118 protein-coding genes, 5 tRNA genes and 2 riboswitches (2 of these 125 only partly in view) are annotated in these 114608 nt (G+C 50.7%); of the genes, 32 read left to right on the plus strand and 91 right to left on the minus strand.

All coding sequences use genetic code 11. The features are described 5' to 3' along the window. The 11 genes from NNL21_RS08495 to NNL21_RS08545 form a co-directional block, all read right to left on the minus strand. Positions 1-92, minus strand: the 5' end (the start) of a protein-coding gene (locus NNL21_RS08495) for a carbohydrate ABC transporter permease (RefSeq protein WP_256555124.1). The gene continues 328 nt to the left of window position 1, outside the view; only the first 92 of its 420 coding nucleotides appear in the window; the start codon lies at positions 90-92; its stop codon lies off the left edge, out of view. Positions 93-133: 41 nt separating this feature from the next. Next, positions 134-637 (minus strand): ABC transporter permease family protein, encoded by a 504-nt coding sequence (locus NNL21_RS08500; RefSeq protein ID WP_256555125.1) that lies wholly within the window; start codon positions 635-637, stop codon positions 134-136. Continuing rightward, entirely contained in the window at positions 634-3660 is a 3027-nt protein-coding gene (locus NNL21_RS08505) for an extracellular solute-binding protein (RefSeq protein WP_204817616.1), read from the minus strand. Before NNL21_RS08505 ends, NNL21_RS08500 begins: the two co-directional genes overlap by 4 nt. Further along, on the minus strand, positions 3645-4793 hold the full coding sequence (locus tag NNL21_RS08510; protein WP_204817615.1) for an ABC transporter ATP-binding protein: 1149 nt from the start codon (positions 4791-4793) through the stop codon (positions 3645-3647). Before NNL21_RS08510 ends, NNL21_RS08505 begins: the two co-directional genes overlap by 16 nt. 169 nt (positions 4794-4962) lie before the next feature. Further along, positions 4963-5883: an AraC family transcriptional regulator gene (locus tag NNL21_RS08515; protein WP_204817614.1), complete on the minus strand. Its 921-nt coding sequence runs from the start codon at positions 5881-5883 to the stop codon at positions 4963-4965. Between the two features lie 325 nt (positions 5884-6208). After that, a complete protein-coding gene (locus NNL21_RS08520) occupies positions 6209-9088 on the minus strand; it encodes a discoidin domain-containing protein (protein ID WP_204817613.1) in 2880 nt (959 codons plus the stop codon). 107 nt (positions 9089-9195) lie between these two features. Further along, positions 9196-10263, minus strand: coding sequence for a Gfo/Idh/MocA family protein (locus NNL21_RS08525; protein ID WP_204817612.1), 1068 nt, complete (start codon positions 10261-10263; stop codon positions 9196-9198). A 45-nt stretch (positions 10264-10308) separates the two neighbouring features. Further along, on the minus strand, positions 10309-11172 hold the full coding sequence (locus tag NNL21_RS08530; RefSeq protein WP_204817611.1) for a sugar phosphate isomerase/epimerase family protein: 864 nt from the start codon (positions 11170-11172) through the stop codon (positions 10309-10311). Between the two features lie 218 nt (positions 11173-11390). Beyond that, positions 11391-12743 carry an ABC transporter substrate-binding protein gene (locus NNL21_RS08535; protein WP_204817610.1) on the minus strand — a complete coding sequence of 451 codons (1353 nt, stop codon included), beginning with the start codon at positions 12741-12743 and terminating at the stop codon, positions 11391-11393. Between the two features lie 4 nt (positions 12744-12747). Beyond that, positions 12748-14304: a response regulator gene (locus NNL21_RS08540; protein WP_204817609.1), complete on the minus strand. Its 1557-nt coding sequence runs from the start codon at positions 14302-14304 to the stop codon at positions 12748-12750. An 8-nt stretch (positions 14305-14312) separates the two neighbouring features. Continuing rightward, positions 14313-15671, minus strand: a complete 1359-nt coding sequence (locus NNL21_RS08545; protein ID WP_204817608.1) for a sensor histidine kinase — start codon at positions 15669-15671, stop codon at positions 14313-14315. 693 nt (positions 15672-16364) lie between these two features. On the opposite strand from NNL21_RS08545, the gene NNL21_RS08550 reads away from it, so the two are divergent. Then, a complete protein-coding gene (locus tag NNL21_RS08550) occupies positions 16365-16733 on the plus strand; it encodes a DNA primase (protein WP_204817606.1) in 369 nt (122 codons plus the stop codon). Here NNL21_RS08550 and NNL21_RS08555 read toward each other — a convergent pair. From NNL21_RS08555 to cyoE, 3 genes are all read right to left on the minus strand, one after another. Continuing rightward, positions 16730-17656 (minus strand): AEC family transporter, encoded by a 927-nt coding sequence (locus NNL21_RS08555; protein ID WP_204817604.1) that lies wholly within the window; start codon positions 17654-17656, stop codon positions 16730-16732. The genes NNL21_RS08550 and NNL21_RS08555 overlap by 4 nt on opposite strands. Before the next feature lie 21 nt (positions 17657-17677). Next, positions 17678-18304: an SCO family protein gene (locus NNL21_RS08560; RefSeq protein ID WP_204817602.1), complete on the minus strand. Its 627-nt coding sequence runs from the start codon at positions 18302-18304 to the stop codon at positions 17678-17680. Positions 18305-18365: 61 nt separating this feature from the next. Further along, positions 18366-19229 (minus strand): heme o synthase, encoded by an 864-nt coding sequence (cyoE, locus tag NNL21_RS08565; protein WP_204817600.1) that lies wholly within the window; start codon positions 19227-19229, stop codon positions 18366-18368. A 264-nt stretch (positions 19230-19493) separates the two neighbouring features. On the opposite strand from cyoE, the gene NNL21_RS08570 reads away from it, so the two are divergent. Then, positions 19494-19916 (plus strand): cell wall hydrolase, encoded by a 423-nt coding sequence (locus NNL21_RS08570; RefSeq protein ID WP_204817598.1) that lies wholly within the window; start codon positions 19494-19496, stop codon positions 19914-19916. A gap of 67 nt (positions 19917-19983) precedes the next feature. Then, positions 19984-20628, plus strand: coding sequence for a spore coat protein GerQ (gerQ, locus tag NNL21_RS08575; RefSeq protein WP_204817595.1), 645 nt, complete (start codon positions 19984-19986; stop codon positions 20626-20628). Here the strand turns inward: gerQ and NNL21_RS08580 are convergent. Continuing rightward, entirely contained in the window at positions 20585-20902 is a 318-nt protein-coding gene (locus NNL21_RS08580; RefSeq protein WP_204817594.1) for a hypothetical protein, read from the minus strand. The two genes, gerQ and NNL21_RS08580, sit on opposite strands and share 44 nt — an antisense overlap. Positions 20903-20995: 93 nt before the next feature. Here NNL21_RS08580 and NNL21_RS08585 point away from each other — a divergent pair, with 93 nt between their 5' ends. After that, positions 20996-21982 (plus strand): metal-dependent hydrolase, encoded by a 987-nt coding sequence (locus NNL21_RS08585; protein ID WP_204817593.1) that lies wholly within the window; start codon positions 20996-20998, stop codon positions 21980-21982. 124 nt (positions 21983-22106) lie between these two features. Here NNL21_RS08585 and NNL21_RS08590 read toward each other — a convergent pair whose 3' ends face one another. Next, positions 22107-22334 (minus strand): alpha/beta-type small acid-soluble spore protein, encoded by a 228-nt coding sequence (locus NNL21_RS08590; protein WP_204817592.1) that lies wholly within the window; start codon positions 22332-22334, stop codon positions 22107-22109. Positions 22335-22472: 138 nt separating this feature from the next. Here NNL21_RS08590 and NNL21_RS08595 point away from each other — a divergent pair, with 138 nt between their 5' ends. Next, a complete protein-coding gene (locus NNL21_RS08595) occupies positions 22473-22649 on the plus strand; it encodes a hypothetical protein (protein WP_204817591.1) in 177 nt (58 codons plus the stop codon). Between the two features lie 40 nt (positions 22650-22689). Here NNL21_RS08595 and trpS read toward each other — a convergent pair whose 3' ends face one another. Together trpS and NNL21_RS08605 are read right to left on the minus strand one after the other, a co-directional pair. Continuing rightward, positions 22690-23676: a tryptophan--tRNA ligase gene (gene trpS / locus NNL21_RS08600; RefSeq protein WP_204817590.1), complete on the minus strand. Its 987-nt coding sequence runs from the start codon at positions 23674-23676 to the stop codon at positions 22690-22692. Between the two features lie 312 nt (positions 23677-23988). Beyond that, complete coding sequence (locus NNL21_RS08605) at positions 23989-24138, minus strand: hypothetical protein (RefSeq protein ID WP_204817589.1); 150 nt, start codon at positions 24136-24138, stop codon at positions 23989-23991. A gap of 283 nt (positions 24139-24421) precedes the next feature. Between NNL21_RS08605 and NNL21_RS08610 the strand changes: the two genes are divergently transcribed. The 3 genes from NNL21_RS08610 to NNL21_RS08620 all read left to right on the plus strand — a co-directional run bounded on the left by NNL21_RS08610 (position 24422) and on the right by NNL21_RS08620 (position 26722). Further along, positions 24422-25468 carry a permease gene (locus NNL21_RS08610; protein WP_256555126.1) on the plus strand — a complete coding sequence of 349 codons (1047 nt, stop codon included), beginning with the start codon at positions 24422-24424 and terminating at the stop codon, positions 25466-25468. A gap of 38 nt (positions 25469-25506) precedes the next feature. Further along, positions 25507-26391, plus strand: a complete 885-nt coding sequence (locus NNL21_RS08615) for a TIGR03943 family putative permease subunit (RefSeq protein ID WP_256555127.1) — start codon at positions 25507-25509, stop codon at positions 26389-26391. Between the two features lie 103 nt (positions 26392-26494). Next, positions 26495-26722: an alpha/beta-type small acid-soluble spore protein gene (locus tag NNL21_RS08620; RefSeq protein WP_204817588.1), complete on the plus strand. Its 228-nt coding sequence runs from the start codon at positions 26495-26497 to the stop codon at positions 26720-26722. Between the two features lie 122 nt (positions 26723-26844). Here NNL21_RS08620 and NNL21_RS08625 read toward each other — a convergent pair whose 3' ends face one another. Then, positions 26845-27261: an O-methyltransferase gene (locus NNL21_RS08625; RefSeq protein ID WP_204817587.1), complete on the minus strand. Its 417-nt coding sequence runs from the start codon at positions 27259-27261 to the stop codon at positions 26845-26847. Between the two features lie 266 nt (positions 27262-27527). On the opposite strand from NNL21_RS08625, the gene NNL21_RS08630 reads away from it, so the two are divergent. From NNL21_RS08630 to NNL21_RS08640, 3 genes are all read left to right on the plus strand, one after another. Then, positions 27528-28787 (plus strand): methyl-accepting chemotaxis protein, encoded by a 1260-nt coding sequence (locus tag NNL21_RS08630; RefSeq protein ID WP_204817585.1) that lies wholly within the window; start codon positions 27528-27530, stop codon positions 28785-28787. A gap of 222 nt (positions 28788-29009) precedes the next feature. Continuing rightward, positions 29010-30053, plus strand: coding sequence for a zinc-binding alcohol dehydrogenase family protein (locus NNL21_RS08635; RefSeq protein ID WP_204817583.1), 1044 nt, complete (start codon positions 29010-29012; stop codon positions 30051-30053). Next, entirely contained in the window at positions 30050-31048 is a 999-nt protein-coding gene (locus tag NNL21_RS08640) for an NADPH:quinone oxidoreductase family protein (RefSeq protein WP_204817581.1), read from the plus strand. Before NNL21_RS08635 ends, NNL21_RS08640 begins: the two co-directional genes overlap by 4 nt. Positions 31049-31125: 77 nt before the next feature. Here the strand turns inward: NNL21_RS08640 and NNL21_RS08645 are convergent, their stop codons facing one another. Both NNL21_RS08645 and NNL21_RS08650 read right to left on the minus strand, forming a co-directional pair. Continuing rightward, on the minus strand, positions 31126-31788 hold the full coding sequence (locus NNL21_RS08645; protein ID WP_204817949.1) for an SGNH/GDSL hydrolase family protein: 663 nt from the start codon (positions 31786-31788) through the stop codon (positions 31126-31128). 28 nt (positions 31789-31816) lie between these two features. Next, a complete protein-coding gene (locus NNL21_RS08650) occupies positions 31817-32779 on the minus strand; it encodes an alpha/beta fold hydrolase (RefSeq protein WP_204817580.1) in 963 nt (320 codons plus the stop codon). A 183-nt stretch (positions 32780-32962) separates the two neighbouring features. Between NNL21_RS08650 and NNL21_RS08655 the strand changes: the two genes are divergently transcribed. Next, positions 32963-33862 carry a polysaccharide deacetylase family protein gene (locus NNL21_RS08655; RefSeq protein ID WP_204817578.1) on the plus strand — a complete coding sequence of 300 codons (900 nt, stop codon included), beginning with the start codon at positions 32963-32965 and terminating at the stop codon, positions 33860-33862. A gap of 110 nt (positions 33863-33972) precedes the next feature. On the opposite strand, the gene NNL21_RS08660 is transcribed toward NNL21_RS08655, so the two are convergent. Beyond that, on the minus strand, positions 33973-34641 hold the full coding sequence (locus tag NNL21_RS08660) for a 3D domain-containing protein (protein WP_204817577.1): 669 nt from the start codon (positions 34639-34641) through the stop codon (positions 33973-33975). Between the two features lie 84 nt (positions 34642-34725). After that, positions 34726-34927: riboswitch (cyclic di-AMP (ydaO/yuaA leader) on the minus strand. A 162-nt stretch (positions 34928-35089) separates the two neighbouring features. Here NNL21_RS08660 and NNL21_RS08665 point away from each other — a divergent pair. Next, the gene (locus NNL21_RS08665) at positions 35090-36133 is read left to right on the plus strand and encodes a mannose-1-phosphate guanylyltransferase (protein WP_204817576.1); all 1044 of its coding nucleotides are present in this window, start codon (positions 35090-35092) and stop codon (positions 36131-36133) included. 249 nt (positions 36134-36382) lie between these two features. Here NNL21_RS08665 and NNL21_RS08670 read toward each other — a convergent pair whose 3' ends face one another. Next, positions 36383-37012, minus strand: a complete 630-nt coding sequence (locus tag NNL21_RS08670) for a TetR/AcrR family transcriptional regulator (RefSeq protein ID WP_204817575.1) — start codon at positions 37010-37012, stop codon at positions 36383-36385. Positions 37013-37191: 179 nt separating this feature from the next. Between NNL21_RS08670 and NNL21_RS08675 the strand changes: the two genes are divergently transcribed. Both NNL21_RS08675 and NNL21_RS08680 read left to right on the plus strand, forming a co-directional pair. Next, a complete protein-coding gene (locus tag NNL21_RS08675) occupies positions 37192-38112 on the plus strand; it encodes a hypothetical protein (protein WP_204817574.1) in 921 nt (306 codons plus the stop codon). Next, positions 38109-38645, plus strand: a complete 537-nt coding sequence (locus NNL21_RS08680; RefSeq protein ID WP_204817573.1) for a hypothetical protein — start codon at positions 38109-38111, stop codon at positions 38643-38645. Before NNL21_RS08675 ends, NNL21_RS08680 begins: the two co-directional genes overlap by 4 nt. Positions 38646-38738: 93 nt before the next feature. Here NNL21_RS08680 and NNL21_RS08685 read toward each other — a convergent pair whose 3' ends face one another. The 6 genes from NNL21_RS08685 to NNL21_RS08710 form a co-directional block, all read right to left on the minus strand. Next, positions 38739-39572: a CAP domain-containing protein gene (locus tag NNL21_RS08685; RefSeq protein ID WP_204817572.1), complete on the minus strand. Its 834-nt coding sequence runs from the start codon at positions 39570-39572 to the stop codon at positions 38739-38741. A gap of 243 nt (positions 39573-39815) precedes the next feature. Beyond that, complete coding sequence (locus NNL21_RS08690) at positions 39816-40931, minus strand: PD40 domain-containing protein (RefSeq protein ID WP_204817571.1); 1116 nt, start codon at positions 40929-40931, stop codon at positions 39816-39818. Between the two features lie 73 nt (positions 40932-41004). Then, positions 41005-42444, minus strand: coding sequence for a sensor histidine kinase (locus NNL21_RS08695; protein WP_256555128.1), 1440 nt, complete (start codon positions 42442-42444; stop codon positions 41005-41007). Continuing rightward, positions 42441-43130 (minus strand): response regulator transcription factor, encoded by a 690-nt coding sequence (locus tag NNL21_RS08700; protein WP_204817570.1) that lies wholly within the window; start codon positions 43128-43130, stop codon positions 42441-42443. The genes NNL21_RS08695 and NNL21_RS08700 overlap by 4 nt, the downstream gene beginning before the upstream one ends. A 224-nt stretch (positions 43131-43354) precedes the next feature. Beyond that, positions 43355-44518 (minus strand): HNH endonuclease, encoded by a 1164-nt coding sequence (locus NNL21_RS08705; protein ID WP_204817568.1) that lies wholly within the window; start codon positions 44516-44518, stop codon positions 43355-43357. 77 nt (positions 44519-44595) lie between these two features. Continuing rightward, complete coding sequence (locus tag NNL21_RS08710) at positions 44596-45462, minus strand: AraC family transcriptional regulator (protein WP_204817566.1); 867 nt, start codon at positions 45460-45462, stop codon at positions 44596-44598. 314 nt (positions 45463-45776) lie between these two features. On the opposite strand from NNL21_RS08710, the gene NNL21_RS08715 reads away from it, so the two are divergent. Next, positions 45777-46439 (plus strand): CAP domain-containing protein, encoded by a 663-nt coding sequence (locus tag NNL21_RS08715; RefSeq protein ID WP_256555129.1) that lies wholly within the window; start codon positions 45777-45779, stop codon positions 46437-46439. Positions 46440-46548: 109 nt separating this feature from the next. On the opposite strand, the gene NNL21_RS08720 is transcribed toward NNL21_RS08715, so the two are convergent. Then, on the minus strand, positions 46549-47082 hold the full coding sequence (locus NNL21_RS08720) for a type 1 glutamine amidotransferase domain-containing protein (RefSeq protein ID WP_204817565.1): 534 nt from the start codon (positions 47080-47082) through the stop codon (positions 46549-46551). A gap of 302 nt (positions 47083-47384) precedes the next feature. On the opposite strand from NNL21_RS08720, the gene NNL21_RS08725 reads away from it, so the two are divergent. Together NNL21_RS08725 and NNL21_RS08730 are read left to right on the plus strand one after the other, a co-directional pair. After that, on the plus strand, positions 47385-47810 hold the full coding sequence (locus NNL21_RS08725) for a hypothetical protein (RefSeq protein ID WP_256555130.1): 426 nt from the start codon (positions 47385-47387) through the stop codon (positions 47808-47810). Further along, the gene (locus NNL21_RS08730) at positions 47807-48886 is read left to right on the plus strand and encodes a phosphodiester glycosidase family protein (protein ID WP_204817563.1); all 1080 of its coding nucleotides are present in this window, start codon (positions 47807-47809) and stop codon (positions 48884-48886) included. Before NNL21_RS08725 ends, NNL21_RS08730 begins: the two co-directional genes overlap by 4 nt. A 66-nt stretch (positions 48887-48952) precedes the next feature. Here NNL21_RS08730 and NNL21_RS08735 read toward each other — a convergent pair whose 3' ends face one another. The 19 genes from NNL21_RS08735 to NNL21_RS08825 form a co-directional block, all read right to left on the minus strand. Continuing rightward, positions 48953-49687 carry an MBL fold metallo-hydrolase gene (locus NNL21_RS08735; RefSeq protein ID WP_204817561.1) on the minus strand — a complete coding sequence of 245 codons (735 nt, stop codon included), beginning with the start codon at positions 49685-49687 and terminating at the stop codon, positions 48953-48955. 6 nt (positions 49688-49693) lie between these two features. Next, on the minus strand, positions 49694-50182 hold the full coding sequence (gene coaD / locus NNL21_RS08740) for a pantetheine-phosphate adenylyltransferase (RefSeq protein ID WP_204817559.1): 489 nt from the start codon (positions 50180-50182) through the stop codon (positions 49694-49696). A 131-nt stretch (positions 50183-50313) separates the two neighbouring features. Next, on the minus strand, positions 50314-51537 hold the full coding sequence (locus tag NNL21_RS08745) for a CynX/NimT family MFS transporter (RefSeq protein ID WP_204817557.1): 1224 nt from the start codon (positions 51535-51537) through the stop codon (positions 50314-50316). Next, positions 51534-52238 (minus strand): FadR/GntR family transcriptional regulator, encoded by a 705-nt coding sequence (locus NNL21_RS08750; protein WP_204817554.1) that lies wholly within the window; start codon positions 52236-52238, stop codon positions 51534-51536. The genes NNL21_RS08745 and NNL21_RS08750 overlap by 4 nt, the downstream gene beginning before the upstream one ends. Before the next feature lie 231 nt (positions 52239-52469). Next, the gene (locus tag NNL21_RS08755) at positions 52470-54086 is read right to left on the minus strand and encodes a helix-turn-helix domain-containing protein (RefSeq protein WP_256555131.1); all 1617 of its coding nucleotides are present in this window, start codon (positions 54084-54086) and stop codon (positions 52470-52472) included. Positions 54087-54215: 129 nt separating this feature from the next. Further along, complete coding sequence (locus tag NNL21_RS08760; RefSeq protein ID WP_204817553.1) at positions 54216-55247, minus strand: ABC transporter substrate-binding protein; 1032 nt, start codon at positions 55245-55247, stop codon at positions 54216-54218. A 326-nt stretch (positions 55248-55573) separates the two neighbouring features. Beyond that, positions 55574-56401 carry a carbohydrate ABC transporter permease gene (locus tag NNL21_RS08765; protein ID WP_204817552.1) on the minus strand — a complete coding sequence of 276 codons (828 nt, stop codon included), beginning with the start codon at positions 56399-56401 and terminating at the stop codon, positions 55574-55576. 15 nt (positions 56402-56416) lie between these two features. Continuing rightward, on the minus strand, positions 56417-57331 hold the full coding sequence (locus NNL21_RS08770) for a carbohydrate ABC transporter permease (protein WP_204817551.1): 915 nt from the start codon (positions 57329-57331) through the stop codon (positions 56417-56419). Positions 57332-57385: 54 nt separating this feature from the next. Further along, entirely contained in the window at positions 57386-58678 is a 1293-nt protein-coding gene (locus NNL21_RS08775; RefSeq protein WP_204817550.1) for an ABC transporter substrate-binding protein, read from the minus strand. 440 nt (positions 58679-59118) lie between these two features. Beyond that, a complete protein-coding gene (locus NNL21_RS08780; protein ID WP_204817549.1) occupies positions 59119-59979 on the minus strand; it encodes a metallophosphoesterase family protein in 861 nt (286 codons plus the stop codon). 187 nt (positions 59980-60166) lie between these two features. Next, the gene (locus NNL21_RS08785) at positions 60167-60454 is read right to left on the minus strand and encodes a hypothetical protein (RefSeq protein ID WP_204817944.1); all 288 of its coding nucleotides are present in this window, start codon (positions 60452-60454) and stop codon (positions 60167-60169) included. Positions 60455-60585: 131 nt separating this feature from the next. Next, positions 60586-61344, minus strand: a complete 759-nt coding sequence (locus tag NNL21_RS08790) for a YqeB family protein (protein WP_256555132.1) — start codon at positions 61342-61344, stop codon at positions 60586-60588. Between the two features lie 6 nt (positions 61345-61350). Further along, complete coding sequence (locus NNL21_RS08795) at positions 61351-61965, minus strand: TetR/AcrR family transcriptional regulator (RefSeq protein ID WP_309145316.1); 615 nt, start codon at positions 61963-61965, stop codon at positions 61351-61353. A 191-nt stretch (positions 61966-62156) separates the two neighbouring features. Next, positions 62157-62242 (minus strand) — tRNA-Leu (locus NNL21_RS08800). Between the two features lie 36 nt (positions 62243-62278). Next, positions 62279-62354 (minus strand) — tRNA-Lys (locus NNL21_RS08805). 6 nt (positions 62355-62360) lie between these two features. Further along, positions 62361-62435, minus strand: a tRNA-Glu gene (locus NNL21_RS08810). A gap of 184 nt (positions 62436-62619) precedes the next feature. Beyond that, positions 62620-62710, minus strand: a tRNA-Ser gene (locus tag NNL21_RS08815). A gap of 5 nt (positions 62711-62715) precedes the next feature. Further along, positions 62716-62791: transfer RNA gene (locus NNL21_RS08820), tRNA-Asn, on the minus strand. 27 nt (positions 62792-62818) lie between these two features. Further along, positions 62819-63298, minus strand: coding sequence for a SprT family protein (locus tag NNL21_RS08825; RefSeq protein ID WP_204817548.1), 480 nt, complete (start codon positions 63296-63298; stop codon positions 62819-62821). 137 nt (positions 63299-63435) lie between these two features. Here NNL21_RS08825 and NNL21_RS08830 point away from each other — a divergent pair, with 137 nt between their 5' ends. Then, a complete protein-coding gene (locus NNL21_RS08830) occupies positions 63436-63789 on the plus strand; it encodes a hydrolase/acyltransferase (RefSeq protein WP_204817547.1) in 354 nt (117 codons plus the stop codon). A gap of 115 nt (positions 63790-63904) precedes the next feature. Further along, positions 63905-64039: a cortex morphogenetic protein CmpA gene (cmpA, locus tag NNL21_RS08835; RefSeq protein WP_204817941.1), complete on the plus strand. Its 135-nt coding sequence runs from the start codon at positions 63905-63907 to the stop codon at positions 64037-64039. A 155-nt stretch (positions 64040-64194) separates the two neighbouring features. Here cmpA and NNL21_RS08840 read toward each other — a convergent pair whose 3' ends face one another. The 4 genes from NNL21_RS08840 to uptA form a co-directional block, all read right to left on the minus strand. Next, positions 64195-66450, minus strand: a complete 2256-nt coding sequence (locus tag NNL21_RS08840; RefSeq protein WP_204817940.1) for a Tex family protein — start codon at positions 66448-66450, stop codon at positions 64195-64197. A 69-nt stretch (positions 66451-66519) separates the two neighbouring features. After that, the gene (locus tag NNL21_RS08845; RefSeq protein WP_204817546.1) at positions 66520-67149 is read right to left on the minus strand and encodes an MBL fold metallo-hydrolase; all 630 of its coding nucleotides are present in this window, start codon (positions 67147-67149) and stop codon (positions 66520-66522) included. Between the two features lie 4 nt (positions 67150-67153). After that, positions 67154-67720 carry a thioredoxin family protein gene (locus tag NNL21_RS08850; RefSeq protein WP_204817544.1) on the minus strand — a complete coding sequence of 189 codons (567 nt, stop codon included), beginning with the start codon at positions 67718-67720 and terminating at the stop codon, positions 67154-67156. 228 nt (positions 67721-67948) lie between these two features. Next, on the minus strand, positions 67949-68557 hold the full coding sequence (gene uptA / locus NNL21_RS08855; RefSeq protein ID WP_204817542.1) for an undecaprenyl phosphate transporter UptA: 609 nt from the start codon (positions 68555-68557) through the stop codon (positions 67949-67951). 212 nt (positions 68558-68769) lie between these two features. On the opposite strand from uptA, the gene NNL21_RS08860 reads away from it, so the two are divergent. Then, positions 68770-69216: a cupredoxin domain-containing protein gene (locus tag NNL21_RS08860; protein WP_204817540.1), complete on the plus strand. Its 447-nt coding sequence runs from the start codon at positions 68770-68772 to the stop codon at positions 69214-69216. Positions 69217-69318: 102 nt separating this feature from the next. After that, on the plus strand, positions 69319-69633 hold the full coding sequence (locus tag NNL21_RS08865) for a dehydrogenase (protein WP_204817538.1): 315 nt from the start codon (positions 69319-69321) through the stop codon (positions 69631-69633). 137 nt (positions 69634-69770) lie between these two features. On the opposite strand, the gene NNL21_RS08870 is transcribed toward NNL21_RS08865, so the two are convergent. Then, the gene (locus NNL21_RS08870; protein ID WP_204817536.1) at positions 69771-70127 is read right to left on the minus strand and encodes a hypothetical protein; all 357 of its coding nucleotides are present in this window, start codon (positions 70125-70127) and stop codon (positions 69771-69773) included. Between the two features lie 86 nt (positions 70128-70213). After that, entirely contained in the window at positions 70214-72388 is a 2175-nt protein-coding gene (locus NNL21_RS08875; protein ID WP_204817534.1) for an O-antigen ligase family protein, read from the minus strand. 320 nt (positions 72389-72708) lie between these two features. Between NNL21_RS08875 and NNL21_RS08880 the strand changes: the two genes are divergently transcribed. Further along, positions 72709-73434: an ABC transporter ATP-binding protein gene (locus tag NNL21_RS08880; protein ID WP_204817532.1), complete on the plus strand. Its 726-nt coding sequence runs from the start codon at positions 72709-72711 to the stop codon at positions 73432-73434. Further along, a complete protein-coding gene (locus tag NNL21_RS08885; protein WP_204817531.1) occupies positions 73431-74675 on the plus strand; it encodes an ABC transporter permease in 1245 nt (414 codons plus the stop codon). The genes NNL21_RS08880 and NNL21_RS08885 overlap by 4 nt, the downstream gene beginning before the upstream one ends. A gap of 121 nt (positions 74676-74796) precedes the next feature. Here NNL21_RS08885 and NNL21_RS08890 read toward each other — a convergent pair whose 3' ends face one another. From NNL21_RS08890 to yyaC, 7 genes are all read right to left on the minus strand, one after another. Next, a complete protein-coding gene (locus NNL21_RS08890; protein WP_204817529.1) occupies positions 74797-75501 on the minus strand; it encodes a PilZ domain-containing protein in 705 nt (234 codons plus the stop codon). A gap of 159 nt (positions 75502-75660) precedes the next feature. Further along, positions 75661-75752, minus strand: a riboswitch (cyclic di-GMP riboswitch). A gap of 46 nt (positions 75753-75798) precedes the next feature. After that, positions 75799-76881: an HD-GYP domain-containing protein gene (locus tag NNL21_RS08895; protein ID WP_204817527.1), complete on the minus strand. Its 1083-nt coding sequence runs from the start codon at positions 76879-76881 to the stop codon at positions 75799-75801. A gap of 89 nt (positions 76882-76970) precedes the next feature. After that, a complete protein-coding gene (locus tag NNL21_RS08900; protein WP_204817939.1) occupies positions 76971-78623 on the minus strand; it encodes a histidine kinase N-terminal 7TM domain-containing diguanylate cyclase in 1653 nt (550 codons plus the stop codon). Between the two features lie 147 nt (positions 78624-78770). After that, complete coding sequence (locus NNL21_RS08905) at positions 78771-79943, minus strand: class I SAM-dependent methyltransferase (protein WP_204817525.1); 1173 nt, start codon at positions 79941-79943, stop codon at positions 78771-78773. A 26-nt stretch (positions 79944-79969) separates the two neighbouring features. Next, positions 79970-80611 carry a DUF6483 family protein gene (locus tag NNL21_RS08910; RefSeq protein WP_204817523.1) on the minus strand — a complete coding sequence of 214 codons (642 nt, stop codon included), beginning with the start codon at positions 80609-80611 and terminating at the stop codon, positions 79970-79972. 34 nt (positions 80612-80645) lie between these two features. Continuing rightward, a complete protein-coding gene (locus tag NNL21_RS08915) occupies positions 80646-81488 on the minus strand; it encodes an alpha/beta fold hydrolase (RefSeq protein ID WP_204817521.1) in 843 nt (280 codons plus the stop codon). Between the two features lie 42 nt (positions 81489-81530). After that, positions 81531-82154 (minus strand): spore protease YyaC, encoded by a 624-nt coding sequence (gene yyaC / locus NNL21_RS08920; protein ID WP_204817518.1) that lies wholly within the window; start codon positions 82152-82154, stop codon positions 81531-81533. Between the two features lie 150 nt (positions 82155-82304). Here yyaC and NNL21_RS08925 point away from each other — a divergent pair, with 150 nt between their 5' ends. Further along, positions 82305-82535: a DUF1128 domain-containing protein gene (locus tag NNL21_RS08925; RefSeq protein WP_204817516.1), complete on the plus strand. Its 231-nt coding sequence runs from the start codon at positions 82305-82307 to the stop codon at positions 82533-82535. 183 nt (positions 82536-82718) lie between these two features. On the opposite strand, the gene NNL21_RS08930 is transcribed toward NNL21_RS08925, so the two are convergent. From NNL21_RS08930 to NNL21_RS08945, 4 genes are all read right to left on the minus strand, one after another. Next, a complete protein-coding gene (locus NNL21_RS08930) occupies positions 82719-83186 on the minus strand; it encodes a hypothetical protein (RefSeq protein WP_204817515.1) in 468 nt (155 codons plus the stop codon). 244 nt (positions 83187-83430) lie between these two features. Then, entirely contained in the window at positions 83431-85029 is a 1599-nt protein-coding gene (locus tag NNL21_RS08935; protein WP_204817513.1) for a UDP-glucose--hexose-1-phosphate uridylyltransferase, read from the minus strand. 21 nt (positions 85030-85050) lie between these two features. After that, the gene (gene galE, locus NNL21_RS08940; RefSeq protein ID WP_204817511.1) at positions 85051-86040 is read right to left on the minus strand and encodes a UDP-glucose 4-epimerase GalE; all 990 of its coding nucleotides are present in this window, start codon (positions 86038-86040) and stop codon (positions 85051-85053) included. A 108-nt stretch (positions 86041-86148) separates the two neighbouring features. Further along, positions 86149-87321: a galactokinase gene (locus NNL21_RS08945; protein WP_204817509.1), complete on the minus strand. Its 1173-nt coding sequence runs from the start codon at positions 87319-87321 to the stop codon at positions 86149-86151. Between the two features lie 190 nt (positions 87322-87511). Here NNL21_RS08945 and NNL21_RS08950 point away from each other — a divergent pair, with 190 nt between their 5' ends. Beyond that, the gene (locus NNL21_RS08950; protein ID WP_204817507.1) at positions 87512-88363 is read left to right on the plus strand and encodes an AraC family transcriptional regulator; all 852 of its coding nucleotides are present in this window, start codon (positions 87512-87514) and stop codon (positions 88361-88363) included. Between the two features lie 18 nt (positions 88364-88381). Here the strand turns inward: NNL21_RS08950 and NNL21_RS08955 are convergent, their stop codons facing one another. From NNL21_RS08955 to NNL21_RS08965, 3 genes are all read right to left on the minus strand, one after another. Beyond that, the gene (locus tag NNL21_RS08955; protein ID WP_204817505.1) at positions 88382-89467 is read right to left on the minus strand and encodes an AI-2E family transporter; all 1086 of its coding nucleotides are present in this window, start codon (positions 89465-89467) and stop codon (positions 88382-88384) included. Positions 89468-89576: 109 nt separating this feature from the next. Next, positions 89577-89984, minus strand: coding sequence for a YflT domain-containing protein (locus tag NNL21_RS08960; RefSeq protein WP_204817503.1), 408 nt, complete (start codon positions 89982-89984; stop codon positions 89577-89579). A gap of 41 nt (positions 89985-90025) precedes the next feature. Beyond that, positions 90026-90187, minus strand: a complete 162-nt coding sequence (locus NNL21_RS08965) for a DUF1328 domain-containing protein (RefSeq protein ID WP_204817501.1) — start codon at positions 90185-90187, stop codon at positions 90026-90028. A gap of 107 nt (positions 90188-90294) precedes the next feature. Here NNL21_RS08965 and NNL21_RS08970 point away from each other — a divergent pair, with 107 nt between their 5' ends. From NNL21_RS08970 to NNL21_RS08985, 4 genes are all read left to right on the plus strand, one after another. After that, a complete protein-coding gene (locus NNL21_RS08970) occupies positions 90295-90498 on the plus strand; it encodes a hypothetical protein (RefSeq protein ID WP_204817499.1) in 204 nt (67 codons plus the stop codon). Between the two features lie 93 nt (positions 90499-90591). After that, positions 90592-91008, plus strand: coding sequence for a YtxH domain-containing protein (locus tag NNL21_RS08975; RefSeq protein WP_204817497.1), 417 nt, complete (start codon positions 90592-90594; stop codon positions 91006-91008). Then, a complete protein-coding gene (locus NNL21_RS08980) occupies positions 90956-91186 on the plus strand; it encodes a hypothetical protein (RefSeq protein WP_204817495.1) in 231 nt (76 codons plus the stop codon). Before NNL21_RS08975 ends, NNL21_RS08980 begins: the two co-directional genes overlap by 53 nt. Positions 91187-91289: 103 nt before the next feature. Beyond that, complete coding sequence (locus tag NNL21_RS08985) at positions 91290-92519, plus strand: NAD(P)/FAD-dependent oxidoreductase (protein WP_204817492.1); 1230 nt, start codon at positions 91290-91292, stop codon at positions 92517-92519. Positions 92520-92964: 445 nt separating this feature from the next. Here NNL21_RS08985 and cls read toward each other — a convergent pair whose 3' ends face one another. Beyond that, positions 92965-94392: a cardiolipin synthase gene (gene cls, locus NNL21_RS08990; RefSeq protein WP_204817490.1), complete on the minus strand. Its 1428-nt coding sequence runs from the start codon at positions 94390-94392 to the stop codon at positions 92965-92967. A gap of 275 nt (positions 94393-94667) precedes the next feature. On the opposite strand from cls, the gene NNL21_RS08995 reads away from it, so the two are divergent. Next, on the plus strand, positions 94668-95147 hold the full coding sequence (locus NNL21_RS08995; RefSeq protein WP_204817489.1) for a bactofilin family protein: 480 nt from the start codon (positions 94668-94670) through the stop codon (positions 95145-95147). Positions 95148-95158: 11 nt separating this feature from the next. On the opposite strand, the gene NNL21_RS09000 is transcribed toward NNL21_RS08995, so the two are convergent. From NNL21_RS09000 to NNL21_RS09090, 19 genes are all read right to left on the minus strand, one after another. Next, positions 95159-95569 carry a VanZ family protein gene (locus NNL21_RS09000; protein ID WP_204817487.1) on the minus strand — a complete coding sequence of 137 codons (411 nt, stop codon included), beginning with the start codon at positions 95567-95569 and terminating at the stop codon, positions 95159-95161. Positions 95570-95668: 99 nt separating this feature from the next. Next, complete coding sequence (locus NNL21_RS09005; protein WP_204817485.1) at positions 95669-96469, minus strand: ABC transporter permease; 801 nt, start codon at positions 96467-96469, stop codon at positions 95669-95671. Beyond that, positions 96462-97394 (minus strand): ABC transporter ATP-binding protein, encoded by a 933-nt coding sequence (locus NNL21_RS09010; RefSeq protein ID WP_204817483.1) that lies wholly within the window; start codon positions 97392-97394, stop codon positions 96462-96464. Before NNL21_RS09010 ends, NNL21_RS09005 begins: the two co-directional genes overlap by 8 nt. Positions 97395-97569: 175 nt before the next feature. Next, positions 97570-97869, minus strand: a complete 300-nt coding sequence (locus NNL21_RS09015) for a hypothetical protein (protein ID WP_204817481.1) — start codon at positions 97867-97869, stop codon at positions 97570-97572. A gap of 366 nt (positions 97870-98235) precedes the next feature. Then, entirely contained in the window at positions 98236-98691 is a 456-nt protein-coding gene (locus NNL21_RS09020; protein ID WP_204817479.1) for a PilZ domain-containing protein, read from the minus strand. Between the two features lie 164 nt (positions 98692-98855). After that, complete coding sequence (locus NNL21_RS09025) at positions 98856-99368, minus strand: hypothetical protein (RefSeq protein WP_204817477.1); 513 nt, start codon at positions 99366-99368, stop codon at positions 98856-98858. 53 nt (positions 99369-99421) lie between these two features. Continuing rightward, positions 99422-100384 (minus strand): LCP family glycopolymer transferase, encoded by a 963-nt coding sequence (locus NNL21_RS09030; RefSeq protein ID WP_204817475.1) that lies wholly within the window; start codon positions 100382-100384, stop codon positions 99422-99424. A gap of 158 nt (positions 100385-100542) precedes the next feature. Beyond that, positions 100543-101394 carry a dTDP-4-dehydrorhamnose reductase gene (rfbD, locus tag NNL21_RS09035; RefSeq protein ID WP_309145317.1) on the minus strand — a complete coding sequence of 284 codons (852 nt, stop codon included), beginning with the start codon at positions 101392-101394 and terminating at the stop codon, positions 100543-100545. Positions 101395-101409: 15 nt separating this feature from the next. Then, on the minus strand, positions 101410-101955 hold the full coding sequence (gene rfbC / locus NNL21_RS09040; RefSeq protein WP_204817473.1) for a dTDP-4-dehydrorhamnose 3,5-epimerase: 546 nt from the start codon (positions 101953-101955) through the stop codon (positions 101410-101412). A 306-nt stretch (positions 101956-102261) separates the two neighbouring features. Then, positions 102262-102399: a paeninodin family lasso peptide gene (locus tag NNL21_RS09045; protein ID WP_204817471.1), complete on the minus strand. Its 138-nt coding sequence runs from the start codon at positions 102397-102399 to the stop codon at positions 102262-102264. A gap of 34 nt (positions 102400-102433) precedes the next feature. After that, positions 102434-104377, minus strand: a complete 1944-nt coding sequence (locus tag NNL21_RS09050; protein ID WP_204817469.1) for an asparagine synthase-related protein — start codon at positions 104375-104377, stop codon at positions 102434-102436. Between the two features lie 152 nt (positions 104378-104529). Next, the gene (locus NNL21_RS09055; protein WP_204817467.1) at positions 104530-106332 is read right to left on the minus strand and encodes an ABC transporter ATP-binding protein; all 1803 of its coding nucleotides are present in this window, start codon (positions 106330-106332) and stop codon (positions 104530-104532) included. A 292-nt stretch (positions 106333-106624) separates the two neighbouring features. Further along, positions 106625-107074 (minus strand): lasso peptide biosynthesis B2 protein, encoded by a 450-nt coding sequence (locus NNL21_RS09060; protein WP_204817465.1) that lies wholly within the window; start codon positions 107072-107074, stop codon positions 106625-106627. 34 nt (positions 107075-107108) lie between these two features. Beyond that, positions 107109-108056, minus strand: a complete 948-nt coding sequence (locus NNL21_RS09065) for a phosphoenolpyruvate carboxykinase (ATP) (RefSeq protein ID WP_204817463.1) — start codon at positions 108054-108056, stop codon at positions 107109-107111. Positions 108057-108059: 3 nt separating this feature from the next. Continuing rightward, positions 108060-109292 (minus strand): sulfotransferase family protein, encoded by a 1233-nt coding sequence (locus NNL21_RS09070; protein ID WP_204817461.1) that lies wholly within the window; start codon positions 109290-109292, stop codon positions 108060-108062. 93 nt (positions 109293-109385) lie between these two features. Further along, positions 109386-109928, minus strand: a complete 543-nt coding sequence (locus tag NNL21_RS09075) for a VanZ family protein (RefSeq protein ID WP_204817460.1) — start codon at positions 109926-109928, stop codon at positions 109386-109388. Between the two features lie 161 nt (positions 109929-110089). After that, entirely contained in the window at positions 110090-110806 is a 717-nt protein-coding gene (locus NNL21_RS09080) for an SDR family oxidoreductase (protein WP_204817459.1), read from the minus strand. 77 nt (positions 110807-110883) lie between these two features. After that, positions 110884-111912: a zinc-dependent alcohol dehydrogenase gene (locus tag NNL21_RS09085; RefSeq protein WP_204817458.1), complete on the minus strand. Its 1029-nt coding sequence runs from the start codon at positions 111910-111912 to the stop codon at positions 110884-110886. Between the two features lie 28 nt (positions 111913-111940). Then, entirely contained in the window at positions 111941-112648 is a 708-nt protein-coding gene (locus NNL21_RS09090; RefSeq protein ID WP_204817457.1) for an RraA family protein, read from the minus strand. 110 nt (positions 112649-112758) lie between these two features. Here NNL21_RS09090 and NNL21_RS09095 point away from each other — a divergent pair, with 110 nt between their 5' ends. Next, a complete protein-coding gene (locus NNL21_RS09095) occupies positions 112759-113598 on the plus strand; it encodes a helix-turn-helix transcriptional regulator (protein ID WP_204817456.1) in 840 nt (279 codons plus the stop codon). On the opposite strand, the gene NNL21_RS09100 is transcribed toward NNL21_RS09095, so the two are convergent. Both NNL21_RS09100 and NNL21_RS09105 read right to left on the minus strand, forming a co-directional pair. Next, on the minus strand, positions 113588-114496 hold the full coding sequence (locus tag NNL21_RS09100; RefSeq protein WP_204817455.1) for a hypothetical protein: 909 nt from the start codon (positions 114494-114496) through the stop codon (positions 113588-113590). The two genes, NNL21_RS09095 and NNL21_RS09100, sit on opposite strands and share 11 nt — an antisense overlap. A gap of 78 nt (positions 114497-114574) precedes the next feature. Then, a protein-coding gene (locus NNL21_RS09105) for a glycoside hydrolase family 88 protein (protein WP_204817454.1) crosses the window boundary here: on the minus strand, positions 114575-114608 show its 3' end. It continues 1022 nt past the right edge of the window; the window shows 34 of its 1056 coding nt (coding positions 1023-1056); its start codon lies beyond the right edge, outside the window — the gene reads right to left on this strand; the stop codon is at positions 114575-114577.

Here is a 114608-nt window from a genome sequence, read left to right on the forward strand (position 1 = left end):
ATCTCCTGATTGACGGTCTGCAGACCGGCCAGAATAGCCAGAAAGCCGATGCTGAAACTGGTCCATAACGAAACAATAATCATAACGCCCATTAGATACCGCGGATCCTGCAGCCATAGCTGCGGGCTGTCAATCAAGCCAAGCTGCAGCAAAATATGATTGAGATAGCCCCTACGCGATCACCGCTGAAAGCAGCCCCCCATACAACGACGAGCGCAACGCCGCCGGCCAGCGAAGGCGCATAAAAAGCCAGCGTGTAATAATCCCTGATTTTCTTCGGAAGCTGGTGAATGAGCCAGGCGAATCCGAAGGAAAGGATATAGCCGCCCGGCCCGACGATTATGGCGAATTTCAACGTGTTGGCCAGAGCAAATTTTAGAAAAATAAGATCCTGAGATAAAATCGCGATAAAATTATCGATGCCTACAAATCTCGGGAACGAGAATCCGTTAAACGAAGTTAAACTGAGCAGTGCGGCAAGCAATACCGGAATAAAAATAAAGACAAGGAAAGAGATCAGGAACGGCGCAAGAAACAAATAGACGACCCTATCCCGCCACACTTCCCGAAAAAACCGGCACAAGCGGCTTAACGGACTTCCCGCAGCCCCCCTCACGGCAATAGCCTGCTTCATCATCGCAACGTCCCCCCATCAAATTCATTCGGGTGCGGAGTACCAGGGACATGCAAATTAATATCTTCAGGCAAACCGAAATCTTCCAGCTTGCGCCTGATTTCCCGCTGCAGGCTGTTGTTGCCATCCTCCAATGCTTCTTTGGCCGGTATCCCCCGCAAAACCCGATCGTTCCAAGCAAAATCCATCACCCGGGGCAAGAAATAATGCCCTGGAACAATTGGAATATTGTTAGCCCAACGGAATTGCTCCTTCATGGCATCCAATTCTTCCTTTGGCCATGGCATAGAGAATAACGCCTCTACATTGGCAGAGTTCCAGCGGTACTCCAGGCCGTACAAGGATTCGACATCCTCGCCGTAACGGCTCTGCACCCCGGTTGAAGTCCACCAATTCAGGAATGTCCAGGCATCCTCCTTGTTGTCGCTATTCTTCATCATCATCGCTCCCGTAGTTGGCTGCTGTGCCCAACGGGCAACTGTACCATCTTCCCCGGGCATACCGGGAATGGGCGCCATCTTCCAATTGCCGGTTATATCGGGTGCAGCAACGTTTAGCATGACATACATCGAGAAGTCAGCTATGCCGACCGGTACATCCCCTTTGCGAAAATGCTCGATGAAGGAAGGGACGTCCAGCGGAAACAAATGTTTGTCGAACAGCTCCGTCCATTCGGTAAAGGCTTCGAGCGATTTCTTCTCACCCAGCTTCGAATCTCTACCTGCTGCGGAGTAAAGATCGGCTTTATTTTGCAGGAAGAAAACGCTAAATTCTTTCGGTGGATAGAAGAATGTCATTCCTTGCTCCTGCAGCGTCGGCATCATCCGGTATACATCGTCCCACGTCTGTGGCGGCTCCAGCCCCAGGCTTTGCAAAATATCGGTACGATAGTACAGCGCATAGAAATTTTGAATTTCCGGTATGCCGTACGTGCCCCCATTATAGCGATAGCTGTTCATAACCCCAGGCAGAAACCGCTGCTCCACCTCTGAAAAACCGGGAAACTGCGAGAGGTCGGCCGCCGCATCGCGCATCGCATAATCAGCCGGCATCTCCGGGGAGACGCCAAGAACGACATCCGGCTGGTCACCGGCCGCATTGCTGAGAATGAGCGCATTCGGATTCGGCATGAGATTGACATTCACCTTAATGCCCGTCTCCGGGGTGAAGTATTGTTCGATCATTTGGTTCAGTACATCGACATAATCGCGTCCTCGCTGCACCCAAACGGTTACAGCCTCCTCCTTGTTAAGTGATTTCTCGTTATACTGCATGGAAAATGTACGAAAAAAATCAACTGTGGAATACCAGACATAATCTGCGGTACCCGCTTCGCGTAATCCTGTATCCGCGCCTGGCGTCCGCAGTGCCAAAGCGTCGATCATCACCATTTGGTCGGAGAGCTGATTAAGCCAGAGTGCAAGGTTATTTTGCGAAACGGTCAGGTCAGCCAGCCTGTTAGGAATATTATCCACATTGCTTGAATAAGTCCGCAGTGTCTCTACCGCAATTTGAATGGCTGTCACCGTATCAGTCTCCGCCTGATGGACTCCCTTCAAATAGGCTGCTGTCCGTTCAAGGCGCTCAATCATCGCTTGTAAATCAGTCCTGATGCCGGGATAATACAACTCCACGTCCCAGGTACGGTTGCGGTCCATGTTGGGCGCATCCCGGCCAAAGCCAAAATTGCCGGTTATGGTCCTCAGCTTGCGATCAAAAGCAGCCATTTGCGATAGCGCCTGTTTAAGTGAAAGAGCTGCAGGTTCTACGACAGATGCATCTGCCGTCATACGCAGAACATGCTTTCCTTTCCCCAAATAAAACCTGAATGGGATTCCATCGTTACTCTGCAGCGGATGAAGACTAAAATTGCCGCTGGAAGGCAGCGCATAAGCAAGCAGTTCACGGAATGGCACCTTGCCGTCAATCGTAATGGTGCGGTAAGAATTGGACTTTCCCCGCCATGATTGTAAATACTTGATCACTATTTCATAGAATCCGTCTTCCGGAACCTCAACCTCCCATTCCACCCACTCCCCGGCAAGCCGCCAGCGTTCTCCTCCAATCGCGTTATACACAATGCGTCCCTTGGGGTCAGGTGAAATATGAGGTTCACGCAGCGAGACGGTCTGAATGCCAGGCTTGGATTTGCCCGCGAACTGTTCCCCCTCGAACACTTTAGCCCAGCCTTGATTGTCATTGCTCTTGCTTTCGTTGCTGGAGGCAGGGGATTGTCCGGCAAGCGCTTGCTGTTTATTCGACATCGCATCCTTATATTCGGCATAGGAATGCACCTGCTCCGGTGCAACAAACCTCAGACTGCCGAGCGCCACCGGTTCCCTGCCACCGGTCATTCGCAACACGTGACGCCCTTTCGTTAAATGCCATTGTAACGGCTGCGATGAAGCTTTGTAATCAGCTGCTGCCATAGTCCGCCACCCTATGCGTTCGGTTTGAACCGGCCGTAATTCATTGCCCAATTCATTGCGGCTATACGGATACTGATCGTCTTTCCATACACGGTCCAGCGTAATGGATGCCGCCTCCCGGAACGGGACGGCACCGTCAATCTCAATCCCTCTGACAACCGGAGAGAAACTGCCTTCCAATGGCAAATAGTCGAGTTCCATCTCGTACAGTCCTTCTTCTTGAACCTCCAGCTCCCATTCCACCCAACCTGTGTCGTTCATCCAGCGCATGATATCACCGCCTGTCTCTGCATCATGCGTCCGCTCGATGTCCGCATCGGCTGATTTGGCCGTATAGCGGGCGGCAGCAATGACAATCTCGCTGTTTTTTTGTGCCTGTTTCAAGCCCAATGAAGAATAGGTACGCTGAGCGTCCAAATAGTAGGACGGCTGATGCTCTTCGCGGCCTCCTAAGCTGCCGGCAGCAGTAAGCTCGTCTACTGGCAGCTGCGGATAGTTTACAGTTTCAGCATTAAGCGAGCGGATAGTCAGGAACAGCGCTGCCGCAGCGATGAGCATGACAAGTGTGACACTCGGTTTGTTCAACTTCCGGAACATGAAGAGATTGCCTCCCTGCTGCGGATTGCCAGCCCATCTTCCTTACGGAAAAACAACGCCTTCTCCATTTGAATCACGGCCTCAGCTTGATCATCGACCGCAATATTTGTATGCGCTTCCATTCGCGAAACGACCGGCTTATCCTGGCCCACATTTATGAAGACGAATGTATCGGAGCCCATCAGCTCCACCATCTCTACACGGCCTTGAATTTTCCATTGGGGGAAGTCTTCAAGCGCCATTGCCCCCGACATAATATGTTCCGGCCGGACACCGAGTACAACTTGCCGTGAAGGAGCGGGATCTTGGCGCAAATCATACGCTCGCCTGTCTGGCACTGCCAGCCTCAAGCGCTTGTTTTCGAAGTAAAGCTGGCCGTCCCGCTGCGTAATTTCCCCTTCAATGAAATTCATCTGCGGTGTTCCAATAAACCCGGCGACAAACATATTTAGCGGACGATCATACAGCTCTTGAGGACGGGCGACCTGCTGAATCCTGCCATCCTTCATCACAACGATCCGCGTTCCCATCGTCATAGCCTCTGTCTGGTCGTGCGTCACGTAGACGGTTGTCGTCTGCAGCTGGCTATGCAGCTTGATCAGCTCGGCACGCGTCTGAGCGCGCAGCTTCGCATCAAGATTGGACAGCGGTTCATCCATCAGAAATACTTGCGGCTCCCGGACGATAGCCCGTCCAAGCGCCACGCGCTGCTTCTGGCCGCCGGAGAGCTGACTGGGCCGTTTGCTCAACAAATGCGATATTTCCAAGATTTTTGCCGCCCGGGTCACCTGAAGCTCAATTTCATACTTGGCAACCTTGCGCAGTTTCAGGCCAAGCGCCATATTCTCGTAAATGGTAAGATTCGGGTACAACGCGTAATTCTGAAAAACCATTGCAATATCGCGATGCTTGGGCGCTACATAATTAATAAACTTATCGCCGATATAGATTTCCCCCTTGGAGATCTCCTCCAGGCCGGCAAGCATTCGCAGTGTCGTTGTTTTGCCGCATCCGGAAGGACCGACGAGCACCAGAAACTCGCCGTCCAGGACGTCAAGATTAAAATCGATCACAGACGGGCGATCCTCATTGCCATAGTATTTATATACCTGTTTAAATTTTACATCGGCCATATCTGACATCTCCTAACCTGTTGCTTCACTCCATACTTTTCTAGCATAAAGGAATCTGATGCAATTTTATTTAGCTGCCATAACGCATTTCTTGTTCTAGACTTTGTTCTTATTCGTTCATACCCTGGTTCTTCAAAGCAGCAAGTTGGCCTTCTTGACCACGATTGGGTTAAGTTGGTGCAGATGTTTTAAGCGTATGGGCATAAAATTTCGGGGAAAGCCCCTCCATTCGTTTGAACAATTTGCTGAAATAATGAATATCCTTAATGCCAACCATCTCGCCGATTTCGGTAACGGTATATTTTCTTTCCAGCAGCAGCGCTTTCGCCTTCTCTATTCGCAGTTGATTCAGAAATTCAAGGATGGTTTTACCCGTTGCCCGCTTGAACTGCACTCTCAAATAATTAGGGGACAGATGGACCAGTTCAGCCAAATCCTTTATATCGATCGGGTCTGAGTAGTGCTTGTACATATACTGGATAACACGGACAATATGCGGTCTTCCGAAATCATCTTTCCAGACGCCCTCATTGGTTGCAATCTCGGCGATCAACTGTCTAATGACCGTCAGCATATTCGAACGCATGGCAAGGTGATAGCCGTAAGTCTTCAATTCGAAGCATTGCAGCATATCAACGAAGGGCTGGCGGTACTTCAAAGGCTCTTTCAGCCGTGTCAAATACGGAATTTCCACCTCGGCAAACTCAACGATTGGCCGCTGCAGCAGATCGTTCTGGACTGGAATATGATCAAGATTTATATAGTCCCATTTCGTATACACTTCTTCAGGAAAGTTCAAATTTTCACCCATATAGATCCAGTCAAAATGAACGGCATAATAGTGGAAGTTCTCTCCTGCAGGCACATAACAGTAATGCTCGGTATGCGGGGGCATATAAAGCATATCCCCTGCCTGCAGAACGTACTCTTTCCCCTCGATCCAATAGACGCAAGTGCCCTCCAGCACATTGATTATTTCATGGTCATAGATGATCCTTTGCGGAACCTTGTATTCCTCGTTGCCACTGTTTTGCTGAATGTAACGTACATAGGGCGCGATATTCATGAAATCCACCTTTTTAATCCACACACAGCAAGCCTCCCCTGTTATGTATATTCATAGATTCATTACCGATCAAGAATGCTGCTTTCTGTTTGTTCTGCTTGTTTCAAGGGTATCATTCGCTCCACTAATGGAGAATGGCCGTATTTTACCTTCTATAGGGGATAGATTTACCGCAGCTTCACAAGATGATTCCTCATATCTTTAATATCCGCTCGATCTGCGAAAGGGGACGATATAAGAGAAGTTGGAAGCTGAGCAAACGGGATAACGGCAAAAAAAAACGCGCGATCATAAAGAATCGCGCGCACTTCGTCTTCAGGCTTCAGGGGACAGCTGTATGAAGGGAAGTTCAGCCGAATAGCTGTAACTCCCTTATAGCCGCCCAGTTCACACTGCCGGTTATTGTAATACGGACATATCGGTAAGAACCGCTCACCGGATCGCTTGTGATTTGACCATTTATTCCTGACCCTGTATGATCCGCAAGCGTTGTCCAGGTGCTATTGTCCAGCGAGCCTTCAACTTTGTATTTCCACGAATCGATGGCATAAAATTTCGTGATCACTTCATTCATTTTATGAGACGTTCCCAAATCTACATGCAGCCATTGCGGCTTGGTTCCGTCTGCTGCGCACCAATAAGTCGAATCGTCTCCGTCCAATGCCATAGCGCCGCTGCAAGCAGCCCCATTGTTCGTGGAGACAGTCGCCGTCTTGCCCGATGCTGCATTCGTTTTTCCGTATATTTCGAACTCGCGAATGGCTCCCCAATTGACAGCATCCGTAATGGTGATTTTGACATATCTAAAAACCCCGCTTACCGAATCATTGGCGATCTGATTGGTCACGCCTGCGGCAGTCTTGTCAACCAGCATTGTCCAATTGCCGTTGTCAGTCGAGCCTTCGATTTTATATTTCCAGGAATCGAGCGCATAGAAGCTCGTTGTAATCTTCTCCAGTTTGCTCATCGCACCAAGATCTACAGTCATCCATTGCGGTTTGCTTCCATCCGCCGCACACCAATAGGTTGTATGATCGCCGTCTACGGCTTTGGCGCCATTGCAGCCCGGACCATTGTCGCTTGATGCCGATACCGTTTTATGCTGCGACAACAATGACAACGCTTCTGTTCCAAGCACCCTGAATTCCCCAATAGCAGCCATCGTTTGTCCATCAAAGCCTGTGATGGTAATCTTCACATACCGGTAAGCGCCGCTTGCCGAATCGGTCGTATGCTGTGCCAATACTCCTGCTGACGTATGATCGGCAATTGTACTCCAATTGCTTTGATCGACAGACCCTTCCAGCTTATACTTCCACCGATTCGAAAGGTAAAATGACGTCTCAATGCCCGAAATATTTTTGATCGCTCCCATATCCACCATCAGCCATTGCGGTACCGTTCCTGAACTGGCAATCCAATGTGTATCATAGAGTCCATCCAGAGCCAGAGAGCCGTCGTGCCCCGGGCTGCTGCTTGATACCGTGACACTTTTGTAAGCGGATTGATTCGTATCCCCCTCATTATCCGCAATCGGCTTATTGCTGACGATCAGCAGCCATTCTCCGGCAGAAGGCCGGTTCGGTACCGTCCATTGACCGCCAGCCGGCGTGAATGTATCCAAGTTTATATATTCGCCATTTCTCGGATCGTACCATTTGGCCGTATAGGATGCGGTTGCAGACATATTTTTTATGACGCCTGTCGATTGTCCCTCGCCAAAGAAATAGACGACATACGTATCGCTGCCATCAGAAGATAAGAGCGTGTGCGAGGGATCCGTAAACGAGCCCCAAGTGCTGCTGTCAAAACGCGGCACCAGCTTCCACCATTCCAAGGCGGTATAGAATCGTTTGAAGAAACCAAGTTGATCGGCCGTGCGCAGATTGGCGCCATCGTACCACCAATAATAGCGCTGCGGCAGTTCATAAGCCGTTCCGAAATCGTCAGGCTCTCCGGGCTTGGAATAAACATCGTTCCAAACGCCTGCCGCCCCGTAGCCATAGCCGTAAATGCCATACTGGAAAGCTTTATACGCCGCCCCCAGCGCCCCTTTCGAATCGGCCCAAAACTTCTCGTACCCCGTCTCATAGAGAACCGCAGGTTTATGTGGGGCAGTGTTCCAGAAGTCCTTGGCCGCATTCATATCCGTCATGTCAACATGCATCTGTACCGCCCAGCCGTCATGATAGGATTTGTCCGCCCACCAGGAATCGGATGCCGTCGTTGCGCCAGTTCCCTCCATATGAGGCATAATGAGATGATTATAATCGTCATTGTCTTCAATACCATTGCCTGCAGCAAACCATTTCCCTATTGTTGCGGCATTATAAGCGCCATACAAATTTTTGTCGATTTCCTGCCCAATGGTCCAAATAACCGGATAGGCACCGTAACGAGCGACCCAATATTTCGCAACTCGGGCCATATATGCTTCTGTATAAACATTCGGATAATTGACGGGATCGCCTACCCAACTAATCTGGGAGTTCGAATGAACAAGTCCCTGATCGGCGATATAAGCAAATTTGCGATCCAAATTATGAAACCCCGCCAGATCGGCGCTCGAAAATCCGTCGCTCAGGTTAGCTACCTCTTCTTCGTTATTCTCGGCATGGTCGCCTCCGCCGTGCGGCTGCCAGATGGCCTGTGATTGATAAACGGTAAAGCCTTGACTTACCCGCTTATCGACCGTGTATTTGAACTGGGATGGCACACCATCAACGTTGGATGTTTCAAAGCGCTCGTGAGGCATGATCCAATGCGTATCTCCCAAATAGAAAAAAGGGGAACCATCCGCATAGGTCAAATACCTGCCGTCATTGCTTTTACTCAAAAATCCGCGCTTGTAGATTTCATGGCTGCCGACGTACGGCCTACTCTCTATTGTTCGTGTAATGTTGTGGAGTCCGCCGTCCGTAGGGTCGGATGAGGTCGTCGTCATGGTCCATAAGCCTGTTGCGACAGGCGCAAACCTGACCTTCCATGTATTTCCGCCATCCCAAAATGCCGGGCGTGAAATAACAGCTCCGCCCGGTCCTGCGAATTCAGCCGTTACATCTACATCGTTGAAGGGATCTGCATATGTTTTGGAGCTGGTCAGTGATATTTCCGCAACTCTCCATTGATCGACCGAGTAATCGGCAGCAAGGCTGGTGGATACCTTGACACCTAGAATAAGTACGAGACTAACAATGACGACAAGCGTAGCTATACTTTTCTTCCGCATGGTTTCTCAAAACCTCCCGTCAAATTGTATGCCATTGCCGACTGCTGAAATCTCAAAAAAAGGTTGACCGACGCTAATAGTACCGGCAACCTTCTTAATAAGAACATTTATGAATCGAATACAATTTCACGCTGCTGTTGGCCTGACTCGTAGATCGCACACAAAATTTTCATAATTTCAATGCCATCTTCGACCGTACTGATCGGCGTGTTCCCCGTTTGAATACAATCGATAAAATGGTCGATTTCATTCTGGAAAGCGGAATAGACGTCAATATGCGGCTTATTTACCTGTGGCTGAAGATTGACGATGGTATCGTACTTCTCCGAAACGATCATAAACTCGGGATCAATTTCCATTCCGCCCTTGTCACCGAAAAGTTTGAGACAAACTTCATCTTTCTTGGCATGCAGCGTAAAACTGGCATCGACCTGAAGGCTCGAACCATTTTCAAATCGGATGAGCGCCACTGCCAAGTCTTCGATCGTATTCGGGAGCTGGGTGTCATAATCCGCAGCTTTGTAAAAATCGAGTCCTTTCACATTCCGGCGATTGCCCAGTTTGTGATGAACGGCCCCGTTAACCGATTTCACCTTCGGCTTGCCCATTAAATACCAGCAGAGATCAATAATATGAACACCTACATCGATAAGCGGACCGCCGCCGGACCGGTTAATATCGGCGAACCAGCCGCCGGGATTTCCAAGCCGCCGCAAACAGGAAGCTTTAGCATAGTAGATTTCGCCTAAATCTCCATTGTCGACAAACTGTTTAGCCGTCTGTGCGTTTTCATCGAACCGCCGCACAAAGCCCATTTGAAATATCTTTCCGCTTTGGCGCACGCTCTCTCCGATCCGCAAAGCTTCCTCGACTGTCTTGCATAGCGGTTTTTCAATCAGCACATGCTTGCCTGCATTCAACGCTGCAATCGCAATCTCTGCATGGGTATCGTTCCAAGTGCAAATGCTCACTCCGTCAATTTCCGGATCGCTTAACAGCTCCCGATAATCCGTGTAATATTGTTCCACTTGATTTTGATCCGCAACCTGCTTGGCCCGCTCCGGATTAACATCACATACCGCGCGCAATTCAACATGCGGGTTTTTGGCATAACTGGACAGATGAAGACCTGAAATCGTACCTAGTCCAATAACTCCAATTTTCACATTACTCATCGTAACACGCTCCTGCTCATCATTTAGATCCGATTAATCGTCTGGCTAGGCTTCGTTCCATAATCTGCGGGCATTATCCATTCCAACTTTAGCTCCGTAAAAGCACGAATGATTTCCCTCATATTCAATAGAGATATAGCCTTGATATCCCGATTGTTTAATCGCCCTGATTACTTCCGGCTGATCGATATCGCCATGTCCTACGATCGCGCCTCTTAACAGATTGCCGCCAAGTGTAGGAAACCATCCTTCACCGTATTCCCGCCATCCCTGTCGAAGATGAAAATCTTTCAGATGGATCATGGAAGCAATAGGCAAGTTTTTCTTAACCGCCACGACGGAATTTTCATCTGCACACATAAAATTGCCTACATCCACCAATGTGCGGAAATTAGATCTGCCAACCTCATGCACGAGCGTCTGCAATCTGTCGCTGGCTTGAATATAATAACCGTGGTTCTCAACGCTGGTCGTGATATTGTGCTGACTGGCATAATCGGCTATCTCCCTGCAAGCTTCTACAAGTACAGGAAGGTCCTTGTTGAAATTTTGGATGGTGCAATCGGGGAGCGGTCTCGTTCCAACATCATGACGCATGTGGGCAACGCCTAACGCATGGGCGATATCCACTTGTTTCTTCACGCGTTCTATCTCGTTTCGAACTTCATCTGCGTCCTCATGCAGAAAATTGGCTCCAATCGCATAATTGGATATATCAATCCCCGCTTCATCTGCTTTTTTGCGAATTTGCTCGACTAAACCCGGATCATCATCAAGCGTAAACCCGATCGGAACAATTTCAATATGTTCCCCGCCGTTGTCGGCCACCCACTGCACCAAATCCAGGATCATCATGCCTTCATCCCGAATCGCCCTGTGCAGGCTGTAAGAACTTATGCCCAGCTTCATTTGTCTATCTCTCCTATCCTTTTTACGTATTTGTCTGAACCCTTTATAAGCGGAGATCTTTCATACATGCTTCAATGACCTGCCAGCCATGCCACCTCCAATTTCGTTCGTTTAATGTCTTTAGCATATCGTAATCGCTTTCATTAATATTTGGTTTGTACATTGCTCTTTTTGTTCAATTTATCTTCTTTGTTTCATTCTTATTTGTTCCATTATTGTTACTCTTGCTGAGCCTGTTTTTGGCGGAGCATTTCTTCCTGCAATTCCTGCGCCCGTCCCAGCCGCTTAGGGTCAAAGGGAACACCGGATATAATGCCTTGCAGTTCTTCCATCAACGCGTCTATTGAAGGTGTGCTGATGAACAGGGGCCAACTCGGATAAGATTGAGCCTGTTTGGAATAATCCATCAGTTCAGCCATGACCGGTTTGTCAAATGTCGGTTCCATGTTTTTCAATGCCGGGAGCAGGCCATTGCCGCTGCTGAACGGGATATAAATGTCTTTGCTTAACATGATCCTAACCAGATCCTTTGCCTCCTCCAGCAATGGTGTGGCAGCATTGACCGAAACAAATTGGTCCGTGGAAAAAACCATGTCATAGTAGCCATTCTCGTCAGCTATTGGGAAAAAACCAAGCTTAATCTTGTCCCCTACTGCCCCGGGCAGCCACGGCCCCTGCATCACGATAGCTGCACGGCCGGAGGTGAGCAGCTGTACCGACTGGCCCCAATCGATACTAAGCGCATTTTGATTGATATACTCCAGCTTTTTTAACCTTTCAAAAAATTGCATAGCCGCCTGTGCCTCGGGGCCGTCAAGCCGTTTACTTCCCGTACCAAGAGCAGAACCATATGCTTCATCATTACCGTATCCAACAGATTGCAGCAAGGATTCGAAGTACATGCGCATGGACCACAAATCCTTGAATCCGGCCGCAATGGGAATGATCCCTGCCTGTTTCAAATTTCTGCAAACTTCAAGCAGCTCGAGCAGATTGCGCGGTGCCTGCAGGTCCAATTTCTCAAATATCGACTTGTTGTACCAGTACCCCTTAACGCCAACCCCCATAGAAGCCGCGAACACTTTTCCGGCATAAGGCTGGTATTCTTCTTTGTCAGTCTTGTAGCTTAGAAACTGCTGAACCTGCGGAATAAACTGCTTGGCCCACGGCTCATCACTTAAGTCTGCCAAGTAGCCCGCTTCGGTAAGAGCGACGACATGCTGATGATAAAACACATCAGGAGCCGATTGGGATGCCAATTGTGTTTCCAGCTTGCGGTAATAATCATTGCCGAGCTTCGTCTCCCATTGAATCCTCGCTAACGGGTAAAGCTCCCGAAATGCTTTTTCCGTATTGGCCTGGAATTGCTTCATCACCTCACGATCATCTATAAACCAGGCACCGACGCGGATCGTGAAAGCACCGGTCTGTTTGCCGCCGTCCCCTTGATTCCTGTCCTCTTCTCCCCCTGGCCGAAGCCATGTACAGGCTGATATCGTGAGCAGAGAGCAAACGATCAGCACACTAATAAGCGCATGTCTTACAAATGGTCTGTCTCGGTGTACGGTCATCCGCTCACTCCTTCCCCTGACGCATTTCTTCCCTATATGCCATCGGTCCTCTCCCGTATTGAAGCTTGAACGCCTCGCTAAAATGCTGCGGGTCCTTGAAACCGACCGCATACGCAATTTCATATACCATCAGATCCGTTTGGAGCAGCTTTTTTCGTGCCTCCTCCAGCCTGCATTCCCGTAAAATATCGCGAAAATTGCGTTCTGATTCCTTCTTGATGATGCGGCTCAAATACGAGTAATTCACATTCAGCTTCTCGGCAATCATTTGCAGCGTCAAATCCTCAGCATAATGATCCCTGATCAGCCTGCTCGCCTGAGCATAAAGACGAGAGGTAGATTCATCCTGCTTCTCACAAATTTGCACTTGAGTCTCCTGCATAAAATCTCTGAGAAGCTGCACCATCTCAGTTAACACATTACTCTCCAGCAGCTTCTCACGTCTCTCCACACGCTCCGCAGCAGTCGGCTCGATCCCATACAGCCTCTGCTCCGCTTCAAGAGCCTCCACAATGAGCAGATTGGCGTTGCGGATCTCTGTTTTGTTGAATCCATCAAGCAGCATTTGTTTGTACGAGGCTTGCAAATAATCGTTTGCCTCCTCCCATCGCCCATCCCCAATAAGCTTCATAAACTCCTGTATCATGTGGTGGCGACGTTCCGTCTGCCTGATGTATAAATCATCCAATGCCTCATAGGCGATTAAGGAACCATTTCCAAGCAGCATCCGATATTCCATGCACTGTTTCACCTGACGAATGGCTTCCGGCAGTTGGAGGAAGGATTCCATAGGTTCGCTAATGCCAATCGATACGCTGCCTGAAGAGCTTCCACCCAGCAAAGACAGGATCGTTCGCGCAGACTCCATAATGTCGCTAGCCGAGACTGGAGGGATTTGTTCTTTACGATCGAATAGGAGAAAATAGATGCCTGAAGCGGATAATGCCGACCAGTATGACCATCCGCCTTGCCCAAGCTCCGCTTCAATCCGGTCTTTCAGTCTAAGTCTGGAAATGGGGGCGCCACTGTAAGCTTCAGCGACTGCAGATTGATCCAAATCGACGTACATCAGCATATACGGGCGTGCGGCAATCCCTCTTACTTCCAGCCAACTTTGCTTGGCAACATCGGAATAATTTCCGCTGCCAAAATAGGCGAAAAATTCGTCCTGCCACACCCATTCATGCTGGCGCAGCGCGTAGGGCTCCAACAATTTCACGCTCTTAACAAGCACCTCCGGCTGAAAAGGTTTCGTAATGAAATCAACGACTCCAAGCTTCACTGCTTGCTGCGCATATTCGAACTCACCGTAAGCGGTCAGAAACATAACCGGCATTCCCCGGTATTCCTGCCGGATGCGGCTCGCCAATTCAATACCGTCCATAACGGGCATCATAATATCCGTCACGACCAGATCCGGCCGCAGCATGCGAATGCACTCCAAAGCCTCCTGACCGTTAGCTGCCAGCCCCACCACCTCGCAGCCTGCTTCTCTCCAATGCGGCATCTTCCCGATATAGTCCCGAATCCCTTTCTCATCATCAACGACGACAATTCGCAAGTCCTACCTCATCCTCCTTCGATTATTATCGGCATCCGAATCACTGCAATAGCGCGGTCGGCATGGCAGACAAGCTTCACCCCGTACTTCTCCCCGAATTGATAGCGAATGCGGTCATTAACATTGACCAGTCCCGAACCAAAACCCTTACGCTTAATAGACCTTCGGCTTCGCTCGTTGCTAGTCCGGGAGTAATCCCCAGACGGAATTGAGTTTTCAATTTTGATCATTAAATCGAAATCTTCTTCAAATACATCAACGATCACATACCCACCCTCTGTACAATAATCCACGCCATGTATGAAAGCGTTCTCAATTAGTGGTTGTAAAATCAGCTTCGGTACAGGAATGTTGCGAAATGCATCAGGCAAATGAACCGTAAATTGCAGTTGTTCCTCATAACGATACTGGTGAATTTGAAAATAGGTTTCCACCATCGACAGCTCCGCCGCCAATGTTACCGTATTTCCACCGGGAGCAATAGAATAACGCAATATGCTGGCCAATCGCTGAAGCGCATCTGGTACATGGCTTGCACGCTCCGGTATTTCGGACTGAATGCTGATGTATTCCAGCGTATTGAATAAGAAATGAGGATTAATATACATTTGCACCGCCTGCAGTTCAGCTTCACGCTTCAGCAGTTCTGATTTGTAATTTTTCTCAATCAATTCTCTCGTCCGATTAACCATCTGATTATATCCATGGCATAATAGTGCCACTTCATCCTGAGTATGAACTTCTTCCATTAGCGAATAGTCTTCCCGTCCAGCCCGGCGCATAAGGCGGGTTAAGCCTGTAAGCGGTATTGTTATGTGACGCAATATCCAATAAGTAATCACAATGACGCAGATCCAGGCCAAAAGTGTTACATAGAAAGAGAAAAGCGCCTGCTTCATTACGATAGCCCCTGGCTCCGATGCAGTCATATACAAATATTGAAAGTCGGAATACCGTGATTTTTGCGTGAGAGTTAATTTATTGGCCTCCGTATCTGCCGGAGCAACACTTCCTATTTCCTCCGTAACGGCAGCTGACATAATTAGATTTTCGCTATTTGTTATATAAAAGCTGCCTTCGGGCAGATGATCGTATAAGGAAGCAATCTTACTGCTGTCCAATGCCATAATGATGGTTCCCAGCAGGTCACCGGATCCCGGCTCTGTCAGTTTCAGCTGGCAAGCAATGCGGCCGTCGTCGGTAAAGAAAGCCCATTGCGGAGTGTGCTCATACTCGAAAGGCATTAGTTCAAACGCCTTGCGATATTGCAAGGGCGTTCCGCCACCAATGATGTATGTATGGCCTCTAGCATCACTGACATGAATGGAGTCGATGAAATCACCGATGGAAATGGAGGATTCATCCATGTCATTCTTAAGCAGCTCCAATACCGACGTTTTCAACGCAGACTTCCCTTCTTCTTTCTGCTCGGAAAGAAAAGAGACAATAAGCTTATTATTGCTGTACAAGTATAATTCTTGAGCATACACCGATAATAATTCATCGATCCCGCTCGAGGTTTCATTTAAAGCCTGCTGGGCCTCCTCTGTCGACTTCTTCTCCAGCAAGTCTTGTGACCGGACATAAAATGCCAGACTGACAATTGAGAGAGGGACTAAAGTAAGCAGAGAATAAAGAATAACCATTTTATAGAGCAGTCTTGAACGAATCCAGGCAATTAAGTTCCTCAACATAGTCTCACATTAAATCTCCTTTTCCATGACAGATTTGTTCACTGCAAAACTGCTTCCATCATATTCTGTAACTGAGTCTCTTTACTATAGCAATTTTTTTCATGAATTGCATAGGCAGTAACCGGCCTGCGCTCGGTATCATCTTCAAAACGCCAATCTCGGCTGCGATATTCCTATTAAAGGTTAATTATGGATTTTTATTACAGTTAAACTCATAGAAATTATTAGTATCACATACATAGCCCGCTTCGGGCTTCGGGAGGGGAACCTGAATAATTGCTTCTACGAAGATGATCTGCGTTTCATGCTGATCGTCTTTTCGCTTCTTGACTTGTTGGGTTACAATAATCCCAAGAGGTGAGAAGCTTGGAGATTGCCATCATCGTAGAAGGCAAGAACGACCGCAGCCGCCTGCGGCGCGTGCTTGCAGAGGAAGTGCCCATCTACTGCACATTCGGAACGCCGGGTACCAGCCAAATCGAAATGCTGCGCAAGCAGGTCGGCCATAAACAGGCATACGTATTCACCGATAACGACTCTTCCGGCAAGCGGATCCGGGGTATGCTTCGCGACGTATTTCCCGATGCCGAGCATCTGTACACACGGAAAGGCTACCCCGGCGTGGAGAAAACACCCGAGGAATATCTGATTGAACAATTAGAAAAAGCGGGCCTCGAGGCGTACATTCTGTACCCAGCTCCCGAGCCCGCTTCCTATGATAAGAATGAATTCTAAATTTGCAGTGCAAAGATAACAAGCGTCACCGTAATGATGCTGAGCACCGTCGACACGAGCACAGTCTGTGACGAGAATTCGGCTTCGTTGTCGAATTCAACCGCTAGCAGCACACTCGACAGTGAGGTAGGGACCGCGGAGGACAGGATGAGCGCCTGTGCCAAGAGTCCGTCGAAGCCCAGCGCCCATACAACGACCCAAGCCGTCAGAGGTCCGATGATCAGCCGCAAGAAGCTGGACAACCATACATCCTTCAATCGCATACCGCTCAGCGACCACTTCATGCTGCCCAGTTGGACGCCGAGTGTGATGAGCGCGGTACCGATAAACGCATCGGCCATATAATCAATTGGCGCGTATACGGAACCAGGCAGTGTGATGTCGAAACCCCGAAGCAGAAGCCCGAGCGGAATTACATAGATGACGGGCATAGCGAAGATCGTTCTAAAGACCATTCTCATACTGCTCTTGTGGGCATTCACACTATATATGCCGTATGTATTAGGCAGAAGCGCCTGCATAACCATGACAATCACTTGGACGGACAGCGTAAACGGATTGCCGGCAAACACGAATTGATTAAGCGGAATGGCGTAATTAGCACTGTTATAGAATAAGACGCTGTTCCGCATCGCCCCGCGCATACCTCCCTGATGGCCCCGCAGCCTGACAGCCAGCTCGACCACCCCATACTGCAAGGCGAAGAAGAGCCCGAAGTATAACAGCGTTTGCCCAAAGACAGAAAGAGAGATCTCCGTTGTATATAATAATCGAAATATAATAGCAGGTGAGAATAAATAGAAGTTAAGCTTGGAAAGCGTTCGGATATCCAAAGAAAAAACCCGCTGCAGGGTGACGCCTAAAGCGATCATCACCGACAGCGGGAGCACGTTGTTCCACAATATCGACCAGAAAACTGTCATGTTCTTTATCCGCCCGCTAGGTTATTGATCCACGAGGGCATCGACAACCGTCTTGATTTGGTCGGAGGTCGTGTTCTCGTTGATCGAGCCTGTCATATATTTGCGGATTTGCCCTTCCCGATCGACCAACGTAATCATGTCGGCATGACTGTATAGCTTGGTCTCCTCATCCTTCAATAATGAGAGTCCGAAATCCTCCATAAGCTGCTTCGTCTCTGCATCGTCTTTCCCCCGCAGGAACGTCCATCCCGTCAGATCAATTTCATTGGGAATCTTCTCAATGAATTTACGAACCGCTTCCGGCGTATCCCGCTCCGGATCGAATGAAATGGATATGAATTCTACATCCTTGCCAAACGTGCCATCCTTCTTCAGCTTATCCTGCAGCTCGCTCATCAGGAACGTAGTCGGTGGACAAACATCTGGACAATTCGCGAAATAGAAGTAGACCACGCGCACTTTGCCGTTGGAATCCGCCAGTGTGACCGGCTTTTCGTCAAGATCCGTCAATTGAAAGTTCGGCGCCGCCTTTATAACATCCAGCTTAACCGTTTCCTTCGGATTATTAGCAAGGTATAGATAAGTACCCAGCGCCGCGCACAAAGCTAGAACGGCGATTTTGAAAGCATGCTTGCGTAGAAAGACCACCCTTGTTTTCCCTCCTAAAATGATGTGTGTGCAATCGCGGGCAAAAGAAGAACGGCCGCCCTTAGGAGACGATACCGTTCGTGTCTGCGATCATCACCAAGAAGACAACCATCAGATAATTAATTGAAATCATGAAATTCGTTTTGGCCCATTTGGTGTCATCCTTGGCGTTCAAGCCCATAAGCGTTTGAACCAGCCACAGTACGCCGCCAATCACGGATATAATCAGGAAAATAATGCCGACATAGCCGTAGGTGTATAGAAAAATCCCTGTGGGGATCAGCAGCAGCGTGTATGGAATCATCTGCAGCTTCGTTCGTTTAATGCCCTTCACAACGGGCAGGAGCGGAAATCCAGCCGCGCGGTATTCTTCGACCCGGCGAATCGCAAGCGACCAGAAGTGCGGCGGCTGCCACAGGAAGAGCAGAGCGAACAATATCCATGCGCCGGCATCCACTTCGTTAATCACCGCACAATATCCGATGACAGGCGGCATAGCGCCGGAGATTGCACCGATTGATGTACTCCAGGTCGACGTCCGTTTCAACCACATGGTATAGATCACAACGTATACGAAGAAGCCAAGCAAGCCAAGCCAGCCTGTTAACGGGTTGACGAGAAGAAAGAGTACAGCCAGTCCGATTATGCCCAGCGCGATCCCGTAGATGAGAACATGTGTCGGATCGAGTCGTTTGGTCGGCAGCGCACGATTCTTGGTCCGCTCCATCTTCTTGTCAAGCTCGCGGTCCCAATAGTTATTAAGTACGCAGGCCGACGCCATCGTAAGCGCTGAACCAACCAGCATGTACAGCAGCAGCCACCAATCAATATGCCACTTGGAAGCGACCCAAAACCCGCCAAACGCGGCGAAGGCATTGAGCCGTATAATGCCCGGCTTAGTCAGGGCTATATATTCTTTAAACACAGCGAGCCTCCCTGTTCCAATCCTGTTAAGGACGCTAAAGCGCCCATCTCTGTAGGTTTCAAATCGTTCTTAATCATACCGCAACTCACAACCCTTTGACAATGTTCGCGCTGGTTGTTCATCAATTTGACACCGCCCGACAGCTTTAATTGGACACACTCCATTATTTTTCCGGGCTAGGAACCAATTCGCCCACCCGCCAATACAATGTCAATGTGGATAATCGCCCGAGCGGCGTAGAGAAGGAAGTGAGAGTCTTAGCATATGGCAGTCATAAAAACGAATTCGGAAAATACGAAGATGCTTGCACGGCTTATGCGCGCGGAAGCGGAGGGTGACGGCGACCTCGGTATGCTGATGGTCGGCAACGTCGGTGTTAACCGCGTACGGGGCAACTGTCTTGACTTTAAGAACATTCGCTCTATCCCGGATATGGTCTATCAAAGCCCAGGCGGATTCGAAGCGACGCAGAAAGGATATTTCTACCAGAGGGCGCGGGATAGCGAGATCAGACTGGCGCAGCGCGTTATTAACGGCGAACGGCAGCATCCCGCATCGAACGCATTATGGTTTTTCCGTCCTGCAGGCAGCTGCCCGGCCACCTGGTGGAATCAGCAGAACACAGGCCGCTTTAAAGCGCACTGCTTCTACGCGCCTACCGGTGAGGATTGTCCGAGTGTTTATTAAGCATGTTCATAGGTATTTCTTTATATCAAAATAAGCGTTTATGATCAGAAAGCGAGGAATTGGGAACATGTCTAACGGTTACGGGTACAAAACAGCAGTCAGTCCAGCAAACACAGGTGGATGGGGAGGTTATGGATATCCCTATGCGCCTACAGCACAAACGCTTCCCGCTTCACCTATGCCTGCAATGCCAACGATGACCGCACCGATGATGGCTCAAGCCAACATGCCGATAACAGCAGCAGCTCAAGCTAACATGCCAATGACAGCAGCGGCTCAAGCTAATATGCCGATGACGATGGCACAAGCTCAAGCTAACATGCCAATGACGATGGGGGCATCAATGATGCCGCCAAGCGTACCTAGCGGCTCTTTCGTTACTCAGGGCGGCGGCAATATCGTGCAGGTTCCGGTTGTCGAGGAATCGTATGTGGAGAACATTCTGCGCCTGAATCGGGGCAAAATGGCCACATTCTACATGACTTACGAGAATAACCGCGAATGGAACGCCAAAATTTTCCGCGGCATTATCGAGGCTGCAGGCCGGGACCATATCATCATAAGCGACCCTTCCACCGGTATGCGCTATCTATTGCTGACCCTCAACCTGGACTATGTAACCTTCGACGGTCCTGTCGCTTACGAATATCCGTTCCAGGGCGGATCCATTACGAACACGACGCCTCTGACTCCCCCGGCAACGGGACGTTAATTGGACGAAAGGTCCACGCATGGATCTTGGCCGCACCTCCTGCGACCCAGTCCGCAACTGCATGCCAAGAGGAACGCTCACTGCAGCGTTCTTCTTTTATATCTTCTGCATGAGCTTCGTCGCGGGCTTCCCATACTTCAACGAACAAGAGCGGCTGATCTGTTCCTTCATATAATAAGAACGCTGTCGATCCCGACATCTTGGCTGCCATCCATGATCGGTATTCGTCCTCGAATCGCGATTCGATTCGATATTCAACAAAACAAATCGCCATAAAAAATACACACCCCTTATAAGTTGACCCGATTCAGAAAATACTTAAACGTACATATAGAAGTATACCACTTTACCGGGGAGGTACTCATTCATGGATAGCGGAACGCACTTGGTAATGGGGCTTGGGTTAGCCGGACTTGCATCAATCGATCCGGTTGTCGCTTCCGACCAGACGGTCTATGCCGCCGTCCTGATCGGTACGGTAGTCGGTTCGCAGGCACCCGATCTAGATGGATTGTTACGGTTTAAAAGCAATGCAGCCTATATTCGTAATCATCGCGGAGCATCGCATTCGCTGCCTGCGATCGTCATATGGACAGCGTTGATCACATTGCTGCTGCAGCTCGGTTTCGGTTTCTCGCTGCCTTGGATTAATATCGTCGGATGGGTGCTGTTGGCCGTTGTCGTCCACGTGTTTAGCGACCTGTTCAATACCTATGGCACTCAGGCCATGCGGCCGATTACAGACAAATGGATTTCGTGGAACATCATTCACATTTTTGATCCCGTCATTTTCAGCCTGCATGTTATCGCCATCGTGCTTTGGGCGCTTCGGCTTGCGGATCCCACGATTATTTTTCCGTACATGTACGGCTTGGTGATTCTTTATTACATTTGGCGGACGGTCGCCCATCACACGCTGGTCAAACGAATGCCTCAGCTGGATGAGGATTATCACAAGGGCGATACGTACATGCTGATTCCAACCGTATCCTTATATGACTGGAATGTCGTTAAAAGTCGCCCGGACGGCTACTTTATCATTGGAGATTTGCGGCGCGGCAAGCTGCGCTGGGTCGATAGCGCCCACTGCGCGGATCACCCGGTGGTGGAGCTGTCCAGGAACGATCCGTCCATCCGCTCGTTTCTTTATTTCACGTCCTATGCTTGTGCGGAAGTAAGAGAGCATTCCTGGGGTTATGAGGTGCGCTGGTCGGACGTGCGCTATCGTCACCGCAAACAATATCCCTTCGTAGGAGTGCTGCTGCTGGACAGTGACTATAAGACGCTTGGCTCATACGTGGGCTGGCTTAGCGACGACAGACTGCAGAAACGGCTTCGCATGAATTCGTATTGACGGAATCGGCCCCATCCAGCACAATAGAGGGGGCCGTTTTTTCTTTGTGCCCAGATAAATAGAACATAAAAAAGCCCAAGGTTTCCCTTGGGCTTGTCTTTGCAAGGCTTTGCAGCCGCTAAGATTAACGCATTTGCGATTGGCCGGAAATTTGTTGCTCAGCGATTTGTACAAGTTTGCGCGTGATGTAGCCACCAAGCGAACCTGCGTCACGAGTAGCGAAGTTACCATAGTAACCGTCTGCAGGAATTTGAATGCCAAGCTCTTGCGCAGCCTCATATTTAAGTTGTTGCAAAGCTGCGTTAGCTTGTGGTACGACCAGTGTATTGCTGCTGCGGGATTGTCCTGCCATGTAGAATTTCTCCTTTCATCTCTTCACAATGTTGTGTTGCAAGCTTATTGATTACGAGCTTGCAAGCTTATTATGATACGATAACGAAAAGAATATGCTTAGATTTTAATTGATTTTAAAAAAGAGGAGAATTTCATCATGTCTAAACCGCTTGCTTTGTTTTTCGCCGTCTTTTCCGTCCTGCTTATGAGCGCCACCGCTATCGCGATTAGCTATAACGGATGGATTGCCGCCCTGCTGTTTATGTTAACCCTATGCAATATCGTAGTCGGCTTCATCGTCAGCGCCAAATTGAAACGCCGCAATCAGGGATGACAGCCCGTTTGCGGCGTTATTTCATTGATTGGCGGTAAACTTAACGCGGCATGAGGAAGCCCATGCGTTCTTTCACATCGCGAACCGTTTGGTTGGCGATTTCCGATACGTTCTCTGCGCCTTGCTTCAAGATCTCATGAATCGTGCCGGAGCTGCGGATTTCATTGTACTTGGTCTGCAGCGGCTCCAGCTTCGCCACGACATGCTCGGCAAGATCCTTCTTAAACCCACCGTACATTTGGCCCTCATATTTCGCTTCGATTTCTTCAAGCGACATGCCGGAGCAAAGCGAATAGATGCTCATCAGATTACTTACTTCAGGCTTCTCTGCCAGGTTGTACTTGATCTCGCGACCGGAATCCGTCGTCGCCCGGCTTATTTTCTTGCGGATGACATCGGGCGGATCCAGCAGTTTAATGGCGCTGCCCGCATTCGGATTGCTCTTGCTCATCTTCTTCGATGCATCGTCAAGCGACATGATCCGCGCGCCGACCTTCGGAATATACGGCTCCGGAACGGTGAAATAATCGCCATAACGGCTGTTGAAGCGCTGCGCGAGATCGCGCGTCAGCTCCAAATGCTGCTTCTGGTCGTCGCCGACCGGAACCAAATCCGCGTTGTAGACGAGAATATCCGCCGCCATCAGAGCCGGGTAGACGAACAAGCCCGCACCGACCGAATCTTTGCCTTCGGATTTATCTTTGAACTGCGTCATGCGCTCCAGCTCGCCCATGTTGGTAAGCGTCGTTAGCAACCACCCCAGCTCGGCATGCGCCGGAACGTGGGATTGTGCAAACACACTTGCTTTGGACGGATCAATACCAGCAGCGATGAACAGCGCAGCGACCGACTCCGTCTGCTCGCGAAGGTCGGCTGGATCCTGCGGTACGGTTATGGCGTGCAGGTCAACGACCATGAAGAAGCATTCATGCGTTTCCTGCAGCTTCACGAAATTCTGAATAGCGCCAATATAATTGCCAAGGGTAAGCTGACCGCTCGGCTGAATACCGGATAAGACTTTTTTCATTTGAAGACCTCCTAAAAGTTTTGTGGGTGTAACTCGCTTCCGCAGGAGCGTTAGGAACAAAACTTACTTCGAAAGCATAAGCTTAAGTTTTGTGGGTGTAACTCGCTTCCGCAGGAGCGAAGAGAACAAAACTCACTTCGAAAGCATAAGCTTAAGTTTTGTGGGTGTAACTCGCTTCCGCAGGAGCGTTAGGAACAAAACTTACTTCGAATTTGTGAATATATAGCCCATCCGGCGTTAGCCGCATGGGAAAAAGAGCACAAAAAAGGCCCTCATTCCCCCTTACAAGGGACGAAGGACCGTGGTGCCACCCTAATTCGCTTGCCAGATCCGTCTTGACGACAGTAACGAGCAAGCCTCAAAATTCCATAACGCGGAATAGACGGAAGTTGCATACTCGCGAATGAACATTCGCTTTCCTCGACCCAGCTCCAGGACCCATTGGGCATCGAACGCACGCACCGGTTCGCACCTCCCACCGGCTCTCTGCAAGCTTTCGTTCGCGCTTACTTGTTCCCTTCATTGCATTTACGTTGATTATACAGCTCGATTCTTAAAAGTCAAGACAAAGCCAATTCATACATAACATTTGCGCCCTCGGAACATTCATTCGATTCAATTCCCTCCCCTCAACTTTTTTCGCTTTTGGAAAAATAACCGGTAATAGGCTGTCCTGTCTACGCTCGTCCCCGCATATTCTATACAACGTGAGAGGTTAGAATCGCTCGGGGGAGGAGCTTAAGCATTGAAGTATATTTACCGATTAGGTACGCCGTTGATTGCCGTCATCTGTCTAATCCTGCTCGCTGGCATTATATCCGATCTAGGCTTGATGGGATCGCTCGCCGAAATCGACAGCGCCGCCTTCCAGTCCTTTAAAATATTGTTTATCAGCATTCTATTAGAGGCTATCCCATTCATTCTCATCGGTGTGCTCTTCTCTGCGCTGCTCCAAGTGTTCATCTCGGATGCGGTGATCGCCCGGCTAACGCCGAAAAACCCCGCTGCCGGCATTTTATTCGGAAGCCTGCTCGGCCTGCTGCTGCCGCTTTGCGAATGCGGTATGATTCCCGTTGTCCGCCGGCTAATCCGCAAAGGAATGCCCGCTTATATCGGGATTATATTTATTTTTGCCGGTCCCATTATTAATCCCGTCGTCTTCACCTCAACCTTTACCGCTTTCCGGGCAGAGCCCGCCATGGCCTATTCGCGGTTAGGGCTGGCATTTGTCGTTTGCGTCATTCTCGGCATGCTGCTGTACCGGTTTATGAAGGGCGATCCGCTCAAGCGGGACGCTTACTCGTTAGCCAAAGCGAACAATGGACTTGCCTCTATTCATGAGCAGCGGCCAAGTGAAAGTCCTGCTAACCACTCGGGAGGACTGCTTGGCCGGTTCGGCGCTACGATGTCTCATGCTTCCGATGAGTTTTTTGACATCGGCAAGTATTTGATTTTTGGCGCTTTTCTGGCAGCCCTCGTGCAGACATTCGTCGACCGCGAAGTGTTGACCGCACTCAGCGGCCAATCTGTGACATCAAGCGCCTTTATGATGGGGTTTGCATTCCTTCTCTCGCTTTGCTCCACATCGGATGCATTCGTTGCTTCTTCGTTCACGGGCATATTCAGACCGGGAGCCCTGCTTGCTTTTCTCGTCTTCGGACCCATGGTTGATTTGAAAAGCACATTGATGCTGCTCTCGGCATTCCGCACGAAAGTCGTTCTTGCCGTAACGGGGATTCTGTTTATTCTCGTGCTGGCAGGATCTATATTGGCGGAACGGCTGCTCTTTTGACGATTAAGATCCATGCTTATTGAAAGGAGAGAACGCTCTTGTTGACCGCTGACCGCCGACGGCTCGTCCATCACCTGCTGCGTGCAGGGATACTAGCCGGATTCGCGATGTACATTGTGCATCTTGTACGCAATGACAGCATCACCTTATACATCGCCCCCCGGATGGTTCTCTATGTTAAGCTATCGGCTATTGGCCTGTACGCTGCCGCCGTGTATCAGCTGTATGCTGCTCTTCAGGCCGGGACGGGGAGAAAGGCCGCCGATTGCGATTGCGATCACGAGCCTCCCGCTTCGCTCTGGAAGAATATCATCATCTATGGCCTATTCTTATTTCCGCTCACGATCGGCTTCCTCCTTCCGGATGGAACGTTAGGCAGCTCAATGGCTGCGAAGAAAGGATTTACCTTTTCCATTGAATCCTCGCTTACCGAAACGGCGCCAGCGCCAACGACCGGCCCGCTGACAGAGCAGCAGCTTAACGCCCTCTTCCCGGCCGAAGAATTCACGGAATCTCTTGCCGAATATGCGAAGAAGTTATATCTGCAAGATGAAATTATCGTTCCGGAGAAGCAATATATTGAAACTTTATCGACGCTCGAGCTCTACCGCCCTCATTTTATCGGCAAAACGATTGTGATCAGCGGTTTCGTTTATCGGCAGGAGGGGATGACGAGGGATCAGTTCGCGGTCAGCCGTTTTGTCATGAACTGCTGCTCTGCAGATGCAATGCCATATGGAATGATGGCGTCTGCCCCGAGCGCGGCAGCCTACAGCAACGACTCCTGGGTGACTGTACGCGGCACACTAACCGAGATCAGCTATAACAATCAGATGATCCTGCAGCTGGATGTGAAGCATATGGAGGTCATCGATGCGCTTGATGCGCCTTATGTATACCCGGACTATAATTTCGACCTGTAGCCGCCCTTAAGCTGGAAAAAAATACATACCCATCTTTTGTATCCGCAATCGCATAAAAGGTACCAACGCGACCATACTAAGGGTACACAAGGGGGTGAACAAGATGGCAGGACAATCCCGCAGCAGCAACTCGCTCGTTGTACCTCAAGCAAGCGCAGCTCTAGATCAAATGAAATACGAAGTAGCCCAAGAGCTCGGCATTCAAATCCCGCAGGACGGCTACTATGGCTACATGGCAACTCGTGATGCAGGAGCCCTTGGTGGATATATCACTCGCAAGCTCGTTCAGATCGCTGAACAACAGCTTGCAGGCAGCAATTTCACCCGCTAAATCGAGTCTACTTAGACCCTATAGAAATTTAGGTGTGATACTTATAAATTCTATAAGGTGCACAAAAATGCTGCCCATTTGTTGGACAGCATTTTTTGTGTGCTTATCAAGCTATTCATCCGTTATGGGGTTTCTCGTAGTGCCTGCTGCCCATACTTCGGTTGATAGCGGAACATCCCGTTGGCCAAATTATAATTAGATTCGAACATAATACTCGCCGACCAAGCGCCCGTACTCGAACGGACTGAAAAATCGTAAAGGATTTCACCGTGTGTCCAATTTCGCTTAAGCTTTAGCGAATCAATCGCCATCTGTCTGAAAGACTGTGCCTGTGCCGGCGTCATTCCTTGCTCAGTTGATTTGTCACCGATTTGTCCATTGCGGCTTTCGATTGGGTTGTGACGAATCCCGTATTTGCCGACTGTGTTATTACGAATATGTATGAAGACTGTACCTGCTGCCGAGTGAAGAAGCTCCTCCTCTAATTGACGAAACACGTAATCCACTTGCCGGGCCAATGATGTTGTCTCTAAATTCATAAGCTTTCACCTCATGAGATCCTCTTTTTTTATCTGGCTGCTACGAAATACGTGTCTGCAGTCCCATTATAGGACAGTTAAATAGTTCTATCAACACATTTTTTACAAAATTCTTACACATTCGACTTATTTATCTGGTTCTGGCGACATATATAAGTATTTTTCGTCGGTCTTTCGACTTGAACCGATTGTATTAGACGAATATAGACAAATATTGGGGCGGTGATATAATAAGAGAATATTCCAATAAAAGGGGAGCATTCCAGATGCAATGGTTTCATTCCTTATCTATCCGTAACAAGCTTTTGGTTGGCTGTTATACGATTGTAAGTATTTTTTCGATTCTCCTGCTGCTCACGCTTCTGATCTCGGGCGGGTCGATCATAGCGGGGCTCATCGTCATTGCTGCTGCCGCCGTCATTACCTTTCCTCTAGTGGGCGTCATCGAGAGAGCGCTTACATCCTCAATTGAGGAAATCTCCACCATTGCATTCGGCATTGCCAAAGGCGACTTTTCACAGCGTGTAGACGTTTCATCCTCCTCCTCACTTGGAGAACTAGGTCATTCCTTCAACAGCATGGTCGACAAATTACGCGATATTTTGAAAGAAACGACAAATATTTCCCGCATCGTTAATGATGCGAGCCGGAACATCTTTGAGAAGAATAAGAGCTTGAAGCAGGTTATGGAGCAGGTAGGCGCTTCCGCAGGCGAGCTTGCGACCGGAGCCAATGAGATTTCCGAGGATGTCGGCGAGATGGCCGATTCGATTCGGGAGATTGAGGACAAGGTTAGCTCCTATGCCCATTCAACCAAGGAGATGAATAACCGTTCCGACCATACGCTTGCGCTCGTCGAGAGAGGCCGGCAAGCGGTTGAAAGCCAGTCGGTCGGCATGAAACGCAATGTAGAGGCGACCTCTAATGTTGCGGCTACGATCGAGGAGCTCGCGCGTCAAGCGGAAGGAATTTCCTCCATTACCCGGACAATCTCCGACCTGGCTGAGCAAACGAACCTGCTGTCGCTCAATGCCTCTATCGAAGCGGCCCGGGCTGGTGAGCATGGACGCGGCTTCGCCATCGTCGCACAAGAAGTGCGCAAGCTCGCCGAAGAATCGACCTCATCGACGAAGGAAGTATTCGGGCTTGTCCGCAGCATCGACCAAGGCGTCAAGCAGGCGATTCAGAATATCCAAGTAAACGAAGAAGTTGTACAGCACCAGACGGTTATGCTGCGCGAATCGGAGCATATTTTTGGTGAAATCGTCTCCAGCGTCCATTTCATATCGGAACTGATCAGCCAATTCTCCAGCGAAAGCGATGCGATGCTGGAGAGCGCAAGAAAAATTTCCGGCGCTATTCAGAATATCTCGGCAATCACTCAGCAATCGGCAGCGGGGACTGAACAAGTATCTGCGTCGATGAATGAACAAATCACTTCAGTACAAGAGGTAGTCGACGAGACCGAGAAGATGCAGCAGATCGTCATGCAGCTTCAGCGGACGATCTCCATTTTTAAAGTATAGCGTACAAGCCCTTCCCCATCGGTACGATTACTGCAGCAAGAAAACAGCAGCCCTGAAGCGAGCCCCCGGAATTGCGGAAGCAAATCCGGGGGTTCTTGCATGCGCGGAGCGGCCTTATCCACGCTCATGAATCACACGCGGCAGCTTCGTTCGTTGCTGGCTGTGGTAATATGTAACCATAGTTTATAATGAGAAGGAAACTTGGAAAGGATGGATATCCTAATGAACAAACAACCTCTGATGAAGGCAGTAGGCCTCCTGCGCTATCTCCCCATCGATCAACCTGAGAGCTTAATTGATGTGACCCTTCCAAAGCCCGTACCCGTAGGACGCGATCTGCTTGTGAAGGTAATGGCTGTTTCCGTCAATCCGGTCGATACGAAAGTTCGTTCACCAAAGGACCATTCGGAGAAGGAGCCGCGTATTCTCGGCTTTGATGCCGCCGGTGTTGTCGAGCTTGCCGGTCCTGACTGCACTCTGTTCAAGCCCGGCGACGAGGTCTACTATTCCGGCAGCATTGCACGCTCCGGCAGCAACAGCGAATTTCAATTGGTGGATGAGCGGATTGTCGGATTCAAGCCCGCAGCGCTCGATTTCGCCGAAGCAGCCGCCCTTCCTTTAACGGGCATTACAGCTTGGGAGGCGCTGTATGACCGGCTTGGCATCTCCGGCCAACAGGAAGTCAACCGTCACAAAACGATTCTCATCATCGGTGCGGCCGGCGGAGTCGGTTCCATCGCCACGCAGCTTGCGTCTCATGCGGAATTAACCGTAATCGGTACGGCGTCGCGTCCGGAAACGGTCGAATGGGCTAAACGTCATGGTGCAGCCCATGTCATCGATCACTATGAGCCTCTTGCGCCGCAATTGAAAGCGCTCGGTTATCCGCATGTAAACTACATTCTATGCTTGAACGATACCGATCGTTATTGGGCGCAAATGGCCGAGGTTATTGCTCCTCAAGGTATGATATGCTCCATCGTGGAAACAAAGGAGCCGGTCAACATTAGCCTGCTCAAAAATAAGAGTGCTGCATTTGTCTGGGAATTCATGTTCACGCGGGCTATGTACGAAACCCCTGATATGGTTCAGCAGCATCACCTGCTTAACCGGATCTCGGAGCTTGTCGACGACGGGACTTTACATACGACATTGACAGAGCGCATATCCCCTATTCATGCCGCTAATCTTCGTCTTGCTCACGCAAAGCTTGAAGCAGGCAGCATGATTGGGAAGCTTGTGGTGGAAGGCTGGGGTGAAGAATGACAGCATCGTTTCGAGCACTCGTCGTTAACAGGTCCGAAGACGGAACCATTGACGCCCATGTTCAACAAATGACGTCCCAAGACCTTCCGCCTGGCGACGTCACCATACGCGTCCATTATTCAAGCGTTAACTATAAAGATGCATTAGCGGTTTCTCCGAACGGCCGCATCGTCAAGAGCTACCCCATCATCCCCGGCATCGATTTGGCCGGAATCGTCACGGAATCCCGCGACGAACGCTATCTGCCGGGCGACGAGGTGATCGTCACCGGATATGAGCTGGGCATCTCCCATCATGGCGGCTTCAGCGAATTTGCCAGGGTCCGCGGCGACTGGATCGTTCCCCTTCCGCGAGGTCTTACGCTGCAAGAGGCGATGGCGCTCGGAACGGCGGGCTTTACGGCGGCGTTGTCCATTCACCGTCTGGAAGCAAATGGGCTTACTCCTTCACAAGGGGCCGTGCTTGTCACGGGAGCAACTGGCGGCGTCGGCAGCCTGGCTGTGTCCATGCTTGCCCGTGCCGGCTACGAGATTGCAGCGGCTACAGGAAAAGAGAATCGTCATGATTATTTGCGCAATCTGGGAGCGGCAGATATCCTTCCACGTTCAGAGCTCACTCCCAACAATCCTCCTCCTCTTAACAAACAGCGATGGGCGGCCGCGATTGATCCGGTCGGCGGACATTCACTGGCCTATATTCTGAGCACGATCCAATACGGTGGCTCCGTTGCGGTAAGCGGATTAACCGGAGGCACGGAATTGCCGACCACCGTTTATCCGTTTATATTGCGAGGCGTCAATCTGCTGGGCATCGATTCTGTCTATTGCCCGGAGCCGACAAGACGCCAGCTGTGGGAGCGGATGGCGGAGGAACTCAAGCCAGCCGGACTATTGTCAACGATCAGCAAGGTCATTACACTCGCAGAGGTTCCTGCTGTCATCCAGGAAATGCTAGCCGGCGCTCATCTGGGAAGAACGATCGTGAAGCTGGATTAACAACGAAGCTGTGATGAATTTCAGTCCATATAGAAGAAGCGCCTGCCGATTCGGCAGACGCTTCTTCTGTATGGGTGCTATGCCAAGCCTGTATTGTAATCGAAACCGACAGCATTCAGGAATGCACGTGCCAGTAATGTATGGCCCGTAATGTTCGGATGAACACGGTCCCATGCGATTGACGCCGGATACATATGCTCGAGCAATCGGTTGAATGACGCTTGCGTATCAACGAACAATGCGCCGTGCTTGGCAGCAATTCGTTTGACAACTTCGCCGTATTGATCCATTGCAGCGCGCATCTGATCGGACGGATTCGGCTCGATGTAGAACGGAGTCATCAGAACAAGTCCCTTCAGAAGGGGCTTGGTACGGACGACGAGCTCTTCGAGCGTCTGTTCATATTCCTCCAGCTTTACGTGAATCTCGGTCTGGAGAGGCAAATCGAACTGCCGCCATACATCATTGGTCCCAATCATGATGGAGAGACAGTCCGGCTTCAAGTCCAGTACGTCGGTCTGCCAACGATTCTTCAAATCCTTGACCGTATTCCCGCTGCAGCCCATATTAATAACGCGGATGCTGCGCTCCGGATAAGCCGCGTTCAGCAGCCCGTCCACAATGGACACATAGCCTTTGCCCATTGCTCCCCACAAGCCTTCGCCTACCGGTCTTGCACGCTCGCAGTCCGTGATTGAATCGCCGATCATGACCAATTTATCGTTCTTGCCGATTTGCAGCATGTATAATGACTCCCTTCCGCGCTATCTATTCTTGTAAGAAAAACTGGATGAACTTATCGCTTAGGCCCGGCAAGCCTTCGTGTCCGAAATCGGGGTAGATTTCCAGACGCTTGGATGACGTGATCTTGTTATAGGCTGCAAATTGCGTCGATGGCGGGCATACAGTGTCCATTAGGCCCACACCCATTACAACATCACCCTTAATGCGGCCGGCAAGATGCTGAATATCGATGTAGCCCAGTCTCGTGAAAATTTCATCCTCCCGCTTATGCTGCGGGTCGAAGAACCGAAAATAGGTGCGCAGCTCCGCATAAGCATCCTTAGCCAAATCCATCTCCCATACGCGCCGGTAGTCGCTCAAGAACGGAAACACCGTCGCAACCTTACGAATGCGAGGCTCCAGGGACGCACAAGCGATTGTAAGCGCTCCCCCTTGCGAGCCGCCTGTCGCGTAAACCTGTGTCTCATCCACTTCCGGCATGTCCATTGCGATTGCGGCCAGCTGCGCCGTATCGAGGAAGATATGACGGAACAGGAGATTATCCGGTACATCGTCGTCCAAGCCGCGGATGATATGCCCGTGATGCGTATTCCCTTTCACACCGCCGCTATCCTCTGAACTTCCTCCTTGCCCGCGGCAATCCATTGCAAATACAGAAAAACCAAGCGAGACGAACGCCAGCCGCTCACTCCAATTCCCGGCATTGCCCGTGTAGCCGTGAAACTCTACGATAGCCGGATGCGGCTCACTAATGCCGCGTGGACGGGCATATTTGACATGAATACGCGCACCGCGGACACCCGTAAAGTAAAGGTCGAAGCATTCGGCTGAAGGGGTTTGAAATTCACTTGGCACCAGCTCGATCTGCGGATCCGTTCCACGCATCTCCGCAAGCGCGCGGTCCCAGTACGCGTCAAAGTCGTCAGGACGCGGATTGGTTCCAGTATACGCTTGCAATTGGTCAAGGGGCATATCGATTGTAGGCATGTTCACTCTCCTCTGGTATTCGGTTCATCCCTCATGTTAAGGCTTCATTCTTCTTGTGTAAAGATGTTAATTTCCATAAGCTGTGCGGCTTCTGATTCGGGAATTGATGCATGATCGGTTCTGGATCGTGGAAAAATGGATAGACGTTTGTACATAGCTTGTTGAAAAGGGGGAGAGCCTGCAATGTTTGCGAAGAGCCGAATATGGAAACGGGCTGCTCTGGTCCTCATGATACTGATTCTAGGCACCGCCGATAACGTGTCTTTGCTTGCAGCCCGGAACGAATCGCCTCCAGTGCCGCATCCCTCGGTCAGCAAGCAGACACCTGCATTGGCGGAGCTGAAGAAATCCGAAGCTGCGGATAGACGCGGTAACCGTAAGCGGAATCAACGCAATACACAAGCACAGCGCCCCCTATCCTGGGTGAAGCTGCAGCAGCTTTATCCAGGCGCATTCTACATAGGCGGACCGCGTAAGCCAAGAATGGTCACGCTCACCTTCGACGATGTGCCGGATATGAACTATACGCCGAAGGTTCTCGATATTCTGGCAAAATATAAAGTGCGTGCCACCTTTTTCGTTGTAGGTTCAAGAGCCCGTGCTTATCCTTCCATTGTGCGGCGGATGCAAAGAGAAGGCCATATGATCGGAAACCATTCCTACAGTCATCCGGTGTTCTCACGAATCTCGTTACAGCAATTCCAGCAGCAGGTCATGCGGACGGATGCCCTATTACGTCCGCTCATTGGCTACAGTCCCAAGCTCATCAGACCGCCGTACGGGGAAATACTGCCGAAGCAAATTGAATGGGCACAGAGTAAGGGATTTGTGATCGTGAATTGGAATGTCGATTCAGAAGATTGGAGAAGCTTAGACAGCAATCGCATCCTAATCAACATTAAGCGTACGCTTCAGCCGGGATCCATTATTCTTCAGCATGCGGGCGGCGGGCAGGGACAAGATCTATCTGGAACGATCAATGCTCTTCCCCGCCTTATCCGTATGCTGCGAAGCAAGGGGTATCAGATCGTCACACTGCCCGAGCTTCTTAACCGTCCCGTTGCGCGCCAGACCTACCGCTGATGCAGCAGCATGAATAAATAGCAAAACGGCGTTCTCCCTTAAGAGGGGAGAGCGCCGTTTTATGAATGAGCCACAGCTGTATGAATGAGCCAAAAGTAAATCGTTAAGTATTATTCCAATATGAAGACGTTGACGTATTGGTAGCCGAAGGTTCTGGCCTGCTGCTGCGAATGCGGAACGTAGATATCGATCCGATTGCCTTTGATGGCGCCTCCCATGTCGGACGCTACCATAATCATACCGCCTAATGGCAAGCCATTGTAATCGTAACCAGTGACATAAACTTTGCTTCCTAACGGAATACGCTCAGGATCCACCGCAATCGTTCCAAGCTTGAGCGGGTTACCAAAGTAGTCTACCGCTCCCCAGCCGCCGTTCTCTGAAGCTGCTGAAGTATACGCACTCGCTTTTACCTGGAATGCATCCGAGTAATTGAATACGCGTCCGCCAATATTGAGCATATCGCTATCAGACGCTTGGTCCGCAGACGCCGCCTTCATCGTGCTGATGGTATTTGGTTTTGTCGCAGCCGCTGTCTTCACCGTGCCGCCGCTCGGAATGGATATGTTCAGTCCGGCATAAATGTTCTTCGCACTCACCTTTGGATTTGCTTTCATCAGCGAATCAACCGTGACGCCATAACGTTGTGATAGCTTCCAGAACGTATCGCCGTCGCTCGCTTTGTGATTCGTTGCCGCACTAGCGGCGCCTACATGTGCAAAGAGGGTCAAGCTAAGCACTGCTGCTGCCGTGCTTTTTTTCCAGTTCCAATTCTTCAAAACGTGTCGTCCTCCTTCAGTTTACGGATACGCGCCGTCATTCACGACGCTCGTTTCCGTCATCGCGAACAGATTAGAATCAATCCGTTCAAGCATGTGGCCTACGAGGTTAGTTGTCGGATTCGGGTCGAGGAGTCAACCCTTCGCATTCGCGGTATTCGCGGTCGCGATTCACCCCAAGCATTCCTGCTGTCAGTTAAGCGTTCCACAATTAATGACCGGCAGGAAACATCATACCTATGTTTCCAAAAGTCCCCCGTACGATAAGTTTCGGCTCGCGTTAGAGAATACCATAAATCAGACCCCCAGTCCTACCGGTAAATCCGTCCAATCGCGTTAGATGCACGTGCAAATGCCGTTACAAAGCATTTATACCTGCGAATACAATGACAGTATATTTACGGGTGCCCACTGCCCTTTTTTCGCCATGCTGGAGGTGATTCATAGCGTGAATATCGTCATCATGGCCGGCGGTAAAGGGACACGGTTCTGGCCGCGAAGCATCGCATCCATGCCGAAGCAATTTCTCCCCTTCCACTCCGACCGGACCTTAATTCAAGAAACGGCAGCCCGCTTCCTCAACCTGGTGCCCGGCAGCCGCCTGTATGTAGCCGCGCCGAACTGTTACCAGCCTCTGCTCGCCGAGCAGCTGCCCGATATGCACCCCGATCAGTACATTATTGAACCCGAACAAAAGGATACCGCCGCATGCATGGCTCTCGTCGCATCCCGGTTTCTGGAAAAGGGCGACGATTCCCCTATTGTCTTTGTCCCGTCGGATCAGTATGTTGCAGATGAACAGCCGTTCCTGGCAGCAATCGAGCAGGCTGTTGCTGCAGCGGGCGCACAGGATGCGATTGTAACACTCGGCATCGAGCCGGATCGGCCCGAAACCGGCTTCGGTTATTTACGCACATCACCGGCGCCCTTGGACACGATGAAGGAAACCGTGGAGATGCCGCCAGGTGTTCTCCGCGTTGTTCATTTTCTTGAAAAGCCGAACGCCGAGCGGGCCGCCCAATTGATCCGCGAGCCAGGCATGTACTGGAACAGCGGCATATTCGTATGGCGTCCTTCTACGATCGCCCGCTGCCTGCAGCGTTATCAGCCTCTGTTGTGGAATGGCCTGCAGACTCATCCGCGCGATGCGGCAGCGGCGTATGCGCTCATGCCTGCGCTCTCCATCGACTACGCGGTTATGGAGCAGGTCCAGACCCTATATTGCATCCCGGTCCGCTGCGGCTGGGATGATATTGGCTCGTGGGCTGCGCTCGGCCGTCATCTAACGCCGGATTCGGGCGGCAACATTAGGCACGGCGATGCCATTGTACTTCCGGAGGCAACGGGCAATACCGTATTTACAGACCGGCAGACGCTGATCATCGGCGTCCACGATTTAATTGTCGTCTCAACGCCGCATGGACTCTTGGTCTGTCCGAAGGCGGAGGAAGCCAAGCTCAAAACATGGCTGGCCCATATCCGAAGTGATTGAATGTGAAAGCTTGCGAAGGGCTTGAAGTCATGGAACGGGAACGGCCAGATCAGATCTCATGGAAGCCATCCGCTGCTTCGGGCTGAACAGTAAGATACAAATCGCCTGCTCGAGTGAAGAATATGGGCAGGTCGAGCCAAAGGAGACACCGGTCCGCGTAAAAAAGAAAATGGCTGAACAGGCTCTAATCCTGTCCAGCCAATTTACTTTTGGGTGTATCGCCGTCTTCGCTTCTTTCATCGAGTATTCTCATGCACGGGTATGTGCAACCATTCCCGCAACCAACGTACGGATCCCCTGCTCCAAATAAGGCAGCGTACGTTCCATAACCTCATCCAGCGGCTCGACATGGTCGCTGTAAGTAGACACGTAGCCTTGAACCATAAAGAACAATGCCCGTGTCCGATTGATCGCAGCCTCCGGTTCATCTCCATGATTGCCAGTCAAGGCAAGACGAAGCGCCCGGTCCAGGTGACCAAAGAGCCGGTTGCGGATACGATTGGCCTCCAGCTCCGGTTCCTTCTCATCCACGCGCACAGAGCCTGCAAACAATACCGTGTAGAAACTGCTATTCGTTAAGCAGAAAACAACGTATTCTTCGCAAACCTCGATTAGAATTTCCAGAGGATCAGCCTTCTGATCCGCCAGCTTGTCCAGCATCCGCTGATTCAGATCCATGAGCGACGGTATTGCGATTTGCTGCAGCAAATCCTCCTTGTTTTTGTAATAAAGATAGATGGCTGTGTGGGAGCAGCCTGCCGCCTTGGCGATTTCACGCATCGTGACGGCTTGATATCCACGCTCTGCAAACAATGCTTCAGCAGCACTGCGGACTGCGGCTTTCATTTCCTCTGTCTGCTTTTTTCGCGTTGTGGTCATCGTATGTATAGCCTCATTTCTATTAGGAACCTTTTAGTAACCGATGGTTATATAATAACCATCGGTTACTAAAAGGTCAAGACGAAGAGGGCTTTTTTATATGCTGGCATGGGTTTTCAAATATTTACATACAAGTTAAGATGGTAAAGTCATGCCTGAGCTGCCCGCATACCTGACTTTTGAAGGAGGATACCGTAATCAGAAGAAATCTTCCCCTATTTCTCGTCATAGCTGCGATTGCCGCAAGCTGGATCGGGAACGGGATCCATTATAACCGAGAGCAGCTGGATAAACCGGTCTTCTTCCAGCATTTCATTGAGCTTGGCGATTACCCGGAGCAGCAGGTTGAACTAAACCTTCTGGAGAATATTAATGGCGGCAAACGCGTCACTAGCCTGGAGTTCCCCGGATTCGAGCTGTATCGTGTCAACCGCTCTCCGAATGAGCAGCAGTACCGCTATCAGATGAATAATAAGTTTCTGCTGACGATCGAGAAGCCGACGCTTGATATTCTCCGTCAGCCTGATCAAGCCATTAAGCAAGCAAAGGTGTATTACAGCGATGGGACCGGAGGCGAGGGGGCCGACATTGGCGAGATTCGCTTCAGCGGCACAACCTATACGCTAAATTCACCGGTCGAACACAGCAGCTCGATGGGCTCGTCAGATAATTTGGGCTATTCGGTGCTTCGCGTTACCGAGCCGGTAACCCTTACTTCAATCGGAAGCGAGCTTGCCGAATCTATATCAGATTGGCTCAAGATCGATGTAGACATAACCATGCCAGCCGATCCTCGGATACCGCAAACCAATCCAGCAGCAAACTCCAACGATGACAAGGGCATCCCTTGGAAGGAGCTGCAGCTTCCGGTCGAGCTTCCGAAAGGCTCGACGATAAAAATCAGTTATCAGTTTCAATTTAATAAAGGCGATCTGCGCGCGGAACAAGCTTTAAATTATTACCGGATTCTACTATGGGTCGAAGGAGTGGAGAAGACTGGTCGCCCATTCAATGCTGCTGTACATATCCAGTACGATCCTTACCCGTCCGAACGTGATGTCAGCGCATTAACGCAAAGAGCAAGGGGGCTGGAGCGATGATGAGAGGCTGGAAACAAATCGCTTGGGGGCTGCTGCTTGTTCTCATTGACATTAGAATTATCGTAATTGATCTATTGCCGGACATGATCGGTTATCTCCTTATTTCGATCGGAGCTTCTAAACTGATTACCACGGACAAGTGGAGGACAGCCGTTATCGTGACCTCTCTTGCCCTAGCCGCTATGGCACTGCCCGGCATGGTAATGCCCGCGGATGGAGAAGCGGGGCGCTCTCCTTTTGGCTATGTATTCATCTTGGGCATGGTCGACGGGATCGGACATCTTGTAATCGTCTATGGGATTTGCTGCTTGGCGGCATCGAGAGCGTTGGAAGAAGACGACAAGGAATGGGCAGGCGCTGCCGACAGTCGGCGAAAGGCGTTCCTGTTTATTAACGGCTTTGCGCTGCTGTATCATACCTTCACCTTTAACATGGATAATGACTGGCGATTAGCCAGCTTCGTATTTATTCTCGCAGCAATCGCAATGGAATTGGCCATCATTATCTTTATGTTTCGCACCGCTAAGCGCTGAAAGTCCACGTAAACCATACAAAAAAAAGCAAAAAAAGCGGCAGCAGCCGCTTGTTTGCTTTTTTTAAAGCGAATATACCATGATGGCTAAAAATTAAGATGTAAACTCTTGTACCCACTCGCCGTTGTAGTAAGCGACGCCGATTTTGTTAAAGTTTTTGTTCAAGATGTTCGCACGGTGACCGGCGCTGTTCATCCAAGCCGTCATTACTTCTTGCGGCGAACGTTGGCCTTTTGCAATATTCTCACCTGCATAGGAATACTTCACGCCATAAGCACGCATCATATCAAAAGGAGAGCCGTATGTTGGGGAATTATGGTCGAAATAGTTATTATCGTACATGTCTTTAGCTTTGTCATAAGCCACTTTAGTCAGAAGAGAATCCGAAGTCAGCTTGGACAAGCCTGCTTTGGCACGCTCAGCATTAACAAGCGTAATCACTTCTGCAGCAAATTTATCCTGCGTTACTGTACCCGTCGAGCCGCCATTAGTTGTACCACCGTTTGTACCGCCGTTAGTCGTACCACCATTGGTCGATCCACCGTTTGTACCGCCGTTAGTCGTACCACCATTAGTCGATCCGCCGTTAGTCGTACCACCATTAGTCGATCCGCCGTTGTTCGAACCTCCGTTTGTCGATCCGCCGTCAGTACCGTTGTTCGTACCTCCGTTAGTCGATCCGCCGTTGTTCACAGGAGGGCAGTTAATGCCAGCCCAAATCCAATTGTTATTCGAACCGATCAGTTTGGACAAATCCACACCATACTGCTGGCCAATCTGACTTAACGAATTATTCATCTTATACGTGACCGGGGCTCCGTTCATGGAGGCGGCATCCGCCTTCTGTACAGCTGCTCCTCCCCCGAGAACGATCATCCCCGCTGCGAGTACGCCTGCCATACCTATACGAAATGGTTGCTTCTTCATGAATAAAAATCTCCCTTCAGTTTACGTTTGTTAGTGCCGGTTACCCGACGCAACTCATGTTAACATAGGGAGTTTTATAGATCATGCCTCAAAATCTGCCAGCCTATCACTTTTATCATAGACAACACAATCTCCATAAACAGGAGAAACCTTGTAATTCCTACAGTTCAGCTGGTTTTACTGCCTCCTGAGAAGGAGGCTGCCGCGGAAGGCTATAAATATTTTCCAATGACAGCCGATCTTCTATTTCAATGTAATGACATAGGAGATAAATACGACTTTATTGCCGCGGAAGGCCGATGTGGACATGAGCAGTTTCTTACCCGAAGGGCTCCAGCGCAGCGTATCGCTTGCCTGCTCCATATCAACCGACAGCTGAGTTGCCTTGCCGGATACGACATCAGCTACGTAAACGCCTTGAACGTTACCGGCGGAGGTGAGCGTATAGGCCAGCTTGGTGCCATCGGGCGACCAGCTCGTTCCGAAAACTTGGTTGCCGCTTGCGACTTTAATCTTCGGCTGCATCGCCTGATCGGTAATCGAAAGCTCCATCTGCATCTCCTCCACATCCAGATTGTTCAAATGCTTGACGACGGCAAACTGCATGCCGTCATTGGAGGGGACGAACCAAATCACCTGCTTATCCAGCGCCTTCTGCTCCTTGGTCTTCAGATCATACCGGAACAGCTTATTTTGCTGGCCGATGTAATAGAGCAGCGTGCCTCTCTGCTTCGTATTATAGGTCGAATGATCGGCCTTCAGCAGAATTTCCGTGTTACCGTTAATGTCAGATCTTGCAATATCGCCGGTTTCCGTGGTGAAGACAACACGTTCATTGTCAGCCCACTCGGATTCATATATTCCGACGAACTGTTCACCCGTCTTCACGGTCTCACGAGTAGCCAGATTCATAATATAGCCCGTTGCCATCTCCTCCACATGCTGTTTGTAATACAGATGCTTCTTATCGGGGGACAATACTGCATAGTCCTGATCCATCCGATCCTCGGAGAGCGCCTCGTCGGTTCCGGCTCCGAAGTCGCGTATATACAAATTGTTCGGCTGGCGCTTCTCCCCTTCAACCGATAACGCCTGCACCTGTTCGTTAGACTTGGAGATAATCAAGCGGTCCTCACTAAGCCAGTCCATGCCGCGGACGCCTTCGAAGGTCTCGATCTTCTCCACTTCGATCGTCGTGGAGACGGCCGGCGGCTTCTTCTCTACGACTGTGATCGTCTTCTCAGGCTTGACGATCACGGTCCGTTCTTCTTCCGCGGTATTGGAACTGCATCCGCTAAGCATAAGGATGCAGACGATACCCGCCGCGGCAACCGCCCAATTCCCCCTTGCAAGTTTCATGGCATGACCTCCTAAAAGTTTTGGAGCTTACCGCTTCCGAAGGGAGCGGTCGAGCAAAACTCGCTTCGGAAGCTTAAGCTGAGGCTGACGGGGCGATTGGCAGAGTTACCGTGAATACAGTCCCTTGCCCGCCTATAGGCGGAGACGATAACGCAACCTGTCCCCCCTGAAGCTCAACCAGCCGTTTCACGAGCGACAGTCCGAGGCCGGTTCCGCCGGTCAGGCGGGCGCGGTCCTTGCTGACAGTAAAGAACGGCTCGAACAGCTTGGCTCTTGCCTCCTGCGGAATGCCGATCCCGGTATCCCGAATGACAACCACACATTGATTGCCCTCCGCCTTGCAGGATACATTGATTTGCCCGCCCTCGACGTTATATTTGATCGCATTGTCGAGCAGATTGAGAAAAATATGCATTAAGCTTTCCCGATCCGCCAGCACGAGTGCCGGCTGTAATTCCGTATCGATCCGAAGGCCGAATTGAACCGCCTTGCCGCTCATCCGGCTGCATACGTCGCTTAGCGTTTCGCTGACGTCCAGCGTTTCGGCGTTCTGGCTGAACTCATATTGCTCCATAGCGGACAAATAGAGCACCTTCTCAACCATCTCGAGCAGCCGGTCTGCCTCCTTGCGGATATTCAATCTCGCTTCCTCCAGAAGAGCGGGGTCATCCTGGTACATATCCAGTAAATCCGTATATGCCATAATGCTCGTCAGCGGTGTCTTGAATTCATGGCTGATGTTACCGATAAACTGTTTCTGTCTGGCGAAACTCTGCTCAATCTCACGGCTCATATACATAATCCCCTCGCTCAGCTCGCCGAGCTCGTCTCTTCGCTTAACCGGTGATTGTTCGATATAATCGCCCGCTCGGATTCGATCCGCGGAGAGCCGGAGCCTGGCAAGAGCTTTCGTAACACGCTGCACGTACAGAAAGCCGATTAAGAAGCTAATCGCCAGTGCAGTCAAACCGATATTGCGCATACTCCGTTCTATGGAAGCATAAAAGTCGCGATCGGCTTTGAGCGAGTAATGAATCTGTACGATGCCGACCTGGCCGATCGACCAAACAAGCGGAGACAGATAGATCAGATTATCTCCGGCAACCTGATAAACCGTCATTCCCTGCTTGGCCAGCTCAAGCGTATCCGCAATGGAGCCCGTCTTTGAAAGCGGCAAGGAATTGCCGACCTCCTTGCCTTGCATGTCATAGAGGACAATGTGCGTCCCGCTAAGCAGACTGCTAAGATCCGACGCAAGCTGCTGCCCGCTGCGCCGCATGAATGTCTGGCCGTCGGTGAGCGAATTACTCAAGAATGTTTGCCTGACCCGCAGGTTCGCCAGCTCGCTACGGCGTTTCAGATCGGCCTCCACCTTCTGCCTCTGGTCAAGTTCAATCTCGCGCAGTACGAGCCAGCTCAGCGCGGATACCGTCAGCAGGAGCAGCGCTGCGAGCGCGACGGTAAAGCGCCATTTTAAGCTGAGCCGCATTCCCCCGCTGCTTGCGCCGCTCATAGCACGATCCCGCGCATCGCCTTATAACCTATACCGTATACGGTCTGAAGAAGCTGCTGATAAGGCTCACCAAGCTTCTTGCGAAGCCGCTGCATATGAATATCTACGGTTCGCGTACCGCCGGCATAATCAATATCCCACACTAGATCAAGCAGCTCATCACGGGTGTAAACACGCTCCGGATGAGTCAGCAGCAGGGACAGCAGATCAAATTCCTTGGGCGTCAGCTCCAGTGTCTCTCCTTGAAGGAGTACCGTTCGATTCGGAATGTGGAGACGGAGCTCCCCGATTTCAACGGACTGTGCTTCTTCCACGGGTCTATTCTCCAACCGGCGAAACAACGCCTTTACCCGGGCAACCAGCTCACGCAGGTCGAAGGGCTTCGTCATATAATCATCGGCACCGAGCTCCAAACCGATGACTTTGTCCACAATATCGTTCTTCACCGTCAGCATGATGATTCCGAGTCCTGTGCGGTTTTCCAGTTTACGGCAAACATCATATCCATTCATCTTCGGCATCATGACGTCAAGAACCATGACCCGCGGCTTGAAGGTAGCCACTTTATTCAATGCCTCTTCGCCGTCATATGCGATTTCAACGGTGTAGCCTTCCCGGCGGAAGGCATAGGCAATTGCTCCAGCTATGCTCTGCTCATCGTCAACAACGAGTATTTTTTTGTCCATCGTATCACCCTACCATTAAAAGTAGCTCATTATTATCTCTTCAGCATCTCCGAAATGTTTCGAACTCGTTAACAGTTTACAATAATTAACGAATATTGACGTCTGGCCAATCTTCCTATTATTACCCAACAAACGCAAAAACCCGTTGAAATTATTTCAACGGGAAGTTTACTCATCAAGATAAAGCTCGTACGCCGCATCTGCCGATGCCTCTTGTTTCATTCCTATAAATCGTCGAATACAAAGTCGAGATGATCGGCTTTCTTCAGATTGCATTCCGCACACGCACATACGCAGTTGTCCGGGGTTGATAACCCCCCCTTTGATTTCGGCATCACGTGGTCAATGGTATCGCCGAATCGACCGCAATATTTGCACACATAATCGTCCCGTTGAAGAATGTATAAGCGGAAATCCGTTTTTGTATAGAGCTTATGAATCAAGGTCGGATTTATGATGCCTGCAGCGCCCTCATTAACCATTCGAACTGCCATTTCCGTCGGGATTTCCGTCGACCAGCGTTTGCCCGTCTCGCGTCTGCCGCGAAGACGAATAAGCCCAGTCCCCCGATCATTCAACAGCCGGGTATCATAGCTAAACGATCCTTTGATGGGTACGATGCGCTTGTACGGCGGCCGTACCGGAGGACGTTCTTCTTCACCCGGCACATGGGAATCCAAGCTCCGGCGCTTGCGGCGGCGCTTGCGCTTTCGTTTGCGCCTGGGCACTGATTCATCGGTGATGGCCTCATTCCTATGGTCTGACCGCTCGCCCCGCTCCCCCTCCGTCTTGACTGGAAGCTCGGCGGCGGTAAATTCGTTCAGCTCGATGGGTTCAGGTTCAGCCGGTTCCAGAGCATGTCCATGTTCGAACCCGGATGTATGAAGAGTCTTCTCATCCTTCTCTTCAAGGGGACGTCCACGTCTTCTCCGCTTACGCTTGCGTTTGCGTTTCGTCGGCGCTTCATTCAGCGTGACAGGCTGGGAGTCCACCTCCTCCTCCAACACGACCGGCGAAGAGTCCGGTTGGTCTTCCGTCTCATCAAGAGATGCAGTCTGCCGCTCTTGGCCTTGACCGTCACCGGCCTGCTTACGTTTTTTGCGGCTGCGCCGCTTTCGTTTTCGTTGGGGTGCATCGGACTCAGCTTCTGCAGCGGTTGTATCGTTATGGACTGGCACCGGTAAATCCGTGCTTCTCTCCGGGCCAGCCGTACGGGCTCCGGCTTCTGTAGATTCCCCATCTTCCCCCGCGGTGGGATGTGAGTTCTCGCGATGCCGCCTTCGCTGGCAGGAACGGCACGTGCCGCGCCGCCCGTTTCGCCCGGAACGCTTCGTAAACGAGGACAGCGGTTTCTCTTCGCTGCAGCCCCCGCAAAGTTTAACATCCATAGTATTTGTCGCTCCGATCGTTTGCTATATGTAGATCAGCGTTATTTTGGAATCGTTTGGGCTGCTCAGGACGATGATCAGAACACTATTCCCTGCAGTTTACGGAATTGATCAGGCGTCATCCCTTCCGTCCTGCCGAAAGTCGCGATAAAGTGGCTCGGGTCTCGATACCCGGACAGCTCTGCGATTTCTTTAATCGATTTCCGGCCGCCCCGGCTCATCAGCTCCTTCGCTTTGCGAATGCGCAGCCGGATCAAATAAGCGTAGGTTGTAATACCGAAGGCTTGGCGGAATAAGGCGTTCAAATAACGCGGGCTCAGCCCCAGCAGGGCAGCCATATCATTCAAGCCGATTTCGGGATCGCCGTAATGCAATTCGAGCCACTGCAGCAGCGGATCAAGCTTCTCCAAATGCTGAAAAAGTGAAGAACGGCTGCCGGTTTGGCCGTATTTCTTCAAGGTGGTAATAAATTGATATAACTGCGCGGAAGCGTTCAAGCCCGAACGGTCCTCGTCATGCTGCGCCTGCTCGATCATGGCGAGCAATTGGGCTGTAACCGGCGCATCTTCATTCCAATGAAACCATTCCGTATGCCTTATATCAAGGGAGGCGAGTATTGACTCCGCAAGAGAACCGCCGAAGGTCAAATAAATCGTCGCCCATTGTTTATCCTTAGGAGCATAGGTGTGCGGTACGCCGGGGAAGAGCAAGGAACCGCAGCCGGGAGGCAATGTGAATTGACGTCCGCTAAGCTCGAATTCGCCCTCTCCCTCGAGTGTCTGCAGCCAGTGAAAGCATGGATAACCCTTGGGTCGCAGAATTGGCTCTTGATGGGGATTATATCCGATACTCTCCACCTGCAGCGGCAAATCATGTTCGCCTAGGGCAAACAAAAACCGGCGGCCATCATCAACCGATTCTGTTCGACGGACGAGCTGTTCCATATTATCATATCCTGCCTAATCATTAATTATAGTCCATATAAGAGAATGATAACATACACGAATAGTACAATCATAGCTTCTGCAAATGGATTCAACTTCTCTATCTCGATGGCGGCATGGATTGAGAGACTTTAAGGACGGCAGCGATATTGATCCAAAATGTTATATCCGCCGCTGGCCAAGGAACTCGCGATGGCCGGCTCACAAGCAGGATGAAATTCCCCATGCCACAGTGCTGCAGCAGCGGATAACGCAACAGCGGTTTGAACATATTACGGGATGAACGAACTTGTTTGTAAAGGAGCCCTCTAAACATGAAATTCAAACGGTTAGCCGGACTGCTGGCATTCATGATGCTGCCTGCAGCAGTCGGAACTGCAGCCGCCGCTGAACCTGCACACCCCGACCAGCATATCGTTAAACGCGGTGACAACCTGTGGGATATTTCCGTCGAGCATTATGTGCCTCTAGCTGCCATCATACGGGCTAATCCACAAATTAAGGATCCGCATTGGATTTACCAAGGTGACCGGATCAATCTCCCGATGAACAAGAGCGTCGGTGTGAAGGCTCTTGATAACGGAGACAGTGAGAGCAGCGTGAACCAAGAAATTGTCCGGCTCGTTAACGAAGAACGCGCCAAGCAAGGACTCGCGCCATTGACGGAGAATTCGGAGCTCTCTCGCGTTGCACTGTTCAAATCACAGGACATGCGCGACCAAGGATATTTCTCTCATGATTCTCCTTCGTACGGCAGCCCCTTCGACATGATGCGGGCATTCCATATTGACTACTCCTATGCAGGCGAGAACATTGCTGCAGGACAGACGGACGCTCAAGATGTTATGAATGCTTGGATGAACAGTCCTGGACATCGAGAAAACATAATGAGTCCGAACTTTACGGAGATCGGTATCGGTTACTGCACCGGTGGAAAAATGAATCATTATTGGACACAGCAGTTTATTAAGCCATAAACGCAGAACGCTTAATCGGCGGCAAGACATTCACTATGGCATAACGCATGGAAGAGCCGCTCATCCCCAGAAGAGCGGCTCTTCCATGCGTATAAGGACTTTCTTAACTTCAATAAGCGTTTACACCGAGTTTCTTAATAATCGCTTCAATAAAGTAAGGCTCATCCTCCGGCGTCCGCGACGTCACCCAGTTCTCGTCCACAACAACCTCTTTATCAATAAAGCGGCCGCCGGCATCATTCATTTCGGCATGCAGCGCCGGGTAAGCCGTTAAATTCCTTCCTTTAATCAATCCTGCTTTCTCAAGCAGTAGAGGTCCGTGGCATATGGCGGCAATAAGCTTCCCCTCACTGTCCATCTGCCGGACAAACTCCAGCACCCGTTCATCCGTTAATAGATGTTCCGGAGATTTGCCGCCCGGGATAATAAGGGCGTCGTAATCGCCCGGAGCCGCTTCATCTACGGCATAGTGAGACGTATAGGAAATGGTGCCTTTCTTGCCTGTCAGCTCGGCCCCCTTCTGCAAACTGATAATAACGGCTTCTTGCCCATTCTTAGTAATGGCATCATATGGATTTTTCATCTCAGAATCTTCGAAATCGCTCGCCAGTAAGAACGCTACTTTGTTGGTTTGACCTGTCATAGAGTCCACTACCTTTCATTGCGAATGAGGAGCAAGCAGCTGCATGGCTGCAGAACTGCTTATCTTCTATTACCCAAAACAAGCGGTTTGAAATACGCCAGCGAGACCTTATGCCGTTATTTCCATCCTGCTTCCAGGCACCGTGTTCATTCACTGCAGCGCTGCTGCTGTACCTAGTGATGCCTGCGTTCTTATCGACATGCCCTCCCTCACAAACTATGGTACAATGTACATTCCTACTTATTTGACTGCAACAAGTTCACCAGTCATAGACGTCTATAATAGGGGAGGAGATTCAGCAAGTGAATACAGAGTATCAAACATCCGTGCACGCGCTGCACGAACGGCAGTCCCGGAGGAAGTCGGGGCCATCTGTGCTCGTTTTTTTGTTCGTTTGGATCATTCTGATCGGCACCGGCATTCTCGGCGCGATTTGGTATAGCGGCAAAATCAAGCAGAGCATCACATTGGAAGTCGGACAGCAAACCTCACAGCAGATCACAGCCATGCAGAACGGTTATGAGGCACAGCTGAAACAGCTGGAAGCACAGTTTAAAGGAGATATCGCTAAGCTGCAGGGCAAGGTGGACGCCTTGAACGAGCTGCTCGAGTTCTCGAAGGACAACGCCAGCAATAAGACCGACAACAGCAATAAACTGTTCACCCAGCTCAGCGAAGTGAAGAAACAGCTGAATGAGCTGAAGAAAGACTTGGATGTGTTAAAATGACACTCTCCGTCAAACAACTGAACCGCTTCGGTCTAATCGTCTGTGCCCCGTTCCTTGGCATTTTCTTCTGGCTTACGGCTGCCAATCTATCCATTACACTTCCCGAAGACGTGTTTCCCCAGGTATCGGCAGCATCTGAAATTACGTTTGCCGCATCCGATACGGACAAGCTTACGAGCAGTCTGGATCAAGCGAAACAAACCGCGATGTCCACCGCCCAGTCGATCAAGAAATCGGTCGCCCTGTACAATCAGACCAACGCGGATATGAGCCAGATCGCTCAAGCAGCATCTGCACAATCCGGAAGGCCTGCCATGATTTATGACCGGCGCATTACCCGGCAGCTCGGGTTTGCTTCGGAAACGGTGCAGTCGGATAACTTGACCGCGCAGCTGTTCAAGATCAAAGCGCAAAATTTCACCGGCTACGCCCTTAAGGTTAAGCTCAAGACGCCTAAGGCGATGCAAATGGTGCTTGGCAAGGACGAATTCGGCCAGTCGGAGACGACCCTGTCTGCCGTCAAGCGACACCAAGCGGTAGCAGGCGTCAATGCGGGCGGTTTTGCCGATAGCGGGAAGAAACGATACCCGCTCAGCACGACCGTCGTGAACGGCAAGTATGTAAATGGCTTCGAGCCGACGTTCAAAGACTTGTTCTTCGTCGGGTTGAACGAGGACATGGAGCTGATCGGGGGTAATTATCGCAGCAAGGGCCAGCTAGATGCGCAAAAGCCGAAATTCGGGGCATCCTTCGTTCCCGTTTTGATGAAGAATCGCGTTCCGCAGCCTATACCAGCCAAGTGGCAGATAAGTCCGAAACGCGCACCGCGAACGGTTATCGCCAATTACAAAGATAATCAGCTTCTGTTCCTCGTGACGGACGGGTATAACGAGAATGGAAACTCGGGCGCGACACTGCAAGAGATGCAGATCCTGCTCACCCGTTACGGCGCAATAGACGGATACAATCTGGACGGAGGCGGTTCATCATCCCTCATATTCAATGGGCGGGTCGTTAACAAGCCTTCCGACGGGGCATTGAGGTCACTTCCTACGCACTTTTTATTCTTTAAATAGGAACCACGGATTCATACATAATAAGAGGAGCCAGGCATTCAAATCCACCCGGCTCCTCTTATTTTTTTATAAGGTAATGACCAACCCGCTGTATGCGGTTATAATCTCACCATCATACACTTCGGCTACCTCGGAGGCGAGCTGAGCCACGTCGCCAAAGTGGGGCAAGTGCGTAAGAACGACCTTGCCCACGCCTGCTTCTTTGGCCAGCAGGCCTACTTCTGCCGCGTTCATATGGCCGTACTTGCTAGCATCCTTCATATCGGCATAGAAGGAGGTTTCCGCTATAAGCACATCGGCATCTGCGCAATGCCTGATAAGCGATTCGTGGTAGCAGGTGTCCGCCGTATAGACCAGCTTCTTCCCCTTGTACTCGAATGACATCCCCACACAATACGCTTCATGAAACGTTCGGAAGAAGGAAACTTCGAGCTCCCCCTCCGCCAAGCGTTCTTCTGCGAATATCCGCTCGATACTGGAGCCTTTCATCGATTTATATGGGAGCTCCCGATCCGGATCTTCGGCGATATAGATCGGAACCGGCTCGCTTCGCCGCTCAAGGTCCGTATCAATTAAGCAGGCATACTGAAAGCAGCCCAGGTCCGCGATATGGTCGTAATGCCGATGGGAAATAAGTACGCTGTTCAGATCATGCAGCGGCTTATAGTTCTGGAGCTGCGCCAACACGCCGCTTCCGCAATCGACCAGCATGCTGCGATTATCGTATTCAACGAGATAACCTGCCGTAGCGTCTCCAGCCTTCGGATAAGCCCCCCAAGGGCCAAGTACCGTGATTCGCATCGATGTTCACGCTCCATTCTCGTAGATCAGCGCCAGATCGAACGCGTCCGGGCACATGAATTGCCTGGCAAGCTCATGCTTGCCGGATTGGAAAAACATGCGGACGAGCGAGCTGTTTGTTTGCATATGCTGGGTATAAGGAGAGAGATATACAGTCTCGGCAGCCGTCGTATGACGGATATACTGCTCAAGCTGAAGCTCATATTCCAAATCCGTTGCGTTGCGTACGCCCCGGATCACAGCTCCAATACGGTTGGCATTGATATAATCGGCGACAATCCCTTCGAAGGGCGTAATAACCGTCCGGGCGGCGAATTCAGCTTGAATCGAGTGTCGAACAAGCTCCGTGCGCTGCTCCAGCGTAAACCGGTGACTTTTTGCCCGATTATTAGCAACGACAATATGAATGCGGTCAAATAATTTAAAAGCGCGCTCGATCACCGACGCATGTCCCAGCGTAATCGGATCGAAGCTTCCTGCATATACGGCCTCCAAGTGGATTCCTCCCCATACTAGCGATGGCTTCAGCTGTAAATTTTCTAAATTGTAACATTTCATTCATTCGCTCAGCAACATTCCTTCGCCATTTCAATGTTCTATTGGGAAGTCTCCAAGCAGGCGGCAGGTTAAACCGCACGATTTTGGGCAGCACTCAGCCCACAGCCCAGAATGAGCAGACTTGCGGCGGCAAGCAGCAGAAACGGCATATTCCAGCTTCCGGTCTGATCATGCAGCATGCCAAAGAGCGTTGGTCCTGCTGCCGCCAATAAATAGCCGATCGACTGTGCCATACCGGAAAGCTTCGCCGCGTCATGGGCGTCACGTGTGCGCAAACTAAAAAACATCATCGCCAAACTAAACGAGCTTCCAATGGCAACGCCCAGAATAATCGACCATAACGGTACGAATCCATTGCCGCCGAAGAAGAAACCTCCTATGCCAACCAGATATAACACTACCGTGATCATGACCAGAATACGCTGGCTTTCCATTCGTCCTGCCAGGATGGGAATGATAAACGTGATTGGAAGCAGGGCAAATTGCATGAGCGAAACCATCCAGCCCGCGGAATCGGAGCTCATCCCCCGGTCCACCAGAATTTGCGGAAACCAGGTAATAACGATATAGAAAATCGTAGATTGCAGGCCCATGAACAGCGTTACCTGCCAAGCAAGCCCTGAGCGCCACATGCTGCTGCTGCCCGATGAGCGCTGCACTCGGACAGGCTCTGCCGCCTTATGCTTGTCCGTGCCAGGGCGCAATTGGGGAAGCCAGACCAGAATGGAGAGGAGCACAAGCACCGCCCAACAGCCAAGGGCACCGCGCCAGCCTAGTCCCAGATTGACGGCGATCGGAACGCTTATACCGGATGCTATGGCACCGCACATATTCATCGATACGGAATAAACGCCTGTCATAAGACCAACCCTGTGGGGAAATTCCCGTTTCACCAAGCTGGGCAGCAGGACATTGCACACGGCAATCGCTAGACCGAGTAAAATCGTCCCTCCGAAGAGGGTCCCTGCACCAGATACAGAACGAAGTATAATACCTCCGGCAAGGATGCATAATGCCACCAGCACGACCCGTTCTGTACCGAATCGCCGGGCTAGCAGAGGGGTGAACGGGGAGAGCAGCGCGAAAGCCAGCAAGGGAAAGGTTGTAATGGTTCCCGCCAACGTATTCGATATGTTCACCGAGTCCCGGATCGAACCGATCAAAGGTCCGACCGCTGTTAGAGGAGCCCGTAAATTAAGCGCAATAAAGATCAAACCAAGAACCAGCAGCACTCTCTTCGAGTTTGACTGAGCTCTTCCGGCAGCTAGGACTTCGTTCTTCTGCGCGCTCATAATAGTATCTCCTTGCTGCTGCCGTTGCCGCCGGCAGATTCCTGCTTCGAATCCTCGATGTAGCGATGAACGGATGCAGCCGCCGCTTCTCCTTCACGGGCTATGATCGCTTCGATGACCTGTCTGTGGGTCAGCAGGTAGATCGCTTGATTGCCCGGTTTATGCACGGCCGAGACGGACTCCTGAACAGCCTCGATAAGATGACCATACAATTCGATCAGAATATCATTATGCGAAGCGGCGACAATGGCTTGATGAAGCTGTATATCCGCAGCAACGTAAGCTTGGTTATCGTTATCCTCCGCTGCCAGCTCACATGCTTGCAAACAGGCCTGCATCGCTGCCGCATCCTCGTCTGTCCGATGCTGGGCAGCCAAATAAGCAGCCTCTCTCTCCAAGGCATGCCGCACCTCTAACGTTTGCACCACATTCGTTCTGGATATTCGCCGCTGCAGCGCAGCTCCAAGAACACTCGATGAGCAGACATAAGTACCGTCACCTTGTCTTGTCTTCAACAACCCTGCATGAATTAAGGCTCGAATGGCCTCGCGAAGCGTGTTGCGGCTGACGCACAGCTCGTCCATTAATTCCGGCTCGGCTGGTATCCGCATGCCAACAGCCCATTGTCCGGACTCGATTAAAGCCTCCATCTGCATCGCAACCTGCTCCACTAAGGTCAAGCGGTTCGTTTTCTGAAGCATGTATTACATTCCTCCTTGATGCTCGTTACCTGTTGATTTTTATTAGCATACCACAAACGTAGGATGTTTGGTTAATTGGTTTATTGTCATTTTGCTCCATGAGATGAAAAAATAACAAACAAAAAAACGACAAGGCCAAGACCGAGTCGTTAGAGCAATGAGATAGGCGGAGTATTTAGAAGCATCTGCGTAATAGTATGTGCCACTGCCGCTTCTTCGCTAAGCAGCACTTTAAGCGAGCACGCGCAGCACATCATCGATTTTCTTGCTATGGGAGAGAATGCCGTAATTCATCCAGCTGAGAAAATCGACCTCAAAGACTCGGTTATGCTGCACGGCGGGAAGCGACTGCCAAAGAGATGTCCTTAGTAGTCTCTTCTTCTCGCGCTCCGACATTTCGAAGGTTACGAACAAGAGGTCGGCATCCAGCCGCGCAAGCAATTCCGGCGTCAACGCAGCTCGCCTGACATGTCTTGTCAATTGCTGCACGAGCGGATGAGGCGTCAGTTCCAGATCCCCGTATAGAACAGGGCCCGTGAATCCTTTATCCTGCCCGGCGTATAGCAGAATTTCATCCGCACTCACCCGGAGGAAAGCAACCGTCTGATGACGGATCGCGCGAAGCTTCTTCCGGGCTGCATCGGCTTTGCGTTCATAATTGTCGATGACCTCATTAATCTTGACGTTCTTGCCTCTTCCGAGCAAATCCGCCACCGTGCGCAAGGTTGCCTGCCAATCCTCGCCCTGATTGGACATTCTGTAGAGCGGAGCTTGCTTCTCGAAGTAACCGCAGTCCCATTGCATGGGAAAACCGCAGTCCACCATAATCAGGTCCGGCTTGCACGGAAGCGGGACGACTTGCTTATTCGTTAGCTGGACGGCGGGAATATGATCAAGCCCCAGATACGACTGCGTGCCCCACATCGAGAGTGAGCATTGCACGATCGGCGTAATGCCGACCGCCAGCAGGAAATCCTCCAGAAAGGGCGCGAATACGCGGATATCCTCCCGGTAATGGCGCCGGTATTGACCCGGCGAGAGACCGACCGTCTGCTTGAACCGGCGGTTAAAATAAAATTCATTGCCGAAACCGACGTTCTGTGCGATGTCGAACAACCGGTCGTCCGTCGATTGCAGCAGATGCTTGGCCTGATCGATACGGATACCTGATAAGTACTGCAGCGGAACCTGACCCGTCATCTCTTTGAACATTCGCGTGTAATGCCACCGGCCGACGTTGGCCATCGCCGCCATCCTGCTCACGGTCCATGGATCTCCATAATCTCTCCGAAGCAGCTCGATCGTAGACTCCACGGCTTGTCTGCTGCTCTGGACAAGAGAAGCCGCAAGATTCTGCCTGAATATACAGCGAAGCAGCTCTTGAAATCGCATATGCTGATCGAACAAGGCCAACTCGTCGGCCGTTTCCGACAGGGACTGGCCATAGAGAGCTTCGACCCATTCCAGACACTGAGAGAACGGACTGCAGTTGACCTCTCCTACGCATGGAAACGAGGGGTGTGACTGTCCATCGGCAGCGGTTAATCCGGCCTCCCCAATAAGCTGGAGAACCTCGAAGGTTAATTCATAACACATGAGACCGTGCTTGCCCGCTTCGCTTCTGACCGTTATGCCCGGCATTGCTATGAAGCATTTGCCGCGCTCAAGCCGGTAGCCCTCTCCATCCATAACGAGGCGCCCGTCACCGTCGGTAATAACCAGGATCCGATACCGCTCATTGTTCTGTGACGTCTGCTCCTCATGAGATCCATATTTGTTAACAGCCACTCCGATCAATCGATAGAACAGGCTGGGCGATACAGCCGATTGCGGGACTCCCTCACGCATAGGTTTATCAGTCCATTTCTTATAGTGAGAATGATTATCACTAATTAACTATAAATGAAAATCAAGAGCACTTCAACAGTGTTGTTGAAATGCTCTCTCCCCTTGCTATTCTAAAGATAGTCGCTTCCGCTATTGCAGCAGGTACTTCTCCAAGTCCTTCAGCTTAAGCTGGTTGGCCTGGAAAGCCCCCGATTGCCAGAAGGTCCGTTCAACCTGGTACACCTTGCCGTTCTTGACTGCAGGGGTGCTTTTCCAAATCGGGCTGTTCAGCAAGTTATCAATGGCCTCTTGGTTCTCGGGTGATGTCCATGTCCCATTCGAAGTCAGAATAATAATATGATCCGCATCAAGCTCCGGTAGCTTCTCCATAGACAGGGTATCGATAAACTTGTCCATCTCCGCGACCAGCTTCGGTGCGGTCAAGCCGAGTTCCTTGTACAGAATGGAACCGACAAATCGATTCTTGATGCCAAGCAGGTTGATATCCTTCTCGCCGATGTTAAGACGCAGCACGGCAACGGATTCCTTCCCGATCGCTGTTTGCAGCTTCGCTTTCATATCGGCGATTTTCTGCTCAAAGTCCTTGATCAGTTCCTCCGCCTTCTCCGGCACGCCCATGAGATCCGCAATCTTGGTGAGGATTTCAGTGGAGCCGCTCTCCAGAATGGCGTCAGGCATGCGATAGGTAGGGGCAACCTTGGAATATTTCTCATAGATGGCGGCATCCGCGTACCCGTCCGAAATGATGAGATCGGGCGCAGCTTCCAAGAGCGCTTCAATACTGCCGGTTATATCGAATTGCGGAACACTCAGGTTCAGATAATCCTGTTTTCCCCAGGATGGATGATACCACTGCACAATCGGCTCTGCGCCCAGAGCAACGAGATAGTCCTCCAAATAAATGGCGGCTACGCGCCTTGGCTTGACCGGAATTTCCACCTCTCCGAAGTGATCCTTCACGACACGCGTTTCACTACTGCCGTTTGTCTGTCCGCCATTGTTATTAGTCGAACCTGTACCCGCTCCATTTCCTGTATTCGACGGTTCCGCTTCCGGCTGCTTCTCCTGCGCATTGCCGCATCCCGCGAGCGCTGTGATGACAATTAGCAGAGCAATGATTCCCCTTAGCATGTTGGTACGCGATCCTGCAAGCCTTGCCATGTTCTACCCACTCCTATATGAACGTTGTCGTAACGAAACCAAGTCCGATATCAATGATTATCATTCTCATTTCGCTCATGACTCATTTTATATCACCTTGTTTCTTGCATACAATGTCCATTTTATTGGAGTATTTTATCCAAACGCGTGCCCTCGATAATCAATTGCATCCACCCCTATACAAGAGATGGCTTCTGCTGTAAATTTTCAACCCGGTGCTCTGCCTACAGCCCATATGGAGCAGTCTCACGAACCAAACAAAAGAAGCCTCATCACAAGGCTTCTCCTGTTTCCAATATGCTCTTGGAACATGGCCGATAGTTGAATTATTTTAAGCCGCTAATGAGCATTCCTCTGGTGATATACTTTTGTGAGAACAAGAACACGATAAAGGTAGGGATTAAACTAATAAATACACCGGCCAGAACAACCGGATAGTCCGTTACATATTGCCCTCGGAAGTAAGAAATACCGACTGTTACTGTCATTTTCTCCGGCGAATTCAAGTAAATTAACGGACCGATCAAATCATTCCAATGCGCAATGAAGTTCAACACCGCTAAAGTGGCTAACGCGGGCTTTATTAAAGGAAGATACATGGCTATAAAGATGCGGAACGGATTACATCCTTCCATTTTGGCCGATTCATACAAATCATGGGGAATCGACATCATATGCTGTCTGAGGAAGAACACGCCGAATGCCGAACCTGTCCAAGAGGGTAAGATGAGCGCCCATAAACTATCCATTAACCCAATCGATTTAATAATGATGAACAACGGAATCATCGTGACGACCCCTGGGATCATCATGACGATTAATACCATCGTAAATAGAACATTACGCCCTTTAAAAACCAACTTGGCAAACACAAAAGCGGACATTGCGCTAGCGAATATCCCGCCTACCGTTGCGAGGACCGTAATGAACAAACTATTTTTCAAAAAACCAAGCATTGGGATCTCCGTCATTATGGTCACGTAATTATCGAATGTCCAATTTTTCGGAATAATATGGTTGCCTGACATAATTTCAATATTGTCTTTAAACGAAGAAAGCAAGAGCCAAACAAATGGAAAAATAATGACTACACTCAGCCCATATAGAAGCACGTATTGCATCCATTTTAATGGGCTATTATTCGCTTGGTCCATATCGTTCTCCTTTCATTATAAATCGTAATTCACCCATTTTTTTTGCAGCTTGAACTGCACGATCGTGATGATGAAAATAATTAAAATGAGAATATAGGATAACGCTGAGGCGTAACCCATTCGAAAGCCTTGAAAGGCTTCCGTGAATATATATTGAACAATAGAAAGCGTCGAGTTTAGCGGTCCGGGCATCAGATAATTTTCCCCGAACATCTGAAATACGGTGATCATCTGTGTAATGAGTATAAAGAACGTAGTTGGCGTTAATAAAGGTAGCGTAATCATTCTAAATTGTTGAAATCTGTTCGCTCCGTCTACACGGCTAGCTTCATAATATTCAGGCGGAACATTCTGCAATCCCGCAAGGAATAGCAGGGCAATGTATCCGACTCCCCCCCACAAGCTCATAATAGCAATCGAATTCATTGCATTATGTTCATCCATCCAATACACTTTTGAGAGGCCTAGTCCTTGCAATAAGGTATTCAGAAAGCCATCGACTCCATACAGATATCCCCAAACAAGCGCAATCGCCACTACAGAACAGGCAGTAGGGAAAAAATAGGTTAACCTGAAAAAGTTGACGCCCTTTAATTTTTGATTCAACAAAACGGCCAAAGCTAAGCCAATAATTAATTTAGCCGGTATGGCAATGATCAGAAAATACAAGGTATTGCGCATCGCTTTCCATACCAGTTCATCTTCCGCCAAGGTTCTGTAGTTTTCGATCCCCACCCATTCAGCCTTACGTACAATATCCCAATTGGTAAAGCTCATCACAAATCCAAAGATCGTCGAGGAGTAGATCAGCAAGATCCCAATGAACAAAGGAATCAATAATAGAAACGCCCACGCGGCATCCTGGCTGATCCATTTCTTTTTGACCGGTTTATTCAATCTGGAATTTGCTAGTACCCTATTGCTTCTCATTCACACACCACCTTAAAAAGGGGATAGTTATCATGGCTATCCCCCAATTTTCCGTTATTTCTTCTCAAACTCTTTGTTTACGAGCGAATGCAGATTCTCGAGCTCCTTCTTGATATCGGGATTAGGATTCTGCATGATTTTCACATCTGCATCGTTCTCAAGCTTAGCGATTTCAAAAAATTTCTTCGTAAACGCATAGCCGACTCCATCGGTTGTCGCACCTTCAAGAAACAGCTTGATATGGGCGGGTTTTTGCTGGGCAATTTCGTTAATAACGGTGTCATCCGCCAAGTCCTTCTTCAACATCGGAAGTCCCGTATTTCGCAGTATTTCTTGGGCTTTATCGTCGAAAACAGCAAATTGTATAAACTCCCATGCGGCTTCTTTATTCTTCCCGTCTTTAGGGAGACTCAGCATATCCGGACCGGCATACGTTTTGGATACACCATCTCTTGTTGGCATCGGGGCAATGTCCCAATCAAAATTTTCAATTTTGCGGTATACCGGGAAATTCCATGCTCCGCCTAAGGACATCGCCACTTTGCCTGCTATGAATGGATCCACTTTACCATCCACATCTTTCGGATTCGGAGCTACTTTATATTTATAAATGAGATCATGCAGCCAGGTTTTATATTCTAATACTTCAGGGGAGTTATAGTTGCTGTGTAATTTATCCGCGGTGGTCGGCTCTGTTCCGAATGCTCCCATGAGGCCGGCGTTCATGGAGAACGATGGGGTCAGGAAACCAAATCTTGTTGATGTAGTAAGCTTCCCTGCTGCTTCCGTAAATTCATCCAAGGTCCAGCCTTGTTCTGGATACTCGATTCCTGCCTCTTTAAACGCCGTCAAGTTTACAAAAAGAGCGCCTCCGGTAAAATGCCATGGCAATGCATACTGCTGCGGGTCATCCTTCGGCCATTGTCCCTCTGCTGCCAGCGATTCTGGAAGCTCATCAATCTTATGCTCACCCGTTTCCAAGTAGCTATTTAAGGATTCAAGCTGATCCTTCTCCGCATAGCCATACACAACTCCAACATGCATCCCAATTACATCTGGCGCTGCTTTCGAAGCTAACTGAGTCTGTATTTTTTGCCAATAGGTATCCCACTCCAGAGGCTCGAACTTCACTTTAATGGTGGGGTGATCCGCCTCAAATCTTTTTATGACTTCTTTCCAAATTTCAATATCTCCCGGACCATACCACGTGGAGAAACGTATGGTTGTTTCTTTACCCGATGGTTCGTTGTTTCCTCCTGTCTTTGTTGACGAGGAGCAAGCGGATAAGACCATAGACAAAGCTAACACCGATACGATAACCAGACTGATTAACTTTTTGTTTTTCATCTTTTCATTCCTCCCATTTTTTTCGTATACCTGACTGACGGATATCATTCAACAAACGTGCTGCCCCCAAAAGCGCTTACATTTGCATAGAAATTTTTTTGAAATGTCGACCTCCTTAGTTATAAGGGGTAGTTGATTTCGCTTATTAATTTAGTATAGCGACAATTCAATCCCGTAACATCAGACAAAAGAAACCGCTTTCCTGAATATTTGAATATTAGCCTCGATGGCACACAATCCACTATAAAAAAGGCATGAATACGCAGATGTCCTCAGGTAATGACGCCGATTTCTTTAAAAAGAGACCGACCGCCTGATTGAATCTGCGAATTCATGCCGAAAGGAAAGCGAAGAGCATTTGTCCTGTAAACCTGTAACCCATGCCGCCATAGTACTCCTGCGCCATGCGGCTCAAGTGGACCTTGCCACATGTTGAACTTCTATTCAGATAGCCTCCAATGAAGTGACCTGTCGATCTCACGTCCTTGAACGAAGCTGCGGGCAGCATCATAATCCGCCTGGAAGCTCAGACCGCTTACCGCATGCGTACGGATGGAAAGCGACTGCTGCGTCACCTCTATGATCTTATATTCGAATGGAGCCTCAATAAATGAGCTTGCAGAAAGGTACACGCCAGCCTCCGTCTGCTTCAGCGTATTAATGTGGCTGTGCCCGGACAGAACCCCCCTTAATTCAGGATGGGATTCCATAATTGTGACAACGACCTCTCGAAATAGAGGAGGAGCGTCATGAATAATATGTTCGGCCCCGCTCTGTTCCTTAGGTACGCCGTATATGGGATTATGTATGGCTAACCATTGATTCTTCCCTCGGGATTTGGCAATCGCTTCTTCCAATACGTGCAGCTGATCCTCCAAGAAATAGGCCTCTTGCTGGCTTCGCCAATAGTAGGGCATACCCGTCTCCCATTGGTTCGGAGTCACATGAATGTCACAGTCGGCATGCTCTATTGTATATTGAGGGGATTGGTCAATGAAAAATTCAGGTGCATGGGTTAGCCATAACGATAAGGCGTCCTCGCGGTCCAAGTCATGATTGCCAAGAGAAAGATAAACCGGTACAGGGAGATCGAATAACTGCTTCGCTCTTGCGATCGTCGCCGGCGTGCAGGTATCTACCATGTCTCCACCATGCAGAACAAAATCAATTTCGCCGCTGCACGCAAGCTCTGCAACCGTTGAGAGCAGCTCGTCCAATTTCTCTGGATAGGCAGGCTGCTGCTGGAAGCCAACGACCTCAGCACCTATATGGGTATCCGATAAGTAAAGGAAACGTGTCATTGCCATCCTCCTCCTAGCAAAAATAAATAAATGATACCATCGCTGCGTTTTTTGCAGCACAAAACGAAAAGTTCCAAGCATGCGCATACGCCAATCATACGCCATTTTTGGAACGGTTCGTTGTGGGTGCGGATTCCATGACCGCAAGGAGCGCTGCGCAGCCCCCGCCAGCGGATGTCACAGCTTATTATTTATTGTCATATTCCTTAGTTGCTGCAGCCAGCATGGATTTCCAATCCGCAAAATCCGTTTCTCTCTGAACATGCCGATCAAACAGCTCATCAGGAATGTTATGAATATCTTCATGTGTATTTACTTGAAAGTTGCCCTTCTCCAGAAACGCTCCAAAACCGTTGAAGCTGGAATGCTTGCTCATGAACGACTCATTAAACAGCTTCTCTAATGAAACATGTTCCGGATCTTCCTGAAACGCTTTCTGCCCTTGTAAGTCCTTCAGCAATTCATCAAATGACATTGGTTTTTGCTTTCTCAAATTACCACTCCTAGATATGTTTTGTTGGTACGTTCGTTCAATCAATCCACTACATAATAATATGCACTTATCTTGCAACTAGCAACACCCAGTACTTCATATCCGTAGAAAGTTTACAAAGACGGCGACAATGCCTTCGTTATTTCTCCGGGTACTTGCCGCCAGTATTGCCGCGTTTCCTCATCGCGTATGATGAATCCCATTTTATTGAGTTCTTTTCGCAAATCCTTTATTTCCTCTTTCACTTTTTTCTGCAGCGCGATTTCTCGAGCCTTCAGTACCGCATTAGCAGCCGCTGAAATATCTGGCGTATCCGGTACCCAGCGCCGATACTCCTCTTTATAAGGATCACCCTTCGCGGCCCAAGGATACCCGTGCTTCACGAAGGCATAGGAAAAATCATTCGCTGCTTTCGCCGCGGATTCTTCGCTTTTCTCCCGTGCAAGCTCTTGCCCCGACTTTCCAAGGATCACTAGATGTCTCCCATCCATGAAGACCATCCCAATATCTCTATGCGCAATCGTCTGCTTATGTCCATTCTGATCCAACTGCACCTCTTGGTCGGTCAAAGATACAATGAGACTTTCTTTAATGGCGATATAGGCGACCACGAAGCCTGCGATTAAGCCCAGTAAGGACAGAATATACGACAACCAGGGCCCATTGAATGTATCAATAAGCTTCAGCGGTCCTTGAAACGGCAGCCAGGGCAGCTTCAAAGCCCAAGCGGCTATCCGTGGAAGGAAGTAACCGACTATAAGTCCTGCTGCTCCGAACCCTCCATATAGGAGGATCCCTGTTGAAGCGGAATAACCCGCGATCGTTTGCTGTTGGTCCGTTAATTTGGAAGACACCATTCTCACCTTCTTCATGAAAGATTATTCTTTAACCGCTTTACAAACAATATTAACGAGTTCACCGCTGTAAGTCTCCAGATCGACCTGCCGCGTTATCGGGGTATTCCCCATGTATTCCCCGATCGCGCCTTGAATCATGCTAGCCATGACAGCTGGATCGAATAGGCCAAATTCATCTTTGTCTTGTCCATCCCGTAATATTTGTTGAAGCTCGCGCACGAGTACGTCTTCGTCTTCGTCACCTAATTTATAGTACGGAATATTATCGGGCGTTCTTGCATGGAAGATAATTTCCAACAAAGCCGTAGTTCGCTTAGGATGTAAGCTTTGATAGGCTAAGCTTGCGGCTATGAATGCTGTCAGCTTGCCTTTAGGTGTATTTTCCTGACGCACCCGTTCCAATATATAGGATTCCGAACTCGAAATAAGCTTCGATAGCACATGATTCATCAATTCGCTCTTATCTGAAAAGTGGTATGAAATTAGCGCCGTGCTAATACCTGCTTTCTTGGCAATCTGCGAGAGACTGGCATGCACGTAACCCATCTCGTCAAGGGTTTGAATCGTGGCTTCTATAACTTGTTCCCGTCTTGCCTCGGCTATGAAGCTTGACTTTTCTTCATTGCTCCTGCTCACTATTCCAACCCCGCCCCGAAAATTGATTGATCATTCAATTTTTTATTTGATCGACCAATCAAATTTTAGCATAGGAAGTTTTTTGAAGTCAAGACTCGCTCTTAACGATCACTGCAGCTTACGGTCGATAAACAAAATGAACGCACAAAAAAATCCTTTGATTCCTCAAAGGATTGCGGATTGTTAAGTTATGGTGCGGTCGAGAGGACTCGAACCTCCACGAGATTGCTCCCGCCAGCCCCTCAAGCTGGTGCGTCTGCCATTCCGCCACGACCGCATATAAGTGATACGCATAATGCATATCTTGTAAAAATGGTGAGCCATGTAGGACTCGAACCTACGACACCCTGATTAAAAGTCAGGTGCTCTACCAACTGAGCTAATGGCTCTTGAGATGGTGACCCGTAGGGGATTCGAACCCCTGTTACCTCCGTGAAAGGGAGGTGTCTTAACCCCTTGACCAACGGGCCGCAATGATGTGCATCAGCGTCAGCTCTTTCAAGCGACAAGTAAGATAATAACACACTTTCATTACATGGTGCAAGCTTTTTTTTGAAACATTTCTTGAATGCATTCGCCTATGTATCCAACAGCCGATCCATTAGGGCAAACAAAAGGGGCCGCCTGGACGGCCCCGCGTCACATTCATCGTTATGGCGGAGAGAGAGGGATTCGAACCCTCGCACCACTTGCGCAGTCTAACCCCTTAGCAGAGGGTCCCCTTGAGCCACTTGGGTATCTCTCCATGAATGGCTCCCCGAACAGGACTCGAACCTGTGACAACTCGATTAACAGTCGAGTGCTCTACCAACTGAGCTATCAGGGAACGTCATTAGTGACAAGAAATAATGTATCATGATTCGATTGCTGAGTCAAGCATAAATAATAATAATTTCCCTCTACATGTTCCGCAAGCATATCGGTTTGGATCAATCTTGCGCTTGCGCAGGTACTCCATCCCGCAATTACGGCAGACGAGCTTGTACCGGTAAGGCGCTGCCTTGCGCAGCTCACGCCCGGGAAGTGACTTGCAGAACCGCGATCCGCCTACATGTGCAAGCAGCTGTTTGAAATCCGCGTCCCGGTGCTTGTATCCCCGCTTCAATAAATGCAGATGATAATGGCAAAGCTCATGCTTAATGATCTTCTCGGTCTCTTCTTCCCCGTAGTTCTCCAGCTGATGCGGACTAATCTCAATGTTATGCGATTTGGTAAAATAGCGCCCGCCGGTTGACCTGAGTCGCCGATTGAAGGTTGCAAGATGACGGAACGGCAGCTTGAAATATTGCATCGAAACCCGCTCAACCCATGCTTGCAGCTTATCGTCAGTCATAGTCCGGTCCCTCCTATCCATCTTCTTCAACTATGTACACCGAATATACGATATTACTTGAATTTTAAAGGATGAATACGCTAAACTGTCAAGTAGTATCACGTATCGACATGCTCGAGAGGAGAGGTTTCCCCACTATGCCACAAATGCGTTATGTTATCATGAACGGCTCGAAAGGCATCTCATTCGTAGAAATGCCTGCATCGCATGCTTATCAGTTAAGCGCGCTTAACCTGCGCTTGCATAAAGAAATCGACAAGCTGACGGCCAGCAATGTTCCACAGCTGCCTTACGCGATCGGAGAATGCGAGGATCTAGAGCTGCACGACAAATCCCTCCTTCCATACTCCGGCCTGGATTATATGAATGAGCTGGAACGGGACTTCTCTGCGGTTGAAGAGAAATCATATCCCCTCATTTCGCTGCTCACTGAAATTCGTGCCCTGCAGGCACAGCTTGAACAATGGTATGAAGAAGAGATGGAAGCCTAAGCCCGCTTAGGTAGCGGCGCAGGAGGAGTTGAATTCACTGGGACCTGCACGGACATCCGCCTATCCCCATATACATAGTTATTACACAAGTATGGGCAGGAGGAGGGCGATGCATGTGCCGCAGTGGCTGTGCAATCAATTGATGCGTGCTTTTATGAAGAAAGACCGGCGGCAAATCCGGCTTTTGAACGATTGCTGGTACTTTTACCGCACCAAACAGCATCCTAACGACGACAGCGCCAGTTTATAATAAAAACGTTGCAGCCCCTACGCTCCTTAGCGCCGACTCTTCCACGCATTGGGAGTGTTTGTGCTTGTAGGGTGCTTGTAAAAAAGAACAATGAATGACATAGAGAAGCCCTGACGACTCGTCAGGGCTTCTCTATGTCGTTTAGGCGGTACACCTTAGTCCGGCTTGCGCATTGTAAGGCCAACGCGGCCTTTCTTGAGGTCAACGTTAAGCACCCATACAGTTACGTTATCTCCGACCGAGACCACGTCCATCGGATGCTTCACAAATTTATTGCTGAGCTGGGAGATATGAACCAGCCCGTCATTCTTAATGCCAATATCCACGAAAGCACCAAAGTCGATGACATTGCGTACCGTGCCATTAAGCTCCATGCCCGGCTTCAAATCTTCAATGTCGAGCACATCCGTATGGAAGATCGGCTGTGGCAGCTCCTCCCGCGGATCGCGTCCAGGGCGCAGCAGACTGTCTAAAATGTCGCGAAGCGTTGGTACCCCTACTCCAAGCTTCGGTGCAGTCTCCTCCGGCTGTACAGCGATTAAAGCCGCTTTGAACGGCTCGCTGCCGAGCTGCTCAAGCTTCAGACCAAGCTCCTTGCACAGCTTGTCCACCACATCGTACGACTCGGGATGGATCGGTGTCCGGTCAAGCGGATTGGGGCTTTCCAGGACGCGAATAAAGCCGATACACTGCTCATATGTCTTCGCACCTAGGCGCGGTACACTCTTAAGCGATTTGCGTTCGTTGAAGATCCCATTCTCATCGCGGTATTTCACGATATTTTTGGCGGTCGTTGCATTGATTCCCGCCACATAGGCGAGCAGTGAAGGTGACGCGGTGTTCACATCGACACCAACATGGTTGACCGCCGATTCGACAACGCCGCCCAGGCTTTCATCAAGCCGCTTCTGGCTCACATCATGCTGATATTGGCCGACGCCAATGGCTTTCGGTTCGATCTTCACCAGCTCTGCGAGCGGATCCTGCAGCCTTCTGGCGATGGAGACCGCGCTTCGCTCAGCTACGTCAAGCGCCGGGAATTCCTCCGCAGCCAACTTAGAAGCCGAATAAACGCTCGCCCCTGCCTCGTTCACGATAATATATTTGATGTCGCGGCCCTTATCTTGCCCCGCCGCCTTGCGTTTGCCGATCATGCTGGCGATGAACTGCTCCGTCTCGCGGGATGCCGTCCCATTACCGATCACGATAAGCTCTACCTTGTACTTGTCCATCAGACCGCCGATCAGCTTCTCCGCTTCCGCAACCTTGTTGTTCGGCGCTGTCGGGTACACGACAGCAACCTCCATCAGCTTGGATGTCTCATCGACAACTGCCAGTTTGCAGCCTGTCCGGAATGCCGGATCAACGCCGAGGACAACATGGCCGCGCACGGGCGGCTGCAGAAGCAGGTTCCGGAGATTCGCAGAGAAGATTTGAATCGCATGCTCCTCCGACTTGTCCGTAAGCTCGCCGCGCACCTCACGCTCGATTGAGGGAGCGATCAACCGTTTATAAGCATCCTCAACCGTCTTCACGAGCACATCCCTGATCACCTGCGTCGTACCGCCCCGAACGATCTGACGATCGATATAATCATGTACACGCTCAACAGGAACCTCCAGAGAAACGCGAAGCACATCCTCCCGCTCAGCGCGGTTGATGGCTAGTGTCCGGTGCGGCGGCAGCCTCTTCACGGGCTCATGATAGTCGTAATACATCTCGTAGACCGATTCAAGCGACGCATCCTTCACTTCGGTCCGCAGCACACCGTTATCGAACGTGAATCTGCGTACCCAAGCGCGAATTTTGGCATCGTCGGCGATCTGCTCGGCAATAATGTCCATCGCCCCTTGCAGCGCTTCTTCCGCCGAATTCACGCCTTTCTCTGCATCCAAATAGCGCTCTGCTTCGCGGAGCGGCTCGCCTTGGCGAGGCTGGGAGAGCAGCCACTGGGCAAGCGGCTCAAGGCCGCGTTCCTTCGCCACACTGGCTCGGGTTTTTCGCTTCTGCCGGTATGGCCGGTATATATCTTCAACTTCCTGCAGCTTAACCGACACGATGATCGATTGACGTAAATCATCCGTCAGCTTGCCCTGCTCATCGATCAGACGGATCACTTCACGCTTGCGCGTCTCGAGGTTGCGCATATACTGGAGCTTCTCTTCAATCGAGCGCAGCTCGTTCTCGTCGAGCTCCCCTGTCATTTCCTTCCGGTAACGGGCGATGAACGGAATCGTGTTGCCTTCGTCAAGCAGACCAACCGCTGACTTCACCTTCGTTAACGGCAGGCTTAATTCGGCGGAAATCCGTTTGACGATTCTCTCCTGCTCAGCCGCCTGTTCCTCAGGCGTCAGCTCCACCTTACCTCCGGCGCTAAGCTCTGCTTCTTCCTCTGCGATACGTTGTTTCATTTCAGCCACTTGTCCGTCCTCCATCAGCTTCAGCAAGATATACAATAAGGAGAACCCTTACGCGGCCGGTTAAGCCGGCACATAAGGGTTGTTTGCCTTCTCAAATCCGATTGTCGTCTGCGGACCGTGTCCGGGATACACGCGTACATTCGCGTCCAGCTTGTACAGCTTGTTGCGAATCGAATCATACAGATCGCGCTCCCGGCCGCCCGGCAAGTCCGTGCGTCCCACTGACATGCGGAACAGGACATCACCGCTTATGAGATGCTCGCCGCACAGTAAGCTTACGCTGCCGGGTGAATGTCCTGGCGTATGCAGCACCTTAAAGGTGTGGCCTATCAGCTGCAGCTGCTGGCCCTCGTCGAGCGCAAACTCAGCCGGATCCGTCGTGAGCGGCTTGGTGACGTCGGACCAGCGCATCGAACCGTTCTTCGCCGCATCGGTCAGCCAATCCGCTTCAAGATCGTGCAGGTAGACGGGACAGCCCGCGGCTTTGCGTACCTCATCGACGCCGCCCATATGGTCGAAATGGGCATGCGTCAACACGATTGCCTCGATCTTCACGTCACGTATCCGCTCCAGCAATCGCTTGGGTCCCATGCCGGGATCGATAATAATCCCGCGCTTGCCGGTCTCTTCCGTGATCAGGTATGCGTTCGTTTGCAGCGGTCCTAATGTGAATGTCTCTATCTTCAGCATGGCGTTACAGCGACGACAGCAGCTCGCGCAGCTCTTTCACGATCATGGCTTGATAACCCGTGCCTTCGCCATAGCGGCGACCCATCTCTTGACGCGTCTCAGTAAGCTTCTCTTGGTAATCCGCGGCGTCACGGTCAGGGTTCGCCAGTTTGAACGCCGTCATCGCTTCCTGGACGTGGCTTGGACGCGGTCCCCATTGGCCGAGCACATGTCCGCCTGTATCCGTGAAGATCACGATCGGAATCGCGCGGCCGCCCATGGTCAAAAACGCATCCATCGTTTCCAAATGGTCTTCCATAACGAGTATTTCCGTCGGAATTCCGGTAACCTCAAGAGCTTTGAATACGACAGGCAGGTTACGGACAACGTCTCCGCACCATTCCGCTGCAAGAATCAGGCAGCGCAGGTCGTCGCGGTTATTAATGGATTCGAAATATTCGCGGTCATCCTCGCTCGGCCATTCGAACTGGCTCTGCCAGTTCAGGAACGTCTCTTTATTGTTCTGAAAGGAATCGATAAATTGCTGGGTGCTAATACCCTTATTCAGCTTGTTGGCCAAATTTTTGCTCATCGGAAACGCCTCCTAAAAGTTTTGTGGAGCTTTGCTTCATTGGTGTTCTACACAACAAAACTCGCTTCGTAAGCATACGCTTAAAGTTTTGTGGAGCTTTGCTTCATTGGTGTTCTACGCAACAAAACTCGCTTCGTAAGCATACACTTAAAGTTTTGTGGATTAACGTTCATGGTGAAACCTAGACGATCCTCTATATTGTACCAAACGATGCTTCCGATCGCCAAATTATAACGTTTTTCCCCGTTTCCGGAGTACCTTGAACAGAACATAAACGACCAGCAAACCAATCGCGATAAGAATAGCCGGCTGTACGTAGGGCGCTGCTTTCTCATCGATATTCTCCCATTGATCTCCGAGCGTTCGACCCAAGTAAACGAACAAGATCGACCATGGGATTGAGGCGATCAGCGTCAACAGCGTAAATAACCCGAAATTCATTCTCGCGATGCCTGCGGGGATCGAGATCGCCTGCCGCATAACCGGGACGAACCGCGCCGTGAACACGATACCCGCGCCGTATTGCTTAAACCAGCGCTCCGAGGTATCCAGATGCTTCTGCTTGAGCTTTATGTACTTACCGTATTTGTCGAAGAATGGACGACCTGCATAACGACCGATCGCGTATAAGATCCACTGCTGAATAACTGCGCCAATCGTACCAAAAATGACTGCGCCGAGAAACGTGATTTTCCCTTGAAATACCAAATAACCGCCATATGCCAGTACGATCTCGCTTGGAATGACTTCGATCGCCAATCCGATGACTATGCCGAAATATCCTAAACTTTCAACCCACAGCAGCACATCGTCAAGAAGCTTGTGAATCCAATCCATTCTCCGTCTCCCATCCAATCATCCGTATTTGATCGTTCTTTATCTATCGGTATTCTAGCACACATCAAGACATGCCATCCATAGCCCCAATGGAGGAGCTCCGCAACCATCTTCACGGTTTACCAGGCAAATTCGAATTCGTTATCATCGGCAGACAAGCCCGTGCATAGACTAGCTGTGATACTGATTAGAAGAAAGAAGGTGGGCGTTTTATGTCCAAAATTTTTGTGGTGACGAAAAGGCAAATCCGGCTCTTCTCCATCCTGCTCCTCGTCGTGCTCATCGCTGCAGCCTGCATCAAATGGAATCAGGCGAAGCCCGCTATGAGCGCCCCTGAGCAAACCCGCGTCTTTCATCTGGTAACCGGCGAATTCGAGGCCCGTGCGGATGATGGCACAAAAATCGAGGTGTACCGCTGGGATCCCGGCACAATTATCGTGAACCAAGGGGATCAGGTCGAATTGCGCATCGCCGGCGTGAATGGAAATTCTCATCCTTTCGTGATTGAAGGATTGGGCATCAAGGGAGTCGTAACGAAAGGAAAGACGACTACCGTTCGGTTTAAGGCTGAAGCGAAGGGCACCTTCCCTATCGTCTGCCAGACCCATACGGAGACGAATCAGAGCGCGCCCATGGTCGGTTATATCCAGGTTCAATAGTCACATGACAGCCGCCCGTCCGAATGCCGGTATGAAGCGCGTTGGCCAGTGACCTCCTCTACCCGGGACGCATATATAGGGGGTAGAGAGGAGTCGGTAACGATGAAATCTACTGCGCACAGCAAGCATTCCGAGGAATACCCGAGCGCGCGGAAAATCAGGCGCGCCTGCGACAACGAGCTGTATCGGACGTCGAAGCGGCTCGGTATCTGGATCCCGGACGATAAGAGACAGGAAGCCGAGAAGCTATATTACCGCAAGGTCTTATTGAATTCGCAGTGGGTCTGGGAAAACCGCAGCAACCGTCGTCTGCTCGCCGACTGGTGGGACGAGAATGTCAGCGCGGAAATCGCCGAGCTGTGGAACGTTGATCCCATTAAGCTTCGCGCGGCATTCCGCGATGCATTCGGCGGATGATCAGATGTGGCAGCATGCGACTTTATGGACCGCAACAAAAGAACAGCAGCGCAGCTCCGATGAAGAGCTGCGCTGCTGTTTTCGAATGGTGAGGGTTCGTGTAAGTTAGACGGCCTGTGCGCCATAGCTAACCGGCATTAGCCGATGATGGCGAATGCTTCGGATCCCGCAGGAATCGTACGCTGCCGGAATAGAACGCCTGATGCGCTGAATACCCGAATGGTGAAGGTAGCGTTGGTCAATGTTCTGACATTCGCAAAACGGACCACGCCAAAATTATCGAAGGAAGCCGTCGAAACGAGCGTATTCCCTCTGAATAAACGGGCAAAGAAGCCCGTTGTATTGAAGGTCACTCCGTTGTTCTGTACCCAGACGACCGTCAGTCGACTGAGGATCGGCCCGGATTTGGACCTCCGCTTAATCGATGTTGTCTTGCGGATCACTCTTCCCGTGCCAGGCACACGCAGCCTCGGTCTCACGCGTGTTGATGCCATGCTCATCGCTCCTTTCACGTTTGCAACAGCATATGCCGCATACGAAGCGAAGGATTGGACAATCCACCTGTGCATCCACCTATTTTTCACTGCTCTGGAAGACTGGCGAGCAGCCGCCTGCTCTCTTTGGCAGCCGCCGCCGCTTCTTCCGTGACCGTGAAGCGGCGGCCGTTCGCCTGATAAGACTCGCGGCCGAGCGCTTCATAGGCGTCGAAGAAGCCCAGCGCCGTCTGCGCCGCCAGACGCGCATCGGCGTAGTCATGCCCGGCTCGCTTGGACTGTGCGAGCCGGGTCATGGCGATGACCGCGTCGGTCTGTTTGACGCGGGCGAACCGGTCATACCGCAGCGCGAGGCGCATATGCGCCGCCGCCTGCGGGACGTCCCCCCGCTCGGCCGCCTCGGTGCCGAGCGCCCACAGCAGCGGCACGGACTGCGGCTCGTCGCGTAGTCCGGCCGCCAGCAGCCCCGCCCGTTCCTGCGGCGGGGCTAAGGGCGCAAGCTCGATACGAATCCGCGTCCAATGCGGATTCGCCTCGAGCGCAGCGCGCAGCGCAGCTGCACGCGCATCGCCGCCAGCGGCGATGGCCGATGCGCGGTGCTGCGCGGCGCGGTCCAGCTGCCAGCCGGTGGCAGCGGCCGCAGCGAAGATCATGGCCGCCGTCACCGCGCCGGCGGCCCGCACCGCCGTTCGCAGCCGCTTCGCCGGCGGCACGGTTCCTTCATCCGCGGCAGCCTCGGCCGGCCGCGCCCCCTCTATGCTATATAGAGCGATCCACCCAAAGACGAGAAGCCAATAGAAGCCGTATGACATATCAAAATCAACAGCGGCATGCAGAAGCAATACGGAAAGCGGAATAAGTCCGGCCCGATTATGCCGGAATACGCGCAGCAGCAGCACGCCCAGCATGACCGCAAAAATCGCCGTTCCGGCAAGACCGAGATCCAGCAGCAGCTCCAAATACCCGCTGTGCACCTCACTGCCCACATAGGGCTGCGATTGCACCTGCGTAAACATCATCTGCCAGGTGTCACCCCCGCGTCCAAATAACGGCTTGTCCATGAACAGCTTAAGGGCATCCTTATAGAACAGCATTCGCGAGCCGGCCGTCTGGAAGTTGCCGCTCACCCTTCCCTGAACGGCCTCTGCAAGCAGAAGCAGCGTAATCATGACGCTCACCGCCCAGCCGCCCCACGAAATAAGATGCTCCCGCCGGCCAAGCCCGCGGTTCAACCAGAGACGAATACAGGTCATCACGAAGAAGGATGCGAGTACCGCGGCAGCCAGCACGGCCCCCTCGATGAGCTCCGATCCAAGCGGGCTGCCGGCCCCCTGATGGAAGCCCGCCGGGAGCAAGAGCCGATATGCCGCGCCTGCCGCAAGCAGCGTCCAGCCGCTGTACAGCAGCCACCCCGTTCGCGCTTGGCGTCCAAGGAGCAGCAAGCCCGCCATCCAGCCGATCGCCGCGGCCAGCCAAGCGCCGCGCGATTCGGTCAGCAGCAGCACGAGCGCCGCTGGAACCGCCTGAACAGCCGCCGCCCCAAGCGCAAGCCAAGAGCTGCTGCGCACAAGCAGCTGCCATTGCCAGACCAGATACGCCCCTGCCACAGCGGCGAGCATATTCGGGTATTGAAAGAACCCGGCAAGCCGGGCACCCGTGCCCGACAGCTGTTCATCGCCCGTTACCATAATAATGTCCGGAAACGAACTCCACCCCATCCATCCCGCCAGTGCGCCCCATAGAACAAAAGCGCCTGCGGCCTGCAGTGCGGCTGCAAGCCAGATCCGCCCGGCCGGCGGCCGGAGCCAGAAGAAGAGGCTCCACAGGAATGCCCCGTACGCTGACCAGCGAAGGGCTTGTTCGATCGTACCGTTGACCGATACCGGTTCGAAGGCAAGCTGAGATGCATACATCAATGCAATGGCAAGCGGTCCATAAGCGGCGGCGGGAACAACCCTCCATGGCGCAGCATTGCTTTGGGTCCGGGGCGATCCCCCCCTGTTCGCTGATGGCTGAAGCTTGCTGCCAAGCCCTGCGCCCCGATCCCCCGCCAAAAGCTCAGATCTGGCGGCGTCTGCACCCGGCCCCTTTTGTCTCAGGCGAAGAATAGGCGCAAGCAGCATCGAGACAAGCGCGGCTATAGCCAATAACCACTCCCAGCGGTAGAACGATACATCAAAAAACATGCCGTTCCGGTACGATGAAACAATAAGAACGATGGCACAACAACATGCGGCCGTTACGGCAATAGCGCCGGGCATCCCAGCACCTCCTGAACGTAAAATTCCCCTATACTTTCATTACGAATTGATAAGTTTCACACGTACATCTTTCCAAGAACGTCTAAGCGCGGCAACCAGCTTCACCGCCAAGGCCGGCTCATGCCGTTTCTTCTTGTATTTACCGATTGTATCATAGCCCGCATGCGCTATCGAACCTTAGTGAAACACCATTTTCAAAACTTTTTTCAGCCAGCGTTCGTTATGTTCACATAGAGCAGCGGTCGCCACCCGGGCGGCGAAATACCCGCTGCAGCCCTGCCGCTCATACACAGGCAATACGATATACGGAGGTTATTGTTATGATTGAATTACGTCAAATCGAACATGCGTTTACGCTCGGCCGCAAAGGCAATGAGCGCCGGGTACCGGTCCTGCGCGGGATCGATCTGACGATCCGCCAAGGCGAAATCGTCACCCTCATCGGGCGAAGCGGATCCGGCAAGTCAACGCTGCTTCATATTGCGTCAGGCTTTATCCGCCCGACAAACGGTCGCGTCACCATCGCAGGCCAGGATGTAACCGACTACGGAGAAGGCCAGTGGGCCGACTTCCGCAGGCGTTACTTGGGCTTTGTGTTCCAGAACTTTCAGCTGATTCCGAGCATGACCGCCTTCGAGAACACAGAGCTGCCGCTCGTTCTTCAAGGCGTGCCGGCGGAGAACCGGCGCAAACAAACGACGGAGCTTCTGGAGAAGCTGGGCATCGCAGCCTATGCCGACCATTACCCGAGCGAGCTGTCCGGCGGTCAGCAGCAGCGCGTCGGCATTGCCCGTTCGCTCATTCTGAACCCGCCCGTGCTGCTCGCCGATGAGCCGACAGGCAGTTTGGACAGCGAGAACGAGGAGCAGCTGCTGCAGCTGCTGCAATCGTTGAACCGCGAGCATGGCATTACACTGCTCATTATTACACATGACGATAAAGTAGCCTCGATCGGAAACCGAACGATGCGGATCGAGGACGGGCAGCTTGTTAGCCCGGCAGGGACACCGAATGAATACCGCAAATTGGAGGTAGTGAAGCCGTGAAAACAAGCGACAAGCTTCGTTTCGTCAAGCAAAATATGGCGAAAAACAAATCGCGTATCTTCATGACCGTGCTTGCTACCGCTATGGGCTGCACGTTCCTGATGATGATCGCATCCGTTGCATTCGGTCTTCAGCGCAGTCTCGTGGACGAGATGATGCAGGGCCAAACACTAACCGAGATTCAAATTCACAGTAAAATGAATGGCGACACCCATGAGGCGATCAAGCAAGCCGACGTAGACCGATTCAAAAAACTGGACCATGTTAAAGCCGTGACTGCACAGCGCTTTACGCAGGGCGAGGTCACGCTGGATGGTTATAAAACCAGCCCTACCGGCATCGTCACCAATTTCGAGGAAGAAACGAAGGCAGGTCTGCAGCTTTCCGAAGGCCGGATGCCAACGAGCGGGGCTGAAGCCATCGTCGGTTACCATTTTGCCGAACATTTGTTGAAGGACGGTTCTTCTGAGGCTTATCCAAATTCTCTGCTTGGCAAACAAGTGAGCTTCAATGTGACCGGGTACAACCCCAAGACCGAGAAGGAAGAACCGCTGGGCACGGTCAAGCTGACCATTGTCGGTCTGATGCTGAAGCCCGATAAGGAATGGGTCCAGTCAACCGATCTCTATCTCGATGATTCGATACAGAGCCAACTCTTCCATAAAGGCTTCGAAGCCAATCCTAATGTCAAAGTGTACGCCGATAGCGCCAATCATGTGACCACGCTGTCCAAAGCATTGCGGGATGAGGGCTATCAGCTCTATTCTGTCGCCGATTCCATCAAGGAGATGGATCTTGTGTTTCTCATCATGAAGATCGGGCTTGTGTTCGTGGGCACAATCGCTGTCTTAATTGCTTCCATCGGCATCTATAACACCATGACCATGGCCGTAACCGAGCGTTCTCAAGACATCGGGATTATGAAAGCGATCGGCGCAAATCCGAAGACGATCCGCAGCATCTTTCTGATGGAAAGCTTCGGCATCGGACTGTTTGGCGCCTTGATCGGACTGGCTGTCGCTTATGGGCTGAGCGCGCTCATCAATGCCGTCGTTCCGCCTATCATTGAATCGGTGCTGGACGGAAAAGCGCCGGAAGGCTTTACATTCACCTACATTCCACTCTCGCTCTCACTCGTCAGTGTCGGTATCAGTCTTGGCGTTGCCGTCTTGTCCGGTATGCGTCCGGCTGCAAGAGCCACGCGTATCGATGTGCTGCGGGCGCTCCGCCGCGATATCTAATTTGGCGTGAGAGAATTCCATACCCTACGCAAAAGAACCTTCATTCCCACAATATCTATACTGTGGAACGGAAGGTTTTTTTGCATCCTATATGAGGCAGCATGCGCCAATGGCGGATAGCCTACTTGATTTGCTTCATCCGGTAGTACACAGCGATCTGCTCCCGCAGCAAGAACGCCCGGAGCGCTCTTCGCTCCTGTTCGCCCAGCTCTTCAAACCGAGCCCCGTAGAATGTATGGTCCCCGCCGGATTTGCTGTGAACGATTTCTAACGTACAGTGCAAATCGAAGCCCGTCTTCACAATGGCCTCCACCTTATCTGCCGGATGCAGCTGAGGGCCGCTTATGACTTCAAAGCCAAGACCTGCTAGACTGGCGTTCCGGACCGTAAACTCGATCCACTCTTCAACCTCCAAGATCTCAGAGCCTTCACTCGTCTGGATCTGCCGTCTGAGCACATTGCGGAATGATCCGTTTATCAGCATTTCCACACGCGTCGATTCCCGCTTCTCCTCCAACCCGCTGAAAGCCCGGGGCGGAAACAAAACCGCCAGTGAGCCTTCCGCCTTGCCAATGATGGTCGATTGAACGCGATGGATGCCCACAGGCGAATATACCGTAAGATGAACCGGATTGCCCAGCTCAAAGTTCTTGAATTCCGTCATCTCCACTTCCAGCATATCGCCCTCTATATGCGTTAATACTCCTGTCGACACATATCCGTCCTTCTCCACTACCGTTCGGCTGTGCAGAAGCGCTTTGAGCGGAAAGCTCGTATTCACCATTCCGTACCATCCGGTCCCACTGGACCCCGCTTGATTGGTCATGCCGTTCTCCCTTCACGCGCTCAGCATGAGACCATGAAGCAGGTCCGCGGCGGTGTGATTTCGTTTCAACCCATACAGGGCGATTATTTTGTTCATAAAAAACAAAAAAAGCATCCTGCATCCGGAGCCGTTATAACCACCCGATTACGGGCGTCTCGTTTCGGCAGCCAGGCTATCTTCGTCCCGAAGCAGGAACATTAGACCCTATAGCTTTGCGTCCTTGCCTTTCGACAAGTTTGCCTTTTCGTTCTTTCAATTGTCTTATTGGGATCGTGCATGGTACATAACGCATTATCGCTAGATTTCCTTCACGATCAATAAGCTGAGCGTGTCCTTCAAGTCGATTTCATAGGTCGATTCCGGAGGCTTGCCATCGGCCTCCCTCAGCACCCGCACAGTTGGTCGATGAACGGCAAGCGGATTATTCGCCGACACGACTGCCACCTGACCTGAGCTGAGCAGCACCGTAGTCGCTACAGGATAGATCGAAATATGTTTGCAGAACGTCTTGATCAGATCCAGATCGAAATAGGTGTTGCCGGCGGCAAATAAAAACTCGATCGCTTCCGTCGGCGTATACCGCCTTCGATGCGGCCGCGGAGATGTCAATGCGTCATAAACGTCGGCAAGCCCCACGATTTGAGCGTATTCATGAATCGCGTCCGCCTTTAGCCGCCGCGGATAACCGGAACCATCATACCGCTCGTGATGCTGGAAAGCGCAGTGGGCGGATAGCAATGAGATATCATGCTGTGCCCGTATGATGTTGAAGCCCTCTTCCGTATGCTTCTCCATGATAAGACGCTCATCCAGAGTCAATGCGGCTTTCTTATTCAGCAGGTTTTTCGGCAGCTTGGTCATCCCGACATCGAATAAGAGGGCTCCCATACCAAGCTCTTCGAGCTGCTGTCTGTTATAGCCCTTGGCAAGCCCCATGATGCCCGATAATATGGCAACATTGACCGAATGCTGGAACAGGTAAGCATCTGTGGCCTGGATATTCGTCAAGCTGACCATGACGTCTTCGCGTGTAATCAGATCTTGAAGCATCTGAGAAAAGACATTCCGGAACGTCCTGCCAAGCTCCGGCGCGATCGTCCTTCCCTTCAGACTCGGCTGATCCATCAGAGTCGTCATCGTTTTGTAGATGGCTTCCGTCGCTTTCTGGCGGGTCGTGTCTTGAATGGCTGTCGTCGGCTCGAGATCGCCTGTCAAGGGGTCATCAATGTAGAGCGCATCGATTCCGATCATGGTTAACCGTTCAATAAACCGATCGTTCAACTCCACTCCGGCGCCAAGAAGAATATTGCCGTCCTCTCGAAACACGGGTCGAGCCAACCTATCCCCAGGTTTTACCGAAAGAATATTTGCTTTTCTCATTGTTACGCCGCCTTTAATGGTTTACTGAAGGTATACGACTGCATCGGTTGCTGTCCGCAAGTCGGAATTTTGATGAATTCCGCTGCTTCCTACATGTTCACAATTCGATTGCGCCCGTCTTCCTTGGCTCTGTACAACGCGGCATCCGCTTTAGCGAACAGATCCCTCAGGAATAGCTTGGGATCGTCCAGATTCTGCCCGGGTTGTCCTTCCACGGCCATCATCCCCATACTGATGGTGATGTGGATCGTCTCCCCCTGTTTCCCTATGCGGTATTCATGGCGTTCAACTGCCGATCGAATGCGGTTTGCCAGCATCTCTGCTTGTTCGCGGTTCGTATGCGGCAAATAGACCGTAAATTCTTCCCCTCCGTAACGCGCCAGAATATCGGTTTTTCTAAGCGCATCCTTAACGACTTTGGCCGTTAACCGAATAACCTCATCTCCGACCAAGTGTCCATACGTATCGTTAACCTTCTTGAACAAATCAATATCGAACAAGAAGATCGCGAACGGAATCCCGTAACGAATGTTAGTCGCAACTTCATGCTCCAGCTGCAGCATCAGATAGCGCCGGTTGTAGCATCCGGTTAAACTGTCGGTTATCGCCATCTGCTCGAGCTTGCGATTCGCTTGAAACAGCTCATCCTGCATCAGGATCAACGCCCGATTACGGTCACGCAGCGCTTCATTCTTCGAATGGGTTTCCGCGACAAGGCTTCTTAGCTCCGTCACGTCTTGTAAGGTGATAACTCTCCCGATCATTTTCTTGTTCACCAGGATCGGCGCCGCATTCAGCGCGAAGTGAGCCTCGCCGCCAATGGTCTGCATCGTAATCTCGGTCTGTGCTCTTTCAGGAAGATGTGAGCGGTAGGCGCTCAGAAACTCTTCTTTGCCGCCGCCGTTCATCGTACTCGCCAGAAAGTGCTCCATATCGAATCGCTTGCCAAGCTCAAGCTGCAGCTGCGGTTGAAAGAAACGATTCAGCTCCAGCACATGATCTTGATCATCTAGAACGATAATACCCGCGGATATCGTATCGAACACATCCTGCTGAGCGAACTGAATGATATCGAACATGCCATGACGCTGAATGGCAAAAACAAAATAAATCCCCGACATGACAGTACCAAGTGACATCAAATAGGGTATTCGGGGCAGCCATGGCGCCAACGCCACATTCACCAAGGTTCCCAGCAGTCCGAAGCCGACAAGAATGAGAATGCCTGTGACCGCATTGGCGATCCTCGGCCTCTCTTGAGCGAGTATCTCGCTGTGGCGGCTCCTAAGCAGCAGCACCAGCGAATAGACTCCGTATGCGAGCAGCTGGACGAACATGATCCAGAAGAGAGGACCAAACCGATGTTCATCGTTGTAATTCTCGAATGTCACGAAACCCCCGCCGGGATTAAATATGATACTGACTGCTGAAAGAACGGCCGGCAGCGATAAATAGACAAGCGAGCGGCCTGTGAAGCCTTGAATACGGTCCGTCAATGTAAGCGTGAACAAGAACCATCCAAAGCCTAAGAGGGACATACCGACGAACGATATGGTGATGTAAATTTGTTGAAACTGAGGATAGTCTGTCGTGCGGACGGCAAACTGCCCGAAGGGCCACAGCATCATGAAGAAGTGGAACAACAAGTATGTTTTATGCAGCCGAACGATATGATTACTTAAGAATATGTATACGAATAAAGCGAACAGAATGAGAAAGAGGCTTAATTCCATCCATGTCATCAGTCCCACTATCATCATTCCTATCAGACTTGATATTACGAAAAAAATCCTGGGACTATCCGTGCTCTCTCATTCTATCATACCCCGCGTTTATTCGACAATGTCTATATCCCTTCCTAGAAGACACTTCGCGCTGTTCCTCCGGTTTCAGAGGGTTGGCAGCTTATCGGACAAAGCACGTTCCAAATAGGGCGTAAGTTGCAGTGAATCCCTGAAAGCGACATATTCGGCCCATTTGCGATCCGTGTCCGCCTTTGGGCCTAATGTCGCACGGATCAGTATATTTTTCGGCGTATGCTCCGGATCAATAAATTCCAGCAGCTGCACCTTGTATCCAAGCACTTCCAGCAATTGAGCGCGCACAGCATCGGTTGCGAGCGCCGCGAACCGTTCCTTCAGCAGTCCATGCGACAACAAAGGTTTCAAGGCCTCGTTGGCCACTTGCCGGAAAAACTCGTGCTGGCAGCAGGGAACCGATAAGATAACCGAAGCTCCCCATCCCACTGATTTCACAAGTGCGGCATCCGTTGCCGTATCACAGGCATGGAGAGTAACGACCATATCGACCGGCGACTGCTCCTCATACTGCGCGATATCACCGACCTGGAAGGTAAGACGGTCATAGCCGAGCTTGCGTGCGAGCTCTGAGCAGAAAGCAATAACATCCGCTTTCAAATCCAACCCTACAATGGAAATTTGCCTTTTCTGCTGAACAGCGAGCAGATGATAGAGTGCAAAAGTCAAATAGGATTTGCCGCAGCCGAAGTCCACGATTTTTATTTCCCGGTCCTCCGGCAGATGAGGCAGTATGTCGGTCACCATCTCCAGGAAGCGGTTGATCTGTCTGAATTTATCCTGCTTCTTGGCTGCGACATGCCCTTCCTTCGTCATAATGCCAAGCTCGACGAGAAAAGGAGCCGCTTCGCCTTCCTGCACGACATATTGCTTCGGTCGGTTATGGGCAAGAACCTCATTCGTTTTCTTAGCCGTGGATGGCTTGCGCAGTACCGAGGCCTTGCCTTTCTTGTTGAAGAGCAGCTGAACATCAGCCTCGTCTGTTTTAATCAGCGCCTGCCGGTAATGCTCCTCGAGCAGCGCAATCAGCCGGGACGCCGCCTCCGATTGCGGGACATTCTCATGAGTCACTTTCGTCTTGTAATGAAACTCAAGCTGGTAGTGCAAGCTGCCGCGCAGCTCGATCGGCCGTATGGCCGTCTTCGGCGGCGTATCGCCATCCTTGCGCCTGAGCTGGCTGAACGTCGCTTGCTTCAGCTGTCCCTGATCAATCCATTGCCGTAATTCATTCTGCCATTGTTCCATACGTATATGATCGCTCCTACCCTTTTCTAAGCATACAGCTGTCTTCGTCCGTCGATGATTTCATCGCGCGGCAGCCCGCCAGCCTCCAACGATTCCTCCGGCAGCAGCAGCAGGCGGCTATAAAAATCATCCGCGTCCGCCTTCGTCAGCACGTCGTCCTCCATTAACTCATACAGCACATTCTCAGCCAAATCATATCTTCTCTCCGCCTCATGCCACTCCAGCAGCAGCTGCTTGGTCTCCGCAGGCAGTTCATATCCTTTGAGGTCGGCAAGCAGCTCGAACGCCTCCTCCGTTGGCGTCTTTAATACGGAAGGGGCATCCAGCAGCGCCAATCGGATAAATAGATGAAGCGACTTCAGCCGTGACGGATAACTGCTCTCCGGACGCTGCAGCTCTTCATGCAGGTCGCCTTCTTCTTTCAATAGACGTGCTATGGCATAAACATTAGCGGTCTCGACAATCCCGTTCCTGGTCATCATCGCGATTAGATCGCGATCCGACAACGACCGGATCAGCTTGGCGTTCAGCCGGAATTCCCGATCAAGCAATTCGTCGATGACAAGAAGCGCCTCTTCCTGCTTGCGTTCCCTGCGCAGTCCCATCACTTGTCCGACGACAACGCTCATTTGTTCAATCATCCGCATAAAATAATCCCGTTGAAACATGACAAGCTCCTCTCCCTCAAACCTGTGCCTATACCTATTTCACGAATTGATGGCGAACGAACGCGACGATCCGGCTTGCAAGCTCCCCCGGCGACTCCAGCATACTCATATGACCGCAGCCGTCTAACAGCACTTGGGAGACGTCGGCACCTTCTGCCGTGAACGTCTTCTCAGCAGGAATGACACCGTCCTCCGAGCCGGCAATGAGAAGTCTTGGGAGCCCCAGCCCCTCGAGAACGCTGCTCCGGTCAGCCCGATTCTTCATTCCGCGCGCTGTCGCCGCTGCCCCTGCCGCGTTTGTGCCGTAGCCGATTTCCATAACACGCTCGATCGCCGCCTTCATCTCCTCTCGATTATGGGGAGCAAACAGCTTGGGAACAAGACCATCCACGAATGGTTCGATGCCCTCCGCTTGGATGGCCTGAACGGCTTTATCCCGGTTCTGCTTTGCTTCGGCGCCATCAGGCAGCGCGGTGGAATGCACAAGTCCCAGCGTCTTCAAGCGGCCGTCATTCTTCTCCGCATATGCAAGCGCCGCATACCCGCCAAGCGAGTGGCCGAATAAGCAGATTTTATCGATGCGAAGCTCTCCGGCAAGCAGCCCCAGATCCTCGGCAAACGTCTCCATAGCGTATGACTCCTCATCCGGCGCCGAGCTAAGTCCGTGTCCGCGAAGATCGGGTATAACGATGCGTCCGAGATTGTGCAATGCCGGAAGGATCTTCTCCCAATAAGCCGAGCTTCCGCAGTAGCCATGCAGCAGAATGACAGCCGTCCCCTTCGGCATAATTCCATCCATATCTCCTGAATCGTAATAAGCCGCTTCAAGTCCGTTGAGCAGCGTAACCTTATTATTAGCAAGTGATATCTTCTTCATTGTGATCATCCTTTCCATTCCATGATATCCACTTCTTCACCGTCAATCCTTCATCATGAATCGAAGAAGCGGCGTCAGCGGGGATGCTTCCATAGAACCGGCGGAATCGATTTGATCCAAGGAGTCTTGTCCATGTTCAGGCCATGCCATGCATAATGCATCAGCCGCCTGCCCCGCCATCGTGATTATTTCGCGGAGCGATGCACGCTGCAAGCTCCAGTATGACCTGGCGCTGTATGGCGCTACCACACCCGCTATACTATAATGTCCAATCGGGGGCAGGCGCTTACCTGTTGCCTGTGCCGGATACAGCGGGCCCTCCGCAACAAGAAAGCCGCCGACTCCCCCCGGCTTGCCCAGGCAAGCATCGATCGCGATGACAGTATGGCCAGGCAGTATACCGGCGACAGCTGCTTCATAATGATCGGCATCGCATGGTTGGCCCAGTGTTCCAATAACATTCGCCCAGCCTCGTTCCTGAAGCATCGTTCCGATCCAAGGACCGAACGAGTCGCCCGTGGAACGGTCCGTACCGATACAGACGACAACAAGTGAAGAACGGTCCGGATGGCTGGCAGCAGTCTGCAATAAAAACCTGCCCAATCCTGCCGCATCCGCTCGCTGCCAGGGTACGGCTTCGCTGCCCGCATTACGATTCGATTTCATTCGGCTTCTCACCCGTATCATAGCCCCTTTCACATTCTATAATTGTACCCGATTTCGCAGGATGGCTTCAAATGAAAGCAAAGTGGCGGCAGGCCTCTATGCGTGGTACAATACGTACAGCTTATACAGGTCAGGAAGGAGGAGCCGGCGATGAAAAACTTAAACGAACCTACGCTTGACAATGTCGAGTACATGATCGATGCCATTAAAACCAAGCTGCGCATGGCATCAGCCGCTGCTATGCAAGCTTCGCACTTCGATATCGCTCGTTACGAGGAGATTAAAGAATTGTATGACGTAGTAGCCGACAAGGAAAAGTTCAGCATCAGCGAAGTAGAAGCGCTCGTTTCTGAATTGGGTCAGCTGCGCAATAAGGATTAATTTTCACTCATAAAAATTAACATTGTATTACAGTAAATAGCATTTAGTTACATTAACCGACATGATCATCCATACAAAACGTTTTAGTTGTAATCTTGGTTTGATTTCCAAACAAAAAACCGGTCCCACGGGAGCCGGTTTTTTGTTTATCTATGACTGGAGATGCTTTATTGTTAGATAAGGCTACAGTGCCTCGTCATTCGATTGGTCCCGCAAGCCTGCGCCCTCCGGCGTATCTGCCGAGATGGACAGCTTGATCGTGACCTCCTTCTGCTCTCCCTTCAAAAAGTGAGCCAATCGTTCCAGCTTGTCCGCAAGCTCGGGACCGCTCAGCGTCACGTTCAGTTCATAACCAAATTGATCGGCAGGAGCTCTACGCTCATTTATGGCATACGAATAAGTTGGAAGCGGTACCGCACCGCCGCGCGAGGAAAGGAGCTGCTCGGGAAAGAACTTATCCGACTTGTTCACTACACGCTCATAGATACGCAGCTTCTTCAGAAGCATATAGTACTGGGCCGAATGCTTGAAGCCCCATACGTCGCGGATATCCTTCAATGTGTAATCCATCTTGTATTGTTTCAGCTTGTCTACCTGTTCATCTGTCGTTAGTTTCAAAAAATCGTCCAGCGGCATGATCGGCAAAGACACGTCTAACCCCTCCAACTATTCGAGTAAAGTAGTCAAATACTAATTCGATAGCTTCTATTATAACCCTTTATTAATTATAAAAAAATACCATATTTTTTATAATCATATCGGTATTCCAGAATTCACGGAAGCGGCAGAGACCGTCCGGTTCTCAAACCAAAAAATCCCCTCGTTAAGCCGCAGGATGCGGTTAGCGAAGGGATCTACTGGACCCAAGTTCTCATTGCTTGGAATCATAATAATCTTACCGGGCGGATGATAATTGAGCGGTTAAACCGATGGAGCGAAGGAACCGGTCGAACGCCGCTCTTCCTTCCGGCGTGCGCTTATAGACGCCGGCATCCTTAAGCACATCCAGAAATTTGCGGCCTACTTCATCCCGCAGCACATTCGCCGCCTGTTCTTCCGTCAATGCGGTTCCATGCTCTCGAATCATATCTTGAATCCAGCTGGCATGCTTGCTGAGCGGACCGGCTTGAACCTCTTTCTCGTGGAATGCAGCGGCGCCCGACAGGAATCCCGCGATGTCTTCCAGCTCGGTCTTCAGCCTTCCGGGAAGCACCGCCAGCCCCATAACCTCGATCAGCCCGATATTTTCTTTCTTAATATGATGCAGATGCGCATGGGGATGGAAGATCCCGTCCGGATGGGCGACGCTTGTACGATTATTGCGCAGAACGAGATCAAGCTCATATTCGCCGCTTGCGTTAACGCGCGCGATCGGCGTTACGGTGTTATGCGGCACGCGCATGCCATCCTTCTCCGTGAATGCTTCTATATCCGCCGAATGATCGCTGTACGCACGCCAAGCCTTCAATAGCCGGCCCGCCCCTGCAAGCATGTCCTGTTTATTCGTACCGTTCATGCGTATGACCGACATTGGCCATGCCACGATGCTGTATCGGATTCCCGGCTTCTCCGAATCCGTATATACCACTTCCGCCTTCGCGGTTTCCATGGGGAAGGTATGACGTCCTGCCTGAAAGTGATCGTGATTCAGAATGGAGCCGCCGACGATCGGCAAATCCGCGTTAGAGCCAATAAAGTAATGCGGAAACTCATCGACAAAATCAAGGAGACGAGCGAACGTGTCCACTGAAATCTTCATCGGCACATGCTTGCCATGGAATACAATACTGTGCTCGTTGTAGTATACATACGGCGAGTATTGCAGATACCACGTCTCGCCATGCAGCGTTAACGGAACGACACGCAGATTTTGGCGCGCCGGATGATCCGCGCGTCCAGCGTAGCCTACGTTATCGACACAGAGCAGGCATTTCGGGTAATAGCTTGGAGCCAGCGTCTTCAACCGGGCAATTTCCCTTGGGTCTTTCTCCGGCTTCGACAGGTTAACGGTTATCTCCAGATTGCCGTACTCCGTCGGCTGCTGCCAATATTGATTCTTCCGAATCCGGTCCATCCGGATGTAGTTCGAATCTATACTTAATGTATAGAAAGCATCGGTCGCTTTCGCCGCGCCCTCCGATTGTGCGACACGCCAGAATTGGGCGGCTGCCTCTGAAGGGCGGGGCATTAGCAGACCCATTATGCGAGCATCCAGCAGATCGCGGGACGTCGACGTATTGTCGGGAATAAGCCCGATGGAAACGCCATAATCGAGGAGGGGTTCAAGCAGCTCCACGGCGCTCTCCAGACGTTCATCTTCCAGCGTCTCCCCTTCATACGCTTCCGTGAAATGAAACAGATCAAGCAGCGCATTGCGCGCTGCATAAGTATCGAGTTCCCCCAGCAAGCCCCGCTGAAGAGCAAATCGGACAAGTCTCTCGATCAGAACGAGCGCATCGTCTGCGCCCGGTACTTGTGCTTGTTGTTCGGTCATGCTGCATGCTCCTTTTTCACGTTACTTGTCGTCGTAACCGCCGGGGTTATTCTGATGCCACGCCCAAGCGCTGCCGATGATGTCTTCCAGCTTGGCACGGCTTGGCTTCCAGCCAAGCTCCTGACGAGCGCGGTCAGAGGATGCCACCAGCACGGCCGGATCACCTGCGCGCCTTGCTTCAATAACAGCAGTAATTTCACGGCCCGTTACTTGGCGCGCAATATCGATAACCTGCTTCACCGAAAAGCCTGTTCCGTTGCCCAAATTGTATACGGCGCTGTCACCGCCCTGGCGCAGACGATCGACCGCCAGCACATGCGCATCCGCCAAGTCGCTGACATGAATATAATCGCGGATACAGGTTCCATCCTCTGTCGGATAGTCCTCGCCAAAGACGGAAATATGAGGCCGCTGCCCGAGTGCTGCTTGCAGAACAAGCGGAATCAGATGCGTTTCCGGGCTGTGATCTTCCCCAATCTGACCGCTGGCATGCGCGCCCGCTGCATTGAAGTAACGGAGCGAGACATATTTCAGCCCATGTGCGACATCAAACCATTTCATCATTTTTTCCATGGCCAGCTTCGTTTCCCCGTATGCATTCGTCGGCAGCGTACGGTCATTCTCGTCGATCGGAACATTCTCCGGTTCGCCGTACGTGGCGGCTGTCGAGGAGAAGACGATTTTGCGGACCTGATGCCGGTTCATGGCTTCAAGCAGGCTAAGCGTGCCATAGACATTATTATGATAATATTTGCCTGGGTTCTTCATGCTCTCCCCAACCAACGAGTTGGCCGCGAAGTGAATGACCGCATCAATGCTGTTCTCTTGAAATACGGTATCCAGAAAGTCTCCATCACGCAGATCGCCTACATATAGTTTGCCGCCAAGGATCGCCTTCTGATGTCCCTGCTGCAGGTTATCGACAATAATAATCTCTTCGCCGCGCTCGAGCAAAGCCGCAACGGCATGTGAACCAATGTATCCCGCGCCTCCCGTAACTAATACCGCCATCTATGATTCTCTCCTCTCGAATAAAAAACGGTTCTTACATATAACAATATGAGTTCACCGGCAGGTTGATTCGCTAAAGGCAAGAAGCTCTTGTTTCGGCTTGCTGCACTAAGCGAGCTGCTCGACACCGTTACCGATGGAGCAAACATAGAAATCCGCCTGAAGCCCCGTCGCTTCCGTATATTGACGGCCCACCTCGGCCTTGAACTGCTCGATGCTGTCCTCGTGAACAAGCGATACCGTACAACCGCCGAATCCGGCGCCTGTCATCCGGGATCCAAGCACGCCGGGAACGGTGCGGGCGGCATCAACCATAGCATCCAGCTCCGAGCCTGTTACTTCATACAAATCGCGAAGCGAATCATGCGAAGCATTCATCAGTTGACCAAACGCTTCCAGATCATTCGCTTTCAGCACCGCGATCGAGCGGATGACGCGGTCAATCTCCTCCACGACGTGGCGGGCGCGATCGCAAGCGATATCATCCTGGATCAAATGGGCGTTCTCGTTGAACTGATCGAGCGAAATTTGGCCGAGCAGCGTTACGTTAGGGAAGGCCGCCTGCAAATCCTTCACCGCTTGCTCGCACTGGCTGCGGCGCTCATTATACTTGGAGTCGACCAGGCCGCGGCGTTTGTTCGTATTGCCGATGATGAGCTTGTAGCTGCCGGAATTGAACGGCACGAGCTCGTATTCCAGCGTATCGCACATGAGCAGAATCGCATGGTCTTTGCGCCCGTTGGCAACGGCGAATTGATCCATAATGCCGCATTGAACGCCATTGAATTCATTCTCCGACTTCTGTGCCAGCTTTGCAATCGCCACCGTATCAGTTGGATGGCCGCCCAGCGTGAGCAAGGCATAAGCGGTTACCACTTCAATGGAAGCCGAGGAGGAGAGGCCCGCGCCGTTCGGAATTTCGCCATGGTACAGCAGATCATAGCCGTTCTCGAAAACGATGCCGCGCTGCTGCAGCTCGTTAACAACACCCTTGGGATAGTTCATCCAATCATCCGCCTCGTCGAATACGATCGGTGCGATCGGCAGCTGTTTGCGCAGCTCGAAATTCGTGGATGCGAGCCCGAGCTGGTCGTCCCCGCGCTCGCGGGCGAGTAAGGTCGTACCGAATGTGAGTGCCGCCGGAAAGACGTAGCCACCGTTGTAATCCGTATGTTCTCCGATCAAATTGACCCTGCCCGGCGCATGGAAAACGCGAATGCCTTCCGAGGTTCCGCCGTAAATGTTTATAAACCGCTGAGTAAGCTCCTGGATGTTAGCCATAGTCATACACCTATCCTTTTTCGGTCAGTTTGGGGTCTTGCTAGCTTCAGTATAACGGATAGCACGGATGAACTACATGGCTGGAAGTGCATTTCACATGGATAAATGTGACCTTATGTCGAAGTGTTCCACGCGCTTATGTTACAATCGCTATACGGTGAATCGTCATTATTAAAGGAGATGCTGCCCGATGGAACGCCCGTTCACTTATTCCGTTGTCTCAAACCCGACCCCCCATCAGCATGGTGATTTATATGTATTGTTTTCAGGTGAAAGCCAGACCAGGCCGCGGCACCGGATCGGCCCAAAGGTCGTTGATTTTTACTTGATGCACCATGTGCTGTCCGGGCGCGGCGTATTTACCGTCGCCGACAACCAATACGAGCTGCACGAGGGCCAGACCTTCCTTATTCGTCCCGAGCAGCTCATCAGCTACGCCGCCCATGAAACCGATCCCTGGCAATACCGCTGGATCGCCTTCGAAGGACGTCAGGCGGCCGAGCTGGCCAGACCGTTCCTGGACAGGGATCAACCGGTGGTCGATACAGGAAGCAATCCGCGGATCGGCGTATTGTATCGAAATATTGAGCGCTCGTTCCGGCTCGGAGGCGAGGCCGCACACCTGCGATCGGTCGGTTATTTGCATCTATTATTCGCTGAATTCAGCTCCGTGCTTCAGGAGCCTTCGGCAGGCACAGTGAGGCCTGGCGGCGATGAAGAGCTCTTCCAGCAGGTCATCCGGTATCTGTCCACGCAGTATGCCGAGCCCGTGTCGATTGAGCGAATGGCAGATATGCTGGGCTACAATCGGGCTTACCTCTCCCGGTTGTTCAAGCGCCGCACCGGTATGACGCCGATCACCTTCCTGCTCAAGCTGCGTGTGGATAAAGCCCGCCTGCTGCTCCGCGAGCGCCAGGAGCTGACTGTCGAACAAATCGCCGCCTCTGCCGGATTCCAGGATCCGCTCTATTTCTCCAAGCAGTTCAAGCGCTTCTACGGTCAATCGCCCAGCGCATATCGCGAGGCGATGCGGCTCTTGTAACGCTGCGGCTGTTCTTCGTCATTCGACGAGCTCCTCGACTTTCTCCGCAAAAAAGAGCTGGTACACGCGTACCACAATGATCTTGATCACCATATAGAAGGGCAGCGCTAGTATAACCCCCAGAATCCCTGATATTTCACCTGCTATGAGCAGCAAAATAATGGTCGTGAGCGGATGAATTTCAAGCCTTTTTCCATATATAAGCGGGGACAGTAGATTACCCTCGACCTGTTGGGCGATAATCGTCACGACCAGCACCCACAGAACCATGGAGGGCGAATCGGTAAAGGCGACGATAACGCAAGGGATGGCGCCGAGAATCGGGCCGATATATGGAATAATGTTCAGGATGGTGGAGATCACGGTGACCAGCAGTGCAAATGGCAAACCGATCAACATAAAGCCGATATACATCATCACGCCCAGCAGGAACGTAATGATCATCCTTCCGATAATGAAGCCGCTCAGCGCCGAGTCGATATCCGTCAGCACTTCTTCTCCATCCTTGCGGTAACGCCTCGGAACGAGATGCAGGACGGATGTCGGGATTGCCTCTCCTTGTTTGAGCATGTAGTACAAAATAAAGGGAGCCGTGGTCACCACGATGACGAAGCTCGTGACGACAGCGATGACATTGGTTACATACTCAGAAGCCGATGTGATGGCCTGGTTTAAATACTCGGACATGCGGTCCGTCAGGCCGGATTCATTCGACACGAATATGGAGAAGAGGCGATTATTCTGCAGACGCATGAGCTGATCTCTAAAATCCTCAATAAATCCAGGCGCGCCGGCGATGAAGCTGTCGATCTGCTTCAGCAGTGTCGGCCATACGATAATCGAAAAGGCAGCCAAAATCGCACCCAGCGCCAAATAGATAAATAAAATGGCGACCAACCGGTTCATTCTTCGCTCCACGAGATAGCGCATGACCGGGCGCAGCAAATAATAGAAGAAACCGGCCAGCGCGAAGGGAACGATCAATATATTGAAGATCATCCTGAGCGGCTGGAACAAGAAGCTGACCTTAGCGGTCAAATAGACGATTAACAGCAGCGCGATTATTCCTAGACAGATGCGAAAAAAACGGTTCGCAAGCAGCATGCCGGGCCGCCCCCTTTCATGACCGAGTAATGAGTATGGAACGCTCAAATGGAAAGTAGACCGTTCGCTGAGGAACGGTCTACCGGTCTATCCATGCTGCCGTATGCGCTTATACAAGGAATGGCGGATAATAATTGATGTAAGGATCGTAATCGTCATCCGATTCATAGGACTTGCCGCTCCAAGCGATTACGATAATCTTATCCTGATCGAGCATCTGCTCAAGCCGCTCCGCTTCATCGGCTCCGATGCCAACGGATCTCATCTTCGCCCGCAGCTTGTCCCCGCGTGAGCGGAAGATGTTGGCAACCGCTGTTCCAAGCCCTTCTTCCTCCAGCCCGATCTGCTCTGTAGCCGTCTGCTCTGTAAGCCGCTCGCTGCGGTCTTTATCATGTGCCAGTACAAATAATTGATCTCGGGTGTAGCCTTGGGAGACATGCCGCTCTACCTGTTCCCTCGCCTCAGCTGCGGTGTTTACCGTGTGTACATGGGTTGCAGTCGTAATGTTCGTTTTCATAGAAAACCCTCCCGTTCATAATGGTGTATCATTCTGCCTGGTTAAACTCTTCTTCGACCGAAGATTAGCGATACTACAAACAGAATCAAGAATACGAAGAACAACACCTTGGCGACCGCGGCCGCTGCTGAAGCCAGCCAGAAGAATCCGGTCACCCCTGCTATAAGTGCAATAATGAAGAATAACGCTGCCCATCCTAGCATTGAAAATCCCGCCTTTCGATTTGTTAGTCGATGCAGCATTTCCTTGCCGCTCTATGCTTCATATACACGCAAGATCATCCCGCTGAAACCGGTAGAAGTGCCCTCGTATGCAAAAAAACGCCAGCTGTTCCTTCCCTGAAGCATGGCTTGGCCATCCCTTTAATGAAGCGTTTTTTGGAGCGATTATTTTGCCCGATCCGCATTTTTCGAACAAGCGAATCCCGATGACCGGCTCCTTCCCAATCTATAGCCTGATCCCCCCTCTTTTGTCCATTTTCGTTTCAAAGCACGGCTGGACGGGGTATAGATAAGACATGAAGGCGAATGACACATACAAGCAGCAATGCTTGGCAGCCGGATCACTTAACTAACGATATCCAAACGAATAAAGGAGTTGACCAGACATGGGAAATCAGAATAATCAACAAGCAGGCGGCAGTAAGATGTTAAAGGGGCTATTGATCGGCAGTGCGGTTGGAGCGACAGCGGCTATGCTGATGACCCCGAAGACGGGCAAGGATATGAGGGAAACGATCCGCCGCAAGTCTTCGGAGCTGTCAACGACGGCTCGTGAGAAAGCAACCACATTGGCAGCCCAAGCAAAGGATACGGCCAGCTCCTTGGCCGGACATGCGAAGGAAACAGCGAGTGACGTTAGCGATCGTGTTAATGAGCTCGGACGTGCGGCGGCCAGTAAAGTGGCTACTGCAGCAGAAACGACGGCGAATGTCTTCCAAACGATGAAGCGCGAAGAAGGAGCGAATCCGAATGGAGCAACCAATGGTTCTGCAAACAGAGCGGCGGCGGGCGAACGCCCCTGACCAGCAGCCATCCTCGGGCCAAGCAGGGCGGAAATCCGAGCCGATCGAGAAAGCCCGGAACGGCTCAATGGTTCAGGATGAACAAGATGCGAAGCGGCTGGGCAACGACATGAAAGGGATGAAGACGAACAGCCAGCTTCAAGAAGATGGCTGGGTGCCGGATCCGATCCAAGAATAAATCGAGGAAGAGGGGGAAACCCCTCTTTTTTCGTGATTCACCTGAACAAATTGTTGAAATAATGGGTAAAGTATGGGGAGCTATTCATCCATGGAGGGATACGATGAAGAATTTATATAGCGGTCGACTGTATTGGCCGGAAACACTATCGCAGTACCAGACTTACCTGCCCCTCGAATCTGACTTAACGATTCAAGTCGCTATTATTGGCGGGGGCTTATCCGGTGCTCTATGCGGCTATGAGCTTGCAAAACAAGGCATTCCCTCCATTATCCTGGAGCGCGGCGAGATTGCAGGGGGCAGCACCGCTGCCAATACCGGTTTGCTGCAATTTTCCAATGACATCATGCTCAGCGAGCTTATCGATCAAATTGGTGAATCGGCAGCCGTACTTTTCTACCGAGCCTGTGAGCTGGCTATTCGCCAACTGCGGGATATGTCCGCTGAACTTGGGAAGGATGTTGAATTTGCCGCCCGGAGCAGCCTGTATTTCGCAAGCCATATGCAGGATGTACCGAAGCTCAAACGTGAATATGAAACGCTTCATTCGCATGGCTTTCAGGTGGAATATTGGGAACCAAGCGATATTAGCGCCCGCTTCCCCTTCCGTAAGCCCGGCGCAATCGTCACACATGGCGACGCCGAGGTGAATCCGTTCCGGTTCGTGCATGCCGCAGCCGAAGCTGCAGCCCGCAAAGGGGCGGCCATTCACGAGGGGACCGATATCATCGCTCACGAAACACTTGCGGATGGCCGGCACCGGCTGCGGACAAGCCACGGTGCAAGCGTTGATGCAGAGCACGTCATCTACGCGGTCGGCTACGAGCCTGAGAAGTTGAGGGGCAAGCTCATCAAGGCCGATCTGAACCGTTCCTTCGCTATAGCAACGGAGAAGCAGCCCCATCTGGATTCCTGGTACGGCCGATATTTGATATGGGAAACAGCCCGGCCATACAGCTATATGCGAACAACGACGGATGGACGAATTCTTGCAGGCGGACTCGATGAGGATACGCCAATCCCCCTAGAATCGGACAGACTGCAGCATGAACGAACGAGCCGGCTGCATGAGCAGATTAAGCAGCTGTTCCCTTCATGTCAAGCACCGCTTGCTTACGAGTGGAACGCTACCTTCGGCGAATCCCGCGATAACCTTCCCTTCATCGGCAAGGACCCTGCTTGGCCCGGCGTTTATTACTGCCTTGGATACGGTGGCAACGGAACGGTCTACAGCATGATCGCGTCACAGCTGGTAACGGATCAAATTCGCGGCATCGATCATCCTCTCGCTGATATTGTAAGACTCGACCGTCCTACGCTTCAGGAAGCGTAAGCGGTCAAGCGCGGACCGGCTGGATCCGGTTGCTCAAGATTACATAAGGCGAGTTAAACTATTGAAATTCAACCGTCTTTACAGATGCATCCTCTTGGATCAAGGATAATAATGGTTCAGATTAATAGGATTCAGGTAGCCTTACGATAATTTCCAGATTGATTTCCGAATCCCTATGATTATTTTCGGCATGAAAGCTGAGAATGGAATTTTTTCTTCTCTTGAAGGGGCTGTACAGAAGCTTCTGGGCAAGCAAGATTACGATAGTCGCTCCTCCGCCAACCAGATAGAGCCCTGTCCTAGTATCACGCAGGATATAGGTCAGCGTGCATTTATCTTACTACAAAGGTATTTGATTTGTTAATTAATGGGTCCTCTGCTGGGAGCATCGTAAACAAGAAGCAAGAAAAGAGCGCCGCCATCATCGAGGCAGCGCTCTTACTTTTTACAGCAGCGGAGACAGCATCCGGGCTACGACCTCGCTCGCCTTCTGCCAGCGCGGCCGCTGTCTGAAGGTGGAAAGGTTCAATTCCTCGCATGCTTCCAGATCGTTCATGAAATCTTGCTCCAGCCGCCTGATGGCAGACTTGTCGAACAACAGCGCATTCAGCTCGAAGTTGCTAAAGAAGCTTCGCATATCCATGTTGGCCGTTCCGACGGAGGCAATCAATTTATCAATGATCAGCACCTTCGAATGAATGAAGCCTTTGCGGTATCGATAGATACGCACGCCTACACCAAGCAAATCCTCCACGTACGACAACGATGCATACAGCACCAGCTTCGAATCCGCCACATACGGGATAATAATCCGCACATCCACGCCGCTTAAAGCTGCGGTCCGCAGTCCCATATGTACGCTCGGATCCGGTATGAAATACGGCGTTGTAATGTAGATCCGGTTCTTGGCTACCGAAACGGCAGCAAATACACATTCCAGGATCGCATCGGCTACACTGTCGGGACCGCTGGCTACGATCTGTACCTGTTCGGTCCCCTGGCAGCCATGTTCGGGCAAATAAGCCGGATCCGATAGCCGCTCTTTGGCGGTAAACCACCAGTTTCTCAAGAAGACGTCCTGCAGGAAGTACACGGCATCCCCGACAATTTGGAGATGGGTATCCCGCCAGTAGCCCAGCTTTGGATTTCCCCCCAAATACTCATCTCCGATGTTTATGCCTCCCACAAAGCCGATCAGCCCGTCCACCACCACGATTTTACGATGGTCCCGATAATTCATCCGTTTCTCGAAGAACGCGAGGCGCGGGGTCAAGAAGCATTGCGTCTCAATGCCTGCCTCATGCAGCTCCTGCAGGTAACCACTGCTGAGCTCCATACTGCCGACGCCATCGTATATGACGCGAATCTCGATCCCTTCCTTCGCTTTACGAACGAGCGCATCCTTAAACCTTCTGCCAATCACATCATCCCGAATCGTATAATATTCAAGGTGAATATGATGCTTCGCTTCTTCAATCGCGTCAAGAATGGCTTCAAAGGTTTCACGGCCGTTGCTCAGCACCCGGGTTTCGTTGCAGCTCGTTATTGGCGAGGTCGACATGCCTGTCAACAGCCGGAACAGCCGCTCCTGATGGCTGAACTCCCCGCCCTTGATGTCCGTGGGACGGTGGACCATCCTGCAGCGCAGCAGTGCCTGCAGACGCATCTCTTTGGCAACGACGTTGCGTTTGCGGACGATTCTCCGGTGCTGATATTCTTTGGCCAGAAAATAATACATCACGAAGCCAATGATCGGGAGAATAAAGAGAATGAGCAACCATGCCACTGTTTTGGAAGGCTGGCGGAATTCGAGAATGAGAATAGTAGCGATTTGAAAAATAAAGATAATGAGCGCCAGTACCACCCAAATCATACGCGCCCCCCCATCAATTTGTTACTAGCTTTGACTCCAGCCCTCGACCCTATACGCCTTTTAATGGCATGTTTTAAAGCTTTGTAGAATAAATAGCTATAGTACCGCTTGAATAAGCATCACCGCAACCGATATCTGCAAATCGATTCCATTTGCAGAATCCGGCGACGAAGGATCTACTCTCCTTTAAAGCTAAAGACAGCTTCGCTAAACCAAACGCTCATAAGCAATGAAAGATGGGCCATTTTACGACTCGTTAAGGAGGATGAGAAGCGATGTTTAAAGAAACCAGACGGCAAGCGGCGACCGATACATTAATCGGGCCGGGAACGCAGGTGGAAGGACATCTGTTATGCGAATCAAGCATCCGTATCGAGGGCGAATACCGCGGAGATATCACATGCCAAGGAGATGTCATCGTCGGCGAATGCGGTGTTGCCCGGGCCAACATTACAAGCAAGGATGTTATTGTGGCGGGTAAAGTGTTCGGCGATATCGTCACTCAAGGCCGGCTCACCATAACCGCATCCGGACAGATCCACGGCAATGTTACCGCAAATAGTCTGCTTATTCAGGATGGCGGCCTGTTAAATGGCATCTGCCAGATGGAGCGGACTGCGGAATCCCGGTCACGGCAAGCAGCCGAAGCTGAACCGCACTCACAGGCCAAGGAGGCAACCAGTCGAGGGGCTAACCACAAGGAGAAGGATAAAGATAAGGATAAGGAAAAAGAAAAAGCGCGGCAAGCCGGGTAAACTAGCAGGATTCAAGACGCTTCCCGCCAACTATTCGCATAATAGCAAATGGCAACAGCTAATAGGATCCCAGCAGAATCGATAAATATATCAACGATCCGTCCATCCCGGTGAAAGAACAGCTGCAATAGCTCCGTTAAGGCTGCATAGCCCATCGATACGTAGATCCCATTCTTCCACTGCCCCCTATTCGTCACAATAAGCGACAGCACGAAGAAACCGAAGAAGTGCCCTATTTTCTGAATGACGTATGTCGGGTCTTGAAGATCCATATCGTTTATCATAAACAAACCGTTCCAGTCTGGATTGCGGTCCAATACGAAACGGATCGAAAGATGGTCGATGAGCTCCTGGAAATCCACGGTACATGTACATATAAACAGAATAATGCCCCAGCCTATTCCAAGTAAGTTTCGTCTCATCGCACACACTCCTGTCCCTCCTGCAAGATCATACCCATGCTGTACGTACAGCAAAAAGGTTCTTGCCCTCTGCAGGGTAAGAACCTTCTTCTTAGAAAGCTAAGCGGCTACATCGCGCTTGTTAAAGATAAGCCACGTTAACGCAATAAACACGACGTAATATACCGCAAGGACGCTGAGCGAGAATCCAAGTGTCATTCCCTCTCCCGTCATGCCGCTCGATTCACTGCCCCCCATATATTGCGTTAAATTCAAGTGAAGGAACAGGATATAATCCACCCAAGCGTAATCAAGCATTGAGAGCATTCCGGCAATCGTGCTGCCGCCGAGCAGCAGGAAGATGGAGAGGCCGATTGCCAAGCCGCTGCTGCGGAAGACCGTTGACAGCATGAATGCCATCGTCACGATGATGATCAGACCCAGGAACTGATAGAAGTAATATACCAGCATGTAACCAAGCGGATTCATATTGGAATTGAATGTTTCCTGAGCTACGATGCTGCCGCCATAGCCGAAGAGCAGCATATTGACAACGAATGTCAGCACGTAAAGAAGCGCTGCCTGGACAAGCGCAAACATCAGCAGCGAGATGTACTTGGAGAGCAGAATCTTGGAGCGGCTCCACGGCCGGATCAAGAGCAGCTTGATCGTTCCGGTCGAGAATTCGCCAGCTACGCTGTCAGCCGAGACGACAACCGTAAAGATCGTAACCAATTGAAACAGCACCATGGTTTCGATGCTCATCATCGACCAGTTATCCACATCTCCGTCGGAGACAATCTTGGCAATGATGGAAATCGCCAGGACGAGCAGGGTTATCATACCGAGCATGATCCATGTCCGCACACGGCGGTACAGCTTCATGTTTTCATTGCGGACGAGCAGTAAGAAATCAAACAATATTCTCGCCTCCCGTCATTTCGAGGAATTGATCTTCCAGCGATTTGTTCAGAATGCGAATACCGTATACTTTCAGTCCTGCATTCACAAGCTCTGTATTAATGGCCGCAATCGTGTCGCGGTCGACCATGAAGGTAACGCCGTTCTGGGCCGGAACCCCAGGATAGCTGCTAGCCATAAGCCGAAGCGCCTCGTCAGGCTTGTCTACTTCAAACAGCACGTTCGAGACCGCCGCTGCCGCCTCGCCCTCATGCCGAATGCTCCGTACGTCAATCAGCTTGCCGCTTTGAATGATTGCAACGCGGTCGCACATGAGCTCCATCTCAGACAAGAGATGGCTTGATACGAAGACGGTGATGCCATCTTCCTTGGCCAGCTTGCGTAAATAGTCCCGGAGCTCGCGTATGCCCGCCGGATCAAGGCCGTTCGTTGGCTCGTCCAAGATAAGCAGGGACGGCTTATGCATAATCGCCTGAGCAACGCCAAGTCTCTGACGCATCCCGAGTGAATAAGTCTTCACCTTATCGTTAATGCGGCTTGTAAGCCCTACGAGCTCTACGACCTCATCGATCCGCTGCGATGTTATCCCCGGCACCATGCGGGAGTAATGAAGCAGGTTCTGATAACCGGTCAAATATTTGTACATCTCTGGATTCTCGACAATGGCCCCGACATGCCGGATCGCCTTCTCGAATTCTGTTCGAATGCTATGGCCCCGGATGATGACGTCCCCGTTCGTTAAGGCCATCAGTCCGACCATCATGCGTATCGTCGTCGTCTTGCCTGAACCATTCGGCCCAAGGAAGCCGAATACTTCCGCTTCTGGAAGATCAAGTGTCAGCTGGTCAATAATCGTCCGCTTCCCGATCACTTTCGTGACGTTCTTCAACTGAACGATTGGACCGCTATAGGTTTGAAGCTCCATCGTAAACCTCCTGTTCGCCTCGGTAAGTGCCCCTTTTTTTCCATGGAGCATATCGACTTATCCATTATACTGAACCTAGTTTGCGATTGATAGTTCCTTTATGAAAAATTAATACCTGGCCCTAATCGGCATGTATGCCGTTAGAGTCAGGTATTTTTCTTGGATTGCAACCATTTTATAAGGATGCAGCCATAAGCGCGGCCGTCCCGAACGAAGCAGCTGGAGAGGAAGCGGGTTCATTGCAGCAGTTACCGGACTGCTTCAATCTCGACAGATGGACGACAGCACTCTGTTCCAGTCCACCCGCCTCATCCGATGGATGGAGTGCAGATTCAGCCGAAACAGTTTCGTTGCAAGTCAGGCAGCAGCCGAGCGGATGAACCATCCGATAAAAACCGGTTCGAAACACAACATGCGCATGCTCGTGATCCATTAATTTCCCACAGCCTACACAACAAAATTGTTCCTTCTGCATGATCGACCTCTCCTTTAGATCCTTTTTTTCTACTATATGTATCAAAATCATTAATTATGTTACATTACGTATCTAATTAATTTAAGATTATGACAAATATCGAGTATTGTCAATAGATTCAAGCAAAATACAGCTAATTTTGTCGTGTACACGCTAATTATAAGACGAAATTATCAGGACTTTAGTCGAAACACCTGTACCGGTCACGGTCATATCCATCTCGTTAGACATGCGAAACTCCTCCCCGGGCGGCAAGATGTTCCCTATTCTACGCCCGCGGAGGCAAGCTTATATATATATGAACAACCATCATTTGCTAATTAAGTTCGGCAGTCTCCGGACTTGTCCTCTGATCGTGTATCTTGCTCAGCTCATGGCATCCAGCTTCAAACCGACTTGTGTATGCGTATCCGATAGTTCACGGTACATCGCATGAATCCTGTCATAATTAGGACTCATCTTCTTCAGCTTCTCGTTAAGTGCTTGAACGATGGCTGCCTGAAGTCGGTGATCCGGAAGAAATGAACAGCCGTATACATATAAGTTCTCTTCCTGCCGCCTCCATACGACATGACCGATAATGCTGAACTCCCACTCGCCAAACGCAATGAGCACTCGAATCGAATAATCCCTGCTGACGGGAAACCGCAGATTCGCAGCAAACTGCAAGCCAGACGGGCTCATATTGTTCAATAGGATGGGAGTATCCTTGGAGTCCACATTACGATCGAATACACGAAATATAGAAACCTTCGCTTGAACCCCGTCTCGCAAACGTATCCGTACATGCTTGCGAGAGATCTGCTTCTGCTTATCGTTCAAGGCTAGTCCACTCCTTAATTAATATAGGCAACCAGCAATCATCTCGGATACAATTCGTATCTATATAGCCACAAAATAATAAACGAATCCTAGTAACATCGGTTTACCAACGAAAATGATTCGCATAACTTTAATTTATGATACATTTCGTAACATGTCAATGCTTAATGGGTTGCTTCTTCCATGGCTGCATCTTCTTCATATGACCACAGCATACTCCATTTCCCTGACTCCTCCACGGTATAACACGGCTGGACAATTTCGAAATTGCCATATGGGCTCCGAAAGAGCTGCTTGACGACGACACGATAGGCCTCCGTGAATTCAGCCGATTCCTTATCCATTCTCCAGCCCGCAATAAGCTCCGGCTCCCCGACCTCATAATCGAACGTCTTAACCTCAAAGTCCTGCAGCACAATATGAGCCCGCTTCTGAATGTACCCGGCCTTGTCAAAACGCTTCTGCATTAGCGGGTGGAACAGCTCCCACGCACTGCCGAAATCACCGGACTGTTCCGCCTTATAGAACTGTTCCACTACCTCTGCCGCTTCACTGCCGGCTGCCGGGCTGAACAGGCGTGCGCCGTTATGCCATGTTAACCAGAGCGCAGCGATAATTAAAGCTCCAATGATTATCCAGCCGGTTGGTAAACGTCTGATGCGTCTTCTTCTTATCACGCGAAAGCCCCCTGTCCATAAAGCTACTTCACTTTATGAGCCGGGGGCTTGTTTTATGTACGGTTGGCCGTCGTCAAATGATCTTTAATCATATTGTGAATGCGGGTACGCTCGGCATCACTGACAATGTAATACCAGATTCCGTTGATCATCTTTCCGCTTCCTTCAATCTCCACGGTATCGATCCTGCCAATGGCCGGGCGATAGTCCATTACGAACGTCTTCATTTCCTCGAATGTAATGTCGGTTTTTACGCTGTCTCCTACCTCACCCAGCAAATCGTGGATACGGGTCACATTCGAGATATTCATCGCACTCTTCATTACTTCTTGCAGGATAGCGCGCTGTCTGGCATTGCGGCCATGATCGCCCTTCGGATCCTCGTAGCGCATACGGGAGTATAGAAGCGCTTCGGAGCCGCTCAAGCTCAGCTTGCCTTGCTTGAATTCATGTCCTGAATAATAGAAAGCAAAGGGGTTGTCAACCTTGACCCCTCCGATCAAATCGATCAGACGGGCGAAGCCTTCCATATTCACCTTGATGTAATAATCGATCGGATAATCTAAGAAGTTTTCCACCGTCTGAAGGGACATTTCCACGCCGCCGAAAGCATACGCGTGGTTGATTTTGTCCACCGTGCCATGCCCAATGATTTCCGTTCTCGAATCGCGGGGAATGTTAAACATCAGGATCGATTTCTTAGCCGGATTGACGGTAAGCACAATCATTGTATCGGAACGCCCACGGTCATTCGGACGCTGGTCGACACCCAATACGAGGACATTGAAGGGTTCACGGTTATCAAGCACGACGGCCTGCTCCGGGTTTGTCTTTTTCTTCGACTTCACTTGAGGGTCGCGGCTAATATAAACCGGTTTAACAGGCGGTTCGTACATCTGCGCTGCCGTCTTCTCCACAGAGTGGTACATATACCAGACATAGCCGCCCGATAATACAAGAATCGCTGCAATTACGGCGCTGGACCAGATGAGAACTTTCTTTACAGGACGCTTCATTGTTCACGGCCTCTTTTCTTTGTGGAATCTCTCTGCATGATAAAATGATACATTTTGTGTCTATTATACTTTATTATAGATACATTTTGTATCATTATGGTGAAAAAAAAGCGCTTCATGGGCTCTCACGCTTCTTTCCATTTACGCGCCTTCACTACTCATCTATCCTTATATTCCTTCATAAAATCGGCCAATGCCGCTTTCCAATTCCGCATGGGTGGAAATCCGTTACGTTCCAGCGCTTTGTGCGCCAACACGGAGTATGACGGACGCTTGGCAGGACGCGGAAATTGATCTGTCGGCACCGGCTGAACATCTATTGTCAGCTCTCCAAGCTCAAAGATCGATTGGGCGAATTCATACCAGGAGCAGCTTCCGGAATTGGATATATGATAGGTTCCGTAGCTGTCCGTCCGAATCAGCGCCACGATACATTCCGCCAAATCAACCGTATAGGTTGGACACCCCACTTGGTCGTTCACAACGGAGATAGCATCACATTCCTGAGCCAGCTTCAGCATCGTTCTCACGAAATTATGGCCATGCTTGCCGTAAAGCCACGACGTTCGAACGTTAAAAAATCGCGAATGAAGCTGCTGCACAAGCTGTTCGCCCGCAAGCTTCGACTTTCCGTAGACATTCACCGGGGAGGTCGTCATAAACTCATCATATGGCTCAGAGCCGGCTCCGTCAAAGACATAGTCTGTGCTGACATAAACCAGCTTAGCGCCGATCCTCTCGGCGATAACGGCTATATTTCTCGCACCATAAGCATTGATTCGATAGGCTTCGTCCACCTCGGATTCAGCTAAATCCACCTTTGTATAGGCAGCCGTATGGATGATAGCATCAAACTGCGATGAACCCAGCTGTTGATGGACTCGATCGCTGTTCGAGACATCCAGCTGCTCGCGTCCGAAGGCCGTCACTTCGCAGCCTCTATCCCGGAGGCAATCGACCATATCCGTACCCAATTGCCCGCCTGCCCCCGTAACGGCGACCTTCATCATGATCCCTCCCTGCTGCTAGAAGTTATTTTCGGCATCCTGAAGAGATGGGTGAAGCTTATCTTTCTCCGACAAAACAAGATCGGAAGCCGGCCATACGATTCCAAGCTCGGGGTCCGACCAAAGTATGCCGCGGTCATGTGCCTTGGAATAATACTGATCCACTTTATAGAATACGTGCGTATTCGCCGTTAATGTGCAAAAGCCGTGTGCGAATCCTTTGGGCACGAGCAGTTTGCGATTATTGGACTCGCTTAGGATAACTCCGGTCCACCGGCCATAAGTAGCCGAGCCTTGTCGAATATCGACGACGACGTCGTATATAGCGCCTGTAATGGCCTGTACGAGCTTCGTCTGGGCCATGGGTTCAAGCTGATAATGGAGGCCGCGAAGCGTGCCCGCCACGGACGAGAAGGAATGATTCTCCTGAATGAAGCTGTTGTTGATTCCCGCTTCCTCGAACCGTGCTTGATTATAACTTTCCGTAAAGTAACCCCGATTGTCACCGAAGACATCTGTCTCCAACATGATGACGCCTTCCAACTCGGTTTTTATGATTTTCATAGAAGGGACCCCCTTGCAATCAGTCAGTTTCGGATCTTGTTATGTATATGCGTCCTGTTCCTGATTGTTGAAGAGCAGCCATATAATATCCGGTACAGCTTGAATCGTAATTGGGATTACGGAAGAGGGCAATCCAAAAATATTCGGTAAAAATGGCGGGGGAGGACTGGGGATAATCGGAGGTAGGGTTTGGAGTTGGAGCATGAATTCCTTGATTGCCGGGTATGGAAATAGATCGAGACCCCTATACAGGTAATCCTTGTATAGGGGTCTCGATCTTGTGATACACGCATGACGTATGGATGATTAGGAAATAGGAGGCGTGTCTGTAACGTCCAGATCACTCACAGTTACCGAATCAACGTACTTCGTCCCTTTACCTTCCATCGTCTTGCTGACTTCAAGGATTTGCAGCTCCGGTTGTTTCCACTCTTGTTTAGACATACTATCACCTCCTTTCAATGCAATTCCACTAGAATCATGCAGGCTGGATCGTTCTCATAAACCGATAGACGATGACACATCGCATCAGAAATCTCGTTTCCGGATCAAACGCATTCTCGGGACGGGGCATCCCCCCAAGCTGAGTCATGGTCGTCCGGATTTGATCGATATTCAATATTTCATTCATGATGGGATCCTGACAAAGCTGCTCAAGCTCTTGATGAAATGCAGGCCACATGGGCAGAAGCCGATGAATCCAATCCGCTCCCTGAATGCCGCGCACACGCTGGTTCAGCCTAACGTTATCCGGCAGGTAGCCTTTCGTCGATTGTCTAATAAGCGCTCGATCCATCCCCTGCCCGACATACTGCTCAACCGGCACGGACAAGCAGAACCCGACGACCCTCGGATCGCAGGTCGGATCCCGTTCCCATATGGAATATTTCAAGGACAGCTTCGTACTCTTGGTTCCTCTCATATTGGCAATGATCAGGCTCTGCAGGTGATTGCTTCTGGCCTCCAGGAAGTCTTTTCTCAAAAAACCGCTAATTCGGCTGTCCTGCTCCTGCAGCTTGTTGAATACATCCGTTTTCTTAGCAAAATCCGGATGAATCATGCGCGGTATGTCCGCCTCATCGTTAATCAACGACTTCTCCGGAGCGGACGAGAATGCTTGTCTCCCAATCACCTTCAGCAGAAAGGATGGGCTTACTCCCCGTTGTTTGCTGAAGAGCATGAGCTCACGATACAACCGAAACCATTTCATTTTTTTCATGAGCGATCCGTAATAGTGAGAGGCCGGCCCCCATGATATCGTTTGATTGCCCCTTGCACCGGTTAACAGGATCTTCACGTCCTGCTGTTTGGCCACATCAAAAATCCCTCTGATCCAGAACGTATTCTCAAAATACTTATAGGGCATTTCCAGCAGCTCCAGCCAATCATCGACTTCGGATAACGGGCTCGTTCCAGGGAAATCCAACAGATTCCCCTTGATGTTACCAGCATATTGGATGGTATCCTGGATGTAGGGCGTCTCATCTGCAACGCGTCCTCTTGCCGTCCAGTCCTCGAAATCATGAACGGGCACATAGCTGTAGGTATGTAATGGTTTGCCTTCTTCCCTGAGCCGGCTTGCTGCGAAGCTCGCGATTGTCCCTGAATCGAGCCCTCCGCTTAGCGTCGCCCCCACTTGCTTATGTGTTCGGAGCCTCGAATCCACGGCTTGCTGCACAACATCCCGGAAGGCCTCCTCATATTCCGAACGAGATTTCAATTTCAGCTGCGCTCTAGGTGCCAAGGAACCATATTGAATAAGTGAGAAGTGTCCGTCTTTGATCGTAAAGCTGTGCGCAGGAGGAATCTGCTTGATATGTTTATAGACGGTGGAGTTCGTATTGGCGGATTCTACCATAACCGGTATGGTCAGGAATTCCGCCAGCCACAGCTCGTTGATCTCTCTCTTGACATCATGTATATGAAACAGAGGATCGATCGCCGTACAGAAAGCAAACTGCCGCCGATTATAGTGATAATAAAGCGTCCGGTTCCCATATAAATCCCGCGCTCCGAATAATAGGCGCCTATTCTCATCCCAGATGACAAAGGTGTAATCACCGATTAAGTATTGAGGGGAGGCTTCTCCCCACTTCTGATACGCCAGCAGAATAAGCTCGCTATCGGACATAAGCTTTCTCTCGGAGTACGCCACCTGAAGCCGATCGAATAGCTCGTTTCGATTATCGATAATCGCATCTGCCGTAATAGCCAGCTTGAGATCATAATTATAATAGGGCAGCTGCTCATTCACCGATTCAGGCGTGATCCACTGGGCATGACAGCCCAAGAATACAGATCCGCTGTTCCACGTTTGGATATCATCGGCCGGATACTTTTGCAGGGCTTGCATGACTTGGTCCCGAAGCTCAACTGATATGGGCGCTTGGTCAAAATGAATGATGCCGGTTATCGCGCTCATGTCTTCCTCCTATTAGGCCACACGGAAATAACTAGATTAAGCATCTTAATGTTATTGTTCAGATACAGTTAGTAATAATTATAACATTAATGATACTATTTGTATCATTAATCCGAAATTTTTTTGAAGTATATACTATTACTTCTATTAGCCTATCCGTTCGCACCAGCCTGATAAGCCAACAACTTGTTGAACGTTCCCCGCGTTTCTTTCAATAACTGCTGATAGCCCCCGCTTTGAATAATTTCCCCTCGCTCCATGACAATGACTTGATCGGCATTGCGAATCGTTGATAGACGGTGGGCGATGACTATGACCGTCATACTCCCCTTCAATCGCTCCAGCGTTCTCTGTATCTTCGCTTCATTCTCCGTATCCAATGCGCTGGTCGCTTCATCTAATACGAGAATCGACGGCTTGCGCAAAATCGCCCTTGCCAATACGATCCGCTGCCGTTCACCGCCGGAGAGCCGAATTCCCCGATCCCCGATTATCGTGTCTAGCCCTTGTGGAAGGGTGCGCACAAACTCAGCAGAGGCCGATTGCTCCAATGCCTCCCAGAGCTGCTCCTCGCTAGCATGGGGTTCCACCATCATCATGTTTTCCCTAATGCTAGTGTTGAATAGAAACGGATCCTGCGAAACATAACTGATCGAATGTCTTAAGGCTAGTATCTTTTCTCTCGTCAGCGGTCTGCCATCGATAAGGACTTCCCCTTGCTCGGGCAGGATCAGTCCCATCAGCATATCAATCAAGGTGCTCTTGCCGGCACCGGATTTGCCAACGATCGCCGTCATCCCGTTAGCCGGTATGCGAAGATCAATGCCTTGAAGCGCATAAGCAGACTGATCGGAGCTGTAACGGAAATGCACATTACGGCATTCAATTCCTTCAACAACACGAATCGCCGCTTCTTTACTGCCATCTGCAGGAAGCTCCTGCTCCCTTGCTTCTTCACATTCCCTCTGCATGGTCAATAAACTGTTAAAAGCGGGAATTGTTGTCGTGATTTGCTCCAAGCTGTTCTGTATCCCTGTGAATCTGGGCCATAACCGCGCAAAGATGATAATGATGAGCATCAACTGCTCCGGCCGTACAACAAATACATTCAACGATAAGAAAACGAATAATACGATCAGAACAGCCGCAGTCGTACTGTAAAAAAACTGAGTCGTTGACTGGAGTTTGGTCAATTGGATGATATTCAATTCCATACGTGAGCATAACGAACGGAACCAGGACATATGAGACTGCTCCAACCGATTGCTCTTAATATCCTTGATACCGCTAAATTGCTCGGTAATCCCTGCAAAGTATTTTTGAGAAAGATCTGTTGTACGATCCCCCAATGTCTTCGCATTCTTAATGAATCTGCGCGAGAATATCGCGAGCAATGCGCCGCTTATAATGACAAGCAGAGTCAGCTTAGCGGAGATCCAGAAAGCAAAGCTGAGCTGAACGATGGTAAATACAAGCGATGTCGCTAAACGCAAGAACAGATGCGTACCTTGACTGACGCGCGCCAGTTCGGACGTAAGAATATGATTAAAGTCGGACTTTCTCTTGGTCAGATAGAACTGCCAATTAGCCTGCAATAAGGCCTGATACGTATCGAGCCTCAAATATCGGATGAAGCCCTGCTGCATCTTGATGTTCATAATGGCTTGATTGCGCTGCAGAAATGCTTGCCCTACGATAAGGAAGATATAACCAGCAAGCACAATCGGCACATTATACTGGTCTGGGATTTGGTTAAGCTTGCTTATAAGACCGGATATGTAGGGGATTGCTGCATCGCTAACTTGGAACACGCCGATGAGGCTCAGCATCGGAATTAATAAGTAAATTCCGATTCCCTCTAGAAAGCTGATGGCAATCATGCCCGCTAGAGTTATATAGAGCTTTGCACCTGCAAAGGTGTGAAGCTTCTTTAAGTAGAAGATAATTTGCGTCATTATTGTTCTCCCCCTACGAATTTACCTGATGCTTCATACGCCGCCAGAACCAAAGGAAAGGCCGTAGTGGAAAATACAAAAAATATAGTGATTTTGGCAATGGCAATAACGCAGCATCCAGCGAGCTTGGATATAGCCGGCCGGTAAAATACCTCCACCTTTGATGATTAGACATAATGGAAAATAGATACCCTTTGTAATGTGTATTTACGTCCTTGCTTGAACTTCCTTATCAATCCCCATCAGCCGAATCAATAGCATTGGAAACGTGCTCATTACTTGATTGAACTCGTTATCCATGGCTTGTGCTCCCTTGAACCCCTTTGGAAGGAATGATCTTGCCGAATGTAGCGACTACCGTAAACATATTTTTCTCATCGGCGCCGGTAAGATAGATATGGGCGCTTCTTAGCCAGGCATGCGCGATCATTTTGCCCGAAGCATCTCTAGTCACGCCCATATACAGGGTAGAATCGATCCCGCGTCTCTCTAGCATCTTCATAGCGGCAATCGCCGTCACAAGGCACTTGCTTTCCCACCAGGTGCGACGGCTTGCCATGTGAATGGCTCGAGAGATTTCAAGTAAGACGGTCTGATTGATACGATCACGATTATAGGAGCTTTCCTCCATCTTGATCCCTAATGACGGCGCTACCCTTGAGAAGGGTAAGGCTTTCAATACTCTCGCCCAAGCTAAGTAGATGAAAGCCTCCAGCACCAACTTCTTCATATGCGGTTTCATGGCAAGGAATATCCTTATTCTCGTTCGCAAGGTTCTAATTCCTTTCCTTAGAGAGTACGGGCTGTGATACCATATCCAACATTCGATTCACAATATCACGTGCAGTAAATCCTGCCCTTGGTCTTACAATCCGGTTAATCTCAACCTGGCGTGCAACGGCGGCAGACGAAGTGAAATGCCATTGCTCCAGATTCATAAGAGGAATAAGCAGATTTCGATACGTATGATATCTTAGCAGCGGAAATCGCTCCAACCCATGGATAGGTTCGATTTGCACCTCTGCCTCTGCTCCTGCCATGTCGGCCGTAACCAGTTCGAACACACCGCCAAGTGGAATGGAGTCCGAACAATAGGAGTCTGCAACAGGAATAGCAAATTTATTGACCTCTTCATAGAGAGGATGATATCGATCCAGCTCCATACCAAGATGCTCTAAGCTTTCCTGCCACAGCTTCTGCTGAGGATAAGAGGGAACGATAAGAGGAGCACCCTCAGGCGAAATGGCTACAGGAATGACATCGTCGCTCAGCAGCGTATAGCCTCTGCTCACAAATGCAGCGGCGAACGTCGATTTTCCCGCTCCGGAATTCCCTACAATCGCGTAAGCCCGACCCTCAATCACAACCGCACTGCCATGAAGAGGCAGCACTCTTCTCTGGAATAATAACGCTCCCATGCAAGTACCAAGAAGATACAGCCTTATCTTGTCTGTATCGGCATCTTCAGCTGGAGAGACGCTAATTCGCCGCCCTTCCTCAATGGAAAAGACCGCAACTCCTGGTATATCGAGGAAAATCCGTTGATTCTTCACGGCATAATAGGTTTGATGGTAGACAGCATCCACTAAAGCAGCGGATAGGTCCTCGACGACAATTTCAATATCGGCCTTTCCTTGATCATCAGATGCCCGCACTAATTCCGGTAGTGCGATATCACTTGCAATATGTAATCCGAATGCCCTATATATCGTTGTTGCCCCCATCCATTATTTATTCAAATATGCAGATGCCCATTGAGAGAGATGATTTCCGAAAGGAATAATCGATTTCACACGTTCTATTTTCCTTTTCGTATGATCCAGCTTAGACCGCAGCTGCTTCTGCTCGTTATGACTCTTCTCCAGGCGCTTCTCCAGAGCCCGCAGCGTAATTTGCAATTGCAGCACCTGTGGATGGACAGCTTCATGATCTGTCGATATTGCTGGCAGGTCAAGCTTGTCATCCGTCAGGCCGCCAGCGGTGGACAATTGATAATTCTCGGTCCACTGGCAGCCAGAAGCCTCCGCTAATTGCCTGGTTCGCAATTGAAGCAGCTCTTCGTCAGGATTAGCATCAAATCGGACTCCTGTCCAGCGCTCCGCTTCTTCCAATTGTTTGCTGTAACCCAGATCATGGAACAGCTTGGAGCCCAGTACCCGGCAGTACATCTCGACCTCTTGCTTGTCGAGCACCTCTCTCCAAATATTCAAAGAGTCCAGATGCGGTTCCTTGTGCTGCCCCACAAAGGGATCACCGACACCCATGCTGAAATATAAATCAGTCTTGGGGGTATCCATGAAGTCGCCGTACTTCTCAAGTCCATCTTCATATGTAATCCCTAAGAAGTTACACAGCTTGTGCAGTTCTTCTTGAGGGTTCATGACCATCTTCTCATAATACAATCGATGCGAATGAGGGTTTTCCTTGGCAAAATAATTGCTATAACGAAGCAGTCCGATCGTAATGTCGGCCATCTTAATATTAAACTTGGGATTCAACAAATCTTCCTTTAATTGAAATCGATCTCCCACATGTTTATTCACTTTCTTGTACGAAGCAATGACGGCAAGCGGATTTCGAATTAACCATATTCGCTTAGACTGCGGGAACAGCGCATCTAGAAATTCCAAGATATAATAATAGCGTGGAGACTTATCAATGAGCATCTCCGCCCCCGCACTGCTCTGCAAAAGTTCGTTATAAGCCTGAAGAGCGAATGCCCTGCATGCACGGTTGTATGTATCATTCGGTAACACACCGTTGAAAAATTGCTTAACGATTTCTTTACCGCCATACGGTCTTTGCGGTGCCAGATGTAAGTCGTATAAACTCATCAGAAACCACATTTCCTGCGTAGCGAATATTTTACTATGATTTTGCAGCATAACCGTTGCCAGCGAACTTCCGCTTCGAGGAGTGCTGAGCAGGAATATGAGATTATTGCCTTTCGAATCAATCAACGTGAACCCCCCTAAGCCAGCCAACATTATAATAGTTACGATATGTAGCAATTATAGCATATAAAATCCGTTTTGTATCTTTTTCCAACAACTTTATAATGAATTTCTTGAATGGTTCCAAGTGAATTGAATCGCGACCACCATTAAACAAACTACGACTCCTAAGCATGCTCCGGTTATATCGATGTAAACGTCATATAGCGAGGATGTCCGCTGCGAAGTTTGGGACTGGTTCCATTCATCCGCAATCGCAACAGCCGCCGCTATTACGATCGGCAGCAGAGAACTTACCCATAATCGCCTACTAAACTTATTGATCATCACAAAGGCAATAACCGCCAAGCTTGCATACATGAACAAATGAGCGCTTTTTCTAAATATAAATTCAATGAACCGGTAAGGATCATGCTGAGAGGAATACACATTCTGAAGATAGATAAACTTGACATCGGGAAGCACGCTTCGGATCCAATTCACATCTAATTGTTGCTCCAGATAGGGAATGATGCTTTGTTCCTCGTAGGATTGTGAGGATAACAGAAAAATCAACACTCCCCATACCAAAAACAATAGAATAAACCAATATCCTTTATGTACTCGTTTCGGTTTTGGCTTGACCATGTGAACCTGATTCACCTCGTTATAATCCTCCGATATTCCGTAATTAGTGATACGTTTAGTATCCATTATAATTCAATTCGATACATTTCGCATCTTTATAGTTAAAAAAGCCCTTTCCGCGATTCCGGAAAAGGCGTTTGCAGATATCGCGAGCTCAGGTTCGAGCCGTTAAGCGGCTATACGCCAAACGATTCGAAGCTGATTTCATGCACGACGATTTGCGGCGGCATTTTAAGCACGGATAATATCACCCCGGCAACATCGGAAGCCTGCATGAATTTATCTCTGGCAACCGGACGTGTACCCCAAAACTCCGTATCCGTTGCCCCCGGGTTCAATACCGTGACGCGGATGTTTTTGTCTACCGCCTGTAACGCGAGCCCTTGCGTGAACATATTGACAGCCGCTTTGGCCGTGCAATATAACGGCGCATTTCCATTTGCTCTTTTGGCCGCCATGGAGCCTGTATTCACGATGAATCCTCCGCGATCGGAATCCACGTGCCTCATGAAATGTTTCGCGCAAAGAAATGTGCCCTTCAAATTGACATCGATGGACTGTTCGTACTGTTCGATCGTCATGTCGGCAATGCCCGAAGGAATGCTGAGACCGGCCAAACTCAGCAGTATATCCAGCCTTCCGAGGTTCTGCGCGGCCTGTAAAAAAAAGTGGCGGACCTCTTCTTCGTCCGTAACGTCCAATCCAGAATAAACCGCTTCGCAGCCGTCCTCCCTCTTCAATTCCTCAGCAAGCGCCTCCAGAACGGATACTCTTCGCGAGCCCAATACGAGCTTCGCGCCTTCCGGCGCGAGCGCCTTGGCGATTGCCCGCCCGATTCCGCCGGTAGCTCCCGTAATGACAACCACTTTATCCTGTAATGGCCTTGCATTCATCTCAAGCGCCTCCTTCTGCTCCGCTTCAAGCTTCGCCGCCTCCTTGCAAGCGTAACGCCCGCTTCGGCGGCATAAGCTCATAATGCGATCAATATTTTCCCCAAGTTATTTCCTTCCCGCATCGATTGAATCGCTGATTCTAATTGATCCAACGTGAGGATATCGCTGATTAGTTTTTCCAAATCGTATTTATTCTCCAGCGTCATCTTTTCAAGAAGCTTTACCGTTTTCTGAAAATGCCCGAAGGTGTACACGCGGCTACCGACCATCGTAAGCTCCTTAAAAATCGCCTGCAGCACGTTGAACTGCGGGATTTTGCCCAGAAATCCGACAAAAACGACGGTCCCTCTGATTCTGCAGGCTTCCGTGGAGAAGAGCAGCCCCGCCTGGGAACCGGATACTTCGATAACGACGTCGAATCCTTCTCCGTCCGTGAATGCATGAACCCGCGAGGCAGCATCTTCATTCGTCGGATCGATGGTCTCGAATCCGAATGCTTTGACTTGATCGATCCGAACCGGGTTGATTTCCGAGAAGACGACCCGTGAGGCCCCGCCCTCCCGAGCGACTAATCCGACGATATGCCCAATCGGACCCCCGCCGATAACCAGCACCCGGTCCCCGTTCTTCACGCCAGCTCTCTGATTAACATGAAAACCGACCGCAAACGGTTCGGTCAAAGCCGCAATCCGGTCGGACAACCGGGCATCCACTTTTATGACTTTATCGACCGAAGCTTTCAGATATTCAGCGAAACCGCCATTAGCGTGAATACCCAGCAGCTTCAACGTCCGGCACACGTGCCAGTTTCCTTCCCGGCAAGCTTCGCACGAATCGCAGCTGATCAAGGGCTCCGCGACGACGCGGTCTCCCGGCTTCAGATCAACGGAACGGTTGGTGCGAATTCGTTCGACGGTACCGATAAACTCATGGCCGAGAATGATCGGGGATTTTGCCGTCGGGTGGTGACCGCCATAAATATGCAAATCTGTTCCGCAAATGCCGGTATAGCTCACTTTAATGAGGCATTCATTCTCTTCTAGCTCTGGGATCGGCACATCCCGGATCTCTATTGTTTCCCATTCGGTCAATACGGCCGCTTTCATTCGAAACGACTCCTTTCGCCTTGCGGGATTAGAAATAACCGCCTTTTTGGACCACTTCCGTCGGGGTCAGGCCATCCAGAATCATCTGCTTGATCTCTTTCTCGTTTTCTTTAATGTATTCGGCTTTGAGCAGCACATCATACGCCATCTCGCGCGGAACGACAATAACGCCATCGATATCGGCAAATATAAGGTCCCCCGGATAAATGAAGACGTTGCCAATCATGACGGGTATTTGCCAATCGATCATTCGAAACCGGCCCAGCATCCCGTTCGATGTCCGGTATTTGCAAAATACAGGAAACCCAAGTTCGAGAACTTTGTTCGTATCCCGTACCCCTCCGTCCACGACCGCCCCTCTGCAGCCCCGCCGCTGGGAAGCCATTGTCATCACTTCCCCCCATTGGGCTGACTCGTCATCGCCGCTTGTGTCCCAAATCACGACGGCACCTTCTTCGATCGCTTCAAGCATTTTGGCCCGCTGTTCCATCTCGCTTTCCAAGGTCAAATTCTTGGATCCCTTGACCGTAAAAGCGATTCCACAAAGCTTCATATCATCTTGCAGCGGGGCAATGCCGCTTGGCAGCGTCTGATGAAGAAGTCCCTTCTCCCTCAAAACGTCGTTTACAGCCGCTGTAAACACTTCCATATAACGGTCGCACAATTCCTTGTCCGGAATCGGCAGCGGTTTCAATTTTTTTCGGCTTCGCGCCGCTTTCAATTCGTCAAGATTCATTTATAGCTCCCTCCATTCATGCTATAATTCGCGGTAAGACCGTTCTGCGTTTTATGGGTGCCCTAGGTGAAGGTTAGACCTCCGTTTCCTTGCATAATGATAATAGAAGCATGATGAAAATCAGAGTTGGAGCGATGCCGATGTTCATGATTCAGAGCCAGGACGATTATGATTTTCATATCGCATCCATTGAGCACATGACCGAACGGAAACCGGACCCGCAGTGGAAAGTGGAACGGATCGTGAACCAGCACAATTACATTATCGCCTACTGCTCGAAAGGCGAAGCCGTCTACACGTTCTCGGAGCGCGAAATTCGTGTTCGTACCGGCGACCTGCTATTCTTTCCCAAGGGACTCGTACGTTCCGCATCCTCGGATCCGGAAAATCCGTGGTCCTTTTACAGCGTTTCGTTCGATATTCAATTTCTGAACGACCGGACCCGGGAACGGTTTGATCGTTTCGACCTGCTCATCCGCAGTCCTCACCTATTCAGGCTGCCTTCGTTGTTCGCCGAGCTGAGTCTCGTATGGACTGGCAAACGAAGCGGATTCATGATTAAATGCAAAAGCATCATGATGGATATCCTGTACCTGATCATGAAGGAACAGGACCGCTCGGCTCACGGGACCGCGCACTATTATGATATCGAAAAAACGGCCAACCTCATTCTAGCCGATTACAAAGAGGACTTTACGATCGATGCATTGGCCCGGCTATCCGGCTTAAGCGCTTCCCACTTTCGCCTTTTGTTCAAAAAAATTACCGGCTTGACGGCTGTGCAATACCAGAATCATATTCGTATCAATAAAGCCAAGGATCTCTTGCTTAGCGGGGAGTGCAATGTCACGGAAGCGGCGTTGTCGGTCGGCTTCCAAGACATTTATTATTTCAGCCGTCTGTTTAAAAAGCTGACCGGCTCCCCCCCTTCGCATTACTTTAAAGGGTAGAACACACATCCTCATGAACAAGGTAAGCCCTGCCCTCACTATGATTGCGGAAGATAACTGCATCCCTCTCTGCGAGCTCCAGTGAATAGCCGCCCGATTTGGCAGGCGGCTCCACATGGAAATGCCGGTCCGTTATCGGGATGATATGCCAATCCCGGATTTCGTCCGTACCGTCCATCGAAGCCGCATATACGATGACATGATCGGTCCGGTATTGGCTGCTCGCGTATCGGATGCGCGAAGCGGGTACTTCTAGCGGCGGACGGTCTTCGGCGGAAAAGGACCGATAGGGATGGCCAAGATCATTCCGAGGCCCGATCTGAATGCTGAGCTTGCTGCCGTTATCCGTACCGCCCGAAAGGGCGCACACCTGAAAAAACTTCATGCCGGCGGCATTTCTTCGCAATACAAGCTTGGTCTCCGCTGCGACTTTGGTCGTAAGCCGATGATCTCCGTTGTTCAATTCGAAGTCGCTATGCACCTTTAACGGACTATCTGCCAGAACCCGGTCCATGATAAACATTGTATGCGGCATGGCCATCACCCAGGTCCGTTCGGCTTTCAACAGAGGCTTGCCGTAAAGTCCAACCATAGCCGCCCGAATGATATGAACGTTCTCCTCAGGTTGTCTGAACATACGGATTATACCGGCGGGCAAGCGCTTGCCGTCGCTGCTGAGGCTGGTCGCCTCGCTTTGGTTACTCGGAATCTCTTCCCCCGAAGACGTCTCGAAACGCCACCCCGCACCGGTAAAGAAGAGCTCCCCGTCATGCTTCAATTCAAAGCTGCCCGGATGGGTCTCATCGGCTGCGTTCGCAACAGACTCTGTGCCTCCATGAACGATTAGCTCCGTGTCCCGAAGCGTTTCCCGACTCGATGCCGTTATGAACGGTTCCACGTCCATCCCTCCAGATTTTGCGATACTACTCAAGCGGATTAACACAAGCATCCCTCCACTTCGAAAGGTGGAGAACAGTCAGAAATCACGATTCAAATCGTAAATACCGTTC

The organism is Paenibacillus mendelii (genome assembly GCF_024498075.1).
In the GTDB taxonomy this organism is placed as follows: domain Bacteria; phylum Bacillota; class Bacilli; order Paenibacillales; family Paenibacillaceae; genus Paenibacillus_Z; species Paenibacillus_Z mendelii.

What these genes read in the sequence shown, in the direction of transcription:
- NNL21_RS08730 (WP_204817563.1), top strand. Translation starts at nt 47,807, where the DNA reads ATGACACTCTCCGTCAAACAACTGAACCGCTTCGGTCTAATCGTCTGT.
- NNL21_RS08640 (WP_204817581.1), top strand. Translation starts at nt 30,050, where the DNA reads ATGACAGCATCGTTTCGAGCACTCGTCGTTAACAGGTCCGAAGACGGA.
- NNL21_RS08690 (WP_204817571.1), bottom strand. Translation starts at nt 40,931, where the DNA reads ATGAAACTTGCAAGGGGGAATTGGGCGGTTGCCGCGGCGGGTATCGTC.
- NNL21_RS09000 (WP_204817487.1), bottom strand. Translation starts at nt 95,569, where the DNA reads ATGAGACGAAACTTACTTGGAATAGGCTGGGGCATTATTCTGTTTATA.
- NNL21_RS08985 (WP_204817492.1), top strand. Translation starts at nt 91,290, where the DNA reads ATGAAGAATTTATATAGCGGTCGACTGTATTGGCCGGAAACACTATCG.
- NNL21_RS09090 (WP_204817457.1), bottom strand. Translation starts at nt 112,648, where the DNA reads ATGAATCTTGACGAATTGAAAGCGGCGCGAAGCCGAAAAAAATTGAAA.
- NNL21_RS08535 (WP_204817610.1), bottom strand. Translation starts at nt 12,743, where the DNA reads ATGACCGTACACCGAGACAGACCATTTGTAAGACATGCGCTTATTAGT.
- NNL21_RS08620 (WP_204817588.1), top strand. Translation starts at nt 26,495, where the DNA reads ATGGCAGGACAATCCCGCAGCAGCAACTCGCTCGTTGTACCTCAAGCA.
- NNL21_RS08850 (WP_204817544.1), bottom strand. Translation starts at nt 67,720, where the DNA reads ATGAGCAAAAATTTGGCCAACAAGCTGAATAAGGGTATTAGCACCCAG.
- NNL21_RS08780 (WP_204817549.1), bottom strand. Translation starts at nt 59,979, where the DNA reads ATGACACGTTTCCTTTACTTATCGGATACCCATATAGGTGCTGAGGTC.
- NNL21_RS08950 (WP_204817507.1), top strand. Translation starts at nt 87,512, where the DNA reads ATGGAACGCCCGTTCACTTATTCCGTTGTCTCAAACCCGACCCCCCAT.
- NNL21_RS08955 (WP_204817505.1), bottom strand. Translation starts at nt 89,467, where the DNA reads ATGCTGCTTGCGAACCGTTTTTTTCGCATCTGTCTAGGAATAATCGCG.
- NNL21_RS08750 (WP_204817554.1), bottom strand. Translation starts at nt 52,238, where the DNA reads ATGCTTCAGAAAACGAACCGCTTGACCTTAGTGGAGCAGGTTGCGATG.
- NNL21_RS08755 (WP_256555131.1), bottom strand. Translation starts at nt 54,086, where the DNA reads ATGCGTGAGGGAGTCCCGCAATCGGCTGTATCGCCCAGCCTGTTCTAT.
- NNL21_RS08685 (WP_204817572.1), bottom strand. Translation starts at nt 39,572, where the DNA reads ATGAAGAAGCAACCATTTCGTATAGGTATGGCAGGCGTACTCGCAGCG.
- trpS (WP_204817590.1), bottom strand. Translation starts at nt 23,676, where the DNA reads ATGAAAAAAGTCTTATCCGGTATTCAGCCGAGCGGTCAGCTTACCCTT.
- NNL21_RS09030 (WP_204817475.1), bottom strand. Translation starts at nt 100,384, where the DNA reads ATGAAGCGTCCTGTAAAGAAAGTTCTCATCTGGTCCAGCGCCGTAATT.
- NNL21_RS09015 (WP_204817481.1), bottom strand. Translation starts at nt 97,869, where the DNA reads ATGCAGAAGGAACAATTTTGTTGTGTAGGCTGTGGGAAATTAATGGAT.
- NNL21_RS08770 (WP_204817551.1), bottom strand. Translation starts at nt 57,331, where the DNA reads ATGAGAAGCAATAGGGTACTAGCAAATTCCAGATTGAATAAACCGGTC.
- NNL21_RS08845 (WP_204817546.1), bottom strand. Translation starts at nt 67,149, where the DNA reads ATGCTGAAGATAGAGACATTCACATTAGGACCGCTGCAAACGAACGCA.
- cls (WP_204817490.1), bottom strand. Translation starts at nt 94,392, where the DNA reads ATGATTTGGGTGGTACTGGCGCTCATTATCTTTATTTTTCAAATCGCT.
- NNL21_RS08715 (WP_256555129.1), top strand. Translation starts at nt 45,777, where the DNA reads ATGAAATTCAAACGGTTAGCCGGACTGCTGGCATTCATGATGCTGCCT.
- gerQ (WP_204817595.1), top strand. Translation starts at nt 19,984, where the DNA reads ATGTCTAACGGTTACGGGTACAAAACAGCAGTCAGTCCAGCAAACACA.
- NNL21_RS09095 (WP_204817456.1), top strand. Translation starts at nt 112,759, where the DNA reads ATGATGAAAATCAGAGTTGGAGCGATGCCGATGTTCATGATTCAGAGC.
- NNL21_RS08570 (WP_204817598.1), top strand. Translation starts at nt 19,494, where the DNA reads ATGGCAGTCATAAAAACGAATTCGGAAAATACGAAGATGCTTGCACGG.
- NNL21_RS08720 (WP_204817565.1), bottom strand. Translation starts at nt 47,082, where the DNA reads ATGACAGGTCAAACCAACAAAGTAGCGTTCTTACTGGCGAGCGATTTC.
- NNL21_RS08775 (WP_204817550.1), bottom strand. Translation starts at nt 58,678, where the DNA reads ATGAAAAACAAAAAGTTAATCAGTCTGGTTATCGTATCGGTGTTAGCT.
- NNL21_RS08595 (WP_204817591.1), top strand. Translation starts at nt 22,473, where the DNA reads ATGTCTAAACCGCTTGCTTTGTTTTTCGCCGTCTTTTCCGTCCTGCTT.
- NNL21_RS08965 (WP_204817501.1), bottom strand. Translation starts at nt 90,187, where the DNA reads ATGCTAGGATGGGCAGCGTTATTCTTCATTATTGCACTTATAGCAGGG.
- NNL21_RS08880 (WP_204817532.1), top strand. Translation starts at nt 72,709, where the DNA reads ATGATTGAATTACGTCAAATCGAACATGCGTTTACGCTCGGCCGCAAA.
- NNL21_RS08705 (WP_204817568.1), bottom strand. Translation starts at nt 44,518, where the DNA reads ATGGATGTTAAACTTTGCGGGGGCTGCAGCGAAGAGAAACCGCTGTCC.
- NNL21_RS08670 (WP_204817575.1), bottom strand. Translation starts at nt 37,012, where the DNA reads ATGACCACAACGCGAAAAAAGCAGACAGAGGAAATGAAAGCCGCAGTC.
- NNL21_RS09050 (WP_204817469.1), bottom strand. Translation starts at nt 104,377, where the DNA reads ATGAGCGCGATAACCGGCATCATTCATTTTGACCAAGCGCCCATATCA.
- NNL21_RS08650 (WP_204817580.1), bottom strand. Translation starts at nt 32,779, where the DNA reads ATGCCTACAATCGATATGCCCCTTGACCAATTGCAAGCGTATACTGGA.
- NNL21_RS09060 (WP_204817465.1), bottom strand. Translation starts at nt 107,074, where the DNA reads ATGAAACCGCATATGAAGAAGTTGGTGCTGGAGGCTTTCATCTACTTA.
- NNL21_RS09010 (WP_204817483.1), bottom strand. Translation starts at nt 97,394, where the DNA reads ATGGAGCTTCAAACCTATAGCGGTCCAATCGTTCAGTTGAAGAACGTC.
- NNL21_RS08555 (WP_204817604.1), bottom strand. Translation starts at nt 17,656, where the DNA reads ATGACAGTTTTCTGGTCGATATTGTGGAACAACGTGCTCCCGCTGTCG.
- NNL21_RS08635 (WP_204817583.1), top strand. Translation starts at nt 29,010, where the DNA reads ATGAACAAACAACCTCTGATGAAGGCAGTAGGCCTCCTGCGCTATCTC.
- NNL21_RS08765 (WP_204817552.1), bottom strand. Translation starts at nt 56,401, where the DNA reads ATGGACCAAGCGAATAATAGCCCATTAAAATGGATGCAATACGTGCTT.
- NNL21_RS08970 (WP_204817499.1), top strand. Translation starts at nt 90,295, where the DNA reads ATGCAAAAAAACGCCAGCTGTTCCTTCCCTGAAGCATGGCTTGGCCAT.
- NNL21_RS08790 (WP_256555132.1), bottom strand. Translation starts at nt 61,344, where the DNA reads ATGAAGAAGGTGAGAATGGTGTCTTCCAAATTAACGGACCAACAGCAA.
- NNL21_RS08745 (WP_204817557.1), bottom strand. Translation starts at nt 51,537, where the DNA reads ATGAGCGCGCAGAAGAACGAAGTCCTAGCTGCCGGAAGAGCTCAGTCA.
- NNL21_RS08860 (WP_204817540.1), top strand. Translation starts at nt 68,770, where the DNA reads ATGTCCAAAATTTTTGTGGTGACGAAAAGGCAAATCCGGCTCTTCTCC.
- NNL21_RS08925 (WP_204817516.1), top strand. Translation starts at nt 82,305, where the DNA reads ATGAAAAACTTAAACGAACCTACGCTTGACAATGTCGAGTACATGATC.
- NNL21_RS08735 (WP_204817561.1), bottom strand. Translation starts at nt 49,687, where the DNA reads ATGCGAATCACGGTACTTGGCCCTTGGGGGGCTTATCCGAAGGCTGGA.
- NNL21_RS08975 (WP_204817497.1), top strand. Translation starts at nt 90,592, where the DNA reads ATGGGAAATCAGAATAATCAACAAGCAGGCGGCAGTAAGATGTTAAAG.
- NNL21_RS09080 (WP_204817459.1), bottom strand. Translation starts at nt 110,806, where the DNA reads ATGAATGCAAGGCCATTACAGGATAAAGTGGTTGTCATTACGGGAGCT.
- NNL21_RS08910 (WP_204817523.1), bottom strand. Translation starts at nt 80,611, where the DNA reads ATGTTTCAACGGGATTATTTTATGCGGATGATTGAACAAATGAGCGTT.
- NNL21_RS08995 (WP_204817489.1), top strand. Translation starts at nt 94,668, where the DNA reads ATGTTTAAAGAAACCAGACGGCAAGCGGCGACCGATACATTAATCGGG.
- NNL21_RS09055 (WP_204817467.1), bottom strand. Translation starts at nt 106,332, where the DNA reads ATGACGCAAATTATCTTCTACTTAAAGAAGCTTCACACCTTTGCAGGT.
- NNL21_RS08895 (WP_204817527.1), bottom strand. Translation starts at nt 76,881, where the DNA reads ATGAGAAAAGCAAATATTCTTTCGGTAAAACCTGGGGATAGGTTGGCT.
- NNL21_RS08890 (WP_204817529.1), bottom strand. Translation starts at nt 75,501, where the DNA reads ATGACCAATCAAGCGGGGTCCAGTGGGACCGGATGGTACGGAATGGTG.
- NNL21_RS09065 (WP_204817463.1), bottom strand. Translation starts at nt 108,056, where the DNA reads ATGGGGGCAACAACGATATATAGGGCATTCGGATTACATATTGCAAGT.
- NNL21_RS08680 (WP_204817573.1), top strand. Translation starts at nt 38,109, where the DNA reads ATGATGAGAGGCTGGAAACAAATCGCTTGGGGGCTGCTGCTTGTTCTC.
- NNL21_RS08870 (WP_204817536.1), bottom strand. Translation starts at nt 70,127, where the DNA reads ATGGCATCAACACGCGTGAGACCGAGGCTGCGTGTGCCTGGCACGGGA.
- NNL21_RS08695 (WP_256555128.1), bottom strand. Translation starts at nt 42,444, where the DNA reads ATGAGCGGCGCAAGCAGCGGGGGAATGCGGCTCAGCTTAAAATGGCGC.
- rfbC (WP_204817473.1), bottom strand. Translation starts at nt 101,955, where the DNA reads ATGAAAATCATAAAAACCGAGTTGGAAGGCGTCATCATGTTGGAGACA.
- yyaC (WP_204817518.1), bottom strand. Translation starts at nt 82,154, where the DNA reads ATGAAATCGAATCGTAATGCGGGCAGCGAAGCCGTACCCTGGCAGCGA.
- NNL21_RS08710 (WP_204817566.1), bottom strand. Translation starts at nt 45,462, where the DNA reads ATGGAACAGCTCGTCCGTCGAACAGAATCGGTTGATGATGGCCGCCGG.
- NNL21_RS08760 (WP_204817553.1), bottom strand. Translation starts at nt 55,247, where the DNA reads ATGGCAAGGCTTGCAGGATCGCGTACCAACATGCTAAGGGGAATCATT.
- NNL21_RS08825 (WP_204817548.1), bottom strand. Translation starts at nt 63,298, where the DNA reads ATGACTGACGATAAGCTGCAAGCATGGGTTGAGCGGGTTTCGATGCAA.
- galE (WP_204817511.1), bottom strand. Translation starts at nt 86,040, where the DNA reads ATGGCGGTATTAGTTACGGGAGGCGCGGGATACATTGGTTCACATGCC.
- NNL21_RS08875 (WP_204817534.1), bottom strand. Translation starts at nt 72,388, where the DNA reads ATGCCCGGCGCTATTGCCGTAACGGCCGCATGTTGTTGTGCCATCGTT.
- NNL21_RS08525 (WP_204817612.1), bottom strand. Translation starts at nt 10,263, where the DNA reads ATGAGTAATGTGAAAATTGGAGTTATTGGACTAGGTACGATTTCAGGT.
- NNL21_RS08935 (WP_204817513.1), bottom strand. Translation starts at nt 85,029, where the DNA reads ATGACCGAACAACAAGCACAAGTACCGGGCGCAGACGATGCGCTCGTT.
- NNL21_RS08905 (WP_204817525.1), bottom strand. Translation starts at nt 79,943, where the DNA reads ATGGAACAATGGCAGAATGAATTACGGCAATGGATTGATCAGGGACAG.
- NNL21_RS08960 (WP_204817503.1), bottom strand. Translation starts at nt 89,984, where the DNA reads ATGAAAACGAACATTACGACTGCAACCCATGTACACACGGTAAACACC.
- NNL21_RS08630 (WP_204817585.1), top strand. Translation starts at nt 27,528, where the DNA reads ATGCAATGGTTTCATTCCTTATCTATCCGTAACAAGCTTTTGGTTGGC.
- NNL21_RS08520 (WP_204817613.1), bottom strand. Translation starts at nt 9,088, where the DNA reads ATGCGGAAGAAAAGTATAGCTACGCTTGTCGTCATTGTTAGTCTCGTA.
- NNL21_RS08580 (WP_204817594.1), bottom strand. Translation starts at nt 20,902, where the DNA reads ATGGCGATTTGTTTTGTTGAATATCGAATCGAATCGCGATTCGAGGAC.
- NNL21_RS08625 (WP_204817587.1), bottom strand. Translation starts at nt 27,261, where the DNA reads ATGAATTTAGAGACAACATCATTGGCCCGGCAAGTGGATTACGTGTTT.
- NNL21_RS08830 (WP_204817547.1), top strand. Translation starts at nt 63,436, where the DNA reads ATGCCACAAATGCGTTATGTTATCATGAACGGCTCGAAAGGCATCTCA.
- NNL21_RS08700 (WP_204817570.1), bottom strand. Translation starts at nt 43,130, where the DNA reads ATGGACAAAAAAATACTCGTTGTTGACGATGAGCAGAGCATAGCTGGA.
- NNL21_RS09045 (WP_204817471.1), bottom strand. Translation starts at nt 102,399, where the DNA reads ATGTCTAAACAAGAGTGGAAACAACCGGAGCTGCAAATCCTTGAAGTC.
- NNL21_RS08915 (WP_204817521.1), bottom strand. Translation starts at nt 81,488, where the DNA reads ATGAAGAAGATATCACTTGCTAATAATAAGGTTACGCTGCTCAACGGA.
- NNL21_RS08500 (WP_256555125.1), bottom strand. Translation starts at nt 637, where the DNA reads ATGATGAAGCAGGCTATTGCCGTGAGGGGGGCTGCGGGAAGTCCGTTA.
- NNL21_RS08585 (WP_204817593.1), top strand. Translation starts at nt 20,996, where the DNA reads ATGGATAGCGGAACGCACTTGGTAATGGGGCTTGGGTTAGCCGGACTT.
- NNL21_RS09085 (WP_204817458.1), bottom strand. Translation starts at nt 111,912, where the DNA reads ATGAAAGCGGCCGTATTGACCGAATGGGAAACAATAGAGATCCGGGAT.
- NNL21_RS08900 (WP_204817939.1), bottom strand. Translation starts at nt 78,623, where the DNA reads ATGACATGGATGGAATTAAGCCTCTTTCTCATTCTGTTCGCTTTATTC.
- NNL21_RS08530 (WP_204817611.1), bottom strand. Translation starts at nt 11,172, where the DNA reads ATGAAGCTGGGCATAAGTTCTTACAGCCTGCACAGGGCGATTCGGGAT.
- rfbD (WP_309145317.1), bottom strand. Translation starts at nt 101,394, where the DNA reads ATGATGAAGGTCGCCGTTACGGGGGCAGGCGGGCAATTGGGTACGGAT.
- NNL21_RS08505 (WP_204817616.1), bottom strand. Translation starts at nt 3,660, where the DNA reads ATGTTCCGGAAGTTGAACAAACCGAGTGTCACACTTGTCATGCTCATC.
- NNL21_RS08840 (WP_204817940.1), bottom strand. Translation starts at nt 66,450, where the DNA reads ATGAAACAACGTATCGCAGAGGAAGAAGCAGAGCTTAGCGCCGGAGGT.
- NNL21_RS08510 (WP_204817615.1), bottom strand. Translation starts at nt 4,793, where the DNA reads ATGGCCGATGTAAAATTTAAACAGGTATATAAATACTATGGCAATGAG.
- NNL21_RS08865 (WP_204817538.1), top strand. Translation starts at nt 69,319, where the DNA reads ATGAAATCTACTGCGCACAGCAAGCATTCCGAGGAATACCCGAGCGCG.
- NNL21_RS08545 (WP_204817608.1), bottom strand. Translation starts at nt 15,671, where the DNA reads ATGGATGAATCCTCCATTTCCATCGGTGATTTCATCGACTCCATTCAT.
- NNL21_RS08945 (WP_204817509.1), bottom strand. Translation starts at nt 87,321, where the DNA reads ATGGCTAACATCCAGGAGCTTACTCAGCGGTTTATAAACATTTACGGC.
- uptA (WP_204817542.1), bottom strand. Translation starts at nt 68,557, where the DNA reads ATGGATTGGATTCACAAGCTTCTTGACGATGTGCTGCTGTGGGTTGAA.
- NNL21_RS08655 (WP_204817578.1), top strand. Translation starts at nt 32,963, where the DNA reads ATGTTTGCGAAGAGCCGAATATGGAAACGGGCTGCTCTGGTCCTCATG.
- NNL21_RS08980 (WP_204817495.1), top strand. Translation starts at nt 90,956, where the DNA reads ATGGAGCAACCAATGGTTCTGCAAACAGAGCGGCGGCGGGCGAACGCC.
- NNL21_RS08785 (WP_204817944.1), bottom strand. Translation starts at nt 60,454, where the DNA reads ATGTCATTTGATGAATTGCTGAAGGACTTACAAGGGCAGAAAGCGTTT.
- NNL21_RS08590 (WP_204817592.1), bottom strand. Translation starts at nt 22,334, where the DNA reads ATGGCAGGACAATCCCGCAGCAGCAATACACTGGTCGTACCACAAGCT.